The 115,343-nt window shown below is 68.7% G+C and carries 102 protein-coding genes, 1 pseudogene and 1 riboswitch (2 of these 104 running past the window's edge); of the genes and pseudogenes, 57 read left to right on the forward strand and 46 right to left on the reverse strand.

Annotated elements, in window-relative coordinates; genetic code table 11:
- The 4 genes from HEB94_RS29370 to HEB94_RS29385 all read right to left on the reverse strand — a co-directional run.
- Positions 1 to 282, reverse strand: partial view of an alpha/beta hydrolase gene (locus tag HEB94_RS29370; RefSeq protein WP_192752881.1) — the 5' portion only. 2,586 nt of this gene lie to the left of the window's left edge; 282 of the gene's 2,868 nt are visible here — the first part of the coding sequence; it begins with the start codon at positions 280 to 282; the stop codon falls past the left edge of the window.
- A gap of 149 nt (positions 283 to 431) precedes the next feature.
- Positions 432 to 1,037, reverse strand: a complete 606-nt coding sequence (locus HEB94_RS29375; RefSeq protein ID WP_202896623.1) for a TetR/AcrR family transcriptional regulator — start codon at positions 1,035 to 1,037, stop codon at positions 432 to 434.
- A complete protein-coding gene (locus HEB94_RS29380) occupies positions 1,027 to 1,872 on the reverse strand; it encodes an SDR family NAD(P)-dependent oxidoreductase (RefSeq protein ID WP_192752882.1) in 846 nt (281 codons plus the stop codon). Before HEB94_RS29380 ends, HEB94_RS29375 begins: the two co-directional genes overlap by 11 nt.
- A gap of 276 nt (positions 1,873 to 2,148) precedes the next feature.
- Positions 2,149 to 2,790, reverse strand: a complete 642-nt coding sequence (locus HEB94_RS29385) for an endonuclease (RefSeq protein ID WP_192752883.1) — start codon at positions 2,788 to 2,790, stop codon at positions 2,149 to 2,151.
- A 162-nt stretch (positions 2,791 to 2,952) separates the two neighbouring features.
- On the opposite strand from HEB94_RS29385, the gene HEB94_RS29390 reads away from it, so the two are divergent.
- Positions 2,953 to 3,699: an alpha/beta fold hydrolase gene (locus HEB94_RS29390; protein ID WP_192752884.1), complete on the forward strand. Its 747-nt coding sequence runs from the start codon at positions 2,953 to 2,955 to the stop codon at positions 3,697 to 3,699.
- Between the two features lie 190 nt (positions 3,700 to 3,889).
- Positions 3,890 to 5,008 carry an enolase C-terminal domain-like protein gene (locus HEB94_RS29395; RefSeq protein WP_202896624.1) on the forward strand — a complete coding sequence of 373 codons (1,119 nt, stop codon included), beginning with the start codon at positions 3,890 to 3,892 and terminating at the stop codon, positions 5,006 to 5,008.
- A 108-nt stretch (positions 5,009 to 5,116) separates the two neighbouring features.
- Here HEB94_RS29395 and HEB94_RS29400 read toward each other — a convergent pair whose 3' ends face one another.
- A complete protein-coding gene (locus tag HEB94_RS29400; RefSeq protein ID WP_192752886.1) occupies positions 5,117 to 5,950 on the reverse strand; it encodes a nitroreductase/quinone reductase family protein in 834 nt (277 codons plus the stop codon).
- Between the two features lie 509 nt (positions 5,951 to 6,459).
- A complete protein-coding gene (locus HEB94_RS29405) occupies positions 6,460 to 7,704 on the reverse strand; it encodes an FAD-dependent oxidoreductase (RefSeq protein ID WP_202896625.1) in 1,245 nt (414 codons plus the stop codon).
- Between the two features lie 274 nt (positions 7,705 to 7,978).
- Between HEB94_RS29405 and HEB94_RS29410 the strand changes: the two genes are divergently transcribed.
- From HEB94_RS29410 to HEB94_RS29430, 5 genes are all read left to right on the forward strand, one after another.
- The gene (locus HEB94_RS29410; RefSeq protein WP_192752888.1) at positions 7,979 to 9,559 is read left to right on the forward strand and encodes an alkaline phosphatase D family protein; all 1,581 of its coding nucleotides are present in this window, start codon (positions 7,979 to 7,981) and stop codon (positions 9,557 to 9,559) included.
- 108 nt (positions 9,560 to 9,667) lie between these two features.
- Positions 9,668 to 11,950, forward strand: a complete 2,283-nt coding sequence (locus HEB94_RS29415) for a xanthine dehydrogenase family protein molybdopterin-binding subunit (protein WP_202896626.1) — start codon at positions 9,668 to 9,670, stop codon at positions 11,948 to 11,950.
- On the forward strand, positions 11,947 to 12,882 hold the full coding sequence (locus HEB94_RS29420) for an FAD binding domain-containing protein (protein WP_192752889.1): 936 nt from the start codon (positions 11,947 to 11,949) through the stop codon (positions 12,880 to 12,882). The genes HEB94_RS29415 and HEB94_RS29420 overlap by 4 nt, the downstream gene beginning before the upstream one ends.
- Positions 12,879 to 13,388, forward strand: coding sequence for a (2Fe-2S)-binding protein (locus tag HEB94_RS29425; RefSeq protein ID WP_192752890.1), 510 nt, complete (start codon positions 12,879 to 12,881; stop codon positions 13,386 to 13,388). The genes HEB94_RS29420 and HEB94_RS29425 overlap by 4 nt, the downstream gene beginning before the upstream one ends.
- Before the next feature lie 147 nt (positions 13,389 to 13,535).
- Positions 13,536 to 15,563 carry an elongation factor G gene (locus tag HEB94_RS29430; RefSeq protein WP_202897470.1) on the forward strand — a complete coding sequence of 676 codons (2,028 nt, stop codon included), beginning with the start codon at positions 13,536 to 13,538 and terminating at the stop codon, positions 15,561 to 15,563.
- Here HEB94_RS29430 and HEB94_RS29435 read toward each other — a convergent pair.
- Positions 15,520 to 16,332 carry a FadR/GntR family transcriptional regulator gene (locus HEB94_RS29435; protein ID WP_192752892.1) on the reverse strand — a complete coding sequence of 271 codons (813 nt, stop codon included), beginning with the start codon at positions 16,330 to 16,332 and terminating at the stop codon, positions 15,520 to 15,522. The two genes, HEB94_RS29430 and HEB94_RS29435, sit on opposite strands and share 44 nt — an antisense overlap.
- 344 nt (positions 16,333 to 16,676) lie before the next feature.
- Between HEB94_RS29435 and HEB94_RS29440 the strand changes: the two genes are divergently transcribed.
- From HEB94_RS29440 to HEB94_RS29470, 7 genes are all read left to right on the forward strand, one after another.
- Positions 16,677 to 17,864, forward strand: a complete 1,188-nt coding sequence (locus HEB94_RS29440) for an extracellular solute-binding protein (RefSeq protein WP_192752893.1) — start codon at positions 16,677 to 16,679, stop codon at positions 17,862 to 17,864.
- A 3-nt stretch (positions 17,865 to 17,867) separates the two neighbouring features.
- Positions 17,868 to 18,776: a carbohydrate ABC transporter permease gene (locus HEB94_RS29445; protein ID WP_192752894.1), complete on the forward strand. Its 909-nt coding sequence runs from the start codon at positions 17,868 to 17,870 to the stop codon at positions 18,774 to 18,776.
- A gap of 11 nt (positions 18,777 to 18,787) precedes the next feature.
- The gene (locus HEB94_RS29450; protein ID WP_192752895.1) at positions 18,788 to 19,687 is read left to right on the forward strand and encodes a carbohydrate ABC transporter permease; all 900 of its coding nucleotides are present in this window, start codon (positions 18,788 to 18,790) and stop codon (positions 19,685 to 19,687) included.
- 71 nt (positions 19,688 to 19,758) lie between these two features.
- Complete coding sequence (locus HEB94_RS29455) at positions 19,759 to 20,811, forward strand: zinc-binding dehydrogenase (protein WP_192752896.1); 1,053 nt, start codon at positions 19,759 to 19,761, stop codon at positions 20,809 to 20,811.
- Positions 20,808 to 21,620, forward strand: coding sequence for a sugar phosphate isomerase/epimerase family protein (locus HEB94_RS29460; RefSeq protein WP_337918040.1), 813 nt, complete (start codon positions 20,808 to 20,810; stop codon positions 21,618 to 21,620). Before HEB94_RS29455 ends, HEB94_RS29460 begins: the two co-directional genes overlap by 4 nt.
- A complete protein-coding gene (locus tag HEB94_RS29465) occupies positions 21,613 to 23,214 on the forward strand; it encodes an N-acyl-D-amino-acid deacylase family protein (protein WP_192752897.1) in 1,602 nt (533 codons plus the stop codon). Before HEB94_RS29460 ends, HEB94_RS29465 begins: the two co-directional genes overlap by 8 nt.
- A 31-nt stretch (positions 23,215 to 23,245) precedes the next feature.
- A complete protein-coding gene (locus HEB94_RS29470; RefSeq protein WP_192752898.1) occupies positions 23,246 to 24,391 on the forward strand; it encodes a mandelate racemase/muconate lactonizing enzyme family protein in 1,146 nt (381 codons plus the stop codon).
- Between the two features lie 125 nt (positions 24,392 to 24,516).
- Here the strand turns inward: HEB94_RS29470 and HEB94_RS29475 are convergent, their stop codons facing one another.
- The gene (locus tag HEB94_RS29475) at positions 24,517 to 25,098 is read right to left on the reverse strand and encodes a molybdopterin-dependent oxidoreductase (RefSeq protein WP_192752899.1); all 582 of its coding nucleotides are present in this window, start codon (positions 25,096 to 25,098) and stop codon (positions 24,517 to 24,519) included.
- 361 nt (positions 25,099 to 25,459) lie between these two features.
- Between HEB94_RS29475 and HEB94_RS29480 the strand changes: the two genes are divergently transcribed.
- Complete coding sequence (locus tag HEB94_RS29480) at positions 25,460 to 26,002, forward strand: cupin domain-containing protein (protein WP_337918041.1); 543 nt, start codon at positions 25,460 to 25,462, stop codon at positions 26,000 to 26,002.
- Positions 26,003 to 26,043: 41 nt separating this feature from the next.
- Here HEB94_RS29480 and HEB94_RS29485 read toward each other — a convergent pair whose 3' ends face one another.
- Positions 26,044 to 26,877: an HIT family protein gene (locus HEB94_RS29485; RefSeq protein WP_192752900.1), complete on the reverse strand. Its 834-nt coding sequence runs from the start codon at positions 26,875 to 26,877 to the stop codon at positions 26,044 to 26,046.
- A gap of 256 nt (positions 26,878 to 27,133) precedes the next feature.
- Between HEB94_RS29485 and HEB94_RS29490 the strand changes: the two genes are divergently transcribed.
- Both HEB94_RS29490 and HEB94_RS29495 read left to right on the forward strand, forming a co-directional pair.
- Entirely contained in the window at positions 27,134 to 28,060 is a 927-nt protein-coding gene (locus HEB94_RS29490) for an NADP-dependent oxidoreductase (protein ID WP_192752901.1), read from the forward strand.
- A gap of 386 nt (positions 28,061 to 28,446) precedes the next feature.
- Positions 28,447 to 29,142, forward strand: coding sequence for a sulfotransferase family protein (locus HEB94_RS29495; protein WP_337918042.1), 696 nt, complete (start codon positions 28,447 to 28,449; stop codon positions 29,140 to 29,142).
- 85 nt (positions 29,143 to 29,227) lie between these two features.
- Here HEB94_RS29495 and HEB94_RS54845 read toward each other — a convergent pair whose 3' ends face one another.
- Both HEB94_RS54845 and HEB94_RS29505 read right to left on the reverse strand, forming a co-directional pair.
- Positions 29,228 to 29,707, reverse strand: coding sequence for a histidine phosphatase family protein (locus tag HEB94_RS54845; RefSeq protein ID WP_192756743.1), 480 nt, complete (start codon positions 29,705 to 29,707; stop codon positions 29,228 to 29,230).
- Positions 29,708 to 29,710: 3 nt separating this feature from the next.
- Positions 29,711 to 30,649 (reverse strand): phosphotransferase, encoded by a 939-nt coding sequence (locus tag HEB94_RS29505; RefSeq protein WP_192752903.1) that lies wholly within the window; start codon positions 30,647 to 30,649, stop codon positions 29,711 to 29,713.
- Between the two features lie 326 nt (positions 30,650 to 30,975).
- On the opposite strand from HEB94_RS29505, the gene HEB94_RS29510 reads away from it, so the two are divergent.
- The 7 genes from HEB94_RS29510 to HEB94_RS29540 all read left to right on the forward strand — a co-directional run bounded on the left by HEB94_RS29510 (position 30,976) and on the right by HEB94_RS29540 (position 39,862).
- A complete protein-coding gene (locus HEB94_RS29510; RefSeq protein WP_192752904.1) occupies positions 30,976 to 32,883 on the forward strand; it encodes an ABC transporter substrate-binding protein in 1,908 nt (635 codons plus the stop codon).
- Entirely contained in the window at positions 32,880 to 34,337 is a 1,458-nt protein-coding gene (locus HEB94_RS29515; protein ID WP_192752905.1) for an argininosuccinate lyase, read from the forward strand. Before HEB94_RS29510 ends, HEB94_RS29515 begins: the two co-directional genes overlap by 4 nt.
- Positions 34,334 to 35,431, forward strand: a complete 1,098-nt coding sequence (locus HEB94_RS51270; protein ID WP_192752906.1) for an enolase C-terminal domain-like protein — start codon at positions 34,334 to 34,336, stop codon at positions 35,429 to 35,431. Before HEB94_RS29515 ends, HEB94_RS51270 begins: the two co-directional genes overlap by 4 nt.
- 69 nt (positions 35,432 to 35,500) lie before the next feature.
- Positions 35,501 to 36,481: an ABC transporter permease gene (locus HEB94_RS29525; protein WP_337918043.1), complete on the forward strand. Its 981-nt coding sequence runs from the start codon at positions 35,501 to 35,503 to the stop codon at positions 36,479 to 36,481.
- Positions 36,482 to 36,494: 13 nt separating this feature from the next.
- Positions 36,495 to 37,664, forward strand: a complete 1,170-nt coding sequence (locus HEB94_RS29530) for an ABC transporter permease (RefSeq protein ID WP_192752908.1) — start codon at positions 36,495 to 36,497, stop codon at positions 37,662 to 37,664.
- An 11-nt stretch (positions 37,665 to 37,675) separates the two neighbouring features.
- Complete coding sequence (locus HEB94_RS29535; protein ID WP_192752909.1) at positions 37,676 to 38,800, forward strand: ABC transporter ATP-binding protein; 1,125 nt, start codon at positions 37,676 to 37,678, stop codon at positions 38,798 to 38,800.
- An 18-nt stretch (positions 38,801 to 38,818) separates the two neighbouring features.
- Positions 38,819 to 39,862 carry an ABC transporter ATP-binding protein gene (locus tag HEB94_RS29540; RefSeq protein ID WP_337918044.1) on the forward strand — a complete coding sequence of 348 codons (1,044 nt, stop codon included), beginning with the start codon at positions 38,819 to 38,821 and terminating at the stop codon, positions 39,860 to 39,862.
- Positions 39,863 to 39,876: 14 nt separating this feature from the next.
- Here the strand turns inward: HEB94_RS29540 and HEB94_RS29545 are convergent, their stop codons facing one another.
- Complete coding sequence (locus tag HEB94_RS29545; RefSeq protein WP_192752910.1) at positions 39,877 to 40,638, reverse strand: phosphotransferase family protein; 762 nt, start codon at positions 40,636 to 40,638, stop codon at positions 39,877 to 39,879.
- 24 nt (positions 40,639 to 40,662) lie between these two features.
- On the reverse strand, positions 40,663 to 41,529 hold the full coding sequence (locus HEB94_RS29550) for a nitrilase-related carbon-nitrogen hydrolase (protein ID WP_192752911.1): 867 nt from the start codon (positions 41,527 to 41,529) through the stop codon (positions 40,663 to 40,665).
- A gap of 135 nt (positions 41,530 to 41,664) precedes the next feature.
- Here HEB94_RS29550 and HEB94_RS29555 point away from each other — a divergent pair, with 135 nt between their 5' ends.
- Entirely contained in the window at positions 41,665 to 41,991 is a 327-nt protein-coding gene (locus tag HEB94_RS29555; RefSeq protein ID WP_202896627.1) for a nuclear transport factor 2 family protein, read from the forward strand.
- Positions 41,992 to 42,044: 53 nt separating this feature from the next.
- Here HEB94_RS29555 and HEB94_RS29560 read toward each other — a convergent pair whose 3' ends face one another.
- Positions 42,045 to 42,869: a M55 family metallopeptidase gene (locus HEB94_RS29560; protein ID WP_192752912.1), complete on the reverse strand. Its 825-nt coding sequence runs from the start codon at positions 42,867 to 42,869 to the stop codon at positions 42,045 to 42,047.
- 47 nt (positions 42,870 to 42,916) lie between these two features.
- Entirely contained in the window at positions 42,917 to 43,405 is a 489-nt protein-coding gene (locus HEB94_RS29565; protein WP_192752913.1) for a DUF402 domain-containing protein, read from the reverse strand.
- A gap of 158 nt (positions 43,406 to 43,563) precedes the next feature.
- Between HEB94_RS29565 and HEB94_RS29570 the strand changes: the two genes are divergently transcribed.
- A complete protein-coding gene (locus HEB94_RS29570; protein ID WP_192752914.1) occupies positions 43,564 to 44,985 on the forward strand; it encodes an HNH endonuclease signature motif containing protein in 1,422 nt (473 codons plus the stop codon).
- Positions 44,986 to 45,392: 407 nt separating this feature from the next.
- Here the strand turns inward: HEB94_RS29570 and qcrB are convergent, their stop codons facing one another.
- From qcrB to HEB94_RS29590, 4 genes are all read right to left on the reverse strand, one after another.
- Positions 45,393 to 47,042 (reverse strand): cytochrome bc1 complex cytochrome b subunit, encoded by a 1,650-nt coding sequence (qcrB, locus tag HEB94_RS29575; protein WP_192752915.1) that lies wholly within the window; start codon positions 47,040 to 47,042, stop codon positions 45,393 to 45,395.
- On the reverse strand, positions 47,039 to 48,067 hold the full coding sequence (gene qcrA / locus HEB94_RS29580; protein WP_192752916.1) for a cytochrome bc1 complex Rieske iron-sulfur subunit: 1,029 nt from the start codon (positions 48,065 to 48,067) through the stop codon (positions 47,039 to 47,041). Before qcrA ends, qcrB begins: the two co-directional genes overlap by 4 nt.
- Before the next feature lie 309 nt (positions 48,068 to 48,376).
- Entirely contained in the window at positions 48,377 to 49,684 is a 1,308-nt protein-coding gene (locus tag HEB94_RS29585; protein ID WP_337918045.1) for an NAD(P)/FAD-dependent oxidoreductase, read from the reverse strand.
- Between the two features lie 28 nt (positions 49,685 to 49,712).
- Entirely contained in the window at positions 49,713 to 51,059 is a 1,347-nt protein-coding gene (locus tag HEB94_RS29590) for a dihydrolipoyl dehydrogenase family protein (RefSeq protein WP_192752917.1), read from the reverse strand.
- A gap of 233 nt (positions 51,060 to 51,292) precedes the next feature.
- Here HEB94_RS29590 and HEB94_RS29595 point away from each other — a divergent pair, with 233 nt between their 5' ends.
- Positions 51,293 to 52,258 (forward strand): anti-sigma factor RsbA family regulatory protein, encoded by a 966-nt coding sequence (locus HEB94_RS29595; RefSeq protein WP_192752918.1) that lies wholly within the window; start codon positions 51,293 to 51,295, stop codon positions 52,256 to 52,258.
- A gap of 20 nt (positions 52,259 to 52,278) precedes the next feature.
- Here the strand turns inward: HEB94_RS29595 and HEB94_RS29600 are convergent, their stop codons facing one another.
- Genes HEB94_RS29600 through HEB94_RS29615 form a run of 4 tightly spaced genes read right to left on the reverse strand, consistent with a single transcriptional unit; the run spans position 52,279 to position 55,449 of the window.
- Entirely contained in the window at positions 52,279 to 53,355 is a 1,077-nt protein-coding gene (locus HEB94_RS29600; RefSeq protein WP_192752919.1) for an ABC transporter ATP-binding protein, read from the reverse strand.
- Positions 53,258 to 54,202: an ABC transporter permease gene (locus tag HEB94_RS29605; protein WP_337918046.1), complete on the reverse strand. Its 945-nt coding sequence runs from the start codon at positions 54,200 to 54,202 to the stop codon at positions 53,258 to 53,260. The genes HEB94_RS29600 and HEB94_RS29605 overlap by 98 nt, the downstream gene beginning before the upstream one ends.
- 3 nt (positions 54,203 to 54,205) lie before the next feature.
- On the reverse strand, positions 54,206 to 55,030 hold the full coding sequence (gene modA / locus HEB94_RS29610) for a molybdate ABC transporter substrate-binding protein (protein WP_192752920.1): 825 nt from the start codon (positions 55,028 to 55,030) through the stop codon (positions 54,206 to 54,208).
- The gene (locus HEB94_RS29615) at positions 55,027 to 55,449 is read right to left on the reverse strand and encodes a helix-turn-helix domain-containing protein (protein ID WP_192752921.1); all 423 of its coding nucleotides are present in this window, start codon (positions 55,447 to 55,449) and stop codon (positions 55,027 to 55,029) included. The genes modA and HEB94_RS29615 overlap by 4 nt, the downstream gene beginning before the upstream one ends.
- Before the next feature lie 109 nt (positions 55,450 to 55,558).
- On the opposite strand from HEB94_RS29615, the gene HEB94_RS29620 reads away from it, so the two are divergent.
- Positions 55,559 to 56,617 (forward strand): class I SAM-dependent methyltransferase, encoded by a 1,059-nt coding sequence (locus HEB94_RS29620; protein WP_192752922.1) that lies wholly within the window; start codon positions 55,559 to 55,561, stop codon positions 56,615 to 56,617.
- Between the two features lie 93 nt (positions 56,618 to 56,710).
- Here HEB94_RS29620 and HEB94_RS52795 read toward each other — a convergent pair whose 3' ends face one another.
- Positions 56,711 to 57,856 (reverse strand): transglycosylase family protein, encoded by a 1,146-nt coding sequence (locus tag HEB94_RS52795; RefSeq protein WP_192752923.1) that lies wholly within the window; start codon positions 57,854 to 57,856, stop codon positions 56,711 to 56,713.
- A gap of 6 nt (positions 57,857 to 57,862) precedes the next feature.
- Positions 57,863 to 58,007: riboswitch (cyclic di-AMP (ydaO/yuaA leader) on the reverse strand.
- Positions 58,008 to 58,669: 662 nt separating this feature from the next.
- Here HEB94_RS52795 and HEB94_RS53760 point away from each other — a divergent pair.
- The 3 genes from HEB94_RS53760 to HEB94_RS29640 are packed head-to-tail and all read left to right on the forward strand — an operon-like array spanning position 58,670 to position 62,054.
- Entirely contained in the window at positions 58,670 to 59,620 is a 951-nt protein-coding gene (locus HEB94_RS53760) for an ABC transporter permease subunit (RefSeq protein WP_202896628.1), read from the forward strand.
- The gene (locus HEB94_RS29635) at positions 59,617 to 60,546 is read left to right on the forward strand and encodes an ABC transporter permease subunit (RefSeq protein ID WP_202896629.1); all 930 of its coding nucleotides are present in this window, start codon (positions 59,617 to 59,619) and stop codon (positions 60,544 to 60,546) included. The genes HEB94_RS53760 and HEB94_RS29635 overlap by 4 nt, the downstream gene beginning before the upstream one ends.
- A gap of 47 nt (positions 60,547 to 60,593) precedes the next feature.
- On the forward strand, positions 60,594 to 62,054 hold the full coding sequence (locus HEB94_RS29640; protein WP_192752924.1) for an ABC transporter substrate-binding protein: 1,461 nt from the start codon (positions 60,594 to 60,596) through the stop codon (positions 62,052 to 62,054).
- A 200-nt stretch (positions 62,055 to 62,254) separates the two neighbouring features.
- On the opposite strand, the gene HEB94_RS29645 is transcribed toward HEB94_RS29640, so the two are convergent.
- Together HEB94_RS29645 and HEB94_RS29650 are read right to left on the reverse strand one after the other, a co-directional pair.
- Entirely contained in the window at positions 62,255 to 63,823 is a 1,569-nt protein-coding gene (locus tag HEB94_RS29645; RefSeq protein ID WP_192752925.1) for a sensor histidine kinase, read from the reverse strand.
- Between the two features lie 194 nt (positions 63,824 to 64,017).
- Entirely contained in the window at positions 64,018 to 65,250 is a 1,233-nt protein-coding gene (locus HEB94_RS29650; protein ID WP_192752926.1) for a GAF domain-containing sensor histidine kinase, read from the reverse strand.
- A gap of 470 nt (positions 65,251 to 65,720) precedes the next feature.
- Between HEB94_RS29650 and HEB94_RS29655 the strand changes: the two genes are divergently transcribed.
- The 10 genes from HEB94_RS29655 (at position 65,721) to HEB94_RS29705 (ending at position 77,885) form a co-directional block, all read left to right on the forward strand.
- Positions 65,721 to 66,182: a hypothetical protein gene (locus HEB94_RS29655; protein WP_192752927.1), complete on the forward strand. Its 462-nt coding sequence runs from the start codon at positions 65,721 to 65,723 to the stop codon at positions 66,180 to 66,182.
- A gap of 163 nt (positions 66,183 to 66,345) precedes the next feature.
- Positions 66,346 to 66,762: a hypothetical protein gene (locus HEB94_RS29660; protein WP_192752928.1), complete on the forward strand. Its 417-nt coding sequence runs from the start codon at positions 66,346 to 66,348 to the stop codon at positions 66,760 to 66,762.
- A 56-nt stretch (positions 66,763 to 66,818) separates the two neighbouring features.
- Positions 66,819 to 67,340, forward strand: coding sequence for a GNAT family N-acetyltransferase (locus tag HEB94_RS29665; RefSeq protein ID WP_192752929.1), 522 nt, complete (start codon positions 66,819 to 66,821; stop codon positions 67,338 to 67,340).
- Positions 67,341 to 67,631: 291 nt separating this feature from the next.
- Positions 67,632 to 70,214, forward strand: a complete 2,583-nt coding sequence (locus HEB94_RS29675) for a hypothetical protein (RefSeq protein ID WP_202896630.1) — start codon at positions 67,632 to 67,634, stop codon at positions 70,212 to 70,214.
- Positions 70,215 to 70,301: 87 nt separating this feature from the next.
- Complete coding sequence (locus HEB94_RS29680; protein ID WP_192752931.1) at positions 70,302 to 71,366, forward strand: TolB-like translocation protein; 1,065 nt, start codon at positions 70,302 to 70,304, stop codon at positions 71,364 to 71,366.
- A 45-nt stretch (positions 71,367 to 71,411) separates the two neighbouring features.
- Entirely contained in the window at positions 71,412 to 73,340 is a 1,929-nt protein-coding gene (locus tag HEB94_RS29685; RefSeq protein WP_192752932.1) for an ABC transporter substrate-binding protein, read from the forward strand.
- Between the two features lie 93 nt (positions 73,341 to 73,433).
- Positions 73,434 to 74,426 carry an ABC transporter permease gene (locus HEB94_RS29690; RefSeq protein ID WP_192752933.1) on the forward strand — a complete coding sequence of 331 codons (993 nt, stop codon included), beginning with the start codon at positions 73,434 to 73,436 and terminating at the stop codon, positions 74,424 to 74,426.
- 18 nt (positions 74,427 to 74,444) lie between these two features.
- Positions 74,445 to 75,617 (forward strand): ABC transporter permease, encoded by a 1,173-nt coding sequence (locus HEB94_RS29695; RefSeq protein ID WP_192752934.1) that lies wholly within the window; start codon positions 74,445 to 74,447, stop codon positions 75,615 to 75,617.
- A 10-nt stretch (positions 75,618 to 75,627) separates the two neighbouring features.
- Positions 75,628 to 76,815 carry an ABC transporter ATP-binding protein gene (locus HEB94_RS29700; RefSeq protein ID WP_192752935.1) on the forward strand — a complete coding sequence of 396 codons (1,188 nt, stop codon included), beginning with the start codon at positions 75,628 to 75,630 and terminating at the stop codon, positions 76,813 to 76,815.
- An 11-nt stretch (positions 76,816 to 76,826) separates the two neighbouring features.
- A complete protein-coding gene (locus HEB94_RS29705) occupies positions 76,827 to 77,885 on the forward strand; it encodes an ABC transporter ATP-binding protein (protein ID WP_192752936.1) in 1,059 nt (352 codons plus the stop codon).
- 15 nt (positions 77,886 to 77,900) lie between these two features.
- Here HEB94_RS29705 and HEB94_RS29710 read toward each other — a convergent pair whose 3' ends face one another.
- Positions 77,901 to 78,875, reverse strand: a complete 975-nt coding sequence (locus tag HEB94_RS29710; protein WP_192752937.1) for a P-loop nucleotide/nucleoside kinase family protein — start codon at positions 78,873 to 78,875, stop codon at positions 77,901 to 77,903.
- 120 nt (positions 78,876 to 78,995) lie between these two features.
- Positions 78,996 to 79,373: a nuclear transport factor 2 family protein gene (locus HEB94_RS29715; protein WP_337918562.1), complete on the reverse strand. Its 378-nt coding sequence runs from the start codon at positions 79,371 to 79,373 to the stop codon at positions 78,996 to 78,998.
- Positions 79,374 to 79,628: 255 nt separating this feature from the next.
- On the opposite strand from HEB94_RS29715, the gene HEB94_RS49590 reads away from it, so the two are divergent.
- The gene (locus tag HEB94_RS49590) at positions 79,629 to 79,778 is read left to right on the forward strand and encodes a hypothetical protein (RefSeq protein WP_202896632.1); all 150 of its coding nucleotides are present in this window, start codon (positions 79,629 to 79,631) and stop codon (positions 79,776 to 79,778) included.
- Between the two features lie 35 nt (positions 79,779 to 79,813).
- Here the strand turns inward: HEB94_RS49590 and dgoD are convergent, their stop codons facing one another.
- On the reverse strand, positions 79,814 to 80,962 hold the full coding sequence (gene dgoD / locus HEB94_RS29725; protein ID WP_192752938.1) for a galactonate dehydratase: 1,149 nt from the start codon (positions 80,960 to 80,962) through the stop codon (positions 79,814 to 79,816).
- A 204-nt stretch (positions 80,963 to 81,166) separates the two neighbouring features.
- Between dgoD and HEB94_RS29730 the strand changes: the two genes are divergently transcribed.
- The gene (locus HEB94_RS29730) at positions 81,167 to 83,125 is read left to right on the forward strand and encodes a glycoside hydrolase family 9 protein (RefSeq protein ID WP_337918047.1); all 1,959 of its coding nucleotides are present in this window, start codon (positions 81,167 to 81,169) and stop codon (positions 83,123 to 83,125) included.
- 18 nt (positions 83,126 to 83,143) lie between these two features.
- Here the strand turns inward: HEB94_RS29730 and HEB94_RS29735 are convergent, their stop codons facing one another.
- Together HEB94_RS29735 and HEB94_RS29740 are read right to left on the reverse strand one after the other, a co-directional pair.
- A complete protein-coding gene (locus HEB94_RS29735; RefSeq protein ID WP_192752939.1) occupies positions 83,144 to 83,494 on the reverse strand; it encodes a DoxX family protein in 351 nt (116 codons plus the stop codon).
- 110 nt (positions 83,495 to 83,604) lie between these two features.
- On the reverse strand, positions 83,605 to 84,123 hold the full coding sequence (locus HEB94_RS29740; protein WP_192752940.1) for a hemerythrin domain-containing protein: 519 nt from the start codon (positions 84,121 to 84,123) through the stop codon (positions 83,605 to 83,607).
- Between the two features lie 79 nt (positions 84,124 to 84,202).
- Between HEB94_RS29740 and HEB94_RS29745 the strand changes: the two genes are divergently transcribed.
- Positions 84,203 to 84,667, forward strand: a complete 465-nt coding sequence (locus HEB94_RS29745; RefSeq protein WP_192752941.1) for a MarR family winged helix-turn-helix transcriptional regulator — start codon at positions 84,203 to 84,205, stop codon at positions 84,665 to 84,667.
- A 21-nt stretch (positions 84,668 to 84,688) separates the two neighbouring features.
- Here HEB94_RS29745 and HEB94_RS49595 read toward each other — a convergent pair whose 3' ends face one another.
- Positions 84,689 to 85,312, reverse strand: a complete 624-nt coding sequence (locus HEB94_RS49595) for a DUF2087 domain-containing protein (protein WP_202896633.1) — start codon at positions 85,310 to 85,312, stop codon at positions 84,689 to 84,691.
- 148 nt (positions 85,313 to 85,460) lie between these two features.
- Here HEB94_RS49595 and HEB94_RS29755 point away from each other — a divergent pair, with 148 nt between their 5' ends.
- Positions 85,461 to 86,417, forward strand: coding sequence for a hypothetical protein (locus HEB94_RS29755; protein ID WP_192752942.1), 957 nt, complete (start codon positions 85,461 to 85,463; stop codon positions 86,415 to 86,417).
- A gap of 132 nt (positions 86,418 to 86,549) precedes the next feature.
- Here HEB94_RS29755 and HEB94_RS29760 read toward each other — a convergent pair whose 3' ends face one another.
- The 7 genes from HEB94_RS29760 to HEB94_RS29790 form a co-directional block, all read right to left on the reverse strand.
- Positions 86,550 to 87,101 carry a DJ-1/PfpI family protein gene (locus HEB94_RS29760; RefSeq protein ID WP_238361673.1) on the reverse strand — a complete coding sequence of 184 codons (552 nt, stop codon included), beginning with the start codon at positions 87,099 to 87,101 and terminating at the stop codon, positions 86,550 to 86,552.
- Between the two features lie 68 nt (positions 87,102 to 87,169).
- Positions 87,170 to 88,051, reverse strand: a complete 882-nt coding sequence (locus HEB94_RS29765; RefSeq protein WP_192752944.1) for a Gfo/Idh/MocA family oxidoreductase — start codon at positions 88,049 to 88,051, stop codon at positions 87,170 to 87,172.
- Between the two features lie 54 nt (positions 88,052 to 88,105).
- Positions 88,106 to 88,741, reverse strand: a complete 636-nt coding sequence (locus HEB94_RS29770; protein WP_202896634.1) for a GAP family protein — start codon at positions 88,739 to 88,741, stop codon at positions 88,106 to 88,108.
- 30 nt (positions 88,742 to 88,771) lie between these two features.
- The gene (locus HEB94_RS29775; RefSeq protein WP_192752945.1) at positions 88,772 to 89,767 is read right to left on the reverse strand and encodes a TIGR03842 family LLM class F420-dependent oxidoreductase; all 996 of its coding nucleotides are present in this window, start codon (positions 89,765 to 89,767) and stop codon (positions 88,772 to 88,774) included.
- A 35-nt stretch (positions 89,768 to 89,802) separates the two neighbouring features.
- Positions 89,803 to 91,206, reverse strand: a complete 1,404-nt coding sequence (hydA, locus tag HEB94_RS29780; RefSeq protein WP_192752946.1) for a dihydropyrimidinase — start codon at positions 91,204 to 91,206, stop codon at positions 89,803 to 89,805.
- Positions 91,207 to 91,220: 14 nt separating this feature from the next.
- Positions 91,221 to 92,060, reverse strand: a complete 840-nt coding sequence (locus HEB94_RS29785; protein WP_192752947.1) for a nitrilase-related carbon-nitrogen hydrolase — start codon at positions 92,058 to 92,060, stop codon at positions 91,221 to 91,223.
- A gap of 1 nt (position 92,061) precedes the next feature.
- Positions 92,062 to 93,606 carry an NCS1 family nucleobase:cation symporter-1 gene (locus tag HEB94_RS29790; protein WP_192752948.1) on the reverse strand — a complete coding sequence of 515 codons (1,545 nt, stop codon included), beginning with the start codon at positions 93,604 to 93,606 and terminating at the stop codon, positions 92,062 to 92,064.
- 67 nt (positions 93,607 to 93,673) lie between these two features.
- Between HEB94_RS29790 and HEB94_RS29795 the strand changes: the two genes are divergently transcribed.
- The gene (locus HEB94_RS29795; protein ID WP_192752949.1) at positions 93,674 to 94,435 is read left to right on the forward strand and encodes a DUF2267 domain-containing protein; all 762 of its coding nucleotides are present in this window, start codon (positions 93,674 to 93,676) and stop codon (positions 94,433 to 94,435) included.
- Between the two features lie 75 nt (positions 94,436 to 94,510).
- Here HEB94_RS29795 and HEB94_RS29800 read toward each other — a convergent pair whose 3' ends face one another.
- A complete protein-coding gene (locus HEB94_RS29800; RefSeq protein ID WP_273376737.1) occupies positions 94,511 to 95,212 on the reverse strand; it encodes a DUF981 family protein in 702 nt (233 codons plus the stop codon).
- A gap of 46 nt (positions 95,213 to 95,258) precedes the next feature.
- Entirely contained in the window at positions 95,259 to 95,471 is a 213-nt protein-coding gene (locus HEB94_RS29805; protein WP_192752951.1) for a hypothetical protein, read from the reverse strand.
- A 237-nt stretch (positions 95,472 to 95,708) separates the two neighbouring features.
- Between HEB94_RS29805 and hrpA the strand changes: the two genes are divergently transcribed.
- Positions 95,709 to 99,815 carry an ATP-dependent RNA helicase HrpA gene (gene hrpA, locus HEB94_RS29810; protein ID WP_192752952.1) on the forward strand — a complete coding sequence of 1,369 codons (4,107 nt, stop codon included), beginning with the start codon at positions 95,709 to 95,711 and terminating at the stop codon, positions 99,813 to 99,815.
- A 46-nt stretch (positions 99,816 to 99,861) separates the two neighbouring features.
- Here the strand turns inward: hrpA and HEB94_RS29815 are convergent, their stop codons facing one another.
- On the reverse strand, positions 99,862 to 100,659 hold the full coding sequence (locus tag HEB94_RS29815) for a 2-phosphosulfolactate phosphatase (RefSeq protein ID WP_192752953.1): 798 nt from the start codon (positions 100,657 to 100,659) through the stop codon (positions 99,862 to 99,864).
- A gap of 251 nt (positions 100,660 to 100,910) precedes the next feature.
- On the opposite strand from HEB94_RS29815, the pseudogene HEB94_RS53765 reads away from it, so the two are divergent.
- Together HEB94_RS53765 and HEB94_RS51295 are read left to right on the forward strand one after the other, a co-directional pair.
- Positions 100,911 to 101,030: pseudogene (locus tag HEB94_RS53765) on the forward strand (peptidoglycan-binding domain-containing protein); the annotation flags it as partial.
- A gap of 89 nt (positions 101,031 to 101,119) precedes the next feature.
- Positions 101,120 to 101,512, forward strand: coding sequence for a D-Ala-D-Ala carboxypeptidase family metallohydrolase (locus HEB94_RS51295; protein ID WP_337918563.1), 393 nt, complete (start codon positions 101,120 to 101,122; stop codon positions 101,510 to 101,512).
- A gap of 49 nt (positions 101,513 to 101,561) precedes the next feature.
- Here HEB94_RS51295 and HEB94_RS29825 read toward each other — a convergent pair whose 3' ends face one another.
- Positions 101,562 to 101,735, reverse strand: a complete 174-nt coding sequence (locus HEB94_RS29825) for a DUF3099 domain-containing protein (RefSeq protein WP_192752954.1) — start codon at positions 101,733 to 101,735, stop codon at positions 101,562 to 101,564.
- Positions 101,735 to 102,412 (reverse strand): dienelactone hydrolase family protein, encoded by a 678-nt coding sequence (locus tag HEB94_RS29830; protein WP_192752955.1) that lies wholly within the window; start codon positions 102,410 to 102,412, stop codon positions 101,735 to 101,737. The genes HEB94_RS29825 and HEB94_RS29830 overlap by 1 nt, the downstream gene beginning before the upstream one ends.
- A gap of 143 nt (positions 102,413 to 102,555) precedes the next feature.
- Between HEB94_RS29830 and HEB94_RS29835 the strand changes: the two genes are divergently transcribed.
- The 3 genes from HEB94_RS29835 to HEB94_RS29845 all read left to right on the forward strand — a co-directional run bounded on the left by HEB94_RS29835 (position 102,556) and on the right by HEB94_RS29845 (position 107,197).
- A complete protein-coding gene (locus HEB94_RS29835) occupies positions 102,556 to 104,460 on the forward strand; it encodes an ABC transporter ATP-binding protein (protein WP_192752956.1) in 1,905 nt (634 codons plus the stop codon).
- Positions 104,457 to 106,250: an ABC transporter ATP-binding protein gene (locus tag HEB94_RS29840; RefSeq protein WP_192752957.1), complete on the forward strand. Its 1,794-nt coding sequence runs from the start codon at positions 104,457 to 104,459 to the stop codon at positions 106,248 to 106,250. Before HEB94_RS29835 ends, HEB94_RS29840 begins: the two co-directional genes overlap by 4 nt.
- Before the next feature lie 512 nt (positions 106,251 to 106,762).
- Positions 106,763 to 107,197, forward strand: coding sequence for a MarR family transcriptional regulator (locus HEB94_RS29845; RefSeq protein WP_192752958.1), 435 nt, complete (start codon positions 106,763 to 106,765; stop codon positions 107,195 to 107,197).
- Between the two features lie 15 nt (positions 107,198 to 107,212).
- On the opposite strand, the gene HEB94_RS29850 is transcribed toward HEB94_RS29845, so the two are convergent.
- Entirely contained in the window at positions 107,213 to 108,112 is a 900-nt protein-coding gene (locus tag HEB94_RS29850) for an alpha/beta fold hydrolase (protein ID WP_192752959.1), read from the reverse strand.
- A gap of 254 nt (positions 108,113 to 108,366) precedes the next feature.
- On the opposite strand from HEB94_RS29850, the gene HEB94_RS29855 reads away from it, so the two are divergent.
- The 4 genes from HEB94_RS29855 to HEB94_RS29870 all read left to right on the forward strand — a co-directional run bounded on the left by HEB94_RS29855 (position 108,367) and on the right by HEB94_RS29870 (position 113,503).
- Complete coding sequence (locus HEB94_RS29855) at positions 108,367 to 108,858, forward strand: MarR family winged helix-turn-helix transcriptional regulator (protein WP_192752960.1); 492 nt, start codon at positions 108,367 to 108,369, stop codon at positions 108,856 to 108,858.
- A complete protein-coding gene (locus tag HEB94_RS29860; protein WP_238361674.1) occupies positions 108,855 to 111,449 on the forward strand; it encodes an MFS transporter in 2,595 nt (864 codons plus the stop codon). The genes HEB94_RS29855 and HEB94_RS29860 overlap by 4 nt, the downstream gene beginning before the upstream one ends.
- Positions 111,450 to 111,457: 8 nt before the next feature.
- Entirely contained in the window at positions 111,458 to 112,303 is an 846-nt protein-coding gene (locus tag HEB94_RS29865) for a YceI family protein (RefSeq protein WP_192752961.1), read from the forward strand.
- Between the two features lie 114 nt (positions 112,304 to 112,417).
- Positions 112,418 to 113,503 (forward strand): glycoside hydrolase family 172 protein, encoded by a 1,086-nt coding sequence (locus tag HEB94_RS29870; protein ID WP_337918048.1) that lies wholly within the window; start codon positions 112,418 to 112,420, stop codon positions 113,501 to 113,503.
- Between the two features lie 24 nt (positions 113,504 to 113,527).
- On the opposite strand, the gene HEB94_RS29875 is transcribed toward HEB94_RS29870, so the two are convergent.
- Positions 113,528 to 114,373, reverse strand: a complete 846-nt coding sequence (locus HEB94_RS29875; protein ID WP_192752963.1) for a FadR/GntR family transcriptional regulator — start codon at positions 114,371 to 114,373, stop codon at positions 113,528 to 113,530.
- A 127-nt stretch (positions 114,374 to 114,500) separates the two neighbouring features.
- Here HEB94_RS29875 and HEB94_RS29880 point away from each other — a divergent pair, with 127 nt between their 5' ends.
- Positions 114,501 to 115,343, forward strand: the 5' portion of a protein-coding gene (locus HEB94_RS29880) for a UxaA family hydrolase (RefSeq protein ID WP_192752964.1). 702 nt of this gene lie beyond the right edge of the window; the window shows 843 of its 1,545 coding nt (coding positions 1–843); it begins with the start codon at positions 114,501 to 114,503; its stop codon lies beyond the right edge, outside the window.

A 115,343-nucleotide genomic window follows, 5' to 3' on the forward strand; every position in this document is an offset into this window, starting at 1 on the left:
CAGCGACCTCCCGTCAGCGGACTCGACGGCGGGACCGAGGTCCACGCCGTCGACGGAGAGCGTCGGGGCGCTTGCCGTGACGGGGAGCGTCCGGTCAAGGTCGAGGGTGACCTGGAAGCCGCCCGCGACCCGAGTGACAGACCAGTCGTCTCCGGAGGCCACCGCGGTCGAGCGGTCCTCCGGTGCGGCCAGGGCGCTCCCCTGAAACAGGATGGCGGGCAGGCCGGCCAGTACCAGCGCTGCCGCGGCGACACGCGTCGTGCGCCGAGTCTGCTGTGACAAATGAGGGCCTCTCGTCGAAGGGGACTCGACGCGTCGCGGGCCGCCGTGGATCGCTGTGGCGTCGATTCCGGGAACGTAGTGAGGCCATGTGAAGCTACTCTGCCGATCTTGTTACCTGCGTGTTGCGACCTACTTCGGTCTGTGCCCGTTCACTCTTCCTTCGGTGGTGCGCCGCCTGGAGCGGTCAGCAGGGCCACGCTGACACCGAGGTCGTGGCGCTGCGCGTCGGACCAGGAGTACGCGCGCCCGGCCAGCACCAGATTGCCGTGCGCCAACGTCAGGATGTGGTCGAGCAGGCGGTCTGCCGGCAGCGCGTCGCTGACCAGCCCAGCCGCCTGCGCGCGAGCGATGACGGCGACCTTGTCCGACATCGTGCGGACCACCGGTGTGAGCGAGCGCATGAGGTCGGGCCGTTCCAGAGCCTGCCACAGCGCCAGCCGTACGAGGTGGGGACGGGTGCGGTAGACGTCGAAGACCTGCTGGGCGTAGCCGGGCAGATCAGTGGCCTCGAAGGTCACCGCGTCCTGGGCCACCAGGACGTGGTGTTCGAGTACGGCGTCGAACAGGCCGTCCTTGCTGCCGAAGTACGCGTAGAGCATTCGCTGGTTGGCCCGGGCACGCTCCGCGATCCGGCTCACGCGCGCGCCCGCCAGCCCGGAGGCGGCGAACTCGACGGTCGCGGCCTGGAGGATTCGGCGCCGGGTGGCGGTCGCGTCGCGGACGGCCGGAGTAGGGGGCGCCTGCTCAGCTGCCATCCGGAGCCTCCGTGTCGGCCGATCGGCTGAGCCGCTCCCATCGGTCCAACTCGGCGAGCTTGCGCTGGTCGGCGCGGCGGATGTGGTCGACCGCCTCTCCGGACAGGGGGAGCCAGAGGGGAGGATCGGCCAGGTCGAGAACGCTCAGGACGACCTCGGCCGCGCGGCGTGGACGCACGCCCCGCTCCCTGGCCGCCGGGCTGCTGTGACGTCCGAGCATCGGGGCGAGGGCGTCGGCGTAGGGAGGGCTGGGTGTCGACACCGTCATCGCCGAGTACAGGGACGTCGCCATCGAACCCGCCTCCACGATCGTGACCTTCACCCCGAACGGAGCGACCTCCAGCGCCAGCGCCTCGGAGAAGCCTTCCAACGCGAACTTCGCGGTCACGTAGGGCCCCAGACCGGCGAGGGGAGCGAGCCGGCCGCTGACCGAGGAGATCTGCACCACGTGCCCGCCACGCTGCGCCCGCAACAGGGGCAGCGCGGCCTTGGTGACGTGAATCGCGCCCCAGAGGTTCGTCTCCAGCTGTGCCCGGAAGTCGTCCAACGAGGTGTCCTCCAGGGCGGCGATGTCGGAGTAGCCGGCGTTGTTGATCACCACGTCCAGGCGACCGAAGGACTCCACGGCGAAGTCCACCGCGTCCCGCGCCGCCTGGGCGTCCGTGACGTCGAGGGGCACGGCACATGCGGTCTCGGGGTAACGCTCGAGCAGGTCCCGCAGGGCGTTTGTGTCGCGAGCCGTCGCCACGACCCGATCTCCGGCCGCCAGCGCGGTCTCGGCCAGTGCCCGCCCGAGCCCGCGCGAGGTCCCCGTGACCAGCAGCGTTCGCCCCATTCCGTCGCCGTCCGTTCCGCTAGTAAGTAATCACCTACTTACCAATCTACCGCCCGGACCCTCGTTCGTTCGGCAGCCCGCGCTCACGCCCCGCGCACCTCGAGACGCGAGCGCGGGCCGGGTTCACCGTCGGATGGATCGGAACGACGCGAGCTCCCGATCCTCGCCTTCGCGATGGGCAGGTCGAGCACAACGCACGAAAACTTCGCCACGGCCACCGCCGCGAGGGGATCAGGAACGACCCCCGCCTTCCCGGGCAGGTACCTCACCTGTCGTTCAGACCGCGCTGCGCACGTCCTCGACGACGTCCTTCGACAGGGAGGCTCGTACGCATGCGGCGACCAGTTTGGGCAGGTCGCCGTCGTGGCCGAGCTTCGCGAGCTTGCTCGGCGAGGTGGGCAGCCCTACCAGTTCGGCGCCTTTCGCCGTACGGCTGTCGACGTAGGGCGCGAGATCGGGCCACACCCCCTGCACCTCGCGGCAGAAGATCGAGGCGCCTGCGGGACCGAGGCCTGGGACCTCCTGCAGAAGGGTGGTCACACCCTCGACGTCCTGACCTTCGGCATGGAGCCGGCGTAGGTCGCCCTTCCAGCGTTCGGCGACCAGCTTCGCCCCGTTGCCCAGCATCGTCGCCGTGCGCTCGTCGTAACGGCGGTAGTGGCCACGCCCGAGAGCGTCAACCCGATCTTGCCAGGTCGCATCCCGCATTGCGGCCGGTGAGCGGTAGCCGGCACTGAAGAGTTCGCGGGCCGCGGCGACAGCGATGTCGGAACTGATCCGCGCGGAGAGCAGGACCGAGAGGACGAGTAGCTGGTACAGCGGACTCGGGGCGTCGCGAAGCCTGATACCGGCCTGGTCGGCATATGTCGTACCGTGGCGCTCGGTAAGTACGCGCGCTATTCGCTGCGGAGTGGTCATGTGAAGGAACGTTCCCCGTCGGATCGGCGGTCGACACCGGCAGGCGCGAACCGCGTCGCCATCTCGACTGGTCGAGGACCGCGCCGCGCGGCCGACAGCATCGAGGAGCACCAGAAACGCCAGGCAAGGCAGCAAAGTCAGAGACACCGTGAGAGGTGGACCATGACGGTAGTGCTCGTCCACGGCAACCCTGAGACTGACGCGGTCTGGGGGCCGATGGTCTCCGAGCTGGGACGCGACGACGTTGTCCGGCTGTCCCCGCCTGGCTTCGGTGCTCCGGTGCCGGAGGGCTTCGGAGCGACCTGGGAGAGTTACCGCGACTGGTTGGTGGCCGAGCTCGAGTCGATCGGCGAACCCGTCGACCTGGTGGGTCACGACTGGGGCGGGGGTCATGTCGTGAACGTCGCGCTGATCCGTCCGGACCTGTTGCGCACCTGGACAAGCGATGTCGTCGGTGTCTACGACCCGGAGTACGTCTGGCACGACCTGGCCAAGCTGTGGCAGGCACCAGGCACCGGCGAGCAGGTCGTCGACTCCATGATGGCGGGCTCTGTCGCCGAGCGCGCTGCGGGCCTGGAATCGATGGGTGTGAGCCACGACGTGGCGATGGACCTCGCGTCGGGCATGGGCCCGGAGATGGGGCGATGCGTACTCTCGCTGTATCGCTCGGCGCCCGAGTCGGTCATGCGGGAGCTGGGTGAGCAGTTGCCGGCCGCGGCTGCCCGACCCGGACTCGCCGTCCTCGCCGCCGAGGACCACTATGTCGGATCGCCGGAGATGCGCCGCCGCGCGGCCGCGCGCGCCGACGCCAGGGTCGAGGAACTGCCCGGGCTGGGCCACTGGTGGATGCTCCAGGATCCGCGTTGTTCCGCGCAGATGCTCACGGACTTCTGGGCGTCGGCGTCCTGACGCGGCACCGCCTGCGCCCTGGCCGGCACAGGCCAGCGGACATCCCGAGGCGGGATGGCGTACGCGTCCTGTTGCAGACTCATGAGATCGCGTCCGGTCATACCTGGCGACGCGCTTCCGTCTGATGAGGAGCAGGATGTCACGGGACCTTCGGATCCAGCGGCTGACAGTGCGACAGTACCAATGGACGATGCCCGACCTCGGTGTCGACTACAACGGGTTCAACCAGGTCTATGAGCGCGGCAGTTCGGCGAAGCAGGGCGGTTACGTCCTCACGGTCGAGACCGACGCCGGAGTCACCGGTGAGTACGCCGGCGGCAACTCGGTGTCCTACGCGCAGCTCGGCATGGTCGCGCGGTACCTGATCGGCAGGGACGCCATGGCCCGCGAGCTCATCTGGAACGACATCAAACGAGCGCTGCGCAAGCACGATCGGTTCGGGATGGGACCGATCGACATCGCGCTGTGGGACATCGCAGGCAAGGTGTACGACGCGCCCGTGTATGAGCTGCTGGGTGGCTTCCGCACCAGCCTGCCCGCCTACGCCTCGACCTACCACGGTGACGAGAACGGCGGTCTGTCCAGCCCGCAGGCCTTCGCCGACTTCGCCGTTCAGTGCCGTGAGATGGGCTATCCGGCGTTCAAGATCCACGGATGGGGGCACGGCCCGATCCAGCGGGAGGCCGCCGCCGTACTGGCCACCCGAGAGGCGGTCGGCGACGGCATGGACCTCATGCTCGACCCGGCCTGTGAGTACGACACGTTCGGCGACGCGCTGACGGTCGGCCGTGCGTGTGACGAGGCGGGCTTCTTCTGGTACGAGGACCCGTACAAGGACGGTGGTGTGTCGTCGTTCGCGCACCGCAAGCTCCGGCAGCTGATTCGCACCCCACTGCTGCTCGGTGAGCATGTGCGAGGTCTGGAGCCGCACGTCGACCAGATCGTCGCCGACGGCACCGACTACGTCCGTGCCGACGCCGACTACGACGGTGGAATCACCGGCGTGATGAAGTTGGCGCACGCGGCGGAGGGTTTCGGACTCGACTGTGAGATCCACGCGCCCGGTCCGGCGCACCGGCACTGCATGGCGTCCATCCGTAACACCAACTACTACGAGCTCGGCCTGGTGGCGCCGGGTCTGGACCCGAAGCGTCAGCACTGTCCGCTGTACGCGGACGGGTACTCCGACGACCTGGACTCGGTCGACGAGCACGGACACGTGTCGGTGCCGCAGGGCCCGGGTCTGGGTGTGACCCTGAACTGGGAATGGATCAACGCACACGAGACGAGCAAGGTCGTCTACGAGTAGAGCTGTCCAGGTGAAACCTTGCGGGGAGCGCAAGGTCACCTTGCGGAACCCGCGCGGGGCGTGCCGAGGCCCCTCCACTCGGGGCCTTCGGCACGCACCGGTCCTCGGTCAGGGCGTGGACGCCTCCAGAACCGGGATGAGCTGGTCCTCCTCGTAGGTCAGGTGGTTCTCCAGCTCGTCCGTGAGTCGTTCGACCTCCGCACGCACCTGAAGCGGATCCGCACCCTCCTCGGACAGGATCGCCTGCAGGTCCTCGAGCAGGGAGCCGATTCGTTGGTGCTCCTGACGCAAGCGGTCCAACGTGGGGCCGAGCTCTGGATACCGCTGCTCCAGAACCGCGAACAGTCCGGTGTCCTCGCCGGTGTGGTGGTGATGGAGCCCCCCACACAGCGTCAGACAGTTGACCCGCAGTTGGGCACCGAGGCGCGGACCGGAGGCGGCGACCTCCTTGCGGATCAGGGTGAGCTCTCGTCGAAACGCGTCGTGGAGTGCCTTCAGCGCCGTCGCCAAGGATGTCGCGTTCGGTCCGCCAGAGACCGACTGGAGGGCGACGACGGGGATGACGCGGGTGGTCTTCGCCTGGTAGTCCGCCCAGCCCGGATCCGCCTCTGCCGCGCGGGCGAAGACGCGGTCGCGTTCGTCGCCGGTCAGGACGACGGCATCCGCCTCGTAGGTGAAGACACCGTCCTCGACTCGGACGCGAGGATCGGCGACCAGGTTGTGGTACCAGGCCGGATGTCTCGGACCACCTCCGGCCGAGGCGATGACCAGCGTGCGTTCGCCACCATCGGGGAGGTAGCCGAGTGGAACCGTGTGCGGCGCGCCGGTCCGCGCGCCGATGGTGGTCAGGAGCAACAGTCGGGCGCCCTCGAAGGGGCCACCGACCTGCCCGGCGTTGGCGCGGAACTCCTCGATGATCTGTCGGTTGAAGTCGATGGGCATTCTCGTTGTCTTCTCCAGGGCTGGTGGTCCCGCGAAACCGACCGCGGGCATGACGATGTCGCCCTGCTGTGGGCAGGGCAGGGTTCACCACGGGAGGTAGGTCGACCGTGGTGCGCACAGGTGGTGGGAGGGCGCGACACGTACCCGACGGGCATCGGAGTATCCGGCCCGGTCGGTGGTTCGTCGCGGAGGCGGCGGCAGCCGGCGCGCGGACGGCGGAAGCCGCGGATACGGCAGCCAGCGCGCAGACGGCGGACGGCGCCACCTGAAGATGAGAGAACCGCACGCGAACTCGTGCGGAGAGAGGAAAGGCGGGCCTCTGGCCCGCCCGGCGATCACGTGGTCGCCGGGTGCCTCACTCGGTTGTGGCCCATGGCCGACCCGGCAGTCACAACGTGAACCCTACTTGGCGAAACCCACGAAGGCAATCGCACGTTGCGCTGCGTCGTGGGCAGCTGGCGCGACCGGGATGCGCCGGGGACCTGCCCGATGGAGGCAGGCACCACCCATCACGCCAACGAGCGAAGGACCGCCCTGGCGGTCCGGGTGCCGCTGGCCAGGGCGCCCTGGATCGAGGGGGTGTCCCGGTGGTCGCCGGTGACGAACATGCCGTCGCCGAGGTCCACCGTGCGGCGTAGGTCCCCGAGCGGCGGTGTCGCGGCCGGCAGGGCATGGGTGACCACGACCGTGCGCAGGTGCTCCCAGTCATCGGTGGGAACGCCGTACAGAAAGGCGAGCCGCCGGCGGACGACGTCCTCACGGATCGGCGGCCCGTCCCGGTCCGGCCCGAGCACCGAGGTCGCGACCAGGGCCCGCTCGTCGGGTGAGTACGACGGGGCGGCCGCGGTGAGGACGACGGAGTTGGCGACGACCCGTTCCTCCGCGTCGAGGACGAGCGTCGGCTCGGCCAACGGCGGTACCGGCGCGGCGTGGTAGCAGGTCGTGAGAGCCCGCATCGCAGGTACGGGCATCGACGGCAGCAGGCGCCCGGCGCCCGTCGGGTCGGTGGCGACGACGACGGCGCGGGCTCGTGTCGTCCCGCCCGCGTGGTGCACCTGGCCGCGGCCCACCTGTTCGACGGTCGTTCCGTACCGCACGGTCCCGTCCGGCAGCCGCGCGGCCAATTGCTCCGGGATGGCGGACATGCCTGTCGCGGGTACGACGGTTCGTCCGCGCAGGAAGCTGCGGAGCACCAGGTCGACGAAGCGGCTGGAGGTCTCGAGTCCGTCCTCGCCCAGAACGCCGGACAGGAACGGACGCAGGAACCGTTCCGTCGGTGGCCCGTCGAGGCCGCGCCTTCGCAGTGCCTCCGCCGCGGTCGTCTCCTCGCGTTCACGCAGCCGCGACGCTGGCATGACCGCGACCTCGGCCAGGTACGCAGCGAGGGCGACCTTCGACCGCCACGGCAGCAACTCCGAGAACAACGTCGAGGAGAGGTATCCGGGACTGCGGCGCGGGTCCGCGACCCGGTGGAGCCCGTGCCCGTACCGGACGAGCGCGCCCGGTGAGAAGGAGCGGGGCTCCAGGGCGTCGAGATCCAACCTGCGGACGACCTGCGGGTAGGAGGTGTTCAGGACCTGGAAACCGCGGTCGAGGGTGAACCCGTCGACGCGATCGGTGGCGACGCGGCCACCCGGCCGATCTCCGCGTTCGAAGACGACGACGGTGAGGTTCGCGGCCGTCAGGTCCACAGCGGTCGCGAGCCCGGCCAGCCCGGCGCCCACGACCGCGACGTCCACGTCGGTGCCGGCCACCGGACACCCTCCTTCCGGCCATGCCTCGGCCACGCCCCCAGCCGTGCGCCCCAGGCCGAGGTCTCGCCGAGCAGACGTCGAGAGCCTGCCCACGTTCGACGTTTCCACCCGCCGCGGACGGCCGCGAACGGCCACGGTGCGCACCCGGAGGGGGTCGGAAAGCGACAACTGGTGCATTCCTGGTCGCCCGGCGGTCACCGTCAGGCCATCCCGCTGATCATCTCGGCCCCTGAAGATCGGCGATGACCGAATCGTTGGATGAGGGGTGGGGCAGGTGCGAAAGCTCAACAGGCGTGGGTTTCTGGGACTGGCGGGCGCCGCGGGGCTCGGCGGCGTGTGGTCCGTGACCGGCTTCTCCGAGGCGAAGGCGTGGGCGGACCCGACGTTCGGGGGCGACCCCTTCTCCCTGGGTGTGGCCTCGGGCGATCCACACTCCGAGGGAGTGGTTCTGTGGACCCGGCTCGCGCCGCGGCCGCTGGCCGAGGACGGCCTGGGCGGCATGCCCGACCGGCGGGTCGAGGTCCGGTGGGAGATCTGCGAGGACGAGAACTTCCGTCGCGTGACGGCGCGGGGCGTCGAGAGCGCCACGCCGGAGTGGGGACACTCCGTGCACGCCGAGGTCGACCAGCTTCGCCCCGGCCGGGAGTACTTCTACCGGTTCCGGGTCGGCCGGGACATCAGCCCGGTCGGTCGTACGAAGACCGCACCGGCGCCGGGCAGCCAGCCGAACGACCTGCGGTTCGCGTTCGCGTCCTGCCAGAACTACCCCGACGGCTACTTCACGGCGTACCAGCACATGGCGCAGGAGGACCTCGACCTCGTCGTCCACCTGGGTGACTACATCTACGAGGGACCCGCGCAGGGCAGCATCGGGCGGGGACACCTGCCCGCGGCGGAGATCTTCTCCCTCGCCGACTACCGCGTACGTCATGCGCAGCACAAGACCGACCCCTTCCTGCGTGACGCGCACCAGGCCTTCCCGTGGATCGTGACGTGGGACGACCACGAGGTCGAGAACAACTACGCCGACGAGAACTCCGAGGACCCGGCGCAGTCGCCGGAGGAGTTCCTGGCCCGTCGCGCCGTGGCGTACAAGGCGTACTACGAGCACATGCCGCTCCGCCGCGATTCGCTGCCGTCCGGTCCCGACATGCGGATCTACCGGCGCCTCCGCTACGGCAGCCTGGCCGAGTTCAACGTCATCGACACCAGGCAGTACCGCGACGACCAGGCCTGTGGCGACGGCCAGCACGTGCCGTGCGAGGAGGCGAAGGACCCCTCGCGCACCATGCTCGGCGCCGAACAGGAGCAGTGGCTGATCGACGGTCTTGGCGGGTCCACCTCCACCTGGAAGATCGTCGCGAACCAGAGCGTGATGGCGAAGGCCGACCGCGACCCCGGTCCCGGCGACCTGCTGCCGATGGACAACTGGAACGGCTACGAGCCCGCCCGGCAACGGATCTTCGACGCGGTCGCCGAGCGCGGCGTGGAGAACATGGTCGTCATCACCGGCGACGCCCACTGCAGCATGGTCACCGACCTGAAGGTGAACTTCGACGATCCGTCCTCGGCCACCGTGGGTGCGGAGTTCCTGGGTACGTCGATCACGTCCGGAGGCGACGGCTCCGACCTGGACACCCGCGGCCGGGAGTGGCTCGCGGCGAACCCGAACATGAAGTTCTACAACAACCGCCGCGGCTACGTTCGCTGCTCGCTCAGCCCGACGGAGTGGCACAGCGACTACCGGGTCGTGCCGTACGTCCGGACCCAGGGCGCGCCGGTCCAGACCGCCGGCAGCTTCGTGGTCGAGGCCGGTCGGCCAGGCGTCCAGCCCACCACCTCCGCGGCCGTCTGAGCGGGGTCGCGGACGGTACCCGCCCGCGACCCGCTTCCGCGCTCGCCACCGCCGGGGTGTTCGGTTTGCCGGATTCCCGGCCGGGTAGTGGTCGGACGCGGATCCGGGTTGCGGGAGGCCGTCGTGGCGCAGGGCTGGACCAGGCGGGAGGACTCGCGGCTACTCACCGGCCGAGGACGCTACGTCGCGGACATCGACGTTCCCGGATGCCTGGACGCCGCCTTCGTGCGGAGCCCCGTCGCGCACGGCTGGATCCGTGCGGTGGACTGTGCGGCGGCACGCGAGGTGCCTGAGGTGGCGGGAGCGTGGACGGCCGCCGACCTGCCGGACCTCCCGACACTTCCCTTCGCCCCGGGCGCGCTGGGCGTACCCGAGGCGGCGGCCGGACGGGTGTGGTCGCCGCTCGCCACGGACCGGGTCCGGTACGCCGGCGAGTCGGTCGCCGTGGTGCTGGGCTCCGACCGCTACAGCGCGGAGGACGGTGCGGCGGCGGTCGACGTCCGGATCGATCCGCTGCCACCGGTGCTCACCACCGCCGAGTCGCTCGCGGGAACGGTCCGGCTCTTCGACGGTCTGGACAACGTCGTCCTCGAAACGTCGACCGGCGCCCCGATCGAGGAGGCGGTCTGGCAGGGTGCGGCCGTCGTGGTCGAGGCGCGGTATCGCCAGCAACTGTTGCTGCCCTCGCCGATGGAGTGCCGGGCCTTCCTCGCCGTACCCGAGGGCGACCGGCTCAGCGTCTGGTGCTCCCACCAGGCGCCCCACCGGTTACGGCGTGAACTGGCCGGTGCGCTGGGGTGGCCGCCCGAGCGGATCCGGGTGGTCGTGCCGGACACCGGCGGCGCGTTCGGGTCCAAGAGCGCGACGTACCCCGAGTACATCACCGTCGCCCACCTCGCCGCCCTGCTCGATCGGCCCGTCCGCTGGATCGAGGACCGCGCCGAGACGATCCTGGCGGGGAGCCGGGGCCGAGGGCAGGACCAGCAGGTCCGGTTGGCCGCTGACGCCGACGGCCGCATGCTGGCGTTCGAACTGCACATCGACGCCGACGTCGGGGCGTATCCGAACCTCGGCGCCGCGCTGCCGAGGCAGACCGCGTTGATGGCCACGGGCGTCTACGCCACGCCGATGGTGCACGCGACCGTCCGGTCGGTGCTGACCACCACGATGTCGACCTACCCCTACCGGGGCGCGGGGCGACCCGAGGCGACCTACGCGGTCGAGCGCACGGTGGACCTGCTCGCCAGGCGGTTGGGCATGGACCCGGCCGACCTCCGTCGACTGAACTTCATCCCACCCGAACGCTTTCCGTACGACACACCCACCGGCCGACGCTACGACAGCGGCAACTACCCCGCGGCCCTCGAGTTGGCGCTCAGGACGCTGGACTACGAGCGCTGGCGGACCGAGCAGGCCCGGCGACGAGCGGATCCGAGCGCGGCGCCGCTCGGCATCGGGCTGAGCTGCTACGTCGAGCGTTCGGGCGGAGAGGGAGTGCTGCTCAGCGAGTTCGGCGGGGTCGAGGCATGCACGGACGGGACCCTGGTCGCGCGCTGCGGCACCAGTTCCAGTGGGCAGAGCCACCAGACGGTCCTGCCGTCCGTGGTGGCGGACGTCCTCGGTATCGACGAGTCGCGGATCCGGCTGGTGGAAGGTGACACCGACGCGGTGCCGGAGGGTATGGGCTCCTTCGCCAGCCGGTCGGCACAGCTTGGTGGCGCGGCGTTGCACCAGGCCGCGACCGCGCTGATCGAGCAGGCCAGGGAACGCGCCGCCCGGGTGTGGGAAGTGCCGGTCGAGCAGGTCGGCTGGTCGCGGGGCACGCTCAGCAGCGGGTCGGAGCGGATCGAGCTCGGCCGCCTGGTGGAGCTGACCGGGCCGCTACGCGTCGACAACTGGTTCCGCATGGCCGAGCCGTCCTTCCCGTTCGGCGTCCACATCGCGCTCGTGGAGGTCGACGTCGAACTCGGCACGGTGCGCCTACTGCGGTTGGTCGCGGTCGACGACTACGGCGTGGTGCTCAATCCGATGGTGACGACGGGCCAGACCCGTGGATCGACCGCCCAGGGCATCGGTCAGGCGCTGTACGAGGGAGTGCCGTACGACGAGACGGGCGCGCCGCTGCTGCCCAACGGGCTGCTCGACTACCTGCTGCCGACGATCTCGGAGATGCCGCCCATCGACATCGTCGACTCCGTCACCCCGACGCCGTTGACCCCGCTGGGCGCCAAGGGCGCGGGGGAGGCCGGGTGCATCGGCATGCCGCCGGCGATCGTGAACGCCGTGGCCGACGCGCTGGAGCTCACCGATCCCGACCTGCTGCAGATGCCGCTCACCCCGGACGTCGTCTGGCGGGCCGCCCGGAGCCGGGGTCCGGGGGAGACACGGTGAAACCGGCCGCGTTCGACTACGTGACGCCGCGTACGGTGGCCGAGGCTGTGGCCGCGCTCGCCGACACCGACCGGAAGGCGCAGGTGCTCGCCGGAGGGCAGAGCCTCCTGATCGAGATGCACTACCGGCGGGCACGGCCCGACCTGGTGGTCGACATCAACCGGGTCGCCGACCTCGACGCGCTGCGGGTCGGCGACGGTGCCCTGCGGGTCGGGGCACTGGTCCGGCATCGCGTCTTCGAGTCGCCGCGGGCGGCACCCGGCCCACTCGGTCGGCTGCTCTCGCTCGCCGCGCACCACATCGCGCACCCGCCGATCCGTACCCTCGGCACCATGGTGGGCAGCCTGGCCTGGGCGCACCCCGCCTCCGAGTGGTGCACCGTCGCGGTCGCCCTGGGCGCCGACATCGAGGTGCGCGGCGGCGACGGCGACCGCTCACTCGGCGCCCACGACTACTTCCGGGGCCCGCACCTGACCACCCGCGAGCCGGGACAGCTCATCACCGGCGTACGGCTGCCGCTGCTGGAGCAGAACACCGGGGTCGGCTTCCTCGAACACCGGCGGACCCACGCGAGCTTCGCCCAGATCGCCGTCGTGGCGACGCTGACGGTCCACGACGGAGTCATCACCGGCGCCCGGATCGGGCTCGCCAACGCGGCCGACCGGCCGGTCCGGGCGGTCGCGGCCGAGACTTCGCTGATCGGTGCCGAGTTCGACCAGGTCGAGTCGGAAGGGCAGCGAGCCGACGCCGGCCCCTTCCATCGCGCGGCGGGCCTCGCCGCCGAGCGCGACGCCTCGCCCCGCGCCCAGCCCTACGCCGACGTGGACTACCAGCGGCACGTGGTCGCCGTTCTGGTTCGGCGCACACTTCACCAGGCGGCCGCGGACCTTCGCGCCGACGCCGGTCGAGGCGACTCCGGGGACGCCGGATGAACGTCGAGCTCACCGTGAACGGGCAGGCGCACCGACTCGAGGTGGAGTCCCGCCGGATCCTCGCCGACGTGCTCCGCGACGATCTGGGCCTGACCGCCACGCATCTGGGCTGCGAGCACGGCGTCTGTGGGGCGTGCACGGTCCTGGTCGACGGTGCCGCGGTGCGGTCCTGCCTGCTGCTCGCGGTGCAGTGCAACGGGCGCTCGGTTCGCACGGTGGAGGGACTGGAGGACGCCGCGGGCGAACCCCACCCCATTCAGCGGGCGTTCTCCGCCGAGCACGCCCTGCAGTGCGGATTCTGCACGCCCGGATTCCTGATGCTCGCCGTGGGGACGCTCGAGTCCGACAGCAACGTGGTCGAGGAACCGGACCGGCTGCGGGAGCTCCTCTCCTCCAACCTGTGCCGGTGCACGGGCTACGAAGGGATCCGGCGCGCGGTCCTCCGGGCGAACGCCGAGATGTCCGGGACGGCCGAGGACTCCCGTCCCGGGCACGAGGTGTCCTGACCGAGGCGAAAACCGGTTGCCGCGTGGTTGGTCGTCTGCTTCACTGCCGGCAACAGCCGCCTACCCGGGAGAGAGAAATGCGTCGAGCGCTTGTGTCCATCCAGAAGGTAATCGCCACCTATCTAGAGGACATGACGCTTCGTGAGCATGGTGAACCTGGGAATTCTGGCGCACGTCGACGCCGGTAAGACAAGCCTGACCGAGCGGCTGCTCCACACCGCCGGTGTCATCGACGAGGTCGGCAGCGTCGACGACGGAAACACCCAGACCGACTCTCTCGCGTTGGAACGCCAACGCGGCATCACGATCAAGTCCGCGGTCGTGTCGTTCGTCATCGACGACGTCACCGTCAACCTGATCGACACACCCGGCCACCCCGACTTCATCGCCGAGGTGGAACGCGTCTTGAGCGTGCTCGACGGCGCCGCTCTGGTGATCTCCGCCGTCGAGGGTGTGCAGGCCCAGACCCGCGTCCTGATGCGGACGTTGCAACGACTGCGCATTCCGACGCTCCTGTTCGTCAACAAGATCGACCGTGGCGGCGCCGACTGCACCCGGGTGCTGCGGGAGATCTCCGAGAAGCTCACCCCGGCGATCGTCCCGATGGGGTCGGCCACCGAACTCGGCACCCGGGGTGCGCGTTTCACGCCTTTCGCGACGACCGACGCGTCCCACACCGCTCGGCTCACCGAGGTCCTGGCCGACCAGGACGACGCTCTGCTCGCCGCGTACGTCGACGACCCGGCAACCGTGCCCTACCACCAGGTGTACGACGCCCTCGCGGCGCAGACCGGCCGGGCGTTGGTGCATCCGGTGTTCATCGGCTCGGCGATCACCGGTGCCGGTGTCGAACCCCTCATCGCGGGCATCACCAGGCTGCTGCCCGCGGCCGACGGGAGGGTCGACGGGCCGGCGTCGGGCACCGTCTTCAAGGTCGAACGCGGTTCGGCGGGGGAGAAGATCGCCTACGTGCGGATGTTCGGGGGCACCATCCACACGCGCGAACGCATTCGCCTGCCCGGAGACACCGAAGGAAAGATCACCGCCATCAGTGTGTTCGACCGTGGGTCGGCGCCGTCGCGGCCGTCGGTCTCGGCCGGGCAGATCGGCAAGCTCTGGGGCCTTGGCGGCATCCAGATCGGTGACGCGGTTGGTGTCTCACTCGCGCCTTCGGACGCGCACCACTTCGCCCCGCCGACCCTCGAGACCGTCGTCGTACCGACCAGTCCGAGTGACAAGGGCGCGTTGCACGTCGCCCTCGCCCAACTCGCCGAACAGGACCCGCTGATCAACCTGCGCCAGGACGACGAGCGGCAGGAGATCTTCGTGTCGCTCTACGGTGAGGTGCAGAAGGAGGTCATCCAGGCGACGCTGACGACCGACTTCGGCATCGACGTCACGTTCCGCGAGACGACGACGATCTGCGTCGAACGCCCGACCGGAACCGGAACGGCTGTCGAGCGGCTCGGGGCGGGTCGGGACGCGAGCACCCACCAGACCATCCTGCCGACCCTGGACGGTGATCCCAATCCGTTCCTCGCCGGGGTCGGGCTGCGCATCGATCCCGCTCCCATCGGCAGCGGCATCGAGTTCCGGCTCGAGATCGAACTCGGTTCGTTGCCGCCGGCGTTCCTGAAGGCGATCGAGAACACCGTGCGCGAGACGCTGCACCAGGGCCTGCACGGATGGGAGGTCCTGGACTGCGTGGTCACCCTGACCTACTCCGGTTACGTCCCACGGCAGGGCAAGCGGGGTACGACGTTCGATCCCAGCATCTCCAGCAGCGCGGGCGACTTCCGCAACCTCACGCCGCTGGTCGTGATCGGCGCGCTGAAGGAGGCCGGCACCCAGGTCTATGAGCCGGTCCATCGGTTCACCCTCGAGGCTCCCGACGACACCCTCGGCGCGGTCCTGCCCGTCCTGTTGCGGTTGCGGGCGGTGTCGAACCCGGCCGCGCTGCGCGGGTCGTCGGCCACCATCGAAGGCGAGATCCCGGCGGCCAGGGTCTACGAACTCCAGCAACAGCTCCCGTCGCTGACCCGCGGCGAAGGCGTGCTCGAGTGCGCGTTCTCCCACTACCAACCCGTGCGCGGTGAGGTACCGAGCCGGCAGCGATCCGACCACAACCCGCTCAACCGTAAGGAGTACCTGCTGCGCCTGAAGCGGCGGGCGTAGGTCGGGAGGCGTCCTCCGTTCCTGGCTGGTCGCCCTCGCCCTCGCCCTCGCCCTCGACACGATGGGTCAGCGCCACCTTGAACGCGAGCCGGTGGTGGCGTTCGACCAGCCGCCGAGCCAGCCGGAGGTCGCCGGCCGCCAGGGCGTTGGTGATCGCCGTGTGGTCGGCGAGGGAGTTGCGCGCGGCCTCGGGGATGGCATAGACCCGCTGGCCGAAGGGCATGGTGGCCTCGATCAGGCCGACGGCCATGGCCACCATCGGCGGATTGGAAGCCGCCTCGCAGATCGTCGCGTGGAAGTCCCGGTCCAGTCGCGACATCCGGATCGCGTCACCGCGCGCGCAGGCGAGTGCGGCTTCCTCGACGCCGGCGCGGAGCTCCTCGACGAGTGAGGGGAGCGCCGCCCGCGGAATCAGGCGGACGGCCGCCGGCTCGATGGCGCACCGGATCTGGTTGAGGTGTTCGAGGTCGCGGCGATGTGCCTGGAGCCAGGTGCGGACGAGAGACAGGCTCGCCTGTGCGCTGAGCTGCCCCTGGACGAACCGGCCGCGGCCCACGTGGGCATGGATGAGACCCGCCGACTCGAGCATCTTCAGTGCCTCCCGCAGGGGAGACCTGGAGACCTCCAGCTGCTCGATGAGCTGGCGCTCGGTCGGCAGTTTGAAGCCGGGCGGCCAACGACCGCTGTGGATGAGCTCGCGGAGTCGCCCGGCCACCGCGTCGGCGAGCGACCCGGACTCCTCACCGAGGTCGATCGCCTTCAGCGCCATGTCGACGAAGTAAATCGCTCAGACCAATCAGACGCAACCCTTGACGGGGCTTCGTTTCGGCTCCATCATCCAAACGCATCACAGATCACATTCACGCGGATTGGCAGCGATCCCTACCCCTCCTTTCACGAGGGATGGGAAGTGTTCCAGTGCGATGCTCGGGGACGTCGCATCGAATCTTCTCGGTGGTGCCGACAACGAGGAGTCGACCGATGACCGTGCCACGGAAAGCCGCAGGGATACGTAAGGTCGCCGTTGCTGTGGCGGTCGGAGCACTCTCCCTCGCTTCGTGTACGGGTGGAGGAACCCCGACAGCGGCCGACGACGGCCCCGACAGTGGATCGGTGACCATCACCTATCTCGTCGGGCAGCCCGAGAATCCCTCCGACGCCAAACTGATCGAGCAGGACATCGACAGTTTCGAGGCCAAGAACTCCGGCATCACCGTCGAGCTCAAGACGATCAATCCCGACAGCGTCCGAACAGTCCTGCAGACCCAGTTGCGCAGTGGCAGTGGACCGGACGTCTTCGGCTACGACACCGGCCCAGGGTTCGCCGGAGTCCTGGCCGATGCCGGCCTCCTCTACGACCTGACCGGTGCGTACGAGAAGAACGGCTGGAAGATCTACGACTGGGCCAAGCAGCGGGTGACCTTCGACGGAAAGATCCTCGGCGTTCCGGACCAGGTCGAGGAGGTCGGTGTCTACTACAACAAGGACATCTTCGACAAGTACTCCTTGGCGCCACCGAAGGATCTCGCCGACTTCGCCCGGATCGCGGACACCCTGAAGAGCAACGGCGTCACACCGTTGAGCTTCGGCAACAAGGAGGGATGGCAGGGCGGCCACATCCTGTCGATGGCGCTCAGCAGTGCCGTGGGCCAGGCCGGTATGGAGGATCTGCTGGCCGGGAGGAAGTCGTGGGCGGATCCGGAGGTCGTGGACGCGATCAGCCTCTTCTTCGACCAGTACCAGAAGGCCGGCTACCTACCGAAGTCGCCCAACGCGATCACCGGTGACAACGCCAACGCGTTGTTCTACTCCGGCAAGGCGGCGATGACCCCGACCGGCACCTGGCTGGTACGCGACATCCAGAGCACCGTGAAGTTCGAGGTCGGCTTCTTTCCCTTCCCGGCGCCCGACGGAAAGGGCATCTTCGCCGGTGGCCTCGGTGGTGGAACCTTCGTGTCGGCGAAGACCCGCCATCCCGATGCGGCGGTGAAACTCCTCGACTACCTGGTCAGCGCGGAACACGGCAGGTGGCAGGTGGAGAAGTACCACACGATCCCGGCGTTTCCCGTCGACGTGCAGGGTGCCGACACCGAGCCCCTGTTCGGCCAGATTCTCGCGGACACGGCCAAGATCTCCTCCGGGGAAGGCGAGTTCGGCTTCAACATCGACGTCCTGACCAACGACGAGTTCAACAAGGCGATGTGGGAGGGACTCCAGTCGGTCCTGGTCGGGACGAAGACACCGCGGCAGGTCGCGGACGAACTGCAGGAAGCGTTCGAGCCACCCACGGCTGGTGAGTGATCGATGGCTTCGGCATCCGCGGTGGGAGTTCGCGCGACCAGGAACGCGAAGGCCTGGCTCGGCATCCTCCTCGTCGCGCCGACCCTCGTCCTGACGGTCGTCTTCTTCCTCTTCCCCCTCGCCAGCTCCATCTACTTCTCGCTCACGTCCTGGAACGGCACCACGGTGCAGGCGCCGTTCGTCGGCCTGAGCAACTTCACCGCGATGGCCACCGACCCCGAGGTCCTCCACGCCCTTGGCAACAACGCGATCTGGGTGGTGATCGGCACCGCGGCGCCGCTGATCGTCGGGCTCGTGCTCGCCGTCATTCTCTGGACGGGTGTGAGCGCGGTGCTGCTCTACCGGCTGGTGTTCTTCCTGCCGTTCGTCCTGCCCGGGGTGGCCATCGGCATCGTCTGGGGCTGGATCTACGACCCCGTGAACGGCTGGCTCAACCGGTTGCTCGGCTACGTCGGTCTGGAGGAGTTCGCGCGCGGCTGGCTGGGGGAGCCGGGAAGCGCGCTGTACGCCGTTCTCGCCGCCGCCATCTGGGCGACGTTCGGCTTCGTCGTGGTGATCTTCCTGGCCGCCCTGCAGAACGTCGACCTGGACCAGGTGGACGCGGCCCGGTTGGACGGCGCCGGATCGCTGCAGCGGCTGTGGTACGTGATCATGCCGCAGATCATGCCGGTCTTCCTGATGGTCACCACGATCACGCTGGTGGGTGGCATCAGCGTCTTCGACATCGTCTTCATCATGACCGGTGGCGGTCCCGGCAACGCCACGTCCGTCCTCGGAACCTACGCCTACGAAAACGCCTTCCAGCTCAACAAGATCGGGTACGGAACGGCGCTCGCGCTGCTCATCACCGTCCTGTCGGTGCCGATCGTCGTGCTGTTGAACCACGTCCAGCGTCGGCTCTCGGATCGGTGAGGGGTGAGGCGATGAGCGCTTCGGTGACCACCGGGCTCTCCCGGTCCGCCACGAGGACCGGAGATGCCGGCGTGTCCCGGCGGCCCGGTGACCGGCTGTCGGTGGGGATCGGCAAGCACGCGGTCCTCCTGGTCTTCGCCGCGATCTCCCTCTTTCCGGTCGTCCTGGTCGTGTCGACCGCGTTGAAGAGCGCGATCGACGTGCGCACCGACCCGTTCGGGCTGTTCGGATCGTTCAGCTTCCAGAACTTCGTCGTCGCCTGGACCGACGGAAGGTTCGGAGCCTTCCTGTGGAACAGCGTGTTGTTGTCGGTGCCGACCACCGTCGTGGTCGTCGCGCTGTCGACCGCCGCCGGATACGCGTTCGCCCGGTGCCCGTTTCCCGGCCGGGGCATCGCCTTCTACGCGGTCGTGCTCGGCCTGCTGGTCCCGTTCTTCACGTTCATGATCCCGCTGTACTTCCAGTTGCGCGACATCGGCCTGCTCGACACGCTGATCGGCGTCCAACTCGTGCTCGTCTCGACGGGACTGTCGTTCGGCACCTTCTTCATGCGCTCGTTCTTCGTCGACCTGCCCGACGAACTCGAGCAGGCGGCGCGGGTGGACGGCGCCAGCGAATGGCGGATCTTCTGGTACGTCATGACTCCGCTGGTGCGGTCCGGTGCGGGCGCCCTGGCGGTGTTCACGTTCCTGCAGAACTGGAACAACTTCCTGGTACCCCTGCTCTATCTCCCCGGTGGCGACTACACGCCGCTGACCGCGGGCCTGTACCTGTTCGCGAGTGGCCGCACGATCGAGGTGGGCCCGCTCGCCGCCGGCACCCTGATCACCATCCTGCCGGTCATGGCGTTGTTCGTCGCCGCCCAACGCCAGGTCATCCGTGGATTCATCGCCGGCTCGGTCAAGGGGTGAGTCACCGCGAGCCGACGCCGGACGACAGTCCGGCCGACCCCGCCGTCCGCCAAGGAAGGGAGTGACCATCCATGGGCAAGGTCGTGCGCTTCGAGGCACCACGCACCGCCTCGATCGTCACCGAGGACGATCCTCCGCTCGGCCCGGACGAGGTCCGGCTGCGCACCCTCTACTCCGGCATCTCGGCGGGTACCGAACTCACCGCCTACCGTGGCTCCAACCCCTACCTCACCAAGCGTTGGGACGACGACCAGCGCCTGTTCGTACCCGGGTCGACGAGCCGGGAGTACCCGCTCGACGGATGGGGGTACGAAGAGGTCGGCGAGGTCGTCGAGACCGGTGCGGAGGTGACGTCGGTTCGCGCGGGGCAGGTGGTCTGGGGCACCTGGGGACACCGGACGAGCTGCGTGCGGAGCGCGGAGTACGCCGCCGACCGGATCCTCGACCCTGATGCCGACCCGATGCTCGGGATCTTCTCCCAGATCGGCGCGATCGCTCTCAACGTCGTCCTCGACGCCGACATCCACATCGGCGAGACCGTCGCGGTGTTCGGCCTGGGCGTTCCCGGCCAGATCGCCGCGCAACTGGCCCGACTCAACGGTGCGCGTGTCATCGGGGTCGACGCGATCCCCGGTCGGCTCGAGCTCGCCCGATCGCTCGGCGCCGAGGAGGTGCTCGACGCCCGCGAAGGGTCGGTCGCCGAACGCGTCCACGAGCTGACGCAGGGCCGCGGCGCGGACGTCTCGCTCGAGGTGAGCGGCAGGTATCCCGCGCTGCACGAGGCGATCCGTTCGACCGCGTACTCCGCGCGCGTCGTCGCCGCGGGCTTCTTCCAGGGCGAAGGGCAGGGGCTCCTGCTGGGCGAGGAGTTCCATCACAACCGCGTGCAGGTGGTCTGCTCCCAGATCTCCGGCGTCGCGCCCGCGTTGTCCTACCGCTGGAATCCCCACCGTGTCGCGCGTACGGCGATCGACCTCGCGGTCGCGGGCCGGCTTCAGGTACGTCCGCTCGTCAGTCACGTGCTGCCCTTCAGCGACGCGGCCAAGGCGTTCGAGCTGCTCGACACGACACCGGAGCAGGCCGTCCAGGTCGTTCTGGAGATGGAGAGAGGATCGAACCCGTGACGATCAGACTCGCCGCGCAGGAGCACATGCTCGAGGGCGCGACCCTGGTGGAGAAGTTCCGCTTCGCGCAGGCATGCGGGTTCGACGGTGTCGAGCTGCGGGGCGCCGGTAAGGGATGGTTCGGCGCCCGGGTCGAGGAGGTCCGCGCCGCCCGTGCGGCCGGCGTCGTCATGCCGACGGTCTGCGTGATGATGGACCACTTCATCGGCGACTTCGACGCGGCCCGGCGTAAGGACGCGCGGGAGCAGATGAAGATCCTGCTCTCCGTCATCGTCGAGGCGGGTGGGTTCGGAGCCGTCACGCCGGCGTCGTACGGCATGTTCTCCCTCCGGCTCCCGCCGTTCGAACCTCCGCGCACGGCGGAGCAGGACCGCGAGATCCTGCTGGAGGAGCTGACCGCACTCGGAGAACACGCCCGGGACGTCGGCGCGGTGGTCCTGCTGGAACCGCTGAACCGGTACGAGGACCACATGGTCAACACCCTCGCCGCGGGCGCCGGCCTGGTGCGCGAGGTGGGCCTCGCGAGCGTGGCGTTGATCGGCGACTTCTTCCACATGAGCATCGAGGAGTCCGACCCGGCGCAGGCCCTGCGCGACGTCGCGCCGCACCTGCGTCATCTCCAACTCGGCGACACCAACCGCCTGGAGCCCGGAGCGGGCCACTACGACTGGGCCCGCAGCCTGGACGCTCTGGAGGAGATCGGGTACGACGGCTGGATGGCGATGGAGTGCCGGCTGTCCGGACCACCCGCGCAGGTGCTGCCGCGGGTGTCGGCGCTGCTACGGCGACCGGCGGGCGCGGATGCTTGACCTGCTCGTCGCCGGCGGACTGGTCGTGGACGGCGACGGGCGTCCGGCGTACCCGGCCGACGTCGGTGTCCGCGGAGATCGGGTCGTCGCGGTCGGCCCGCTCCCGCACGCCGGCGCGCACCGACGCATCGACGCCACCGGTCTCACGGTCTGCCCGGGGCTGATCGACCCGCACAGCCACAGCGACTGGTCGATCCTCGGCAACCCCACCGCGCAGAGCACGATCCGCCAGGGCGTCACGACCGAGGTCGTCGGGAACTGCGGTGTCACCTACGCACCGCTGGGGCCGGCGTCGCGGATCGCCGCGGCGGCTGCGCTGCGGGGGTTCGGCTACGACGGACCGGTGGACTGGAGGAGCTTCGGCGACCTGCTGGACCGGGTCGCGAGCATCCGCACGTCCCAGAACCTCGCCTGGTACGTCGGCCACAGCGCGCTCCGCGACGCCGCCGGCGTCGGGACGGGGACTCCCACCGCCGAGCAACTCGCGGCGATGGCCGAGTTGCTCGCCGAGGCGATGGACGCGGGCGCGCTGGGGATGTCGAGCGGTCTGGAGTACGGCTCGGGACGTTCGGCCGGCACCGACGAACTGGTCGCGCTCGCCGCTGTCCTGCGGACCCGAGGGGGCCGGTACGCGAGTCACATCCGCAACCGGGACGCCGCCCTCGGCGACGCGGTGGAGGAGTTCTTCACCGTCGCGAGGGCAGCGGGTGGGCGCGCGCAACTGTCGCACCTCAACGTCCGGCACGACACCGGTGCGGGGCCGGACGCGTGGGGACGCGCCGTCGAGCGTCTCGTCGCCGAGCGGAGCGGGGGAACCGACGTCCTCGCCGACATGACGCCCTACGCCGACGGCATCGGCATGGCCACCGGTCTGCTGCCTCCCTGGCTGCTCGCCGACGGCCCGGCCGAGGCGGCCGCGCTCCTCGGTGATCCCGACGTACGGCGGCGGCTGCGGCACGACTGCGACCGCTACTGGCGATTCGTCCACCGTGGCCAGTGGGACCGGGTCACCCTGCAGGCCAGCCCGGCGACACCTGAACTCGAAGGGCTGAGCTTCCCGGAGATCGCGCGCCGGCTCGGAGGCGACGAGTGGGACGCCTACTTCGACGTCCTCGCCGCGGCCGGACCCGACCTGGCGCACGTCCAGTTGCTCGCGCGACTCTTCACCGACGAGCATGTCGGGGAGGCGATCAGGCATCCGCTGTTCTGCCTCGGCGTCGACGCCTACACCAGCCGGATCGACGGGCCACTCGCGGCGCGGTCGCGGCACCCGCTCTTCTTCGCCGGTCACGTGCACTACCTGACCCACCATGTCCGTGACAAGGGAACGTTGACGCTGGAGACGGCGGTCCACAAGATGACGGCCATGGTGGCGGACCACTTCGGGCTGCCCGGGCGTGGCCGACTCCGGACCGGTTCGTTCGCGGACATCGTCGTCTTCGACCTGCCCCGACTTCGCGAGACAGCGACCACACGCGCCCCGCACGCCTATCCGGTCGGGGTGCCGTACGTCGTCGTCAACGGCACACTGGTCGTCGACGAAGGCTCACACACCGAAGCCACGCCGGGCCGCTACCTGGCGCGCCAGCACTGACGAGTAAGCCCGGAAACAGGAGAGGGGACCGATGAGGATTCGCGGCATCCGCGTCGCGGGACTGCGCGGTGGCACACCGGCCGGCGGATGGAGTGAGGAGCTCCGCCCGGACGACGTGGTGCACACCCTGGTGGCGGTGCACACCGACGAGGGGCTGATCGGGATCGGCAGCGTCTTCACCCACGAGTCGCTGGTTCGCGGTGCCCTGGCCGTCCTGGAACCCCTGTGCCTGAACGAGAACGCCCTCGAGCCCGAACGCGTGTCCGAGAAGCTCCATCAGAACACCTTCTGGATGGGCCGTGGCGGCTCCATCACCCACACGATCAGCGGGATCGACATCGCGCTGTGGGACCTGTTCGGGCAGGCGACCGGACAGCCGGTGGGCCGGCTCCTCGGTGGGCGCTACCGCGACCGGGTGATGCCATACGCCTCTGTGCTGATGGACGAGCCCGCAAGGTTGGCGGAGGAGCTCGCCGAGCTGCGTGGCGAGGGCTTTCGGGCGTACAAGATCGGCTGGGGCCCGTTCGGTCGGGTGAGCGCTGCCGAGGACGAGCGGATCGTCGCGGCGGCCCGTGAGGCGGTGGGACCGGACGCCCTGCTCGCCGTCGACGCCGGAGGGAGCGACGCCGACTGGCGGGGCGACTACAAGTGGGCGCTGCGTACCTCCCACATGCTCGCCGGCTACGCCGTGGCGTGGTTCGAGGAGGCGCTCGACCCCGACGCCGTCGAGGACTTCGCCCTGCTGCGCCGCGAGGCGCCGCTCCCGATCTCCGGTGGTGAGGTGCTGACCAGGCGGCAGGCGTTCCTGCCGTTCTTCCAGGCCGGCTCGTTCGACATCGTGCAGCCGGACACGACGAAGGTCGGCGGTCTGTCGGAGTCCCGCCGGATCGCCTACGCCGCACAGGATCACGGCGTACGGTTCATCCCGCACGGGTGGAACACCGCGGTCGGCCTGGCGGCCGACCTCCAGCTCGCCTCGGGGTTGGCCGAGGTCGACCTGGTGGAGTACAAGACCGGCTCGCCCTACATCGACGAGATCGTCGCCGAGCCGTGGAAGCTCGACGCCGACGGCATGCTGTCGATCCCGAACGGCCCGGGCCTTGGCCTACGACTGGACTTCGACGCGGTGGCCCGCTTCACCGACGGCGCTGACCTGCGCCGGCTCGAGAGCAGCTGACCGACCGTCGTTCCGTGCGCCACCACGAGGCGGGGTGAGCCGACGCAGCGCGGCTGACTCCGCAGCGTGCCTTACCTGCGGTCCCAGGTGCCGCACGGCGGGTTCGACGCGGCTCCGGAAACCACTCAGTCGCCGGCCGCGTCGAGGTGAAGTTGGACGAGACCGGAGACGTACCGTCCGCCGTGCAGATCGCCGGGTACGACGAGGCGCGGCCTGCCGTCAGCGGCGGGCCGGCCGTCCTCGGTGAGGGCGACCAGGACGCTCTTCGCCTCGAAGTCGGCGTCGATCTCGCCCCACGCCACGGCGGCCCGATAGCCGTCGCTGCCGGTCGCGGTGACGACGTGGCGAAGCTTGTCGTTCTTGACGGCGGGATCGAAGCGCGGCTGGACCTTGTCGAGGACGTCCACGAGGAGCGGACCTGTGTAGGTGTGGGTCTGCGAACCGGAGCCGGACTGGAAGGTCACGGTGACCCGCTGCCGCGGTAGCCGGGCGAGGTCGGCGACGCTGAGCTGGCCAGGCTGGTTCACGGCACCGTCGACGAGGAGGGTGACGCGTTCACCGACGTCTCGGCCGGACGCGACCGTGGCGCCCGCGACGGCGTTGTTGGCCGCCGCCGGAGCCTGGGCGGCTCCGCTCAGGGTGACGCAGGCGGCGAACGCGATGCCGAGGGCGGAGAGACGGTGGGTCACGCTGGTGTTGAGCTTCATGCCGGGCTCTCCCGTGAGGTCGTGACGAGGGGTCGCGTGCATTCAACCGTGCGCACCCCGCTGTCGGGCGAGGTTCGGTCCAGGTCCTGGAAGGCGCTTCACGTTCTCGCGAGGAAGAACTGACGCGGGTCCGGGACGGCGCCGGGCCGTAGACTGCGCGGGCAGTGCGGCGTCGTCCGCCGCGGCGAGAGCGAGGAACCATGAGTCATCGGCACCCGCCAGGCCTGTGCGCCTGCGACACACCGCCCCAGGCACCCCATCGGCACCCGCCGGGCCTGTGCGCGTGTGACGACGTGAACCCCGAGGCCGCACCCGCGCTCGCCGCGGGGCCCGGGACGGTGCCCGCGCCGGGAGCACGCACGTGACCCAGCCAGACCTGCCGGCGGACGCCGGCCGTTATCGCCGCACCGAGTCGGGCCTACGCGTCCCCGAGGACGCGTTCCACCGCAAGCTGCACCACATCGCGCCGGCCGCCCTGTCGGAAAGCACTGCCCAGAGCGCGGGCATGCGCCGGATGGAGGCCATCAGCGGTACGACCGTCGGCTCGCGTCAGCTCTGGATGGGGCAGGCCCACGTCGGGGCGGCGACGAGTTCCGCGAACCATCACCACGGTCACTCCGAAACCGCGATCTTCGTGGTCAGCGGCCATCCGGAGTTCGTCTTCCTCGATATCGAGGAGGACGAACCTCGCGAGGTCCGGATCGTCACCAACCCCGGCGACTACATCTACGTCCCGCCGTTCGTGCCGCATCGGGAGGAGAATCCCGACCCGGAGCAGGAGGCGGTCGCGGTGATCGCGCGGACGACGCAGGAAGCGATCGTCGTCAACCTGCCGGACCTGCGCTGGGCCGGGCCGGTCCTCACCAACAGCGAGGACGTCCGTCACGGCGAAGCCGAGTCCTGAACGCTCGGCACGGCGCGGACACGCTTCACCGGCCGGTCGACCTACCCTTGGGCCCGGATGCCGATTCGCCGCCCAAGAATCTCGAACGGGTTCGCCGGCTCCTCGCGCGAGCGCCCGACAACATGCACGTGCGCGTGCGGTGTCGTCTGGCCGGCTCGCGCACCGTCGTTGACGAAGCAGCTCAGGCCGGTCGATCGAAAGCGCCTCCCTAAGTCGACCCGAACCTCGTGGAGCCTGGCCGCGTACGACACGATCTCGTCCGGGCGAAGTGATCCCACACTCGCCACATGGCGCAGCGGCAGCACCAGAACGTTCGCCTCGACCAGCGGATCGCGGGGACGCAGCACCCGTACCCCCTGCGCCCGCCACACTTCCTGGTCTCGTTCGACTTCCGGGAGGCAACCGTCGCACTCGGCCGAAGCAGCCGCGCGCATCGTTGGAGTGAAGGGCGTCGACGTCTCGATGGTCGCGAGGACCGTCTCGAGACGCTTGGCCAGGCTGGACTCCTCGTCCGCGGGCAGCGGGGTGGGACGCTCGCGCGCGGGCAGTGCCATCGCCCGCACCGGCTTGGTCCGCTCGCCGGGACCGCGACCGAAGACGTGCAGGACTGCGCCTTCCCACTCAGGTGCCGGCTCACCGATGCCATCGCCGAACGGTGTCCAGGACCACGAGAAACTCAGGGCGAAGCCGTCGCAGCCGAGGACGGTGTGCAGGGCGTTTCGAGTGGCTCGGTAGGCCCGGACCAGTTCGGCCGCCTGCGGGAGGGACATTCGGGCCGGGTCGAGTGGAGCCAGGGCCCGGATGGCCACGTGGGCTTCGGTGAGGGCGTGTGCGGGACGGGCGATCTCCCACGTCGGAAACGTGAGCAACGGCATAGCGTCCGGCAATCCTCTGTCCTCTCAGCCGAGGCTTCCACCCACAGGTCCAACCAACCACACCGGTGCCCCCGGAACAAGGCGTGAAGGACGCTCGTCCGCGTCGGCGCAAGCCAGCCTTGCCATGGTCGCCGTTCGAACCGGCGTTCGAGCTTCTTCACCCCTGGTCGGGGCGTCACCGAACGCTCCGGAATGACGCCGCCCTTCCCCACGTTGCCCTGTCGAAGGTTTGGCAACTCGAGCAGGAGAGGTACCCATGGCAGACACCTACCGAGCCGTCGTGTTCTCGGAGTACGGAGATCCTGACGTTCTGCGCATCGTCGAACGTGACGCTCCGCGGCCAGGCCCGGGGGAGGTGCGGATCGCCGTCCGCGCGGCCGGCGTGAACCCCATCGACTGGAAGGTCCGCAGCGGTGTGATGCCGTTGGTACCGGCGGGCGGCTTCCCGTCCGTTCCGGGCGTCGACGTGGCCGGTGTCGTCGAGGAGGTCGGCGAGGGCGTCACGGAGTACGCGGTGGGTGACGAGGTGCTCGGCGCCGCCAGTTCCGGCAGCTACGCCGAAGTCGCGGTGGCCCCGGTCGAGAAGATCACCGCCAAGCCCTCCGAAGTGTCCTGGGAGGTCGCCGGCGGCCTGTCGGTGGCCGCGACCACGACGTACCGGGTCTTCGCGCTCCTCGACCTCACTCCCGGCGAGACCGTGCTGATCGACGGTGCGGCGGGAGGTGTGGGTACCGTCGCGGTCCAGGTGGCCAGGCATCGGGGGCTCACCGTCATCGGGACGGCCAGCGAACGCAACCACGACTATCTCCGGTCACTCGGTGCGATCCCCGTGACGTACGGCGACGGGCTCGCCGACCGTGTCCGCGCGGTCGCCCCGCAGGGTGTCGACGCCGCCGTGGACGCTTCGGGGCGAGGGTCGCTCGCGACGCTGGTCGACCTGACGGGCGGACCCGAGCGGGTGGTGACCATCGCCGACGGCGCGGCCGCCGACCTGGGGGTGCGCTTCACGTTCGGGGGACCGGACGAGGTGCCGGGAAGCCTCGCCGACGCGGTGGCCCTGGTCGCCACGGGCAAGCTCATCCTGCCGATCGCCCGCACGTACTCCCTGGCGGAGGCGGCGAGCGCGCACTGGGACAGTGAGGCCGGTCACGTTCAGGGCAAGCTGGTGCTGCTCACGAGCTGAGTCCGGGTGGCTCCGCGGCCGCGTCGTCGACCGCGGAGCCGGCGCCTGCGGCGAAGGCTGGAGGGACGCGTCCGGGCTGTTTGCGATCTCGTTGTACACGTCTGGCGGCGGACGGTGGTCGGCAGGATCCGGACGCGACCGTTCAGGAAACTCTTAGCTCTCCTCGTTTACGATCCATTTACCATGACGTGCGGTTATCCATACGGAGCCCGGTGGTCTTCATGACTCCGCGACTTCGAGCCACAGTGAAGCAACAGCTGTCTGGGCATCCCAGGCTGCTTCGTGAGGTGCGGCGGGTTCGGCGGGCCGCGCGGCGTCCGGCTCGATGGCGAGCCGCGCGACGAAGGATCGCGGCCGACGCGCGGTCGGTCCGTTCGCCGGTCTTCGTGATCTGTCCGGTCCGGTCCGGGTCGACGTTGTTACGGGTGTTGCTGAACAGCCACCCCGACATCTGCGCTCCGCACGAGCTGCACCTGCGCTTCGTGCGTGTGGCGTTCGAGCGTCACTACGCCGAGCTGTCCATGAAGGAGCTCGGGCTGGACCAGGACGAGCTCGAGTACGTCCTGTGGGACCGGATCATGCACCGCGAGCTGGTGGCGAGCGGGAAGCGGGTCCTCATCGACAAGACGCCGGGGAACGCGACGTTCCACGAGCGGTTGGTGGCCGGGTGGCCTGACGCGCGGTTCATCTTCCTGCTGCGCCATCCCGCGTCGATCGTGGCGTCCCTCATGGAGACCAGGCCCGACCGCGAGCTCACGTCGACGATCCGGGAGGCACTGACCTACCTGGAGGGCGTCGAGGAGGCGCGGAAGTCCGTGCCCGGTCTGGTGGTGCGGTACGAGGATCTGGTCGCCGATCCGGCGACGGTGACCCGTCAGGTGTGCCAGTACGTCTCGGTCCGTTGGGATCCGCGGATGTTGGAGTACGGCAGAAGCCAGCACGGCACGTTCCGCGCCGGCATCGGTGACTGGACGCTCAAGATCCGCTCCGGGCGGGTGCAGCCGGGCCGGGAGCTCCCCGATCCGGCCGACGTCCCCGAGCAACTACGCCCGATCGCCAGGGCGTGGGGCTACCTGGACTGACCATGCCGCGGAGCCTGACGCCTGTCCGGTAAGGCTCCTCGTCTGTTCGCCGGCCAGCTGGAAGCTTGTCAAGGCTGGGTTGCGCTCAGCTGAGCGGGTGCCCGATCGAGCGGAGGTTCCATCGGCCCGCTTCACCGGTCAGTACCGTGCGGGTCAGCGGTGCGACGTTGACCCGCCAGTACGACTCAGGCGTGGCGCGGATCGCGTGCACGATCGCGGCCCGGATGACTGCGGCGTGGGAGACGGCGAGTACGCGGCGCGGCCCGCCACGGAGGTTCTCGAGCCAGTCGCCGGCTCGGGCGATCAGGTCGAGGACGGACTCACCGCCGTGCGGCGCCGCCGCGGGAGAGCCAAGCCATGCCGCGACGGCATCCGGCTCGCCGGCCGCGACGGTTCGGACTGGTGTTCGGCGTCCTCGCCCAGCGCGTCCTTCAGCCGCGGGCGTCGCTGTTCGCCTCCGCCGTTCCGGGACGGGTAAGTCGTTCGGGTACGACGACCCTGTCGTAGAGGTCCTCGCCGCGCCGATGTGCGTACCCGTAGGGAACGCCGTTCCCTTGGGCAGCAGTCCCTACCAGTGCAACCGGCGCGCGAGCCAGCGGAGTACGGCATCGCCCTGGTCGCGCTGGAACTGCCGCACCGTCGGCAGCCCCGGTGCCGGCGGCCGCCGAGTGATGTCGTAGAAGTAGCCGCAGAGCCCTGCGAGGACCGCGTTGATGTGCCCGGCTGGTACCCGGGCGAGCAGGTCGCTCGCCGCGAGGAGTGCCTCGACGTCGTGGCCGCCGTACAGTTCGACGTTCACGAGGAGCAGGAGCGAGTCGGCCCAGTCGCATCCGCGGGACGCCCTCGGCCAGTCGACGAGGACGACGCTTCCGTCCGGTCGGACGAGGAGATTGTCCGCGCGGACATCCGTGTGGACGAGCGTGTCTCCCGCCAGCAGATCCGCGCTCGGGGCGCTGAGGTCGACAAGTTCGCTGAGGTGGGAGGCCGCGGGCTCGGGAAGCTCTGCCCATGGATCCTCGTGAAGGCGGATCCAGCCGGCGAAGTCTTTCCGAACCTCATCGGGCAGGAGAGGGACGGACTCGATAGGGCACGGAGTGAGGTGGCCGGCCAGCGACTCCAGTGTCGCGAGAACGCCGGCGATCTCCCCGGCGTCCCAAGGGGCCCTCGGGTGCCGGCCGTCGACGTCGGCGAGCACCAGTGCCACCCAGTCGCCGTCGTCGTAGACGCCGAGTAGCTGAGTCGCCGGCGTGCCGACCGGCAACCGGGCGGTAACTTGCGCTTCGCGACGGTGGAGCCCGGGGGAGTGCTCGTTCAACGCGGCGTTGACCGCCTTGACGAAGACCCGGCTGGCGTCGTCGGTACGGACGCGATCCGCTGTGCCGGGTGAGAAGCCGCCGCTCTGCGACACGGCCTCGACGACCCGACCGCCGATGACCTTCTCGATGCCTTCCTGGACGTCGGGAGGGATGTCCCTCCACCTGATACGTACCCCGCTGGCGTTGATCATGCCTGACGGTCTCACACGCCGCGTCAAGGCCGCGTGGCCGTCCTCCGTCCTCATTCCGGAGAACACCGCGGGCCAGACAGGCATGGCCGGAACGAGAAGCAACGCCACGTTGCGTGAGATCTCCTGTACGCGGCGGTTGACACCGTTCGGGGCCGGTCGTACCCTCGCATCACTGGAACTCAGATTTCACCATCCGGAATCTAAATCAGCCCTTTCGAGCGCGCCTCCCTGCGGAGCGCGCCGCTGAGAGCATCCGGATTTGGGGGAGGACTGCAGTGCACCGGAACGTCTCACGAAAAGAATTCCTGAAACTCTCAGGCGCTGCGATGGGTGCGACCCTGCTCGCCGGTTGCAGTTTCCTGTCCACCGACCCGGGCGGGCAGAAGGCGGTGAAGCCGACGGGAGCAAAGGGCGACGAGGCTCCCATGCTCGCCGAGCGGGTCCGCAGCGGAGGCTTGCCGGCGGTCAAGGACCGCCTGCCCAAGACTCCGCTGGTCGTTCAGCCGATCGATCGAATCGGAAAGTACGGAGGGACCTGGGAAACCGCCCTGCTCGGCGCCGCCGACACCGCGTGGCTCGGTCGCACGGTCGCCTACGACCGTATTGTTCACTGGGATCTCGGCTGGAAGGAGATCGTTCCCAACGTTGCCGAATCCTATGAAGTGTCAGCTGACGCAAAGGTGTACACGTTCAAGCTGCGCGAGGGCATGAAGTGGTCGGACGGTAAACCGTTCACCTCCGACGACGTCATGTTCTGGTACGAGGCCATCTTCTCCAACGCCACCCTCACGCCCGCCAAGCCGCTGTATCTGCAGACCAGAGAGCAGCCGGTCGTCGTCGACGCGCCGGACGCGACGACGGTGCGGTTTACGTTCAAGCATCCCAACGGCCTGTTCCTCCAGTGGCTCGCGACCTACGACACGGGCTTCGACTTCGTTCCCAAGCACTACATGTCGCAGTTCCACAAGGATCACAACCCGAACATCGCCGACCTGGTCGCCAAGGAGAAGGCGCCGGACTGGTCGGAGCTGTTCCTGCGCAAGCTCGATCCGTGGAACAACGTGGAGCGCCCCAGACTCCATGCCTGGCTGCCGAAGAACACCATCAGCGATGGCAACCGGATGGCGTTCGAGCGCAACCCCTACTACTTCAAGGTCGATCCTGACGGCAGTCAGCTCCCGTATCTGGACAACCTGGTCTACAACATCTTCAGCGAAGAGGAAGCGATCCTGCTCCAGGCTTCCAACGGACGGTTCGACTACCACAGCAGGCAAATCAACATCTCCCGGAACAAGCCGGTCCTGGCCGACAACCGGGAGAAGGGAAACTTCTCCCTCATCAACATGCCGACGGCCAGCATGAACACGATGGTGATCTGCCCGAACCTCACGCACGCCGACCCGGTGCGCCGGCGGATGCTGCAGAACAAGAACTTCCGGATCGCGCTCTCGCACGGCATCGACCGCCAACAGATCATCGACATCGTCTTCAAGGGGCAGGGCGAGCCCTGGCAGACGGCACCGCGGCCCGAGGCCCCCTTCTACCCGGCCAAGGACATGGCGAAGCAGTACACCGAACACGACCCGGCGAAGGCGAACCAGATCCTCGACGACGAAGGCTTCGCGGAGCGGGACGGTAGCGGTATCCGGCTCGACAGCGCCGGCAAGCCCATCGCGCTCACGGTGATGGCGCAGAACCGATACTTCGAAATGGTCGATGCGCTCGAGTTGATCGTCGACCAGTGGGCGAAGATCGGTATTCGGCTCCGGGTGGCCAACATGGACGGCACGCTCTTCGACAGTCGGGTGGAGGCGAACGACTTCGACCTCGCCGTCGACACCGGCGAGTACGGATACGTCGACGCCATCGTCGACCCGCGATACTTCTTCCCCTCCTATCTTTCCGGCGCCTCCTACGCGCCGCTGTGGTACCGGTGGTACGCCGACGACAAACCGAGCGAGCCACCGCCCCCGGCCATGCAACGGCAGATGTCGCTCTACCGCAACGAACTGCAGGCGGAGAAGGACCCGGAGGGGCAGGGCCGCGTGATGGCCCAGATCGTGGAGATCGCGCGCGACGAGTTCTGGACGATGGGAATCAGCCTGCCGCCGGACTCCTACGGCATTGTCCGCAACGACTTTCACAACGTCCCGAAGACCATGTGGGAGGCGTCGAGGTATCCCACGCCCGGCCCCTCGATGCCGTGCCAGTACTTCTCGGAGCGAACCTCATGACAGGAGCAGGTGCAGTGGAGTCCGCCGCCATCAGTGATGGCCAGATACTCGTGACACTCAACAAGGCTCAGCTCGTCATGTTGGACGAGGAGGGCCTGCTCGAGCCGGACCTGGTGGGCCGCGTCGCCGACGCGCTCGCCACTCTGGGGCCAGACTGGCCGGGGTCGGCGGGGGACTACCTCGCCTTCGAGAGCGAGCTCGTACGGATCGTCGGGCCGGAGGGGTCCAACCTCCACCTCGGCCGCAGCCGGAACGACCTCGGCGCGACCCGTGAGCGGCTGTGGCTGAAGCACGCGTTCTTCCAGACCCTCGCCGGGCTGGTGAAGGCGCGGCGCCTCCTGCTGGACCGGGTGAGCGAACACGGCGACGTCGTGATCGCGTCGTACACCCATGCCGTCCAGGCCCAGCCCATCTCACTCGGCCACTACCTGTTGGCACTGGACGCGTCACTCGCACGGGACGCGTCCCGTCTGGTGCAGGCCTACGCCCGCATCGACCAGAGCCCGCTCGGCGCCGGGGCGCTCGCGACGTCAGGCTTCCCACTCAATCGCCATCGGCTCGCGGAGCTGCTCGGCTTCTCCGATCTCTGCGAGAACTCCTACGACTGTATCGGCGTGGCTTCGGCGGACACGAAGGTCGAGCTTGCCCAGGTGTTCGCCACCTCGGCGATCGGTGTCGGCCGGTTCTGTTCGGACCTGGTTGCCCAACACGCCGCGCCGGCACCGGGGCTGACGGTCTCCAACGAGCTCACCGGCGGCAGCAGCATCATGCCGCAGAAGCGCAACCCAAAGGTGCTCGAGCACCTTCGCAACGTCTCGAGCAGGGTGGTCGGCGCGGCGGGCAAGGTGGTCGTGGTCTCCCACAACACGCCCTTCGGCGACATCGCCGACGTCCGCGGCATCGCGCTCACCGAGACCCTCGAGGTCGCCGACCTGGCTGGTGAGATGTACTCCACCCTCGCCGACCTGATGGCCGGGTTGGTGGTCGACGCCGCCGCGTTCGCACGGCTGGTGAAGTCGGACTACTCCACGATGACCGAGCTCGCGGACACCCTCTTTCGGGAGGCCGGCGTTCCGTTCCGGGTCGGACACGCGTTCGCCAAGAAGGTCACCGAGCTCGGGCGGGAACGCCTGATCGGACCGGCCGAGGTCGAGCAGGACGACCTTGCGCGGCTGTACGGCGAGCTCACCGGCGAAGCGTTCCCGCTCGACCACGCCAGCTATCTGCACGCGGTCGACCCGGGCGAGTTCGTGCGCGGTCGAACCGGCGTCGGTGGTCCCCAGCCGAAGGAGATCGCCCGGATGCTCACCGAGCACCAGCAGGCGGTCGACGAACTCGCGTCGTGGTCCCAGGCGGAGACGGACCGGCTGCGGCAGGCGGCAACCGACCTTGACGCCGCCTTCCTCGCACGTACGTCGACCACCGCAGGTGGGGAAGGACCGGCCACCTCGTGAAGGTCGACAGTATCGTCACGTACACGACACCACAGGTGTGTGTCGTCAAGGTCCGCACGGACGACGGTGTGGAGGGGATCGGGCAGACCGCCGCGCAGGGAGCCGAGATCTCCGCGCACGTGCTGCACGCCATGGTCGCGCCGTTCTTCCTCGGCACGGATCCCTTCGACGCAGAGTCGGTGACCGAGGAGTTCGTCCGGACGCACTACAAGTTCTTCGGCAGCTTCATGTGTCGCGCGCTCTGTGGCATGGAGACCGCCCTGTGGGACGTCATGGGCAAGGCGACGGGCCGACCCGTCTACCAGCTGCTCGGTGGCAAGGCACGGGACTCCGTGCCCATGTACGCCTCCAGCATGAGCAGGGCGATCAGCCCCCAGGACGAGGGCGATCGGCTGGGCCGGCTCATCGAGGAGAAGGGCTTCCGTGCGGTCAAGGTCCGCCTCGGCGACCGGATGGGCCGCGACGCCGACGCGAGTCCCGGACGCACCGAGCGGCTCATTCCCCACATCCGCGAACAACTCGGCGACCACGTCGCGATCAACGCCGACGCCAACAGCGGCTTCACGGTCTCCCGTGCCATCCGGGTGGGGCGGATGCTCGAGGAGTACGGCTACCACCACTTCGAGGAGCCGTGCCCCTATCCGGAGCTGGAGAACACCGCCGAGGTGGCCGCCGCGCTCGACATCCCGATAGCCGGTGGTGAACAGGACAACGTTCTTCCCCACTTCCGGCGGATGATCGCGATGCGTGCGGTGGACATCGTGCAGCCGGACGTGGGCTACGTCGGCGGTATCAGCCGAGCCCGCCGGGTCGCCCGGATGGCGGAGGAGGCCGGGATTCCCTGCACTCCGCACTGCGCGAACCAGTCGCTGCTCCAGGTGTTCACCGTGCATCTGGCCGCCGCGATGCCGGCATGCTCGCAGTACCAGGAGTACGGAATTGAGGACAATCCCTGGTCCCGTGACATCTATGGCCCGGTACCCCAGGTCGTCGGCGGGGAGATCGCGCTGTCAAGCCTTCCCGGCTGGGGCGTCGAGTTGACCCCGGACTTCGTCAAACGAGCCCAGGTCCAGGAGTTCGTGCCGACCCGGTAGTGCCGCAAGCCCGGCTGGACAGTCGGGAGGACACGTACCAGAAGGAAGCGACCATCGATGTTGGGGTTCGTGGCAAGACGCGTGGTGTACATGGTGGCCACGCTCTTCTTGATCTCGATCGTGTCGTTCGCGATCATTCAGCTACCGCCGGGCGACTTCCTCACCACCCTCGCCTCGAAGATGGGGCAGCAGGGGGAGACGCTCGACCAGGCCCAGCTCGCGGCCCTCCGGGAGCGTTACGGGCTGGGGGACTCGGTCGCCACGCAGTACGTCAAGTGGATCTCCGCGATCCTCCTGCACGGGGACTTCGGCCAGTCCTTCGAATGGAACCGACCTGTGTCGGAGTTGCTGGCCCAACGACTCCCACTGACCATCGCGTTGGCGGTCAGCACGCTGTTGCTCACCTGGATCATCGCGTTCCCGATCGGCATCTACTCCGCGGTGAGGCAGTACTCGGCGGGCGACTACATCTTCACCACGATCGGGTTCCTCGGCCTCGCGATCCCGCACTTCCTGATCGCGCTGGTGCTGATGTACATCGGCTTTCACTACTTCGGACAGACCGTGGGCGGCCTGTTCTCCTCCAGATTCGCCGAGGCGACCTGGAACCTCGGCAAGATCTTCGATCTGCTGAGCCATCTGTGGGTGCCGGTGATCGTGCTGGGCACCGCCGGAACGGCCGGACTGATCCGGATCCTGCGGGCGAACCTGCTGGATGAGTTACGCAAGCCGTACGTCGTGGCCGCACGCGGACGCGGCATGCGGGAGTGGGCGCTGCTGCTCAAGTATCCGCTCCGCGTCGCCATGAATCCGTTCATCTCGACGGTGGGCTGGATCCTGCCGGCGCTCGTGTCGGGCGAGGTGATCGTCGGCCAGGTGCTCTCCCTGCCGACGACGGGTCCGCTCCTGCTCGGCGCTCTCACGAGCCAGGACATGTATCTCGCCGGCTCGGTGATCCTGATCGTCTCGGCGCTGACCGTGATCGGGACGCTGATCTCCGACATCCTGCTGGCGTGGCTGGACCCGCGGGTCCGGCTGCAGGGTCGATGAGGGGGTTGTGACCATGGCGCAGTCGACACTTCCACCCGCGGACGCGACCGAACCTCCCGTTCCCACCGACGTCACGCTCGCCGCCCACAAGGACGTGCGATCGGCTCGTCAGTGGAAGCTCGTCTGGTGGGCGTTCTCCCGGCATCGGCTGGCCGTGATCGGGCTGGTGGTGCTCCTGCTCACCTACCTGGTGGCGCTGTTCGCGGAGTTCCTCGCACCGTTTCCGACGTCCCGCACCGAGGCGCAGTACACCTACGCACCACCGCAGCGCCTGCACGTCATGGCGGAGGAGAACGGCGAGACGAGGTTCGTCGGACTCTACGTTCACCCGTTCACCCGTACGACGGATCCCGACACGCTCCGGTTGACCTACCACGTCGACGAGAGCCGGCGGATACCCGTCGGGCTCTTCGTGAAGGGCGAGCCCTACCGCCTCTGGGGCCTGATCCCCGGCGACCGGCACCTGATCGGGCCGATCGACAAGTCCCAACCGGTGTACCTGATCGGCGGTGACCGTAACGGCAGGGACCTGCTGTCCCGACTCGTGCACGGCACCCGGGTCTCGATGACGATCGGCCTGATCGGTGTGGCGTTCGCGTTCGGCCTCGGCGTCCTGCTCGGCGGCATCTCGGGATACTTCGGTGGCCGCGTCGACACGATCATCCAACGGGTGGTCGAGTTCTTCATGTCGATACCGACGCTGCCGTTGTGGCTCGGGCTCGCGGCAGCGCTGCCGTCGGGTTGGGGTCCACTCCGGCGCTACTTCGCGATCACGGTCATCCTGGCGATGATCGCGTGGACGGACCTGGCGCGGGTCACCCGTGGGCGCTTCCTGTCCCTGCGGGAGGAGATGTTCGTCACCGCCGCGAAGCTGGACGGCAACACCAGGCCGCGGGTGATCTTCGGTCACATCCTGCCCTCGTTCACCAGTCATCTGGTGGCGTCGTTGACGCTCTCCATTCCGGGCATGATCCTTGCCGAGACCTCACTCAGCTTCCTCGGACTCGGGTTGCAGGCGCCCGTCGTGAGCTGGGGCGTGTTGCTCCAGGAGGCACAGAACATCCGCGTGGTCTCGACCGCACCGTGGCTTCTGATCCCCGGCCTGGCGGTGGTGGTCGCTGTCCTCGCCCTGAACTTCGTCGGCGACGGTCTGCGTGACGCGGCCGATCCCTACAAACGCTAGGAGACCCTTCGATGACGGCGGAGGTTCTGCTCGAACTGGAGGACCTGCGCACCCACTTCTTCCTGAAGGAGGGAGTGGTGCGCTCGGTGGACGGCGTGAGCCTGACCGTCCCGGCTGGAAAGACGGTGTGTGTGGTCGGTGAGTCGGGCTGCGGCAAGTCCGTCACGGCTCGGTCCATCCTCGGCCTGGTCGACCCGCCTGGTCGTGTCGTCGACGGGAAGATCTGGTGGCGGCGTACGGCGGATCCGGAACGACGCGATCGGCGAGGGAGAGGCGTCCCGGCCGACCAGAACGGCGACGGTCGGATCGACCTCAGCACGCTCGGACCGCGCAGTGACACCCTTCGTGACATCCGAGGCAACGACATCGCGATGGTCTTCCAGGAGCCGATGGCCTCGATGTCGCCGATGTACACGGTGGCGCAGCACATCGTGGAGGCGATCCGGCTGCACCGTCGGGTGAGCAGGTCGCAGGCCCGCGAGGAGGCGGTCGAGCTGTTGCGGCGGGTCGGCATTCCGCGGCCCGAGGTGCGGCTGGACGCGTATCCGTTCCAGATGTCGGGTGGCATGTGCCAACGAGTCATGATCGCGATCGCGCTGGCGTGCAACCCTCGGTTGCTGATCGCCGACGAGCCCACGACCGCGCTCGACGTCACGACGCAGGCACGCATCCTGGAGTTGTTGCGGAGGCTGCAGGCCGACAACGGAATGGCGATGCTCTTCATCACCCACGACCTCGGCGTGGTGGCGGAGATCGCCGATGAGGTCGTGGTCATGTATCTCGGCACGGTCGTCGAGCAGGGTCCCGTCGACGACATCTTCCACCGGCCGCGACATCCTTACACGAAGGCGCTGCTGGCCTCGATTCCCGCGATGGGCCGAGGAAGTCGCCAGCGCATGGCATCCATCCGCGGTCAGGTGCCACACCCACTGAACCGGCCGTCCGGTTGCCCGTTCCACCCGCGGTGCGACTCGGCGATCCCTGGCCTGTGCGACGTGAAGGACCCGGCGTTCGTGACCGTGGACTCCACGCGGGTCCGCTGCGTCCTGCACGACCCCGAGTCGATGGCGAGCGCGAACGCCGGCGCGTCCGGCGGGCCCGGGCATCTGGGTGTCGAGGTCTCCGGTCCCCCGTAGCCAGCCCCAGGAGCAGGAGTGAGCAGCCCCATGCCACGTCTCGACGACGACGTTCTCATGCGCCTCGAGGACCTGTCGGTGCGGTTCCCCATTCGTAAGCGGGGGCTCTTCGCCCGTTCGGTCGGTGAGGTGCACGCGGTGAGCCAGGTCGATCTCACCATCAGAACCGGCGAGGTCCTTGGGCTCGTCGGGGAGTCGGGATGTGGGAAGACCACCCTCGGCCGCTGCATCGTGGGCGACCAGCGACCGACCGCGGGCAGCATCTACTTCCGCGACGGTGACACGACGGTCGACCTGGCCACGCTGGGCGAACGGCAGCTGCGTCCCTACCAGCGGCAGATCCGGGTCATCTTCCAGGACCCCTTCTCCTCCCTCAACCCACGGATGACGATCATGCAGATCGTGGGTGATCCGCTGCGCAGGCACGGAGTTCGGGGGAGCGAGCTCGAGGACCGCGTGGCGCACATGCTGTCCAGGGTGGGGTTGTCGCCTGCGCACATGCATCGCTACCCGCACGCCTTCTCCGGCGGCGAACGCCAGCGGATCAACATCGCGCGCGCCCTGATCTGTGAGCCTCGGATGGTCATCGCCGACGAGGCGGTCTCGGCGCTGGACGTGTCGGTGCGGGCGCAGATCCTCAACCTGCTCCGGGATCTTCAGGACGAGTTCAACCTCACGTACCTGTTCATCTCCCACGACCTGTCGGTGGTGGAGAGCCTGTGCAACCGGGTGGCCGTGATGTACCTCGGCCGCATCGTGGAACTTGCGGACACCGACCGGCTCTACCCCGGCCCGACGCATCCCTACACCGAGGCCCTCCTGTCGGCCGTGCCCCGGCCGGACCCGCGACTACGCGAGACCGGCGAGCGGATCCTGTTGTCGGACGAGTTTCCCGATCCGGCGAACCCGCCCGCCGGCTGTGTGTTCCACACCCGCTGCCGCTACGTCCAGCCCACCTGTGTCGAACGCCGGCCGGAGTTGCGTCCGATCGGCGACACCCACACCACGGCGTGCCACTTCGCCGAGGACCTCCAGCTACGTGGAGTCGCGAACGTCGGCTGACAGGGGCTCCGAGGTCAGGCCAGCAAGGTGCCCGCCGCCGTGATCCGGCTGATCCAGGCCGCCTCCTCGGCCGACCCGGTGGCCGTGTCCGCCAGGCTGAGCAGGGCCTGGCACGTCGTCGCGGGGATCACGGTCGAGAGTCCAGGTGCGGGACCGTAGGCGGCGACCACCTCGTCCCAGCGCGCGGGCTCCACCGAGGACAGCAGGAGCCAGGCGAGATCCGCGACACCGGCGCCGGCGCGCACGTCCTCCCAGTCCAGGAGAGCGATCTCGGCGTCGGTCGACGTACGACAGTTGGACAGCGACGCGTCACCATGCAGAAGAGTCGCCGGGCCGGCAGTTCCTTCGGCACGTGCGGCGGCAGCCACCCTCCCGACCAGGCGCTCGCCAAGCCTTCGCACCGGTGGAGGGACGTCGCGGCATCCGACGAGCACCGACCAGGTCCGGTCGAACAACCGGCCGACGACATCGGCTCCGGCACCTACCGGGCGCAGCCACGGCCAGCGCATGGCGGCCTGACCCTGCCATCGTCGGTGCAGATCGGCCAACAGTCGGGCGGCCTCGAGCGGGTCGGCCCCGGGGTGCCAGGTGGAGAGATCCTCGAGAACAAGGCAGGTCCCGCTTGGCCCGTCCTCGGACAGGTGACAGGCCGGCACCCGCACACCTACGACCGGAGCGACCTCCCGGTAGAACAGCACCTCGCTGTGGAACGAGCCCAGCACGTCCGGTATCGAACCGGGGATCGCAGGGTCGCGGCGCTTCACGAAGTAGCCCATCGGACGAATGCTAGGAGGAACCGCTCAGTCGACCGGAGCGAGACCTTGCGAACGGTCGTCGTTCCCGTCTCGGCCGTACTGGCTGAGCCGAAGAAACGCCTGGCTGACGGCCGGGTTGGTGTATCCGTCCCAGCCTCTGGGGTCGGCCTCGATCCGCCGGTTCGGCTCGACGTCGGCGACGAGGAGCGTCTCGGTCGAGGAGGCGGCCTTGGCGAGCACGATCCCGTCGGGATCGACGATGGCAGAGGAGCCGTAGGAGAACCGCTCACCCTGTCGTCCCGCCACGTCGGCGACGACAACCGTCGTGGAGTTCTCCACGGCACGGGCTATCGGGAGGTTGTCGCCTCGTGCCCGGAACCCAGCCGAAGGTGCTCGGAGGTGCCCGCCGTTGGTCGGCACGAAGAGCAGCGCGGCACCTCCGGCGGCCAGGAGCCGGGCTGGTTCGACGTACCAGATGTCGTTGCAGATGATGATCCCGAACGGCGTCGAGCCGTGCCGGAAGACAGGCAGGTGTTCCCCGGCGCGGATCACGGTCCGGTACCCGGGATAGACCTTCCGGTGGATTGCCGCGACCTGACCGTCGGCGAGGACCGCCGCCGAACTGTAGAGGGCGCCCCCGGTGTCACGCTCGGTGAAACCGACGATCACCAGGACAGACGTACGCAGCAGAGATGCGACGACATCGCGGAGTTCGCCGTTGTCCACACCGAGAGCCACGTCGGACGGTGACTGGCCATCCGATTCGTGGGCCAGCCCTCCGATGACGGACTCGGGGCAGCAGAGGATCTCCACGCCTTCGGCCTCGCATGCGGTGATCTGCCCCGCGATGAGCCCCACGGCGTCCATGGACCCGAACGGAAGATAAGGGGCCTGGTAGGAAGCGACCTTCACCCAACGAGCTTAGGGGGTGTCAGTGAGTCGCTCCCAGCGGCGGGTGTCGAGGTGGCTCCGCCCCGGTCGTCGTGGCCTCCATACGCTGGAAGCAGGTCTTCGTTCGGTCTGCCTCCAAGAGGGGAGAAAGTAGGCATGATGTCCGAAGCAGTGCACCCCGCCGTCAACCGCGCCCTGCGCGCCGCCAACGCGCATGACACCGAGGCGTTCCTCGACAGTTTCACCGCCGACGGCTACGTCGACGACTGGGGACGGGTGTTCACCGGACGCGAGGCGATCAAGGGCTGGTCCGACCGCGAGTTCATCGGTGTCGAGGTCACGCTGGACGTCACCGACGTCACCTCGGCGGGGGACACGACCACGGTCGCCGCGCAGGTGGGCGGCAAGGGATTCAACGGACCGAGCCACTTCGCCTTCACCGTCGACGGCGACCGTGTACGCGGGATGAAGATCACCGGGTGACCTGTCCCGGCCGGAGGCGACGGCGGTGTGCTGGTCGGCGACCGTGGGCGTAGCTACTCGGCGATGTCCCGCGTCAGCACCACGGTGGTGATGAACGTCCGGAACAGTCGCAGCGGGTCGTCGTCGGTCATGGTGACCGTCTTCTCGTCCGTTCGCTCCACCCCGCGCACCCAGCAGGCCATCTCCGCCAAGTCGCCGTTGCGGAAGAGGACGGTCAGCGTCGCGGGAAGCGTGATGGCCGGTGGGCGGAAGGTGTGCAGGCGCTCCAGGGCGCGTTGCGCGCCGTCCCTGATCAGGGCGCGGGCCCGTCGCGGATGAAGTGAGGAAGCCGCGAAGCGGGTGACCGACTCCTTCACCACGACAGTTTCGATGCCGGGGCAGATCGGCGTCGCCTCCTCGGCAGTGGTGCGGTCACCGGTGATGAGCACCACCGGAACCCCGTGGGCCAGGGCCACGAGGGCGTTGATGCCGGACTCGCCCACGACGGTGCCGTTCAGGCGGACGTCGGCGATCGCACGAGGGTTGTAGGTGTGGGAGAGCGTGGAGGCCGCCGAACTCATCGAGCCGTGGTAGGAGACGAAGAAGATCGCGTCGAAGGTCGGGTCGAGCCCCTGCATCATGTACAGCGGTTTGTGCCGCCCGGACAGGTAGCTCGCATCGCCATGGAGTTGGTCCGGTCGCAGGTTCTGCATCGTCGAGTGCGAGTCGTTGACCAGAAACTCGTCGGCCCCTGCGGCCGTCGCGCCGTCGATGGCCGCGTTGACCTCGGCCTGCAACAGTCCTCGGTAGTAGTCGTACTCAGGGCTCGGGGCTCGACACTGACCCCAGTCGACGACACCGGTGGTGCCCTCCATATCGCTGGACAGGAAGATCTTCACAGCTGAGCTCCTTCCGCGGGCTCGCCTGGTCGGTGAGGCCGGCCAGGTTACCGACGTACGCCCAGCAGGATGCCGAGCCACCGGGCGCCAACGGAGCGGAACGGTTCGCGGTCCGCGCGTAACGAGTCGTACAGCTCGCAGGCGGTCCTTCGTGCGGGTCCGGCGAACTCGCCCGGAGTCCCTCCCTCACGCAGGCTGGCCTCGAACTCCTCCTCGTCCTCGATCCAGACCTCGCCATGCAGCCGACGAACGTCCAGGTCGAGGTCGGCCATGGTCGCGCGGTCACCCGTCCACTCGGGGCGGGTCGTGACGTCCAGCTTCCAGCCGCCGTCAGTGAAGTGGCGTCCCATCCACCACTGGTTGCGGGGGATGACACAGACGTACGGGATCGGCTTCGCCGAATCCTTGGTCGCGGACCGCGAGTCGGACGGAACACCGATCCAGACCCCGTAGGCGTCCTCGCCCAGGCGGAGGCCGTCGACGCGTCGATGCGGTCGGTCGGGCCACTTCACGAGATCGACGCCCGCCAGTCGCACGAACGAAGCGTAGATCATGCCTGGCGGAGATCGCGCCACCTCGCACCTGTGGTGCCGTCGAACCTGATGGAAAGTTGTCAGGAGACCCTTCGCTGGTGAGCTCGGAATCTCCTTGTTTTACTGGGGTTGTTGTCGGTGGTCGGGTCTAGCGTTTGGTCATGGACATCGACACCGGCAGTGCCAGCGGGGATGCGGGCTTCGCGCATCCGTTGCTGGCTTGGCTTGCTGGTGTGGGTGAGCAGCTCGACGGTGCGATCCAGTGTCCAACGTTGTCGTTGCCGCTGGATCAGTACGAAGGGGCGTTGCGGCAACTCGCTGTGTGCGAGGCGAAGCTGGCGTCGTTACGGTTGTCGTTGACGCGGCAGGGCGAGCTGAACGAGGTCAGGAAGTTGACCGGTGCCGCCAACACGGCGGGCTGGGTGCGGCAGGTGACGCGGATGGGTCGCCGTGAGGCGTCGGTGTCAGTTCGGCTCGCGAAGGCGCTGGACCAGACGCTCCGCGCGACCGGTCGTGCTCTTGGCGAGGGTGAGATCTCGTTGGGTCAGGCGCAGGTCATCGAACGCGCGACACGTGGCCTCCCCAACGACGTCGACGCCGCCGTACGGGCGGAGGCGGAAGCTTTTCTGCTCGACAGCGCGCAGGCTCTCGATGTCGATGACTTGGACAAGGCCGGCAAACACCTCTACGAAGTGATCGCACCCGAGGACGCCGAACGTCGGATCGGGAAGCAACTGGAAGAGCAGGAACGCCGCGCCCGGGAGAGCAGGACGTTGAGCTTCGGTCCGGTGCGGGATGGGATGGGCACCATGTTCCTGCGCCTCGACCTGCCTACCCTCGCGATCCTGCAGGCGCTCCTTGATCCGCTGGCTCGTCCGCGTCCCAGCGGTCCTGATGGGCCGGACCTGCGCAGCGGCGAGCGGCGTCCGGCGGACGCCTTCGCCGAACTCGTCGCCCTGGCCCAGGCAGCCGTCGACGCACCCATCCGCGGCGGCACACGGCCACGCCTCACCGTGACGATGAACCACGACGACCTCGCCAACAAACTCGGGTACGGCACCCTCAACTCCGTGCTCACTGACTCCGGACCCGCGCATCTGAAGGTGAGGACCCAGGGCGACGAGGGCGGCGGGAGCGTTGGACAGGCGATGATCGGCTATCGGATCACGGGGCCGCCGTTGTCAGCCACGCTGGTGCGGCAGCTGGCGTGCGACGCCGAGATCATCCCCGTGGTCCTCGGGGGCGACGGCGCCGTCCTCGACCTCGGCAGGGGGACCAGGCTGTTCACGTACTCCCAACGACACGCACTCGCCGAACGGGACGGCTACTTCTGCCACTTCCCCGACTGCAGACGACCCGAGAAGTGGACCGAAGCGCATCACATAAAACACTGGGTAGACGGAGGAGCAACCGACCTCAACAACGGCGTCCTCCTCTGCCAACACCACCACACCGTCATCCACACCCAAGGCTGGACCGTCCGCATGAGCGACAACGGCCACCCCGAATACCTCCCGCCGCCCTGGATCGACCCGTACCAGAACGCCATCCGCCCCGACGACGCAACCCTGATCCGGCGATGAACAGACGTGTCGCCTAGGCGGACGCGCTGCCGACCCCTTCACCCTGGGCATCGCTTCGGGTGATCCGCTTCCGGACGCGAGCTCCGCGTCTCGCGCTGCCAGGGTGGCCCAGCCACGACGCCCCCGGCAGATCGTCTTGCACGGTACGGCGTTCCGTCTGACCCTTCCTGGTCCCCGGGCTCCAGCGCGCGGTCGTACGCGACGTTGCCCAGCCGCTCGTACCGCGCCCAGTCCCGGCCGCTGAAGGGTCAGGACCGGCGGACGTATGCCCACCCGAACCCCATGCGCAAGATCGCGGACGGCTCGAAGTACCTCTTCGGCACCATCCACCGGGTGCCCGCCGGTCCAGTTCGCGTGGGTGTCGGCGGCTTCCTTCCAACCAGGCGGCGCGGCACCGAACGTCGTGCTCAGAGTTCCTTGGTGCGGTCGGGTTCGTCGGCTTCGATCTCGCCGTGACCGCGACCGTGCTCATGGGCGGACTCGTACTCCTGCAGGGTCGGCTTCTGCGCGTCGTCACCGACCCAGAAACGCGAGATGCGCGCGCGCAGCCGAAGCTTCCGCCATCCCGGGCGTTCCCGACCTTCCTTGTCGGTCCGTGGGGGCACTTCGAGAGGTGTTGTCCGCTCGTGGGAGGAGAGGACGTAAGCGTCGTCGGGGGACAGCTTCTTGTGCACCTCGATGAACTCGCCGTTCGGAAGCCGTACGACGGCGCCGCTCTCGACGCCATGGATCAGTGTTTCTCGATCGCGGCGCTGCATACCGATACATATTCGCTTGGTGACCATGAACAGGATGACGGGTACGACGAAGATCGCGACCCGGATGAACACCGTGATGTCCTCGAGCGCGAGGTGGAACGTCGTGGCGATGATGTCGTTGCCGCCGCCGATCCACAGCAGACCGAAGACCGAGATGGCCGCCACACCCAGCGCCGTACGCGTGGGTTGGTTACGCGCCCGGTCGAGGATGTGGTGCTCCCGGTCGTCGCCGGTGATCCAGCGTTCGATGAACGGATAGATACCGAGGATGAGCGCGAGCAGACCGAGCCACCCGAATCCGGGAATGAAGACGTTCCAGCTCACAGTGATTCCCGCGACACGGGTCTCCCAGTTGGGCATGATGCGTAGCCCACCCTCGACCCAGCCGAGATACCAGTCCGGCTGGGTACCGGCTCCGATCTGGTTCGGATGGTACGGGCCGTAGATCCAGACCGGGTTGACCTGCAGGATCGCCGCCATCGCGACCATCACGCCGAAGGTCAGGAAGAAGTAGCCACCCGCCTTCGCCATGTAGATCGGCATGAGCGGCGCCCCGACGACGTTCGTGTTCGTTCGGCCGGGGCCGGGCAACTGCGTGTGCTTGTGGTAGACGAGCAGGGCGAGGTGGATGGTGATCAACGCCAGGAGCAGGCCGGGAAGCAGCAGGATGTGGACCGGATACAGCCGTGAGATGAGGTCGTCGCCTGGATACTCCCCGCCGAAGATGAAGAAGGTGAGGTAGGTCCCGACGATCGGGATCGAGAGGAGCAACCCCTCGACGAAGCGCAGGCCGGTTCCGGAGAGCAGGTCGTCGGGCAGTGAGTAGCCGGTGAAGCCCTCGATCAGGGCGAGCTGCAGGAGAAGGCTCCCGATGATCCAGTTGATCTCACGCGGTTTCCGGAACGCTCCGGTGAAGAAGTTCCGCAGCATGTGCAGAAGGATCGCGGCCGCGAAGACGTTCGCCGACCAGTGGTGGATCTGCCGCATCAACAGCCCGCCGCGTACGTCGAAGGAGATGTCGATCGTCGACGCGTAGGCCTCCGAGACCGACCGGCCTCGCAGCAGCGGATAGCTGCCGTTGTAGATGACCTCCTCCATGCTCGGCTTGTACCACAGGGTGAGGAAGATGCCGGTGAGGATCAGGATGATGAACGTGTAGAGCGCGATCTCGCCGAGCAGGAACGACCAGTGGTCGGGAAAGATCTTGCGGAGGTGCTTGCCCAGCTTGGCGAGGCCGAGCCGCTGGTCCAGGTAGTCCAGAGGCCTGGTGATCGCCTTGGGGGCGCCGTCGCCGCTCATCCGCGTTCCCAGAAACTCGGTCCGACAGGCTGCGGGAAGTCGCTCTGTGCCACCAGGAAGCCCTCGGAGTCGACCATGATCGGCAGCTGGGGCAGGGAACGAGCTGCCGGGCCGAAGACCACCCGCCCGTTGTTGGACAGGTCGAACGTCGACTGGTGGCACGGGCACAGCAACTGGTGGGTGAGTTGCTCCCACAGGTTGACGACACAGCCGACGTGGGTGCAGATCTTGGAGAAGCAGAGGATGCCACTCACACCCCAGGAACGCCGACTGGGGAGCGAGTGGATGTCGCCTTCCTCCATGCGGACCAGGAACACCGCGGCCTTCGCCAGGGCGTTGTTGCGCGCGCGACCTTCGGGGAGGTCGACGATGGACGCAGGTACGGCGTTGACGATCGCACCGAGGTGGATGTCCTCAGGACGGAGCGGCCGGAAGGTGACGTCGTTGACCACCCGGGTACCTCGCCGCCAGATCGTGTGCTCCAACGCGGTTCCGGGAAGTGGTCCGAGGTCGCCGAGCAGGATGATCACGGGTACGCCCAACAGGGTGAGTGCACCGGCGAGCGCGCGCACCAGCACCTTGCGCCGACCGATCTGGGACTCCGCGGCGCCCTGCCGTAGCGCCCCGATCGCCGCGGTTCGGTCGGCGGGGGAGGACGCGGCGCTGTGGCGTTCCTCCACCACCTCGTGGTTGTCCATCAACCGGCGCGCCCACTGGACCAGGCCGGCGCCGATCAGCAGCAGCGCGACGCCGAGGCTGGCACCCAGCGCGAGGTTCGAACCACCGACACCGGCGAACGTCGCATCTTTCGGTACGGCGATGTACACGACGACGAAGGCGATCAGGAACAGCGTAGCCAGTCCGAACATCGTGGCGACCTGGCGCTCGGCACGTTTTGCCGCCCGCTCGTCGACGTCGGTGATCCGCGGGTCGTGTACCGGCAGGCCAGGATCAGGGACCGGGTCGCCCGCGCCGGTGGTGTCGGGGAGCTCCTGCCCGCCGCGAGGTTCGAGCTCGCTGCTCATCTCGGCTGGTCCCTTCGCCTCGGGCCACCGTGGGCGCCGGCCTGGCGGCGGTGGTGCTCGAGGAACACATACCTGGAAGCGCCACAGCGAGGGCCGTCGGTCACCAGACCATGCCCACCAGCCGATACCTACCCTGGCGAGGCTCGTTCGCAACCAGCCGACGGGACGTGCCCGGGAAGCTCCGCGGCCGAACTGTCCAGATCGATGGGGAAGAGTCCGATGTGAAACGGCGCCAACCCAGTGGTGCGTGCGTGGGGTGTGAGCTCCGACGCCTTCCGTCGGACAGATGTCCGCCGCGCTGTACCCCGCCTACCGTGTCGTCCGATTCGGGCGGCTGGAGTCCAACGGGACGGAGCCGCTGCGGACGAGGCCGAGCTCGACGACCTGGCGCCGCAGAACCGAGTCGAGCAGCCAGTCCGTCGCCAGCCGGAGTCGGTTCGACGGAATGGACGCGAGGTGGTAGCCGCGGGTAATGGTCTTCGCCGGGACGCCGGACAGTGGAACGCCGATCGGGTTGGCCGCCGCGGCGAAGCCACCGAGGTCGACGGTGAATCCCAGGTCATGGTGTTCGTAGGCGTGGAGGGTGCCGTTGCCGAAGGATGCCGCGACGTTCTCGGCGGCGCACCTGCCCTGCCGCTGGGCATGCTGGGCGGTCATGGGAGTCAGCTCGCCGGGTCGGGTGAGGTCGGGGACGGCGGCGGCGTCGCCGCAGGCGAAGACTTCCGGCCGGCTCTCCACCCGCAGGAACTCGTTGACGACGAGGCGGCCCTTCTCGGTGGGGAGGCCGAGCCCATCGATGAGCGGATCCGGTCTCACTCCCACGCACCAGACCAGCGTCCTGGTGGGCACGAACTCACCGTCGGAGAGCCGGACGCCCTCCGCGGTCGCCTCCGCGACGGAGGTGCCCGTACGCACGTCGACTCCGCGCGCCCGCAGAACGCGATCGGCGGTATGGGAGAGTCGCGGGTCGAGCTCGGGAAGTACCCGCTCGGCGACCTCCGCCAGCATCCAGCGGATCGGCTGGTGCCGCAGACCACTTCGGTGCGTGGCGATCTGGTGGGTGAACAGCTGTCCCTGCGCGGCGACCTCGGTTCCGGTGTAGCCGGCGCCGACGACCACGAACGTGCAGCGCGCCCGGCGTTCGTCGAGGTCGTTGCTGACGTCGGCGAACTCGAGCTGACGGGTCAGGTGATCCCGTAGGTAGAGCGCCTCGGCGATGCTGCGAAACCCGTGTGCGTGTTCGCTCACTCCCGGGACTGGCAACAGCTTGTTGACACTGCCCGGCGCGAGGACGAGGCGGTCGTAGTCGAGCCGGGTCTCACGGCCCTCGACGTCGGTGACGAGCAGTCTTCTGGCATCGAGTTCGACATGGTCGACTGAGCCGAGGACCAACCGAACACCGCGGAGGGTGGCGAGGGGGACGGCGACACGGCGTGGGTCGGTGATGCCGGCCGCCACCTCTGGGAGGAGAGGCAGATAGAGGAAGTAGTCGTTCGGGTTGACCACCACGATCTCGGCCCGGCCGCGGGCGAGGCGGACGAGCCGACGGACGGCGTGGTAGCCGGCGAAGCCCGCCCCCACCACGACGATCCTCGGCCGACGACGTCCGTCGATCACCGATCAACCCCCATCCAGGTCGGCGGCTTCACAGGTCGAGAGTTGCGGCCGCTTCGTAGTACGCCTCGCTGTAGGTGGGGAACTGCGCGATTCCGTCGAGCAGCGCGTCGATCGGCAGCTGGGCTCGGATGGCCAGCGCCGCGGCGTGGATCCACTCGCCCGACAGTGGCGACATCGCCCACGCCCCGACGAGAGTCCGTCGTTGACGATCGGCGATGAGCCGCAACGTTCCATGCGGGTCGGTCTCGTAGGTCCAGGGCCGGGAGATAGCGTCCCGCAGGTCGATCTGCGACGTCGCGACGTCAATGCCCTGGTGGCGGGCAGCCTCCGTGGTCAGCCCGACCGCGGCGATCTCGGGCTCTCCGAACACGACCCTGGGTATGCCCGTGTAGTCGGCGGCGTGCGGCTTGCCGAGGATGTTGTCGGCGACGACGCGCCCCTGGTAGAGCGCCGTGTGGGTGAAGAGGGCCACACCGGTGATGTCGCCGACGGCCCACAGGCCCGGGCCGACCCGGCAGTGCTGGTCCACCGGGACCTCACGGCGATGTCCGAGCTTCACACCGGCCGCCTCGAAGCCGAGGTCGGTGGTCAGGGTGCGCCCGGACGCGAGCAGAACCACGTCGACGCTCACGCTGCTGCCGTCGTCCAGTTCGACCACGGAGTCGGAGCCGTTGCGGCGGGCCCCGCGGGCCTGACAGTTGAGCCGAAGGTCGACACCGTCCGCGCGGATGTTGTCGCCGACGAGTTCACCGAGTTCGGGGTCCTCCCGGCCCAGGAGTCGCGGTCCGCGTTGGACGATGGTGACCTGACTACCCATCCTGCGGAGGAAGGTGCCCATCTCGACGCCGACTGCGCTGCCACCGATGATGAGCACCCGCTCAGGGATCTCCTTCAGGCTGGTGGCCTCCCGGTTGGTCCACACCGTGACGTCGTCGAGCCCTTCGACCTCGGGTCGGCCCTGACGGGATCCGGTGCCGAAGATGACGTCGTCACCGCTGATCTCGTCACCGTCGACGCTCACGCGGCCTGGGCCCACCATCCGGCCCTCGCCCTTGATGACGGTCGCGCCGCTCGCGCGGTAGCTCTCGACCTGGGCGGAGTCGTCGTGGTGACGGACGATGAAGTCCCGCCATTCACTCACCTTCGCCCAGTCCAGCCGGGGCTTGTCGACGCCGGCCGCCTGCGATGCTTCGGCCCGGGCCTCGACGGGCCGCAGCAGTGCCTTGGACGGCATGCACGCCCAGTAGGGGCACTCTCCGCCGATCAGTTCCTTCTCCACCACGGCGACGCGTTTGCCCGCCGCGATGAGCCTCTTGGCGACGGTCTCCCCGCCCGGACCCAGCCCGACCACGATCGCATCGAAGTGCTCGCTCATGACCACCTGATACCCGTCCGTACCCGAGCCATGTGCGAGCCGCGTCCGGGCCAGGTCCCGCTCGAGAAGCCTTCGGGGTCGCGCCCGCTCCCGGCATACCGCGCAGAACCCTCCGGAGCGCGGCCGGACTGGCCGTCGGTTCGGCCGGCTCACCTGCCGGAAGCCCGTTTGGTCTCCCCGAGATCGCGTGCTCTTATTGAGCACTCAAAGTACTTTGCGGTTGGCTGGGAACTTTGGACGAGACGATGGGCAAGGGCGGGGGGTCTCTTGTACACGAGGCTCTTCTCTACTCCGACCTGCCCGCATTCGTGCAGGGAGCGCTTCCCTTCGTGCTCGACGGCGTACGCCATGGCGAGCCGGTGCTGGTCGCGGAGACTCCTGACAAGATCGAGGTGCTGCACGGTTACCTCTCCGACGTGGACGCGCCACGGGTCACGTTCGTCGACTCCACCGCGGAGGCGAAGAACCCGAACCGCGTCATACCGGACCTGATCTGCCCGTTTCTCGCCAAGCACCCCCATCGGCACGTCCGGATCATCTGTGAGTGGGTCTGGCCGGAGCGGTCCAGGGCGGCCAAGCTCACGGCGATCCAGAACGAAGCGCTCACCAACGTCGTCGACTTCCTCCCCGCGACGACGATGATGTGTCCGTACGACATCTCCTCCCTGGACCCCGCCGACATCGTCTCTGCCCTGCGCTGTCATCCGACCGCTGTCACCGGGGGTGGGGCGCCGTGGACCAGCCACGCCTTCGCCGATCCGCTCACCGTCGCCAGTACGTGTCTCGAGCCGTTCCCCGAGCCGGTCGCCGACTACCTCACCGAGATCGTGATCTACCACGGGACGAACGTTCCTTTGCTGCTCGCGTTCGTGGCCGGGCACGCCGCCCACAACCGGATGACGCGGCGACGTCAGGAGGAGTTGGAGGAGGCGATCACCGAGATCGCGGACAACGCCCTCAGACATGCCGAGGGGCCCAGTACGGTCCGGCTGTGGGCGCAGGACGGCGCCATCATCTGCGAGGTGCGCGACCGGGGACACGTCGACGACCCGCTGATCGGACGGCGGCCCGCCGACCCGGACGCCGAGCACGGCCACGGTCTGCTCCGCGTCAACGCACTCTGCGACCTCGTCCAGATCAGCCCGCAGTCGAGCGGGACGACGATCCGCCTGCACATGCAGGTCAACCCGCCGGCCTGAGAGTTCGGGTCGCCCGGGTGTCAGCCCGCGGGGTAGGCGCGCGTCTCGTTCGCCTTCACGGCCGCCCAGACCGTCTGCCCCGAGGCCAGTTCCAGCTGGGCCGCGGCGGCGGGTGTGATGTCGGCGGCGGCGACGACGGGACCGTCGAGTTGGACGCGCAGGTTGTCGCCGTGGCGCTGGATGCCGGTGATGGTGGCCGCCCAGGTGTTACGGGGACTGCCGTCGGGGCGCTTCGGGTGCAGCGCCACCGCCGAGGGCCGGAAGGCGACGAAGGTGTCACCGTGTACTCGGTCGGCGACTGTCAGGCTGAGTTCCTCCGAGATCCGGACGAGCTGGCCGTCGGCCTGGCCGCGGTAGAGGTTGAGCCCGACGAGGCGCGCGACGTAGTCGGTGCGCGGCTGCGCGGTGATGGTGGCGGCGTCGCCGTCCTGCACCATCCTGCCGTCCTCGATGATGACGAGTCGGTCCGCGAGGACGAGGGCGTCCAGCGGGTCGTGGGTGACGAGCAGGGTCGCTCCCGGGTGGTCGGCGAGATGCCGGTGGAGCTCGGCACGGGTGTCCAACCGGGTTCGGGCGTCAAGAGCCGCGAGCGGCTCGTCGAGGAGCAGCAACGCGGGGTTGACGGCGAGGGCACGGGCGAGGGCGACGCGTTGGGCCTGGCCCCCGGACAGGTGCCGGGGCTTGGCCTTGGCGTGCTCGGCGAGTCCGACGCGGGCGAGCAGTGCGCTCGCCTCCTTGCGGGCGTGGCGCCGGTCGAGACCATGCCGGCGTAGTCCGAATGCCACGTTGTCGAGGGCGCTCAGATGGGGGAACAGCAGATAGTCCTGGAAGACGACGCCGATCGGGCGTCGTTCGGTGGGCGTTCTGAGCCGCTTCTCGGGCCGGTCGAGTTCCTGACCGTCCAGCTGGACGTGCCCTGCGGTGAGCGGCTGCAGGCCGGCGAGGGCGCGCAACGCGGTCGTCTTCCCGGCGCCGTTCGGTCCGAGAAGTGCGACGACCTCACCCGCCGCGATGCGGAGCGTGAGGTCGAGCCGGAAGGTGCCGCGTTCGATACCCAGGTGGGCGTCGAGCATCGTGGTGGCCTCGGCGGCGTTCATGGGCTGGTGATCCAGCGGTCGCGCAGGCTGGCGAGGATCGCCACGGACACGACGAGCAGGATGAGGCTGAGCACGATCGCGGCCTGCAGGTCGGTCTCCAGTGCGAGGTAGACCGCGAGGGGCATGGTCTGCGTACGGCCAGGATAGTTACCAGCGAAGGTGATGGTGGCTCCGAACTCGCCCAGTGCGCGGGCCCAGCACAACCGCCACCGGCCGCGATCCCGGGGGCCACCAGCGGGAGTGTCACGCGGGTGAAGGTGGTCCAGCGCCCGGCGCCGAGGGTGGCGGCGGCTTCCTCGTAACGGGTGTCGGCGCCGCGCAGGGCACCCTCCACCGCGATCACGAGGAACGGCATCGCGACGAACGCCTCGGCGAGCACCACGCCGGCGGTGGTGAAGGGGAGGGTGATGCCGAACGTGGAGTCGAGCCAGGAGCCCACCAGCCCCCTACGGCCGAAGACGAGCAGGAGCGCCACTCCGCCGACGACGGGCGGGAGGACGAGGGGAACGGTGACGAGGGCACGGACGATGCGTCGCCCGGGAAAGTCGACGCGGGCCAGTAGCCACGCGAGGGGTACGCCCAGCGCGAGGCAGAGCAGGGTCGCGAGGGTCGCGCACAGCAGGGACAGGCGCAGTGCGGTGAGCACCGCGGGTTCGGCGAGTCGGCTCGGCAGGGTGGTCCATGGTGCTCCGACCACCAGGCCGATCAGTGGGAGTACGAGGAAGGCCATCCCGAGGGCGGCCAGGAGGAGGAGTGCGATCGGAACCTGTCCGGCGCGCGCCCGGCGGCGGAGCGGCGCGGGGTTGCGCGACCGCTCCGCCGTGTCCGGCTCGTCGACGAGAGACACCGACTACGGCGCCTGGAAGCCGGCCTGGGTGAGGGCGCTCTCGCCCTTCTGGGACAACACGTAGTCGATGAACGCCTGGCCACCGGCCTTGTTGGGGGCGTCCTTCAGGACGACGATGGGGTAGTCGTTGATGGCGTCCGCTGACTCCGGAAACTCCACCCCGTCGACGTCGGAGGCGGCCGACTTGACGTCGGTGCGGTAGACCAGCGCCGCGTCGACCTCGCCCAGCTTCACCTTCGACAAGGCGCTCTTGACGTCCTGCTCGAGAGTCACCGGCGTGACCTTGACGTCGGCCGCGGACAGGGCCTTCTGGGCGGCTGCGCCACAGGGCACCTGCTCCGCGCACAACGCGACCTTCACGCCCGGCTTGGTCAGGTCGGAGAGCCCCGTGACCCCCGCGGGGTTGTTCTTGGGTACCGCGATGACGAGCTGGTTCTTCACGAAGGTGGTCGGCGTGCCGTCGGCGTTGCCCTCGTCGGTGACCGTCTTCATGTTCGCCGGCGCGGCGGAGGCGAACACGTCCGCGGGTGCGCCCTGGTTGATCTGGGTGGCGAGGGCGGAGCTTCCGGCGAAGTTGAACGTCACCTTCGATCCGGGGTTGGCCGCCTCGAACTCCTTGCCGATCTTCTCAAAGGATTCGGTGAGGGAGGCGGCGGCGAACACGGTGACCGTCCCGGTCACCTTGGCGCTGCTCGGGGACGGGCTTGCCGTGGTTTCGGCGGTAGGGGTGGCGGAGGTGTCCGGGCTGTCACCGCCGCAACCAGACAGGCCCACCAGGGCGAGGGTGGTCAGCCCGACCGGGGCTGCGCGGATCCAACGGGCTCTCACGAGCTGGTCCTTCCTTTGTTGGCAGCGGTCGGTGTGGAGCGCTCCACGACGACCGTGGTCGACTTGATCACGGCGACGGCCACTGAACCGACCTGCAGGTCGAGTTCGTCGACCGCCTCCCGGCTCATCAGTGAGACCACACGGAACGGGCCGGCCTGGATGTCGACCTGCGCCATCACGGTGTCTTTGGCGACGGCTGTGACGATGCCGCGCAGTCGGTTGCGTGCCGAGGAGATGTCGGATCGCTCGTGCTCGCTCGCCTGCGTCCGCGCGAACGCCGCGAGGTCGACGCCCTCGATCACCCGATGCCCGTGCTCGTCCCGAGCGGCGGTGAGACGCCCCGCGTCGACCCAACGACGGACGGTGTCGGGGCTCACTCCCAGCAGTTCGGCGGCCTCACTGATCCGGAACAGCGTCACGCCGACACCCTAGCGAGCGGTGTCGCAGCTGCGAGGGCGAACTACCGTGCAGCCTTGTATTTCCCAGGAGGTGATACCTATGGAAGCCTCGCATCTGCATGATGTGTGCATGGCTGGTGACGTAGCGCCAGTGTCGGTCTGGCCCGCGACGACCGACGAACAGGAAGACCGGTGGGCTGAGGTTCTGGACTGCCTGGCCGGCACCGTGCCGCCGGGTCGGGTGAGCGTGGTGGTGGACGGCGCCGAGGGGCGCACGAGGCTGCTCGCCGACCGGCTCGCGGCCACCGTGCGCGGCACCGGGCGCCCGTGTGTCCGCCTGGCCGAGGACGCGCCGGCGACCGCGGACGGGTGGTCGGCGGAGCACACCGCGCAGACCGTCGCGATCGCCGACGGAGCGCACTGGCGGGCGGCACCACCGGGCGGCCGATGCGATCTGCTGGTCTGGTTGCGTCCTTCGCCCGGTGACGACCTGTCCCGCGGCGACCACGGACACGACGCGGACGTCGTAGTGGACCTGCAGGACCCGAACTGGCCGGTGATTCGCCATCTGGCGCCTCACCTGGCCGGCCATGATCGCTGGTACGTCGCGGAGAACCGCGCCTTCTTCGCGGCGCGCGCGGCTACGTGGGACACGAAGTTCGGCGACAACATGCCCGCCTACGCGGCGGCGGTCGTCGAAGCGGACCTGCCGTACGGCGGTGTCGTCGTCGACGTCGGTTGTGGCACCGGCCGCGCGCTACCCGCGCTCCGCGAGGCGGTCGGGTCAGAGGGCAGTGTGATCGGCCTGGATCTCACGCCGCAGATGCTCGCCGTCGCAAAGAGCTACGGCCGTGCTCGACAGGCCGCGCTGGTGCTCGCGGACGCACGACGGCTGCCGCTCCCGGACGGGGCCGCCGACGCGGTCTTCGCGGCCGGGCTCCTCATGCACCTGCCCTCCACCGAGACGGGGCTGGCCGAACTCGCGCGGGTGACGCGTTCCGGTGGCAGGTTGGTGCTCTTCCATCCCTCCGGACGGGCCGCGCTCGCCGCCCGGCACGGCCGTACCCTCCGGCCCGACGACGCGCTCGCCGAAGGTCCCCTGCGCCGCTCGATGGCCGTCGTGGGGTGGGAGCTCGAAACCTATGACGACCCGCCCGAACGCTTCTTCGCCGTCGCCAGCAGGAGGTAGCGGTCCGGCTTCGGGGGCCACGACAGCGAAAGGGCGGTTCAGGTAGGAGAAACGCCTACCCGAACCGCCCCGGTGTGGGGGAGTCTCACCCGCTCAGGGCTTGAGCCCCTTGGCGGTCAGCCAGGTGAACGGGTCGACCGAGTCGTCGAGGCCGCCACCGTGCGGGCGCACCTCGAGGTGCACGTGCGGTCCGGTGGCGTTGCCGGTCGCACCGACGTACCCGATCACGGTGCCCGCGTCGACCGAACCGGAGGTGCGGGCGAAGCGCGACATGTGGCCGTACAGCGTGACCGTGCCGTCAGCGTGGCGGACCTCGATCCGGTTGCCGTAGGCACCGTCCCAACCAGCGGCGATGATCTCGCCCGCTCCGACCGCGTGGATCGGCGTGCCGGTGGGCGCCGCGAAGTCCAGGCCGTGGTGGGACGAGCCCCAGTGGCTGCCGCTCTGCGCGAACCGAGCGGTGAGGTGGTACGACTCGAGCGGGAGGACCCAGCCCTTCGCGGTGGTCGCCTTGGCCGGCGCCGCCTTGGTGCTCGCCGGCGCGCTCTTCGCCTTGGGCGCCGCCTTGGTGGCAGTGGCCGCACCCTCCAGCCGCAGCTTCTGGTCCGGCAGGATCAGGTTCGGGTCGCTGCCGATGACCGCGTGGTTGACCTTCCACAGTCCCTGCCAGCCGCCGTCGACCTGGTGCGCGGTCGCGATCTTGGCCAGGGTGTCGCCTGCGGCGACGGTGTAGGCCGTACCGGGCGCCAGCTTGCGTGCCGGTGCGCCCTTGGGCGCCGTCGCCTTGCCGGTGTCAGCGACCTTGGTGGTCTTCGCGATGGCCGGTGCGGCGCCCGCGTCTCCGGCCTTGTCGGCCTCGCCGAGGCCGAGCTTCGCCGAGCACGTCGGCCACGCGCCCCAGCCCTGCTCCGAGAGGACCTTCTCCGCCGTCGCGATCTGCTGGGCCTTGGTGGCGAGGTCGGCGCGAGCGGCGTACTGCGTGCCGCCGAACTCCCGCCAGGTCGAGGCGGTGAACTGCAGACCGCCATAGAAACTGTTGCCGGTGTTGATGCTCCAGTCGCCGCTGCTCTCACACTGGGCGAGCTTGGTCCAGGTGTCGACGGTGGCGGCGTGGGCCGGGCTGGTGAGCCCGATGGCAGGAACGATCACTGCCGCACCCGTCAGTGCCGCTGTCGTGCCGACCTTCTTCGCGGTACGGCGGGATCGACCCACCCCGCGGTGCTTTCCCTTGTAGGGCATGCTGATCCGTTCCCTCTCGTCGCCCGCGGAGTTAGCTGTCGGGTTCGGGCGAGAGGAAGTGCCCGGCCGCGGATGCGGCTTCACCCCAGGAGCCCCACTCGCGGTGGGGCTGTTGATTGGGTCCTCCGTCTCCGCCCAGCGATAACTGTGGAAAACGACACCATCGGGCGGAGCTCGGCGAAATGGTGTCGTAACCGCACCAAGGAGGGGCGCGGCGTTGAACAGTCCTAACAGAGGACCTTCCGTGCGTGCCACTGTCAATTGGGACGGCAACTACGATCCATCGTCGTAGTGGCAGGTATTAACCAGAGATGCGCAGGTCAGGTAGGAGATCACCACGCACTGACCCACTGTTGCTACCCATTGGCGAAGACCGACCCCTGACCTCCCCTTTTACGCGATATGGAGCGAATTCCGGGAAGGTGCGCGGAGTGGCCACGCGGAAAAAGCCACCGAGGGCTACGGGGCGCCTCACTACGATGATCCATAGCAGCATCTGACCGTCAGGTGACGCAGATCACAGCTCGGCGAACATCTGATGGATTCTGGTCGGAATCGACCCCGTACGGGCGACCCGTGACTATAGGTTCGGTTTGCCGGCCGGCTCGAGACGGGTGCGGTCCACGGAAGACCCTGTGACACAAGGAGTAGCGCCGACGCGGCGATGCGTACAACCTCAGGCGTCGGGCCCGTCAACGACGCGTATAGATGGCATTGACAGATTGCGATGTCATTATCCGGACATCCGCAGTCAAGGCGCCGGACGCGGACGCGACCGATCGCGTTCTTCGACCCGGTTCAAGCTGCCACACCGTGACTACCTCTGTCGCCGCGCTTCCGGGCTCGCCCTCGACGGCGAGTAGGCAGAATCCGAGATGGCGACGTCGGATCTCCCTCCGGGAATCCCTGCTCGGTCTCGCGTTCTGCCTACCGGCCATCGCCGGCCTCGGCATCTTCGTGATCTTCCCCCTGTTCCAGGCGATCTTCCTGTCCACCAGGGGTACCGACATCAACGGCGATCCCACCCGCTCGGTAGGTGCCGCGAACTTCGCGAAGCTGCTGACCCCCGAGTTCGGTCAGGTGCTGCTCCACACGCTGGAGTTCACGGCGTTCGTCGTGATCGTCGGCGTGCTGTTGCCGATGGCACTTGCCGTGCCGCTCGCGCAGCGGCTGCCTGGCATGAAGGCCCTTCGGACCCTGTTCACGTTGCCGTTCGCCTACTCGGCGTCAGCGGCGAGTGTGGTGTGGCTCCTGATGCTCGACCCGTCCATGTCGCCCGTCAACTGGGTGTTGCGCCTGTTCGGCGTGACACCGCCGGGCTGGATCACCGAGTCGCCCTGGGCCCTCCTCACCGTCGCCTGGGCAACCGTCTGGGTGGTCACCGGCTTCAACCTCCTCGTCCTCGGGGCGGGTCTGGCCGGCGTGGACGAAGAAGTGCTCGAAGCCGCGAGGATCGACGGTGCGACGGGACTGCGACAGTTCATCCACGTCGTTTTACCGATGATCTCGCCCAGTGTCTTCTTCGCCATCGTCACGACCACCTTGACGGCTCTGCAGGCGCTCGGCCAGGTGCAGGTGATAACGGACGGCGGACCGAACGGCAGCACCTCCACGCTCGTCTACTCGATCTTCCACAACGCGTTCGAGAACGGAAACAACGACTACGGCCTCGCGAGCGCCCAGGGCCTGGTGCTGCTGATCTTCGGCATCGCGCTCGCGGCGATCCAGTTCGGCGTGGTCGAAAGGCGGGTGCACTACCGGTGACTGATCTGGTCGAAACCACGGGACCAGCGCTGCGGACCACGCCGGCGAACTCGGCGGCGGGCACGACGGCCGGGCGTCGGAAGGCCCGGCTGGACCAGCCAGGGGTGGTGGCGACGATCGCGACCTACCTGGGCCTTGCCATCGCGGCGGTCGTGCTCCTGTTTCCCGTCCTGCTGACCGTCGTCGGTGGGTTCCTGCCCGAAGGTCAGCTGGTGCGTCAGCCGCCCGGGTTGTTCAACGGGTCGTACTCCTTCGACAACTACGTCGCGGCCTGGCACGAGGCCGTGGTGCCGCTGGTGCCGGCGTTCGCGAACTCGCTGTTCGTGGGCGTGCTCATCATGGTCGCCCACCTGGTGACGTCCTGCCTTGCCGCCTACGCGTTGGTGTTCATCTCGACGCCGCTGCGCCGGCCGATCTTCTGGCTGTTCATGGCCACGATCATGGTGCCGTACGAGGCGATCGTCGTCCCGAACGCGTTGTTCATCCGCAGCCTTGGCCTGGAGAACAGCCACTGGAGTCTGGTGCTGCCCTTCCTCGCCAACGGATTCGGTGTCTTCCTCATGCGCCAGGCGTTCCTGCAGTTCCCGAAGGAGCTGCACCAGGCAGCGCAGATCGACGGCTGCGGACCCGTGCGCTTCCTGTTCACCATCGTGCTTCCGGCCACCCGTCCGTCGCTCACCGCGCTGGCCGTGTGGTCCTTCCTCCAGGGCTGGAACATGTACTTCTGGCCCCTGATCATCTCCTCCTCGAACAACTCGATGAACACGTTGCAGACCGCGGTCTTCGCGTTGAAGGCCAACGGAAACGGTACTCAGCACGCACTCGTCCTCGCCGGAGTGACGATCACTCTCATCCCCACCTTGCTGCTGGTTATCTTCGGCCAACGCTGGCTCGTCCGCGGCTTCATGGCAGGAGCCGTGAAGTGACACCCACCGCCACGCGGTGATGGCCCTTCTCTGACAAGGGCGAAACGATGAAAGGAAACACAGTGCTGAAAAATTGGTGGGGAAAGTCCCGCAATCCCCAGGCCAGCACGCTCCGCCGCGGAGCGGGCGCCCTCGCCCTCGTGCTCGCCGCGGCCAGTGTCGCCGCTGGCTGCTCCTCGGCCGCGAGCTCGAGCGACACCAAGAGCGATGACAAGGGTGCCGTGGCCGGAGCCGACGCGCTCAACGGCAAGGGCGAAGTCGACATCAATTTCTGGCACGCGATGGGTGGAACCAACGGCCAGGCGCTGCAGAAGCTGGTCACGGAGTTCAACCAGGACCACCAGGGCAAGATCAAGGTGACCCTCAACTACAAGGGCGCCTACGACACCGCTCTCGCGGCGTACAAGAACGCCTCCGCCCAGCAGCGTCCTGACCTGATGCAGATGTACGACATCGGCACCCGGTACATGATCGACTCGAACTCGATCGTCCCGATGCAGTCGTTCATCGACGCGGATCACTACGACGTCGCCGACATCCAGCCGAACATCGCCGGTTACTACACCGTCGACAACAAGCTGTACTCGATGCCGTTCAACACCTCGATGCCCTTGATGTACATCAACCGGGAGGCGTTCGAGAAGGCCGGGCTCGACCCCGACAAGCCGCCGACGACGCTCGACGAGATCATGGCCGACGCCAAGAAGATCAAGGCAACGTCTGGCGAGACCGTTCAGTACGGATTCGGCGCGTCGCTCTACGGCTGGTTCTTCGAGCAGTGGAACGCGGTCGCGAACCAGACGATCTGTGACGTCGACAACGGCCGGACCGGGCGCGCCAGCAAGGTGCAGCTGGCCTCCGAGGGCAACATCGAGCTGCTGAAGTGGTGGCAGGAGATGGTCAAGCAGGGCTTGGCCGAGAAGCTCGACAGCAACACCGAGAACGGTGACAACGCCTTCAGCTCCGGCACGGTCGCGATGAGCCTGGAGTCGACGGGCTCGCTCGGCCAGTTCACCGAGGGTGCCGCGGCGGCGAAGAACCCGTTCACGGTCGCGACCGGCTTCTTCCCGAAGATCGACCAGGGCGACGCCGGTGGCCCGATCATCGGTGGTGCTTCGCTGTGGGTGACCGACCGGGGCGACTCCACCAAGGAGCGCGCGGCCTGGGAGCTGGTGAAGTTCCTCGCCAGCAAGGAGTCGCAGGTCACGTGGCACACCTCGACGGGCTACTTCCCGATCAGCAAGGGTGCCCTCGACGACCCGACCGACAAGCAGTGGGTGTCGGAGAAGCCGCAGTTCGAGACGGCCATCAAGCAGCTGCAGGCCACGAAGCTGAGCTACGCCACGCAGGGCTGCTCGGTCGGCGAGATGCCCGACATCCGCAAGGACGTCGAGGACGCCATGCAGGCCGCGGTGCTCCAGGGGCAGGACGCCAAGACGGCGTTGACGGATGCCGAGAAGAAGGCCAACGAGCAGATCGCCGACTACAACTCCAAGCTCGGCGGCTGACCCGAGTCAGGGCATTCGCGGCGGGCTCTGGCTCACCGCGACGTGATTGCTGACTGACTGACGCCGGCGCTGGTCGGCGCGAACCCAGGGGTTCGCGCGGCTGGCGCCGGCGTCTTGTCGTCCGCGCACGGACGACTTTGCCGTTCGCGGTGCCCGTCGCGGCCCGTGCGGCATTGCTGTGCGCACTGACGGGGCACGAACTACGCGCTGAGCGGGACCTGCCACTCGATGACAGTGCCGGTGGGGTCCGCGGGTCGGATCGTCGCCCAGCCGCCGAGGCGGGTGGCTCGGGCGCGCAGGTCCGCCGCGATCGAGGTGGCGGGCACGTTCACCCCGGTCCGCTCTGCGCCGTCGTCGCTGACCACGAGCCGGAGCCGTGTCTCGTCCATGTAGACGAGCACCTCGACCATGTCGGGGCGCCCATGGGTGGCCGCGTCACCGAGGGCCTGGCGTACGGCGTGCAGCAGTTCGTGCTGCAGCGGTAGTGGGAGTCGGCGGTCGAGCGGGCCTCGAATCACGAGACGGGGAGTGAAGCCAAGGCCCGATCGGGCGTTGTCCAACTCTTCCAACAGGTGCTCGCTCGCGGGACGGTCGTCGGGCACTCCGTCGTTGCGGAGTTGGAAGATCGCGGTACGGACGCCTCGGGTCGTCTGGTCGATGTCGCCGATGGCCTCGTCGATGCGTTGGCGCACCTCCGGCCGGTTGGACAGTCCGGCGGCGCTCTCCAGGCGAGTGCTGATGGCGAAGAGTCGTTCGATCACGACGTCCCGCAGGTCGCGCCCGATGCGGTCCCGGTCTTCCAGGACGAGGAGCTTGGCCTGGAACTGCTGAATCGCCAGGGCGGCCTGGCCGGCGAACATCCTCACCAGCGCGACCTCGTTGGGGCCGACCCGTTCGGCCGGGTTGCCGCGCAACCACCCAACCGCGAGGACGCCGAGGACATCGCCACCGACCAGAAGGGGTAGGTACATTCCAGGCCCGAGAACGGACAGGTCCTTGGCCACCACGGGCGGGGGATCCCAGTCAGGTTCGCTCGGGAGGTCCTCGCTGACGACACCTTCGCCCGTCTTGATGACGGTAGCCGTGATCCCCTGGGACGGGATCGGTTGACCGTCGACCCGTTCGAGGCCGAGGCCGTTGATCGCCTCCACGCTGACATGTCCCTCGGAGGAGGCGCTGTCCGCGAGCACGATCGCCGCGTAGTCGGCACCAGAGACCTCGCGGATCTGCCGGGTCACCAGTCGGAGGGCGTCGTTGCGGTTGACCTCGCCGAGCAGCACCCGCGTCGTTTCGAGGGCGGCCCGCAGCCACTCGTGTCGGCGGCGTTCGTGGCGGAAGACGTACATCTGCCGAAGCGCGGCGGCCGCGGCGTCCCCGAGTGCCGCGGCGACACTCTCGTCGTCCTCGGTGAAAGCCAGACCCTGGTGCTTGTTGGCCAGCACGAGCGCGCCGTAACACGTGTCGTCGAGGCGCAGTGGCACCCGAAGCAGGCTGGTCACCGGCAGGTGGTAGCGGTGCGGTGGCTGCCCGAGACCTCCGTCGTAGCTGGCGAGATCCGGGATGCGGAGGGGATCGTCGGAGACAGGCAGCTGCCCGTGGAGATCCCTCAGTAATGAGCCGATCTGGGACTCGTCGTCACGTACCTCGTCGGAGGTGACAAGACCAGCGTTGCCACCACAGTCGAGCACGAATGTCGCGTACGTCGCCCCGGTGAGGCTTGCGGCATTCGACGCGATGCGAGCGAGATTGCGTGCGACCGACGGATTCATGTGGTCGGTCGGGCCCGATGATGGCGGCTGAGACAGCGAAGGGCTGGGCCTTGGCCCCGAGTCCGCAGCATTGACCATCTATTGATCGTAACCACGACTCCTCAGGTGTCGAGGTGCACGAGACGAGGCGAATCCACGCGGAACCGGGCGCCAGGGACATGAAGAGTGGGTTAACAACGATCTCCGAAAGGGAGTCAAAGCCTCGTGGGTACGGACCATTCGACGACCGTGTCGGTGGGAGTGGCCGCTGAGATGGTGCAGGTGCCCCCGAGTCGTTCGGCCCGGCCGAGCAGTTGCCGCAGGATGCGTTGGGGACTCGCCTCGGCTCCGCGACGACCGTCGTCCCGCACGGTGAGGGTGACCTGGTCCGCGTTCACGGAGAGGCTCACCTCCACCGAACTGGGCGAGGAGTGGGTGGCCGCGTGGCTGAGTGTCTCGCGGACAGCTCGCACGAGTTCGCGCTGGATGATGGCGGGGAGGGGACTGTCCACCGCGCCGCTGACGACGAGGCGCGGTGTGAAGCCGAGCGTCGCGCTCGCGGCGTCGAGTTCTTCCAGCACCTGGTCGCTGACCGACCGCTCGATGGTGTCACGATTCGGTTGGAGAGCGAAGATCGCGTTTCGGATCTGTTGGGTCATCTCGTCCAGTTCGTCGATAGCGTGGCTCATTGTGCGTTGTACGTCGTATTGCGCCACGATGCTCGCGACACCGTGAAGATGGGTGCCGATGGCGAACAGGCGGTCGATGACGGCATCGCTCAGGTCGCGTGCGACCTGTTCCCGCTCATGGACGAGCTGGCGCCGTGCGTCGAGTTGCTGCAACGCGAGAGCTGCCTGACCGGCGAACATCTCGAACATCGGGACTTCGTTGGCGGCGATGCGTTCATGGGGAGAGCCGCTCTTCCAGCCGATGGTCAGGACGCCGGTCACCTTCTCGGGCGTGACGAGTGGGACGTACATGCCAAGGCCCAGCACCCGCATCGCCTCAGCGAACTCGTCGGCCGGGTTGTATCCCACCTCGAGAGTGATGGACGGACTGACGATGGTGATCGAGTTGTCGATGGCTCGCGCCGACAGGCCGCGCTTGGCGACCGGGCTGCCGAGTACGTGCTCGACGCCAAGGCCCTCGATCGCCTCGATCACCCCGACTCCCTCGGGATAGGTCGGATCGACCGAGCTGATGGCTACGAAGTCGGCGCCGGCGACCTCACGGATCTTCCGAGTCACCACCTGGAGCGCCTCGCGCTGGTTGAGGTCGCCCTGCAGGAGCCGGGTGACCTCGAGGGCCGCCTGTAGCCACTGTTCCCGGCGATAGTGCGGTTCGAAGGGGTCGCCCTCGGTGGATTCGGCCGGGATCTCGGCGCTTTGCCTGTCATTGTCGGAACGGACAGGTCGCCGCCTTTGAGGTTCGTCCTCGTGGGTCGGCATTGTCCGTTGCTTCCTTCCGCGACCGATGGCTGCTCGCCAGCCAACTCGTCATTCCTCGTCATTCGCCGTGAGCGGCGCGCCGGGCAAGGCACGAGTCTGCCCGCGGTCTCCTCCGCCCCTCAAGGGCTGTCTGCCGGTGTGAGCCTTTTGACCCGGATCGCGCCTCGCTGGGCGGCAGAAGAGGGACCCGTGACGTCGCCGTACCAAAGAGGGGCGGCATCCACCCCCTTCCGGGGAGCAGTTTTCGCGAGCGTCGACAGAGAATCGACTCTTCGACAGCAGGAACGCCAACCCTACGGGCAGCGCTGTGTCCGGGGCTGGTGCAGCGTTGGCGGAATGCTGGAGGTTTCATGGGGTCTAAATTCAGATGGCTCGCCGCACTTGTGGCGATTGCGTTCGCGTTGATGTTCAGCACGGGAATGACCTACGGGTCGGTGGCCGGAGCATCAGCGGGGAGCGCCGGCAGCCTGGTGGCCGATCCTGACCAGCCGGACCCGCCGGATCCGCCGGATCAGCCGCAGGACCAGCCCGATCCGCCGGATCAGCCGCAGGACCAACCGGACCCGCCGGATCAGCCGCAGGACCAGCCCGATCCGCCGGATCAGCCGCAGGACCAACCGGACCCGCCGGATCAGCCGCAGGACCAGCCCGATCCGCCGGATCAGCCGCAGGACCAGCCCGATCCGCCGGATCAGCCGCAGGACCAGCCCGATCCGCCGGATCAGCCGCAGGACCAGCCCGATCCGCCGGATCAGCCGCAGGACCAGCCCGATCCGCCGGATCAGCCGCAGGACCAGCCCGATCCGCCGGATCAGCCGCAGGACCAGCCCGATCCGCCGGATCAGCCGCAGGACCAGCCCGATCCGCCGGATCAGCCGCAGGACCAGCAGATGGAGCAGCCTGATCCAGCGCTACCACCGGACACCCCGTAGCCGGGGACACCGCGGCAGCCAGCCACCCGGCTGCCGGCGGCGGCAGAGCGGCCACGCTCGGCGAAGTGCGTGAGCGTGGCTGCTCTGCTTGCCCGCTTCCCGGTGAAGGATTACTCCGTGCGGTTGCCGACTCTCCCGTCGTACGCCCGGATAACCTCGCGTCATGCCGGCCGGCCGTCGCCCCTTTCCACTGGCCCATCTGGTCCCGCCCCTGCTGCGGGACGTCATCCTCGACTTCCACTGGGACCACGAGCAGCTGTGGAAGCTCGACCTGACACCCACCGAGATTCCGGTCGCGGAGCTTGCCTGGCACCTGGAGTTGCCGTTGTGGACTCATGGCGGTCACCCCTTCGTCGTCAGCCCGGCTGAGGTCGCCGCGGATCCGGATCGCTTCCGGGCGCAGTACGCGCGCACCCTCGCCGCCGATCTGAGCCACCCGCTGCACCTGCTGGACCGTCGGGACCGACTCACGATCCTCGACGGCACACACCGGCTCCTCAAGGCTCGGCTGCTCGGCTACGAGACACTGCGCGCGGTGAAGGTGCCGATGGAGCGACTCGACGACATCGCTGTGCGCTGACAGGACGGGGGTGCCGTGGATGTCTGCCGCGTTGGCAGGAGGCAGGATCGCCCCACATGAACCCTCTCCACATCCGTGCACGAGACAACGGTGACCTTCCCGGATGCGTGGCCGCTCTCGCGGAGGTTCATGCCGCCGACGGGTATCCCACCAGGTGGCCGGCCGAGCCGGCCGGGTGGTTGACGCCCACCGACCTGCTCCACGCGTGGACAGCTCACCTGGACGACACCGTTGTCGGGCACGTCGTGATTCGCGGCGTCGCTGACGACTCGATGGCATCGCTACTCGCGGCGTCGGGTGGTGTGCCGCCAGAACGCCTCGCCTCGTTGTCCCGGCTCTTCGTCGTACCGGGCGCACGTCGTCGGGGAGTGGCGTCCGGCCTGATCGGCCGCGCGACTTGCGAGGCGGCAACAGACGGCCTTCGACTCGTACTCGACGTCGTCGACGACGGACGCGGCGCCGCGGTCGCGTTGTACGAGGAGGCGGGGTGGCGGCGCGTGGCGAGCGTCCAGGCTGCCTGGACGATGCCGGACGGCAGGCGCCCGATGGTCTCCTACTACCTGAGCCCGCAGCGCTGAGCCCACCGTTCGCGTGGTCACCGAACGTCGTCCACGTGGTGACCGCTTGTGGACCGTCGAGGTGGGTTCTGCGGTGGAAGAACTGTTCTACGATTCGAAATCTCAGCCTCGGAGCACCGTTCGAAGGTCTCCTGGGATCCAGGAAGCTCCGAAGCGTCGAGGTGTTGTCCTCGGGAAGGCTCGGCGACCCCGAGCTCTGCGACCGGCGGCGACGTGGCGGCCTGCGTTGCCGCCGGTGCGGGCCCACCTGACCGACAGCTTCCACTGACGACCCAGGAACGAGGACCAGACATGAGCACCTCGACCGGCCGTGGCGACTCTCCGACGATCGTCCTCGCGCTCGACCCTTCGGACCCGGTGGTCCGCGAAGCGCCCGTGCGGTGGGCCGCGAGCCAGTTCACCGAGGTCCTGGCGGGCGTGGGGATCACGGTCGAGACCGATGCCCAGAGCCAGGCGGCCCTCACGGTGGTGGTGGGCGGGGGAGCGGGAGAGGCGGGACCAGCCGAGTCCTTCAGTCTCAGCCGTCGAGAGGGTCCGGACGGTCCGGTGCACGTCGAGGGTGTCGACGCCCGCGGCCTGATGTACGGCGTCCTGGAGCTCGCCGACCGGGCACGCTTCGCCGACGATCCCCTAGCCGAGTTACGCGGCACCCAGCCGACGAGTCAGCAACCGGCCACTCCTGTACGCAGCATCCTGCGGACGTTCGTGAGTGACGTCGAGGACAAGCCGTGGTTCTACGACCGGGACTTCTGGGTGGAGTACCTCACCGAGCTGGCCACCAACCGGGTCAACCGCTTCCACCTGGCGCTCGGCATGCAGTACAACTACGGACACCATCCGGCGACGGACAACTACCTCTGCTTCCCGTACCCGTTCCTGCTCGACGTGCCCGGGTACGACGTACGTGCGGGCAACGTGCCCGACGAGGAACGCGAGCGCAACCTCGAGACCCTCCGGTTCATCACCGACGAGGCGAAGCGCCGCGGCGTCGACTTCCAGCTCGGCCTGTGGAACCACGCGTACGACCAGGGCGACGGCTCGATTCCGCACTATCCGATCACCGGCCTCACCCCGGAGACCCACGCGGCGTACTCCGCGGCCGCGCTGGGCATGCTGCTGCGGGAGTGCCCCTCGATCGACGGTCTCACGATGCGTGTGCACTACGAGGGCGGCATTCCGGAGCCGGACCACGAGGTGTACTGGCAGCAGGTGATGAGCGCGGTCGCCGAGGTCGGCCGGCCGATCGAGATCGACATGCACGCCAAGGGCGTGGACGAGGCCCTGCTGGAGATCGCGCGCGGGACCGGGATGCCGGTGAAGGTGGGCGCGAAGTACTGGGCCGAGCACCAGGGCCTGCCCTACCACCAGACCACCATCCGCGACCGGGAGCGCGCCACCAAGGAGGCGGGCACCGGACTGATGGCGATCACCGCGCACCTTCGGCGGTTCACCCGCTACGGCTACGGGGACTTCCTGCGTGAGGGAAGCGACGTGAAGGTGCTTTTCCGGATCTGGCCGGGTACCCAGCGGGTCCTGCTCTGGGGCGACCCGGTTCTCGCGGCGGGCTATGGCCGGCTCGGCACGATCGGCGGCGCCGCCGGCATCGACCTGTGCGAACCGTTGACGTTCAAGGGCCGCAAGGACACCGGTGAGCCGGGTGGACGTGACCCCTATGCGGACCAGGCTCTGCGCCTCGACGGCCAGGAGTGGAAGAAGTACCGCTACACCTACCGGCTGTGGGGACGGCTGCTCTACGACCCGGACGCGGATCCCGCCTCGTGGCGCAGGTTCCTCCGCGCGGAGTACGGCGCGGCGGCAGAGGCGGTCGAGAACGCGCTCGGACCGGCCAGCAGGGTTCTCCCGCTCGTGACGGTGGCGCACGGAATCGGCGCGTCCAACAACGGGTACTGGCCCGAGATCTACCTCAACATGCCGATCGCCGGCGGACCGAACGCCGACCACTACCAGCGTGACACCGCGACCCCGCCCACCTTCGGAGGGGTCAGCGCCTTCGACCCGAGCATGTTCTACCGGGTGGACGAGTACGCCGACGACCTGCTCGCCGGGCACCGTGACGGGCGATACTCACCGCTCGACGTCGCCGACTGGTTGGACGGGCTCGCCGCTGACGCCGAAGGCAACCTGGCCGCCGCCACGGCACAGGTCGCGGACGCCGAGGAGCCGCAGTTCCGACGGCTCGCGGTCGACGTGGCCGCGCAGGCGGGGATCGGGCGGTTCTTCGCCGGCAAGTACCGCGCCGGGCTCGCGTACTCGCTGTATGAACGTACGAAGGACCCGCGTCATCTCGGCGACGCGGTGGAGGCCTACCGCACCGCTCGCGACGCGTGGGTCGGCGTGGTCGAGGTCACGTCGGTCTACCGACCGGACCTGACCTTCGGGGACGCTCGCTCCGAACACGGGCACTGGGCCGACCGGCTGCCGGCGATCGAGGCGGACCTCGCCGACCTCGAGCGGATCCACGAAGCGGCGAAGGCGGAGAACGCGCCGGCCGGGCAGGCTGTCGTGGAGATCTCCCGCGGCGCCCGTCCGAGCTTCGAGCACACCGTCCCCGAGCCCTTCTCCCGCGGGGACGACCAGACGATCACGCTGGAGACCTCGGATCCAGCCTTCGACGGAACGGTGGTCCTTCACTACCGTCACCTCAACCAGGGCGAGGACTTCGAGACGGTCGAGACGAGCCGGAACGGCGCCACCTTCGAGGCGACGGTTCCGGGCTCCTACACAGACTCCGACTTCGCGCTCGTCTACTACTTCACGGTCCACGCCTCCGGTGGAGACGCGTGGATCCTGCCGGGGCTGGAGAAGTCCCTCGCCAGCCAGCCCTATCACGTGCTCCGTCAGCGAGTCCGCTGAGACCGACGCCGGCGCCGGCGCCGGCACGCGACGATCAGGCGCGTGCCGGAGCCGAATCCGAGTCCAGACGGTGAAAGGAAACGGCGTATGCCCAACGAGAAGGCCGATGTCCCGCACGTCCTCGACGACCCGCCGCCCTTTCACCGCAAGCTGCTCGACTACGGCGAGCGGCCCTACTGGTCCGCGGACGGGACCAGGATCGCGTTCATCGAGACGAACTACGGCGACGCCTGCGAGCTCGACGTCGAGACCGGCAAGGTGCGCAACCTGACGCGCGACCTGGGCCAGCACCACTCGTTCCTGCGGGTGCTCTTCCTCTCCAACGGTGACTACCTTCTGATCGGCCCGCGGACGTTCAAGGATCGCGACACGAGCCGGCACGTCGAGTCCGAGCTGTGGGTCATGGACAAGAACGCCAGCCGGCCACCCAAGCCACTCGGCCGGCGCATGTTCGAAGGCGCCGGTGTCTCGACCATCGCGCCCCGGATCACCTACGCCGTGTGCGGTCGCAACGACCCGAGTCTTGGTGACCCGGACGTCTTCGAGTGCCACGTCACCGACATCGCGTACGGCGAGGACGGCCCCGAACTCGGCGCGGACCGGGCGTTCTACCGGACGCGTGGCTCGTTGCGCCCGGAGCCGCAGGACTTCCGGCACGACGACAGCGAGGTCATCTTCGCGGAGTACGTCCGTGGTGGTCCGCCCCATCCTCGTTGTGTGGTGAAGGGTTGTCGCCTCGACACGGGGGAGTTCACCACCTATGTCGACGAGGCGAACGTGCACAACGAGTGCGAGGGGATCTTTCCCGACCACGACTACATCTGCCTGGAATCCTCCTGCGACACGGACTGGCCGATGTACCCGCCGCGTGACCTGTGGAAGCTCAAGCTGGACGGCTCCCAACAACGCGTTCGGATGACGTCGATGCCGGCCGACCACACCTGGAAGGCGACCAACTCCAACGTCAGCCCGGACGGACGCTGGCTCGCCTTCATGGTGGGGCTGCGTGCGGACGAGGCGGGCTTCGGTCGCGGGCTGGGGCTGCTCGACCTCGCGGCCTGGCAGGAGACGCCCGAAGCGCAGAAGTGGGAGACACCCTCCGACCGCGCTCGGGAGAACGCGGCGAAGTTCGTCGGCGCGCCGCTGTCCTGAGAGGAACGCCGGAGCGCCAGCCGGAAGCGAAGAGAGGTGGCCTGCATGAGACGGACGTTCTCACGCAAGGAGTTCATGGCTCTTGGCGCGACACTCGCGGGCGCTGTCGTTCTTCCCGGTTGCAGCGCCCTGAGCATGAAGCCCGCCACGAAGGGGCGGAGCGTCACGGGAGCGAAGGGCAAGGAGGCGCCGATCCTGGAGGAGCGGGTCCGGGCCGGCGACCTCCCGCCCGTCGCCGAGCGACTGCCGAAGAACCCGCTGGTGATCGAGCCCCTGGACAGCACGGGAGTCTACGGCGGCTCGTGGCGTACGGTCCTGGAGAGCACCGACGCCAGTTGGCTGTGGATGACGGTGTGCCACGACCACCTCATCTCCTGGGATCCCACCTGGTCGAAGATCGTCCCCAACGTGGCCGAGTCCTACGAGATCATCGGGGACGGGAAGGAGTACCGCTTCCGGCTGCGGGAGGGCATGCGATGGTCGGACGGTCAACCCTTCAACGCTGACGACCTGGTGTTCTGGTCGGAGAAGATCCTCCGCAACAAGAAGCTGACACCGGTGCTGCCGAAACCGCTGCAGATGGACGACAAGGCGGTCGCGGTCGAGAAGCTGGGCGAGTACGAGGTGAAGTTCGTCTTCGCCGAGCCCAACGCGCTCTTCCTGCAGCAGATCGCCATTCACGGACCGCCGTTTCGGCTGCTGCCTCGGCACTACCTCGAGCAGTTCCACCAGGACTTCAACCCCGACGTCGGTGACGACTGGGACCAGGTGTTCTTGCAGAAGATCGACGAACTGAACAACATCGATCTCCCGGTCCTCACCGGGTGGGTGCCGGCGAACCCGCACGGGGACGGCGACCGCATGGTGTGGGAGCGCAACCCCTACTACTTCAAGGTCGATCCGGACGGCAGCCAGCTGCCCTACATCGACACTGTCGTGTTCACGTTCCGGGTCGAACAGGGCTCGCTGATCCTGCAGGCGGCCAACGGTGACGTCGACATGTACATGCGTTCGGAGGTCACGGTCCCGAAGAACAAGCCCGTGCTCGCCCGGGGACGGGAGTCCGGCAACTACCGCCTGGTCGATGTACGCGACCCGAACCACAACACGATGGGGATCTGCCTGAACCTCACCCACGAGGATCCGGCGAAGCGGCGGATGTACCAGAACAAGGACTTCCGCATCGGCCTGTCGCACGCCATCAACCGGCAGCAGATCATCGACCTCGTCTATCTCACCCAGGGAAAGCCGTGGCAGACCGCGCCGCGGCCAGAGGCACCGTTCTACAAGTCCTCCGACATGGGAGAGCAGTACACGAAGTTCGACATCGAGCTCGCGAAGCAGCATCTGGACAAGGCGGGTTACTCCGATCACGACGGCGACGGCAACCGGCTCGGTTCGGACGGAAAGCCCATCGTCATCTCCGTCCTGACCCAGAGCCGCTACCCCGACATGGTCGACGTCCTGGAGTTCATGAAGGGCACCTGGGCGCAGGTCGGCATCGAGTTGCGCATCGACAACGCCAGTCCCGAGCTCGTGAGCACCCGACTGGACGCGAACAAGTTCGACTGCACCCTCGACCACGGCGAACTCGGCTACATCGACATGGTGAGCGATCCGCGGTGGTTGTTCGCCACGGGCGGCTCCTCCTACGCGCCCCTGTGGTCGCGATGGTACGAGGGTGGCGACCCGCAGGAGGAGCCACCGGAGGCGATGCAGCGCCAGGCCGCGATCTACCGCGAGAAGGTGATCGCCAGCAGTGACGTCGACACGCAGTACGAAGGTATCCGCGAGATCATCGAGATCGCCCGGGACGAGTTCTGGACGATGGGGATCGCACTCCCTGGCGGAGCCTATGCCGTCGTGAGCGACCGGATCAGGAACGTTCCGGGCGACAACGCGATGTGGTTGTCGTTCAAGTGCCCCTACCCGGCTGTGACGAATGTCAGCACCTACTACATCGCCGACGACTGATCCACCGCCCCACCTCCACGTCAAGGAATGGTCACACCTGCTCTGGTGACGTGATGCGGATCGTTTCGGACCGGCCGGAAGGGAGACGAACGGATGCTCGGCTTCATTGTGCGCCGTGTGCTCTACATGGTGCCGACGTTGTTTCTGATCTCCGTCGTCGCGTTCGTCATCATCGCGCTGCCACCTGGTGACTACCTCACCACCATGGTGGCGCAGATGCGAGCGCAGGGAGTGGAGGTGGACGCGGGCCGGCTCGCCGCGTTGGAGGCGAGGTACGGCCTCGGACAACCGGTCTACATGCAGTACCTCAAATGGATCACGGCCATCTTCACCCACTTCGACTTCGGCCAGTCATTCCAGCTGAACCGGCCGGTCGGCGACGTCCTCGCGCAGCGTCTTCCGTTGACGATCGGCATCGCCGCCGCGACCCTCATCTTCACCTGGGCGGTGGCCATCCCGGTCGGGCTGTACTCCGCGGTCCGGCAGTACACCGTCGGCGACTACCTCGCCACCACGATCGGTTTCCTCGGGCTCGCGATCCCCAACTTCCTGATCGCGCTGGTCCTGATGTACGTCGGCTACCGCTACCTCGGCCTCAGCGTCGGCGGGTTGTTCTCACCAGACTTCGCCGACGCCGGATGGAACCTCGGCAAGGTGGTCGACCTGGTCGGTCATATCTGGGTGCCGATCGTCGTCCTGGGCACGGCCGGCACCGCCGGACTGATCCGTATCCTGCGCGCCAACCTGCTCGACGAACTGCGCAAGCCCTACGTCGTCGCGGCGCGGGCCCGTGGCATTCCCGAACGCAAGCTGATCCTCAAGTATCCGTTGCGCATCGCGATGAACCCGTTCATCTCGACGATCGGATGGATTCTGCCCGTCCTCGTGTCGGGCGAGGTGATCGTGGCGCAGGTGCTCTCGCTGCCCACGACCGGGCCGATGCTGCTGAGTTCGCTGCTGAGCCAGGACATGTACCTCGCCGGCTCGGTCATTCTCATCACGAGTGTGCTGACCGTCATCGGCACGCTGCTGTCCGACATCGCGCTGGCGTGGTTGGATCCGCGCGTCCGGCTGCGCAACCACTGAGGGGTCGGGTGCACGAAGATGGCAACGTCAGAGCCGCTGGGACTCGCCCAGACCCCGACGCAGGGCCCTGGGACGGGCGTCTCGGGCAGGGGGACGCGTGGCGAGATCCACTCCGCGAGCCAGTCCCGTCTGGTGTGGCGGGCGTTCCGCAGGCACCGGTTGGCGATGATCGCCGCGGGGGTGACCCTCGTGCTGTACTTCATCGCTCTCTTCGTGGAGTTCCTCGCGCCCTTCTCCGTCGCGAAGTTCGACGAGCGCTATCCCTACGCCCCGCCGCAGCGGCTGCACATCATCGACACCAGCGGCGGAAACTGGGACCTCGGGCTGTACGTCAAGGGCTACAAGAAGTCGCTCGACCCGGAGACACTCGAACTCACCTACACCGTCGATGAGGCGAAGAAGATCCCGGTCCGGCTGTTCGACCGCGGCGAGGAGTACAAGCTGTGGGGACTGATCCCGAGCGACATCCACCTGCTCGGACCGGTCGACAACCGTGAACCCATCTATCTGCTCGGTTCGGACCGCAACGGCCGGGATCTGCTCTCGCGGCTGATCTACGGCACCCGGGTCTCGATGACGATCGGCCTGATCGGTGTGACGATGGCGTTCGTCCTCGGGATCGTGCTCGGCGGGATCTCGGGCTACTTCGGCGGCAAGATCGACACGGTCATCCAGCGGTTGGTGGAGTTCTTCATGTCGATCCCGACCCTGCCGCTGTGGCTCGGGCTCGCGGCCGCCGTACCCGCGGGCTGGGGGCCGTTGCAACGCTACTTCGCTATCACCGTCATCCTGGCCACCTTCGCCTGGACCGACCTCGCGCGGGTCACCCGTGGGCGGTTCATGTCACTGCGCGAGGAGGAGTTCATCTCCTCCGCCCATCTGGACGGAAACCGCCCGCGCCGGCTGATCTTCCGGCACATGCTGCCGTCGTTCACGAGCCACCTGATCGCCTCGCTCACGCTGTCGATTCCCGGGATGATCCTGGCCGAGACCGCGTTGTCGTTCCTCGGCCTCGGTCTCCAGGCGCCCGTGGTGAGCTGGGGTGTGCTCCTGCAGGAGGCACAGAACATCCGGGTGGTGGCCACCGCGCCCTGGCTGATGCTGCCGGGAGTCGCGGTCGTGGTCGCCGTCCTCGCGTTGAACTTCGTCGGCGATGGTCTGCGCGACGCCGCAGACCCGTACAAGCGGTAGGAGACGCGTGATGTCGCAGTCTGATGCGCTGCTCACCATCGAAGGGCTGAAGACCCACTTCTTCCTCGACGAGGGTGTCGTCCGAGCCGTGGACGGGGTCGACCTCCGGCTGCCGCTGGGCAAGACGGTCTGTGTGGTGGGGGAGTCCGGATGCGGCAAGAGCATCACGGCCAGGTCCATCCTCGGCCTGGTGGAGTCGCCCGGTCGGGTCGTGGAGGGCCACATCTGGTGGGGTGCCGGCAACGGAGCGGTCAAGGACGCCGTGGCCAACGACGCCGTGGCCAAGGAGGCGCCGGAGCCGGCACGCCGGGGCGGGACCAGGAAGTCGCCCAGGGGCGGACACCGACGTGTGCAGGAGGCGGCGTCGGAGCCCTCCGGACGGATCGACCTCGCCGGACTCGACGTGCGGGGTGAGAGGTTGCGCGGGATCCGCGGCAACGAGATCTCGATGGTGTTCCAGGAACCCATGGCCTCGCTCTCGCCGATGTACACGGTCGCGAACCAGATGACCGAGGCGATCCGCGTCCACCAACCGATGAGCAAGGAGGAGGCCTACCAACGGGGCATCGAACTCCTCAGCCGGGTGGGGATCCCCAGGCCGGAGCAGACCATGGAGGCCTACCCCTTCCAGCTGTCCGGCGGTATGTGCCAGCGGGTGATGATCGCGATCGCGCTGTCCTGCGAGCCGAGCCTGCTCATAGCGGACGAGCCCACCACCGCCCTCGACGTGACCACCCAGGCACGCATCATCGACCTGCTCGTCGACCTGCAGGCAGACACCGGGATGGCGATGATGTTCATCACCCACGACCTGGGTGTGGTGGCGGAGATCGCCGATGAGGTCGTGGTGATGTATCTCGGCACCGTGGTCGAGCAGGGTGCCGTCGACGACATCTTCCACGACCCGAAGCACCCGTACACCAAGGCGTTGCTGGACTCCATCCCGATGCCCGGGCGAGGTGTCCGGCAGCCGCTTCGCTCGATTCGGGGTCAGGTGCCGCATCCGCTGGACCGCCCGGCCGGCTGTCCGTTCCATCCTCGCTGCGACGAGGCGATCTCGGGCCTGTGCGACAGCGTTCCGCCACCCAGAGTGGTGTTGGGCGAGGACCGCAACGCCCGTTGCGTGCTGTACGAGCCGAACCTGCTGGACGAGCACGCACGGCGACAGGCCGGGAGTGCGGGGGAGGGGCAAGCATGACGGTTGCGGGGATGACCAGCGAACTGGTGCGCGACGAGGAACAGGACACCCTGCTGCGGGTGGAGGACCTCGCGATGCGGTTCCCGATCAGGGGGCGCGGGCTGTTCGCGCGTACCTCGGGGTACGTGCACGCCGTCAACAACGTCAGCCTGAGTGTGCGGCCGGGTGAGGTGCTCGGCCTGGTCGGCGAGTCCGGTTGCGGTAAGACGACGCTCGGTCGGTGCATCGTACGGAGCATCCAGCCCACCGAGGGCCATCTGTACTACCGCGAGGAGGACGGTGGCGTCGTCGATCTCGCACCCATGACCAACCGGGAGTTGCGGCCGTACCAGCAGAAGATCCGGGTGATCTTCCAGGACCCGTTCTCCTCCCTCAACCCCCGGATGACCATCCTGCAGATCGTGGGTGACCCACTCCGGGCGAGTGGCATCGCCCGTGGTTCCGAACTCGAGGACCGCGTGGCCACGATCCTGCGCAAGGTCGGCTTGTCGCCAGGGCACATGCACCGCTACCCGCACGCGTTCTCCGGCGGCGAGCGTCAGCGCGTCAACATCGCCCGTGCACTCATCGCCGAACCCCGCCTGGTGATCGCGGACGAGGCCGTCTCGGCGCTGGACGTGTCGGTGCGCGCCCAGATCCTCAACCTGCTCCGGGAGTTGCAGGAAGAGTTCGACCTCACCTACCTGTTCATCTCACACGACATGTCGGTGGTCGAGAGCCTGTGCAACCGAGTCGCGGTGATGTACCTGGGAAAGATCGTGGAGCTGGCCGAGACCGAGCAGTTGTACCGCGACCCACAACACCCCTACACCGAGGCGCTGCTGTCCGCCGTGCCCCGGCCTGATCCGCGCCTCCGCGGGAGCGGCCGTCGGATCCGGCTGTCGGACAACTTCCCGGACCCGGCCGATCCGCCGAGTGGGTGCTTCTTCCACACCCGCTGCCGGTACGCGGACGAGGATCGATGTGTGCGGGAGCGGCCGGAGCTTCGTGCGGTCGACGGGGAGCACCTCTCGGCCTGCCACCACGCCGAGCGGCTGACGCTCACCAGCAGCTTCGGGCACACCACCTGACGGAGGCGGGGTCGGTCAGGCGTGGAGGTACCTGAGGACCTCGGCCAGGTTGTCCTCGAACGGCAGCAGCGTGTCGACGGTCAGTACGTCGCCTTCCCAGGGCACGAACTCCGCCCGGCGTCGCGACACGTTGCCCCAGTTTCCTCCCTCGTGCCAGCCGGGAATGCCGCGCACCCGCCCCTCGACCCGGGAGCGATGCACCACCGGATCCGAGCAGACGCAGCTGACCACCTTGAAGTCCGCGCCGGCGCGGCGCGCCAGGCTTGCCCAGCGTGCGCGCGACGGTAGGTCCTCCACCGGTGCGTCGAGGATCGCCGACTGACCCAGGCTGAGCTGGCGGAGCGCGAGCGTGGTCAGTTGCTCCGCCCCGATGCCGAGCAGGTCGTCCAGGTGGCGACCGCCGAACGGCGTCAGTGCACCCAGTAGCCAGTCGACGGAGAAGACGGGAACCTGTCGTACGCGGCCCACGGCATCGGCGAGGGTGCTCTTGCCGACTCCGGGCAGGCCGGAGAAGACCACCAGAGCGGCCTTGCCGGCCGCCGGTGCGCGGTCGTGGTCAGCGCCGTCCACGCCGTGGTCAACGCTGTCCAGATCGTGATCGGCGAAGTCCATCGGCAGCCGCGGGGTCAGGCTCGCCGGCACCAGGTCGGACACCCAGACCGAGCTGATCCGGTGGGGCGGGTCGGGTTCGACGCCGCAGCTCAGCACGTGGATCTTCCCGTCGCGGTCGCGCAGGCGCGCCTTGGCTGTGTGGTCGGTGACGTCGACACCCACGACGACGATCGGCGCGTAGGTCCGCGCGGACGCACGGATCGTCCGGACCAGGTTCTGGGCCGGAATCCTGGCCGTGAGCTCGGGTGCGAGGACCACGTCGGCGTCCTCGCCCCACGGTTGGTCCCCGCCGTTCCCGTCACCGCCCGGACCGTCGTCGAACCCGTCGAGCACCCATTCGAGCCGCTCGAGGGCCGGACTCCTGAGTAGGCGTTCCATCGGCATCTCCTGTCGTCGCGGCCGCCCCGTTCAGCCTCGCGGGACGACCGGTGGACCCGCTCCAGACCGCCCCTGTTATACGCCGCGATGCTGGGACACGACGCGCTGCTCGGCAAGGTGTCAGCGCGATCGCCAGACCGGACGCACCTCCACCCGCGAGAAACGCCAGCCCGCCGCGGTCCGGACCGCCTCGAAGCGGTAGCGCTCGCCGATGGTGAGACGGGAGTCGGGCACGTCGGCACGCGGGACCAGTGTGGCGACGAGGTTCGCCCCGACCGTCGCGTTGTCGCCGTCCACCTCGATGAGCACGTTCGTGGTGACGTGCTGGGTGCGCTCGTAGTCGCGGTGGTTGCGAAGGGCCTGGTCGGCCAGTGCGTCCGCCCCTCGCACCGGCCCGGAGGGGAACTCGCCGGTCGCGTCCTCGGTGAAGATCGAGCGCGTGTCGTCGAACCGCTTCTCGTCCAGCCAGCGTCCCTGCAGGCTCACCAGGTCGGCGATCTCCTACCGGTCGCTCAGCTCGCGCAGTTGGCGGTCGAGGTGGGTGATCTCGTCCGCCGAGGGCGCGGTTGCGAAACACGCCGAGCCGGCTCATCACCCAGACGGCCGTGCACGCGCACCGCCTGGTGGCACAGGGCCTGTCCGCCTCCGGTGCGCACCGCTACCACTACGCGCTGCTCGCGGCACTGGAGGAGTTCGGGCCGTCCAGTCAGGCGGCGCAACGTCGTCACGATCACCGCGGCGGGGCGCCGGCAGTTGCGCCGCCTCGACGGGGTGGTGGCCGGGATCCAGGACGACCTGCTGGAGCCACTCTCGGCAGCGGAGCGCACGCAACTCACCCGGCTCCTCTCCCGGGTGCTCGACCACCACGTCGCGAAGCAGGGATTGGAGTCAGGACCGACGTAGGAGTCGGTGCCAGGTCGGTGCCGGTTGGTGCCCGCTCAGAGCTCCGCGAACGAACCGTCAGCGTGCCTCCACGGCGTGATCCGGTAGCGGTGACCCACCTCGCCGGCACGTCGTACGGCGTCCTCGTCGACGTCGATCCCGAGTCCTGGTCGCAGTGGGCGCGCGAGATGCCCGTCGACCATCTCGAAGACCGCGGTGTCCATCAGGTCGCCCAGCAGTTCGCGTCCGCCGGCACGTTCGATGCCCAGGGCCTGTTCCTGGATCAGGAAGTTCGGCGTGGCGAGATCGACCTGCAGGCATGAAGCCAGTGCGAGGGGCCCGAGCGGGCAGTGCGGTGCCAGCAGCGCGCCGAAGGTCTCCGCCAGCACCGCGATCCGGCGTACCTCGGAGATCCCGCCCGCATGGGAGAGGTCGGGCTGGACGACGGCGACGTCGGCCTGCAGGACCGGAAGGAACTCACCCCGGGAGAAGAGGCGCTCCCCGGTCGCGATCGGGACACTGGTGCCGGCCACGATGCCGGGCAGCAGGTGACCGTACTCGGGCAACACCGGTTCTTCGACGAACAACGGGTGATACGGCTCCAGCAGGGGAAGGAGTCGGCGCGCCATCGCGGGGGTGAACCTGCCATGGAAGTCGATCGCGAGGTCGCGTCCGGGGCCGAGCACCTCGCGGACCGCGGCGACCCGCCGCACGAGTAGGTCGGTCGTCTCGGGTGTGTCGATGAGCCCGAGCTGGCTCGGAGCCCCGAGCATCTTCACCGCGGTGAAACCGGCATCCGCGGCGGCGCCCGCCGCCTCGGCGATGTCCGCGGGCTCGGTCCCGGCGATCCATCCGTACATCCGCACCCGCTCGCGGACCGGACCGGCCAGGAGTTCGTGGACGGGGACACCACGCGCCTTGCCGGCGATGTCCCACAGCGCCTGGTCGATCCCCGCCACCGCGCTGGCGAGGACCGGGCCCCCGCGGTAGAAGGCGCCCTTGGTGAGCCGCTGCCAGTTGTCCTCGATCCGGAGCGGATCGGCGCCGTCGAGGAGTTCCGCGAGCTCGTGCACGGCCGCGCGGACCGTCTCCGCCCGACCTTCCAGGACCGGCTCGCCCCAACCCACAAGGCCCTCGTCGGTCTCGACCCGGACGAACAGCCAGCGGGGCGCTACGAGGAAGGTCTCCAACCGGGTGATTCTCATCGACGTCGCGATCCTTTCGAACGGCTGTGGGGCTTTTCCGCCTTTCTCGATCACATGAAATGCCGTCTTTGCTGGCAACGGGGAGTTCCGGTCCAGGTTGAGCGGAAGTGGCCAAGCCGCGATTGACACTCGCGGAACGCGACTGCCACCATCGCGGGCTGACCCTCCGGGTGGGTCGGGACCGCAATCCAGGACCACCCCCTGGTGCCCTACCGAGCTAGGAGGCCCGAGATCCGCGCCACCCTGCATCGCGTCGTCGCCCTGTGCGTACTGACCGCGCTTCCGCTCACCGTCCTGACGGCATGCTTCGGATCCGCCGCGGAGGCGAAGCCTTCGGCAGCGAGCGGGCGTGCGCAGCTGAGCTCGGAGGGCGGCGATCCGACCGCGCGCGGCACCGGACCCCGCGTCCGGGTGAACCAGGTGGGTTACCTCCCGCGAGGGCCGAAGAACGCCACGGTGGTGAGTGCCGCGACCGAACCGCTCACGTGGCAGCTGCGCGGTGCGGGTGGCCAGGTGGTGGCGCGGGGAAAGTCGACCCCGCGGGGACTCGACCCGGCCTCGGGGCAACGCGTGCAGACCATCGACTTCGGATCCTTCGAACGACCAGGCAGCCGCTACACGCTCACGGCTGACGGAGCGACCAGCTATCCGTTCGACATCTCCGATCACGTCTATGACGGGTTGCGCTCGGATGCCCTGAAGTTCTTCTACATCCAGCGCAGCGGCATCCCGATCGAGAGTTCGTTGGTGGGTGCGCGCTACGCCCGCCCGGCCGGGCACGTCGGCGTCCCCCCGAACACCGACGACGCCGACGCCTCGTGCCAGAAGGGCGTGTGCGACTACCGTCTCGACGTCCGCGGTGGCTGGTACGACGCCGCCGACCAGGGCAAGTACGTCGTGAACGGCGGGATCGCGGTCTCCCAGCTGCTCAGCACCTGGGAACGCGCCTCGCACGCACCGGGCGATCAGACCAAGGCGTTGGCCGACGGCAGCCTTCGGGTGCCCGAGCACGGCAACGCGACCCCCGACATCCTCGACGAGGCGCGGTGGGAACTCGCGTTCCTGCTCCGCATGCAGGTGCCGCCCGGGCTGCCACTCGCCGGCATGGCGCACCACAAGATCCACGACCGCGCCTGGACGCCGCTCCCGACGTCGCCTCAGGACGACCCGCAACCCCGTGAGCTGCACCGCCCGTCGACCGCCGCCACCTTGAACCTCGCGGCCGCCGGGGCCCAGTGCGCCCGGGTCTTCAAGCCCTTCGACCACGCCTTCGCCGATCGCTGCCTGAGCGCCGCGAAGACGGCCTGGACGGCCGCGAAGGCCCACCCGAAGATCTACGCGAGCGACTCCGACGCGGGCGGCGGCGGAGCGTACGGCGACCGCGACGTCGACGACGAGTTCTACTGGGCGGCCGCCGAGCTGTACCTCACGACGGGGCAGCAGACCTACCTTGACGCCGTTCGTTCCTCGCCACTGCACCGGTCGGACGTCTTCGCCCCCGGCGGGTTCGGCTGGCAGTCGGTGGGTGCTCTTGGCCGGCTCGACCTCGCCTCGGTGCCAAGCCGGCTGCCGGCGGCGGAGCGTCAGTTCGCGCGTGGCTCGGTCATCGCCGCGGCCGACACCTATCTCGCCAGGCAGCGGCGGCAGGCGTACGGCGTCCCCATTCGCAACGACGCGGCGTCGTACGCCTGGGGCTCCAACGCCAACATCCTGAACAACCTGGTCGTCATCGCGACGGCGTACGACCTGACCGGTCGGGCCGGCTACCGCGACGGAGCCCTGCGTGGCATGGACTACATTCTTGGCCGCAACGGCCTGAACAACTCCTACGTCACGGGATACGGCGAGCACAGCTCGCAGAACCAGCACAGCCGGATCTTCGCGCACCAACTCGACCCGAAGCGGCCGCACCCGCCGACGGGCACCCTGGCCGGCGGCGCCAACGCCGCCTTGCAGGACCCGGTGGCGCAGAAGCGGTTGGCCGGATGCCGTCCGCAACTGTGCTACCTGGACGACATCCGTTCGTTCGCGACCAACGAGTACGCCATCAACTGGAACTCCGCGCTGACCTGGATGGTGTCCTTCGCCGCCGACCAGGGCAGCGCCGACCAGGGCAGCGCCGACCATGCCACGGCCGGCGACCGCGCGACGGCGAGGTCCTGAGCAGGCCGGGTCTGGAGCTCAGGCCATCAGGCGAAGGACGAGCGCGACGATCCCGAGAACCAGCAGAGGACCGGGGACGGACAGTCCGCCCTTCGTGTCGCTCGCACGCACGTGCGTGGTGACGGCGCCGACGAAGTAGAGAATGATGCCGATCGCGGCGGCAATGCCGAGCGGTGCGACGAAGATGCCGACGATGAGGCCGAGAGCGCCGGCCAACTCAGCGGTCGCGAGGTAGGGGAACCAACTCGTCGGTACGCCAACCTTGGTGAGACTCTCGGTGATCCGCTGGTCCTTGACCAACTTGCCGCGCCCGGACATCACGAGGACGGCGGCGAGGACGATGGCGACGATGATGTAGCAGATGTACATGTCGCTCCTAGGCGCACGGTGTGGCGGCGATTTCGCCTACCGGAAAAGGATTGTCGTGCAGCGGTGACGTGTTGTCCATAGCGATCGGCAACCGCGCGGCGCCGCCGACCTCAGGTCGGCCAGTGGGTCCAGCGCCGCATGGTCGGGATGATGGATCCCTCCTCGAAGTCGAGGTGGGCGAGGAGAACCTCGCTGAGTTTCTCCAGCGCGTTGACCAACTGTGCGCGCACACCTTCGTCGTCGCTCGGACCGAGCTGGACCGCGAGGGCCTCGACGTCGTCGAGCAGGTCGGAGACGGCTCGGTGGTCCGCCTCCAGCCGATCGACCGTCGGGCCGAGGCTCGGATCGCTGCGGCGAAGGGCAGGGAAGAGCTGGACGTCCTCGAGGCCGTGGTGGGCGTGGACGAACCGGCAGTAGCGCAGGCAGTTGACCCGGAGCTGCCACAGCGGACTCAGCGTCTGCAGGGAGCGGATCGTGTCCTGAACCGTTTCCGTCGCCACGCCCGCGTTGATCGCGGCGACGAGGTCGCGCACGGCCTGGAGGTCGTGGCGGACCATCGAGTGGATCCACAGGAACTCTCGTACCAGCGGGTCGCCAGGAAGCTCCTCCACGTCGGAGTCTTGCGTCATGGGCGAGACGGTAGCAGATCGTTGAACCACGTCAACGATCTATGATCGCAAACGCTGGAGGGTCTGCTAGCGTACGGTCATGGTCGGGGAGGTCGTGCGCACACCAAAGGTCACCGAACGGATCGGGTTCCTGCTCGCCCGTCACGCGGCGATCACGGATCGTCGGATCCGGGAGGCCTTCGGTGCGACGGGGCTCACGCCGCGCAGTGGACTCACCCTCATGCACCTCGCCGAGACGGGGCCGATCAGCCAGCAGGCGTTGATCGAGGTTCTCGGCGTCGACCCCAGCGTGATGGTCGGCATCCTCAACGACCTGGAAGACCGCGGACTCGCCGAACGCCGCCGCGACTCCGCCGACCGGCGCCGGCACATCGTGAGGATCACCCGGTCCGGCACGACTCTGCTGACCAAGGTCCAGCGCGCCCTGACCGCGGTGGAGCGGGACCTGTTCGCCGACCTCGACGACGAGGAGGTCGCCCGCCTGCACGACCTGTTGGGTCGGATCAGGACGGCGCCCGACGATCCCGCCTGTACAGAGCACTGACGCTCCGTCGGGAGTCCGGCGTCACCGAGGTTCGCCGGCCGGCTCGGTTCGGACGTAGACGGATCGTTCCCGCGTGAGGTGACCGTGGTCGACCAGGAGTCGGCGAAGCGACGCGTGATCGTCGTGGACGACCCGCACCACCTCGTCGACGTCGGTCTCGGCATAGGCCCGTCCGAACTCGAACAGCGTCGCCAGGGCGGCACTGAGTTCGGCCTGGACCGGCCGGGTCTCCGGCAGTCGGACGAGACGGCCGTGTGAGAAGAGCCCGGCGGTGCGGGGAAACTCCCGGGCCAGTCGCTCGCCGGTGGTGTTCTCGTCGAGGTGCGCGACGACCTTCCGGATCACCTCGACGTCGACGGTCATGGTGCGCCCTTCCCGGCGTAGTAGCTGCACCGCCACGAGGCGGCTCACGGCGTCCCGTACGACATCGATGTCGAGGCGAAGGGCAGCCGCGCAGTCGGTGAGGAGAGTGCTGCCTGCGCGCTCCGCGTTGAGCACGAGCCAGGAAAGCACGGCGAGGCGTTCGGAGTCCGCCAGGGCGGCGAGGCACTGGGCGGCACGGCTACGCGCGGCGTCGGCGTTGGGTCGTCGCCGCGAGGAGGCGAGGTCACGCGCACGTGCCTCGCGCGATGGTGTCGAGGGCATCTGGTCAGGCTACGAAGCTGCCGACCTCACCTCCACCGAATTAGTCGCTCCCTCAGGGCTTGCTCGGTGACGCCCCTGATTGACCGGCCTCCTCGCCGATATGTAGAAAGGTTACCTATAGACGTCTCTCAGGAGGAAGGAAACCCCAGTGCGTAAGGGATATCTGGCCGCCGGCATCGCGGCGCTGCTTCTGTCCACGGTGCCGGCCGCCGCCAACGCGGCGAACGGCGACGCTCCGGTCGTCACGTCGGCGATCGAGCCCACTCGGGAGCGCCCATGCCAGGCGCCTCCGGTACCACCGAGCGACCCGCCCCTGGAGGTCGATCCGGACCAGCTCGCCGCTCCGGCCGGAACGGGCCGTCCAGCCGATCCGGCCGAGACCGCGATGGTCCAGGCGGGCATCGACAACTTCCTGGCCTGTCTCAACTCAGGTGACCATCGCAAGGCCTCCGCGCTGTTCACACCACGGTTCGTCCGTGACTACATGGGCCAGCAGGACTACGAGGAGGTGTCGAACATCCTCGGCGGGATGCGCATCGACGACATGCGCATCAGCGGCGTGACGGTCTATGCGGACGGCAGCTTCACCACGGAAGGAAAGTACGTCGCCTACGGTCACTCCCTGGTGAACGAGCGGCAGTACTGGTGGCGCGACGACGACGGGTACCTCAAGCTGAACTGGACCGAGGCCCTCCCGTCGGAGATTCCTCGCCACGCCGTGCGGGTGGCCGTGGACATGGGAGAGTACTTCTTCCGGCTCTCCCAGACCCGCATCTGCGCGCCGGCCGGCACTGTTGTCCTCGACATCCGTAACGTCGGCGCGGAACCGCACGAGGCGATCCTGGTCCAGCTTCCAGACGGTGCCACCCCCGCCGACATCTTCAACGGAAGGTTGACACCCGACCAGGTGCGGACGATCGGCCAGGGCGGTGCGAACGCGGTGCTCTCCCTCGTCCGCGTCCGACCGGGCACCTACTGGCTGATCGACTTCATTCCGGCACCGGACGGGGTGCCCCACGCCGTGCACGGTCAGGTCGCGCGACTCACCGTCGAACGTCAGGCGTCGGCGTGTAGTCAGGGCAACCCGGAAGGGGAGGTCGAGTAGCGAACGTGGGGGAGCGAGGCCCGGACGAGGAGAGCGAGGCGCCCGGAAACCCGGTCGGCGGCGAGGAGGTGGTCCAGCGACCGGGTTGCCGGATCTCGATCGGGTTCGACGACCGGGTGGCCGACGCGTGTGTCACCGCACCGGCTGGGGTGCCTTCTGCTGCAGGAGATGCATGAACTCGTGCATCCATGCCGGATGGTCGTTCCACGAACGTCCCGAGATCACGTGTCCGTCCACGACCGCCGCCTCGTCGGCGAACTCCGCACCCGCGAGCGTCATGTCCGGTTCGAGTGCGGGATAGGCGGCCGTACGACGCCCCTCCAGAACTCCGGCCGCGGCGGGGATCAGCGGGCCATGGCAGAGTTGGGCCACCGGCAACCGGTCGAGGTAGAAGTGCCGGACGATCCGCAGGCAGTCGGGGTCGTTTCGGATGTACTCCGGTGCGCGTCCACCAGGAATGACCAGCGCCACGTAGTCGGAGGGGTCCACGTCGGCGAAGGCCACGTCGGCCGGCCAGGTGTAGCCCGGCTTCTCGGTGTAGGTGTCGAAGTCCTCCTCGAAGTCGTGCACGACGAACCGGAGCCGCTTCACCGTCGGCGCGGCGATGTCGACCTCGTAGCCCTCCTCGATCAGTCGCTGGTAGGGATACATCACCTCGAGGGACTCGGCTCCGTCGCCAGTCATGATCAAAATCTTCGGCATGTTTCTGCCACCTCCGGGCAGGGTTGGTGTCCGCGGACCAGGCTCGTCTGTCACATACCCCGATAGAGGTCCGTCTCCGCGTTGTCGAGAATCTGCTGTAGGTGAAGCCCTCGACGCACATCGAGGTCAGGTTCGTTACCCGCCTCGACCGCCACCGCGAACTCGTCGTACATCGTTTCGAACGTGTCCGGTCCGACAGCCGTCGTACAGTCCACGTCTGCCGTACCACCCGGGCCGACCACTTCCGCCTCCGCGCGGTCGGCTTGGCCCTCGACGCTGGCATACAGAGAGACTTCGCTGAAATGCCCGCCCTCGTGCTCGAGCATCAGACCGACCCACCCGCCCGGGTCGCCGTGGGCGCGGACCCCGAGCACCCGGCCCAGGACGGCGTCGAGAAGGTCCACCAGGTCTGGCCCGTGCGCCATCAGCACGCCCCGCTCGATCTGCCATGGACTGCTCCGGTCCGGGTGCGCGAGCACTCCGGAGATGACCCGACCGCTGCCGCCCTGCGGCCAGGCGCGCGGGGCGACGACCTCGACGAACTCGCGTACGGCGACGGAGTAACGCCAGGTCAGGGCGAGTTGCGACACGACCTTGGCACTGATCACGGCGTCCGTCACCCGCTCCGCACCGGCGAGATCACCCGCCAGCGGCCTTTCCAGCAACATGGGCTTGCGAGCCTGCGCCGCGCTCTCCGCAAGGTCGGCTTGCACAACGGGAGGTACGGCGAACGTCACGGCGTCGCATTGCGCCAGGAAGTCGACGTACCGGGTGAAGCCCGGCACGTCATAGCGCTCCGCGAGGTTGCGCACGAGTGCCGGTGTACGTCCCCAGACCGCGGCGAGCCGGATGCCGGAACACGCCGCGATCGCCGGGGCGTGTACCCCGGTGCCTCGGCGCCCCGCGCCCGCGAGGCCGACGGCCAGCGTCACCATTTCACTGTAGGGCGGAGACTCCGGCGCAGGGCGCGCCGCGCCCCTCGGGAGTCACACGAGCTTCTGGACGGTGAGAACCACGAAGATCAGCAGTACGATCTCGCTGACGACCCAGGAGTTCCGGTTCATCCAGTCGCGAACGCTCGGGAGCATCGCCCGACCGCGGTCGCCGAGTGCGAGGACGGTGAGCGCGGGCAGGGATAGGAGCACCAGGGTGAGTGCGACAAACGGCAGCAGATACCACCATGGCCTGCCTTCGGTGGCGAGTCGGAGTCCCACCGTGAGTGAGGTCACGAGGTCGCTCGGGAAGAGGCCGAGCAACAGGAATCCGAGCCCGAAGGAGAACCGCGCTCCCGCTGTCTGCAGCTTGCCCATCCAGGCCGGGGGATCCGGGCGCCCGCGCCGGGCGAAGACGTGGATCATGGCGAAGAGCAGGAGCACGAGGATCGCCAGGTTGATGCCTCGTCGCGCCGCGCTCTGCTCGGTCGTGCCGTAGGCGCTCCTGGCAAGGTCGGCCGCGAAGTAGCCGATCGTGCACACCGCTGTGATCGACACCGCGGCCCCCGCGACGTAGGCCAGGGAGTCCGAACGCCAGCGTGGGTTGGTCGTGAGGAGGACCGCGCTGATCAGCTGCGGCCCGGCGACCATGACGAGGGCGAACGGGAGCAGGATGAGGAGATCTCCCACGGCTGGGTCCTGTCCGGTCGATCGGAGGCGTCAACGCAGCTTGTCGACGACGTGGTGGCCGTACGCCCGAAGTGTCTCCTCCGGACGGTCGTGCATGAGGTAGAGCGCGAACTGCTGGACGCCTATCTCCGCGAGTTCCTCGAGTCGTTCGACGTGCGCGGTCTCCGGACCGAGCACGCAGAACCTGTCGATCACCTCGTCCGGGACGAACGCCGTCGTCGGGTTGCCGGACCGGCCGTGGCGACCGTAGTCGTAGCCTCGCCGACCTTCGACATAGCTGGTCAGCTCGTCCGGGATCGCACCGTGCGCGCCGTACCGCGCGATCAGTTCGGCGACGTGGTTGCCGACCATGCCGCCGAACCACCGGAGTTGGTCCCGCTGGTGGGCGAGGTCGGTCCCGACGTAGGCGGGAGCCGCGACACACATGGTGACGGCACCGGGATCCCGACCGGCCTCGACGGCGGCCTTGCGCACCGCGCCGATGGTCCAGCGGGCGATGGTCGGGTCGGCTGTCTGGAGGATGAAGCCGTCGCCCACCTCTCCCGCGAGTTGGAGGGCCTTGGGGCCGTACCCTGCGATCCACACCGGCAGCCGCCCGTCCCGAACCCACGGGAGGCGTACCGGCACGCCGTTGTGCACCACCTCACGTCCTTCGGCGAGCTCGCGGATCACGTGTGTCGCGGCGCGCAACTCGGCCATGGACGCCGGTGGCTGCCCGATCACCCGCCGGGCGGAGTCGCCGCGTCCGATGCCACAGACCGTGCGGTTGCCGAACATGTCGTTGAGGGTGGCGAACTGCGAGGCGATCACGGACCAGTCCCGTGTGCCGGGGTTCGTCACCATCGGGCCGACCGTCAAGCCGGCCGTGGCGGCGAGTATCTGCGTGTAGATGACGAACGGCTCCTGCCACAGGACATGGGAGTCGAACGTCCAGCCGTAGGTGAACCCGTTTCCCTCGGCCGTGCGCATCCGTTCGACGACGGTCCGCGCGGGCGGATCCGCCTGCAGGACGACTCCAAGATCCATGACACACCTCCACCGTGACGGCGACGACCAGGACGTCAGTGCAGGTACTGGCAGGGTTCGCGGGCGAGGAAGCGACCGTGTCCTGTACGGCCCAGGAACGATCCACGGTCGAGAACGACCTCTCCACGCGAGACGACGGTCTCGACCCGGCCCAGGACCTGGAGGCCCTCGTAGGCCGAGTAGTCGACGTTCATGTGGTGGGTCTGCACGGACAGGGTCTGCACCGCCTGCGGATCGTAGATCACGATGTCCGCGTCCGACCCCGGGCCGATCGTTCCCTTGCGTGGATACAACCCGAACATCCGCGCCGGCGTCGTCGAGGTGATCTCCACCCAGCGGGGGAGTGAGATCTCGCCGCGCACGACCCCCTGGTGCAGCAGGTCCATCCGGTGCTCGACGCCCGGCATGCCGTTCGGAATCTTGGAGAAGTCGCCCCGCCCCAGCTCCTTCTGCTCCTTGAAACAGAATGGGCAATGATCGGTTGACACGACCGAGAGATCGTTCGTACGTAGGCCGCGCCACAACTCGGCCTGGTGGCTCCTTGGCCGCAGTGGTGGCGAGGCGACGTACTTCGCTCCCTCGAAGTCGGGTCGGTCGAGGTCGTCCAGGGACAGGAAGAGGTACTGCGGGCAAGTCTCGGCGAAGACGTTCTGGCCGGCGTCCCGAGCCGCGGTCACCGCGCTCAGGGCCTCGCTCGCGGACAGGTGGACGATGTAGAGAGGCGAACCGGTGACCTTCGCCAGGGCGATCGCGCGGTGGGTCGCCTCGGCCTCGAGTTCGGTCGGTCGGGTCACGCCGTGGTGGACGGGATCGGTCCGCCCCTCCGCCAGCGCCTCCGTGACGAGTTGGTCGATCGCGATGCCGTTCTCGGCGTGCATCATGACCATCGCTCCGATGTCCCTGGCCCGGCTCATGGCGCGCAGGATGTCGCCGTCGGTGGCGTAGAAGACGCCCGGGTAGGCCATGAACATCTTGAAGCTGTTGACGCCCGCGTCCACGCAGGCGTCCATCTCCTTCAGCGTCGCGTCGTTGACGTCGGAGAGGATCAGGTGGAAGCCGTAGTCGACCGCGGCCTGCCCGTCCGCCTTCTCATGCCACTTGTCCAGCGCGGACAGGAGGGAGGATCCCTTCGGCTGGACGGCGAAGTCGATGATGGTCGTCGTCCCGCCCCAGGCGGCGGCGATCGTCCCGGTCTCGAAGGTGTCGGAGGAGAAGGTCCCCCCGAAGGGCATCTCCAGATGGGTGTGCACGTCGACGCCACCCGGGATGACGTACCTGCCGGTCGCGTCGATCACCTGGTCCGCGCCCGTCGCCCAGCGGTCGGCGAGGCCGGAGTCGGGGGAGGCGAGGGCCGCGACGCGTTCGCCGGAGACGAGGACGTCGGTCGGTGTCGCGCCGGTGGCGGTGACGACGAGACCGTCGCGAATCACGATGCTCATGACGGGCTGTACTCCTACGGTGTGGTGAGCGGGGCGTAGGTGTCCGGACGGCGGTCGCGGTAGAACGCCCAGACGTCGCGAACCTCGGCGAGCACGTTCATGTCGAGGTCACGGACGACCACGTCGTCGTCGGTGTCCGAGGCGGCGTCGCCGAGGAGTTGGCCGCGCGGATCGACGAAGTAGGACTGGCCGTAGAAGTCGTTGTCCCCGAGCGACTCGGTGCCGACCCGGTTGATCGCGCCGACGAAGAACTCGTTGGCAACCGCGGCGGCGGGTTGTTCGAGTCGCCAGAGGTACTCCGAGAGTCCGCGGCTGGTCGCGGACGGGTTGAACACGATGCGGGCCCCGGCGAGCCCGAGCGCCCGCCAGCCCTCGGGGAAGTGGCGTTCGTAACAGATGTAGACACCGATCCGGCCGACGGCGGTGTCGAACACGGGATAGCCGAGATTGCCCGGACGGAAGTAGAACTTCTCCCAGAAACCCTTGAGCTGCGGGATGTGGTTCTTGCGGTGCTTGCCGAGGTAGCGCCCGTCGGCGTCGATCACCGCGGCGGTGTTGTAGTAAACCCCGGGTTGCTCTTCCTCATACATCGGCACCACGAGCACGACGCCGTGTCGGCGTGCGACCTCACTCATCAGGCGGGTGGTCGGTCCGTCCGGGATCTGCTCGGTGAAGGAGTAGTAGTCGGCGTCCTGGACCTGACAGAAGTACGGTCCGTAGAAGAGTTCCTGCAGGCACACCACTCGCGCACCCATGGAGGCCGCGGTCTGGACGTGCTCCACGGCGTTGCGGATCATCGACTCCTTGTCGCCGGTCCAGCGTTGCTGTACCAGTGCCGCACGGATCGTCTCCACGTCAGCTCCCCTGTTCCATGGGCGGTGTCCGCCTTCTCGTGAGTGTCGTCAGCGACAGGACGAGGTAGAGCACCAGCCCGGCGGCGATTCCGACCGCCCAGCTGTAGTCGTATAACGGCCTCAACACCGGGATGAGGCCATCGGCGGGAAAGGGACCCCTGCCGGGCAGGGAGTACGCGCCACCGACAGCGAGCAGGGACCCGACCAACGTGGCGAGCACGGCCCGCCAGTTCCAGCCCGCGGCGTACCAGTAGCGCCCACCGGGCCGGTAGAGCGCGGCGAGGTCGAGCCGGGTGCGCGACACCAGCCAGTAGCCGGCGACCAGCACGCCCGCGACCGAGGCGAGCACACCGCCGTAGAAGCCGAGCCAGGCGAAGATGTAGACGTTCGGGTCCGAGATCAACCGCCACGGCTGGATCAGGACACCGATCACGCCGGTGAGCAGGCCGGCCGTGCGGAAGTTGAGCCAGCGGGGGAGGGCGTTGGAGAAGTCGTAGGACGGGCTCACCACGTTGGCCGCGACGTTGGCCGACATGGTGGCGAGGATCGCCATCACCAGCCCGACGGTCACGACCAGCGGATGCTCGAACTGCCTGGCCACCTCCACCGGATCCCAGATCGCCTTGCCGTACAACACGATCGTCCCCGAGGTGATGATGATCGAGACGATGGAGATGAACGCCATCGTGGTCGGCAGGCCGAGTACCTGTCCGAGCACTTGCTGGCGCTGGCCCGCTCCGAACCGCGTGAAGTCCGGCATGTTCAGCGACAGCGTTGCCCAGAAGGCGATCATGCCCATCAGGGCCGGCCAGAAGACCGCCCAGAACGATGGGCCCCAGCCCAGCCGGGAAGGCTCGGCGAAGATCGGACCGAACCCGCCCGCGCGGGTCACGACGTAGACCAGCAACGCCAGGAACGCGACGGTCACCAGCGGGGCGGCCCAGTTCTCGAACCTGCGCAGGGCCTCGATCCCGCGGGCGATCAGGATCATCTGGACCAGCCAGAAGAACGCGAAGCTCAGCCACATCGTCCACGGTTGACCGAGGAGGGTCGCGGCGGCGCTCCAACTCGGTCCGAGGAGCTTCCCGGCGATCACGAAGATGGCCTGCCCGCCGATCCAGGTCTGGATCCCGAACCAGCCGCAGGCGATGAAGGCCCGCAGCAGGGCCGGCAGGTTGGCACCTCGCACGCCGTAGAACGCGCGAGCGAAGACGGGGAAGGGAATGCCGTACTTCGTTCCGGCGTGGCTGTTCAACAGCATCGGGGCGAGCACGATGACGTTGGCGACCGTGATGGTGAGGAACGCCTGGAGCCAGTTCATCCCGATCGCGACCAACCCGGACGCGAGGAGATAGCTCGGGATGTTGTGCGCCATACCCATCCACAGTGCCGCGTAGTTGTACGTCGTCCACTGCCGGCGTTCGACCGTCGTCGGTGCCAACTCGGCGTTGGCGTACCTGCTGCCCGCGATCACCGCGGCGTCGCGGAGCTCAACCCTCCCGTCGGGGTGGACCACCTGGTCCTGCGGAGCCGTCGTCTGAGTCATCCCTCACCCTTGGGCCGCGGCGCGTAGAGTCGTGAGCGACACCGCACCACAGACGGAAGCGATTCCCATGGACTATGAGCGGTTTCTCACCGTCGTGGGCGCTGCGGGCGGACTTGATCGGGACGGGGCCGAGCGCGCCACGACCGCGACGCTGGCGACACTGGCCGAGCGGATCTCGCCGGAGAAGTCCGGTGAGCTGCTCGCGGCACTCCCGCCGGAGCTGGGTTCGGCACTGCGTACCGAGAGCCCCGCGGAGCGGTTCGACGTCGACGAGTTCCTGCGCAGGGTCGCCACCAGGGAGCAGGGTGGCCCGGTGTTGGCCGAACGCGACGCGGGCGCGGTCTTCGAGGCGCTGTCACAGGCCCTTCCCGAGCCTCAGTACGCCGGTCTGGTGCGTCACCTGACCCGCGACTTCGCCTACCTCCAGCCAGGCAGGCCGGAGATCGTGCCGGAGGTGGAGTTCGTCGCCAAGGTGGCCGGGCTGGCCGGGCTGGACACCGACGCTGGACGTCGCGCGGTCGACGCGGTTCTCGAGACGCTCGCCGAGCGCGTCGCCGCGGGCGAGGTCAACGACCTGGTCGGACGGCTCCCGGCTGCCCTGCACGAACCCTTGCGTCGTGGGCGGTCGCACAATCCGGGACCTGGGCGGCGGATGTCGCCCGAGGAGTTCGTCGTCCGCGTCGCCGAACGCGACGGCGTCCCGCTCGAACAGGCTCTCACCCACACGCGCGCCGTCTGTGTCGTCCTTCGGGAGTCGGTGCGGGAGGACTTCTTCGACGCCAGCATGAGGCTCCCCGCCGATCACGCCGTGCTCTGGCAGTCTCCCTGAGAGACCGGCAGCCGTCGAGACGGTCCCATGGCCGGACTTCTTCCGGTCATGGGGCCGTCTCGCGTCGGTGTCAGCTCACCAACGGAAGTCCGGTCCGTCGTTCTGGAGGTTCACGAGCATGCCGGTGTGCGTGTAGTAGTTGAGCGCGCTGAACCCCGCGAACGCCAGACCGGCGATCGTCCAGCACCAGTAGAGCGTCAGCCACGCCGTCCGGTTTCCCTCGATGGCGCGTGGGAAGAGCAGGCACCCAAGGGCGGCCGGCGCGTACATCACCACGGCGAAGAAGAGGTTCTCGACGATCGGGTGGGCGTTCAGCAGTCCGCTGAGGGGTTCCTCGGTCGGTGCCGAGCTCACGATGTCGAAGCGGATGACCGCGATCGTGCACACGACGAGGACGATGCCCAACCAGAAGACGATGCGGGACACGGGAACGAGGACGTCCCGGAGCCTCTCCACGTCCAGTGACCCGCCGGCGGCGGCGCGGCCGAGGAACAACGCGGCGGCCAGAAGGAGCACGCCGAGCAGGAAGGACGGCTCACCGAAGGGGATGTTGATGTAAGGCTTCGCCTTGGCCAGTGGCCAGGTCAGCGTCATCATCCCGCCGAGAACGGTGAGGACGATGCCGAGAACGCCGAACGTCGCCGCCCATCCGGCAGGGCTGACCGGTCGTCGACCCAACCAGAGTGCTGGAGGATTCTCGCCGGCGATTCGAGCCCACAGGCGTGGTACCACGAGAAGAGCGACTCCCGCTGCGACGCCCATCAAAGTGTTGTACATGATCACGGCTCGGCAACCTCCTGGTCACGGCCTCAACGCATGTGAGTCATTCGGAATTCATGCCCTCGAAGATCATCTGCGAGGGCGTCAAGATCGTATAGACGGCCGATACCGGAAAAAGGACCGCGATGATGAACATCGGAGAGCGCCGAGATGTCGGAAATTCGGCCGTCGGAATCGTGCGGTCAGGGCGGGGAAACAGCGCGGCCCGACCCGGCGGTCCGGGCCAGCGCCCTTCGATCTCCTCCGGCGGCGGCATCGATCGAACCCCGGGTCCGCGCGGTGGGTGTCGGCGGCGCACCGACGTTCCGGGTGGCGTCCGAGGTCCCCGGGGACACTCCGCGCAGCCTCGCCGGAGGGGCGGCGACGAAGCCGAGGGAAGGGGCCGGTCGGACGGGCGGAGACGCCCGGAGCGGCCCCGGTCAGACCCCGCGTGCCGGTGCCCGACGGATATCCAGGTGTCGGAGTTGGCGGCGTTGCCTATCCTTGCGACCGTATGGATACGCCGTCCCGATCGCCGCTCGCGCACCTGCAGGCTCGCCTACCGGAGCTGATGCACCTCGACCGGCGCCGTCTGCAACGCCGGATCGACGGCCTTCGCAAGCGGCGCAAACCGGCTGACCAGCAGGTCATCGACCAGATCGCCGCCGACATCGACGCCGCCGAGCAACGCCTGGCCGCGCGGCGTGCGAACGTACCCACGATCAGCTACCCCGAGGCGCTGCCGGTCAGCCAGAAGAAGGACGACATCCTCGCGGCGATCCGCGACCACCAGGTGGTGATCGTCGCTGGTGAGACCGGCTCGGGCAAGACCACCCAGCTGCCCAAGATCTGCCTCGAGCTCGGGCGCGGGATCCACGGGATGATCGGTCACACGCAGCCACGTCGGCTCGCGGCGAGGACCGTCGCGGAGCGGATCGCCGAGGAGCTCGACACCCCGCTCGGCGGGGCGGTCGGGTGGAAGGTGCGTTTCACCGACAAGGTCGGCGACGACAGCCTGGTCAAGCTGATGACCGACGGCATCCTGCTCGCGGAGATCCAGAGCGACCGGATGCTGCGGCAGTACGACACCCTCATCATCGACGAGGCGCACGAGCGCAGCCTCAACATCGACTTCATCCTCGGCTACGTCAAACAGCTGCTTCCGCGCCGACCCGACCTGAAGGTCGTCATCACCTCGGCCACCATCGACCCGGAGCGGTTCTCCCGGCACTTCGGCGACGCACCCATCGTGGAGGTCTCCGGTCGCACCTATCCCGTCGAGGTCCGCTACCGGCCGATCGTCGAGGACGCGGAGGACCGCGACCGGGACCAGATCCAGGCCATCTGCGACGCGGTGGACGAGCTCGGCCTCGAGGGGCCGGACGACATCCTCGTCTTCCTGAGTGGCGAGCGTGAGATCCGCGACACCGCAGACGCTCTGACCAGGCAGAACCTCCCTCGCACCGAGGTCGTACCCCTCTACGCACGGCTGTCGGCGGCGGAGCAGCACAAGGTGTTCCAGCGGCACACGGGACGCCGGATCGTGCTCGCGACGAACGTCGCGGAGACCTCACTCACCGTGCCCGGCATCAAGTACGTCATCGACCCCGGGACCGCCCGCATCTCCCGCTACAGCCAGCGGCTCAAGGTGCAGCGGCTGCCGATCGAGGCGATCTCGCAGGCCTCGGCCAACCAGCGCAAGGGCCGCTGCGGCCGCACGTCCGACGGCATCTGCATCCGGCTGTACTCCGAGGACGACTTCCTCACCCGACCGGAGTACACCGACCCGGAGATCCTGCGGACCAACCTCGCCTCGGTCATCCTCGCGATGACCGCGGCCGGGCTGGGTGACCTGGCGGCCTTCCCGTTCATCGACCCGCCGGACGGACGCAACATCAAGGCCGGCGTCCAGCTCCTCGAAGAGCTCGGCGCGCTCACCTCTGGTACCGCCGACGGCACGAGCACCGACGGCACGAGCACCGACGGCACGAGCACCGACGGCGCCGAGGGCACCGACGGCGCCGCTGGGCCGGGTGACGAGCCGGCCGAGCCGCGAGTGGCCCGGGGGGCACGCGACTCGGGCCGACGAGGCGCCGAGCGTCAGCGGCTCACCCCGGTGGGGCGCACCCTCTCCCAGCTCCCGCTCGACCCGCGTCTTGCCCGGATGGTGGTCGAGGCCGACCGGAACGGCTGCGCGCGCGAGGTCATGGTCATCGCCGCCGCGCTGTCGATCCAGGACCCTCGTGAGCGTCCGACCGGAAAGGAACAGGCGGCGACCGAGAAACACGCCCGGTTCGTCGACAAGACCTCCGACTTTCTCACCTATCTGAATCTGTGGAACTACCTGCGAGAAAAGCAGCAGGAGCTCTCCTCGAACCAGTTCCGCAAGCTCTGTAAGACCGAATTCCTGAACTATCTTCGGGTCCGTGAGTGGCAGGACATCGAAGGGCAACTCCGCCAGGTCGCACGCTCGGTCGGTATCACCGTCAGCCCGCGCGGTGGAGATCTCGATTCGCAGGCCATTCACATCTCCGTTCTCGCCGGTCTGCTCTCCCATATCGGCCTCAAGGACAGCGAGAAGAAGAAGGACGAGGGCGCTACGCGTCCGGTCCGTAGGTCGGCGCACGAATACCAGGGAGCCCGGGGCGCTCGGTTCGCGGTGTTCCCGGGCTCGGCGTTGTTCAAGAACCCGCCGCAGTGGGTGATGGCAGCCGAGCTCGTCGAGACCTCGCGCCTGTGGGCCCGCATCGTCGCCCGGATCGACCCGGCCTGGGCGGAGTCGCTCGCCGAGCACCTGGTCAAGCGCAGCTACAGCGAGCCGCACTGGTCGAAGAAGCAGGGTGCGGTGCTCGCCTACGAGAAGGTCACGCTGTACGGCGTACCCCTCGTCGCGCAGCGGCTGGTCAACTACAGCCGCATCGACCCCGAGCTGTCCCGTGAGCTGTTCATCCGGCACGGCCTGGTGGAAGGCGACTGGGAGACCCGGCACGAGTTCTTCCACGACAACCGCGCCCTGCTCGACGAGGTGGAGGACCTCGAGCATCGGGCCCGCCGCCGGGACATCCTCGTCGACGACCAGACCCTCTTCGACTTCTACGACCAGCGGGTCGGCCAGGAGGTCGTGTCGGGCGCCCACTTCGACAGCTGGTGGAAGAAGGAACGACGGCTTCATCCCGACCTGCTCAACTTCTCCGCGTCGATGCTGGTCAACGATTCGGCCGGGGACGTGAGTGAGGCCGACTACCCCGACTACTGGGACCAGGCCGGCGCCAGGTTGAGGCTGACCTACCAGTTCGAGCCGGGCACCGACGCCGACGGCGTGACCGTGCACATCCCGCTGCCCATCCTGAACCAGCTGCGTGCCGACACCTTCGACTGGCAGATTCCCGGCCTGCGGCAGGAACTCGTCACGGCGTTGATCCGGTCCCTGCCCAAGCCGGTGCGTCGTACCCTCGTGCCCGCCCCCGACTTCGCCGCTGCGGCCCTCGCGCGGATGGAGCCGCGGCAGCCCTTTCTCGACGCACTGGAGGCGGCGCTGCGCGAGCTCAGCGGCCTCGTGATACCCCGCGAGGCCTGGGCGCTGGACCGGATACCCGAACACCTGAAGGTCACCTTCCGCATCCTGGACGAGCGCGGCCGCACCCTCGCGGAGGGCAAGGACCTCGCCGCTTTGAAGGAGCGGCTGAAGACCAAGCTGAAGGTGACCCTCTCCGACGCCGCGAGTGGCATCGAACGCAAGGGGCTGACGACCTGGGACTTCGGTCAGGTGCCGCGGACGTTCGCGCGGGAACGTTCCGGGCTGTCCGTCCGCGCCTATCCGGCCCTGTCCGACGCGGGCGACAGTGTGGCGATCCGGCTCTTTCCGTCCGAGGCCGACCAGCAGCGAGGTATGTGGGAGGGCACGCGCCGGCTGCTGCTGTTGAACCTCCCCTCACCGGTCAAGTACGTCCTCGACCGGCAGACCTACCAGGCGAAGCTGGCCCTCAGCAACAGCCCGCACGGAAGCGCGGCCGCGCTGTTCGACGACTGCCTGGCCTGCGCGGTCGACAAGCTGATGGCCGACAACGGCGGCCCGGTCTGGGACCAGGACGGCTACGCCCGGCTCTACGACGCCGTCCGGGCGGATCTGCACGACACGGTCGGGGACACCGTCGCCAGGGTCGCCGACGTTCTCGCCGTCGCCCACGAGCTCGACGGTCGGGTCCAACGGACGAGCAACCCGGCGGTTCTCCCGGCGCTGACCGACGTCAAGGCGCAGTTGGCGGCGCTCGTGTTCCCCGGCTTCGTCACGGCGACCGGTTGGGCTCGGTTGCCCGACCTGCTGCGCTACCTGCGTGCGATCGAACGCCGCCTCGACAAGGTCGCTGCCGAGACCACGCGCGACGCCGAACGCATGCGCAAGGTCGAACAGGTCCAGGCCGCCTACGAGCAGGCGAGGGAACGCGTCGCCCGCGACGCCCGCGCCGAAGGTTCGCTCAGCGTCAGCGCCGAGGAGACTCTGCGGCAGATCCGATGGATGATCGAGGAGCTGCGGGTGAGCTACTTCGCGCAGGTCCTCGGTACGCCCGCACCGATCTCCGACAAGCGGATCCTGAAGGCGATCGAGCAACTCACCGGCTGACCGGCGCCCGAGCCACCCAGGCCCCGGCTCCTCAGGCCCGGGCTCCTCAGGCCAGGGCGTCGGCCACGTCGGTGAACACCCCGTCGACCAGTGCCGGGACGACCCCGCTGGCGTCGATCTCGACCGCGATGGCCACGTCGTCCGCGAAGCCGGTCGAGGTCAGCTCCCGTCCGGACGAACAGGCCCGTACGGCCGCCGCAGGGTCACCGGCCGCGAAGACCGCCCTTGCGGACGCTGCCTCCGCCGACAGCGGCCCCGCGCCCGCGCGGAGAAGTGCGGCGATGACGGCTCCGGCGCCGAGCAGGTCCTCCAGCGCCGGCCGCAAGCTCCCGTCGGGCCAGTGCTCGCCGGCCGGGATCACGCAGACCGGGCGTCGCGGTCTTCCGAAGCCCTGCGCGACGAGCCAACGGGCCACCGCCGTCGCGTTCCGCAGGCAGCCCGCGACCACCCCGGCACCGCGTTCGACGGCCGCCGCGGCGATCGCGGAACCGTTGGGCGAGGGGAGGACCAGGCGAGGGGTGAAGGGCGCGCGGCGCAACGCGGCGGGTGAGAGCGACCACGGCGACGCGGGGGTCACGGCGCGGCGCCCCACCGCGAGTGCGGCGTCGTGCTCCGCGGCGTGGCCAGCCGCGCGCTCGTCCCGCCAGCGAAACGGGATCACCCGCGTCCCGGCCTCGGCGACGACGGACACCGAGGTCGTGAAGGAGAGGACGTCGACGACGACCATGAAGCCACCCACGCCGGCCAGTCGCAGCGCACCCGTGGGTCCCCATTCCATCCGCACACCGGTGCTTTCCTGACTCCACCAGTGCTGTTCACCCACGCTGGCCTGCGCTCCGTCCATGAGCGCGACTCTCGCACAGCCGAGTGGGCAGCAAGCTGCCAGCTCCGTTGACCGGGCGTCTCCCACGCCTCGACAGTGAGGCGGCTGCGACCCCACAACCCGATCGGGAGGCACCCATGGTGCGGAGACGAGTTCTGGTGATGTTCGCGAGTCTGGTCATGCTGGCGGCGACGGCCGTGGTCGTCGGCGCGCCACCCACTCCGGCGTACGCCGACGGCTGCTACACGTGGAGCCGCACGCTCCGCCAGGGCATGTCCGGAGCCGACGTGACACAGCTGCAGATCCGCGTCGCGGGCTGGCCCGGAAACCGCAACCAACTGACGCTCGACGGCGACTACGGCCCGCAGACTGCGGCGGCCGTGCGGCGGTTCCAGGCGGCCTACGGCCTGGCGCAGGACGGCGTCGCGGGTCCTGCGACGCTCGCCAAGATCTACGCCCTCAGGACGACGACTGCACGCCGATCCACTTCTCCTACGCCGAACTCAACAGGTGCAACAGCACCTGGGCCGGCGGCGCCGTCTCGGCGAGCACAGCACGGACCAACGCACTCCGGACGATGTGGAAGCTCGAGGCGCTGCGTCGTGCCCTCGGCGACCACCCGCTGACCGTGACGTCCGGGTTCCGCAGCCGCGCCTGCAACAGCGCGGTGGGCGGTGCCTCGAACAGCCGGCACCTCTACGGTGACGCGGCCGATGTGGTCTCCGGTTCTGCCTCCCTGTGTCGCATCGTGCAGGAAGCACGCAACCACGGTTTCGGCGGACTCTTCGGACCCGGCTATCCCGACCACGACGACCACATCCACACCGACGGCCGCTCGGGTTTCGGGTGGGACGCGCCCAACTGCGGCGTCTGAGGCCCAGGCCCAGCCGAACACTCGCGGGTGGGCCCGTCGACACATCCGGCTAACGATCCTCGCGGGAGTTGGCGATCATCGCCGCGACCGGCGGAATCACGGCCGCCACCGCCGACATCACCACGGCGGCCACGAGGGAGTAGTGGCGAACGACGACCCAGGCCAACACGAAGAGACCGACACAGATGCCCATCAGGACGAGGTAGCTGGACTTCGTTCCCATCACTCCTGTCCCTGGCCGGGTGGCGGACGGAGGTAGCGGTCAAACCATCCTCCGGCGAGCTCCGACACCCGGTCAAGGGCACCTGGTTCCTCGAAGAGGTGGGTGGCACCCGCCACCACCTCGATCCGGTGCGGCGCCAGGATCTTCTCGGCCGCGTTCTCGTTCAGGGTGAGAACGTGCTGGTCCTGACCGCCCACGATGAGCAGCGTCGGCGCGTGGACCCGTCGCAACGCCGCGTTGGCGAGATCGGCCCGGCCGCCGCGGGACACCACGGCCCGCACCGCCGCCGGCCGTTCCGCGGCCGCCACCAGGGCGCTCGCGGCCCCGGTGCTGGCTCCGAAGATCCCCACCGGCAGGTCGCGCGTGCTCTCCCAGCCACCAAGCCGGTCAACAGCGTCGATCAGTCGCGTGCTCAGCAGTCCGATGTCGAACCGCATCTCCGCCGTACGCCGGTCGACGCTCTCCTCCTCCTCGGTGAGCAGATCGAGGAGCAACGTCGCGAGTCCGTTCTCCTGCAGGGATTTCGCGACGTTGCGGTTACGGGGACTGTGCCGGGAACTCCCGGACCCATGGGCGAACAGCACCACGCCGTAGGCGGAGTCGGGAACATCCAGGTCGCCGTTCAGCCGTACTCGTTCGGGCTCGGCTCCGGCGTCGATGGTGACCGGAATGCTCATGCGGATCAACTCCCGTCACGCAGCGGGTCCCATCCGCATACTCGTACCGCGCTCGGCAGTTGGCAAACACCGGTCGGCCGCGGCACTCCCGTTGACTCCACTCCCAATCCGGGCATACTGGTGCGGTTTGGGAACGGGGGCCCATGGGAGTCGAAACCGATACTGAACAGCCGAAATCGCTCGTCGACCGCATCGTGGAGAACGCGTCTCTGGGCCGCATGGCGTTGCGCCTGGCCTGGCAGGCGGATCCGAGATTCCTGGTCGCGCTCGTGTGCCTGCTGGCGGTTCAGGCGGCGCTCACCCCGCTGCAGCTGGCCCTGTCCCGCGACGTGGTCGACGCCGCCGCCCGGGAGGTGGGTGCGACGCACCTGGCCGGCAGCGGACCTCCGCTGGTCTGGTCGGTTCTTCTGTTGGCCACGACCTTCGCCGCCGCGGCGCTGATCGAACCGTTCTCCCGGACGTTCCAGAGCCTGGTCGGTGACCGCCTGGTCGGGCACGTCACCGGCGCGCTGGTCCGGGCGACCAACCGCTGGCCGGGCCTCGCCCGTTTCGAGGACCCCTCGACCGCCGACGACCTCGAGCGCTCGAGCGGCTATGCCGCCCGGTCCGGGCTGGAACTCGTCGTCTACGGCGCGCGGACGCTGCTGTTGGGCTGCACCGCGATCGGGCTGTGCTGGGCACTGGCCGGGCTGCACCCGCTCGTACCCCTCCTGCTGCTCGCGGCGAACCTGCCGTCCCTCACCCGGCAATTCGACTTCCAGAACCGCACCGGCAGCCGGATCTACGTCCAGACGCCGCAGGCCCGCACGCTGCAGTACAGCCGGAACGCCCTGATCCGCCCCGAGGCGGCCAAGGACGTGCGGCTCTTCGAACTGGGTGGCTTCTTCCGTCGACGTTACGACGACGCGTTCGAAAGCTCCGTCGGGGAGCTGGACCGGATGCGGTGGCGGCTGACCCGCCCCATGTGCGGGTACGCCGCCCTCGCGGCGGCCGGCGCGGGCGCCGTGTTCGTCCTCACGGCCTGGGAGGTCGCGCGGGGCCGGCGCGGTGTCGGTGACCTCGTACTGTACGGCGGAGCGGCCGCGGCGTTGTCGAGCACGCTGTCGGCGATCGGGTTCCAGGTCGGGTTCCTGCCGATGGTGTTCGCGTTCCTGCCGAGCCTGTCCCGGGTGTTGACCGCACCGCCGGACCTGCCGGTCGCCACCAACCCGCGGCCGGCGCCGCGCCCGATCCGCGACGGCATCGTCTTCGAGAACGTGAGTTTCGCCTACCCCGGCCGGGACGAGCCGGTGCTGGACGGGCTGTCGCTGCGGCTGCGGCCGGGGGAGAGTTGCGCGCTGGTCGGGCCGAACGGCTCCGGCAAGACGACCCTTGTCAAGCTCATCCTGCGCATGTACGACCCGACCGGAGGACGCATCCTGCTCGACGGCCACGACCTGCGTGACTACGACCTCGACGACCTGCGCCGTGAGCTGGGCGTGCTCTTCCAGGACTTCCTGCGCTACGAGTTCAGCGCGGCCGACAACATCGGCTTCGGCCGGGTGGAGCAGGTGCACGACCGCGCGCTGCTGCTCGCAGCGGCCGAACGCGCGGGGGCGAAGGACCTGCTGGACCGGCTGCCCGACGGACTGGACACCCAGCTGGGCGCGCGGTTCGGCGGCCGGGAACTGTCCGGCGGGGAGTGGCAGAAGCTCGCGCTGGCCCGTTCCTTCGCCCGCGACAGCCAGCTGTTGGTGCTCGACGAGCCCACCGCGGCACTGGATCCGCGCACGGAGTACGACATCTTCGAACGCTTCGCCGAACTCACCCGCGGCCGGATGACGGTGCTGGTGAGCCACCGGTTCTCGACGGTCCGGATGGCCGACCGCATCGTCGTGCTCCGCGGCGGTCGGGTGCTCGAGGACGGCGGGCACGACGAGCTGATGGCCGCGGGCGGTGAGTACGCCCGGCTCTACACCACCCAGGCGGCCCAGTACCTCGACGCCGACACAGACGCCGGCCCCGACGACGACCCCGACCCCGACGGCCGGCGGGAGAGCACTCGATGAGGGGCCTGCGTGGCTGTTGGGACACCGCGCGCGTCTACGGCCGCGGCGTGCGTCTGGTGTTCGCGAACCGCCGCGTGTTCGCCGTCACGACGCTCCTGGTGCTCCTCGCGAGCGTCCTGTCGGTGCTGCAGCCCTGGCTGCTCAAACAGGTCGTCGACCAGCTGGCCACACCGGCACCCGGGGTCGCCACGGCGGTGCTCGTGCCGGCGGTCGGGTACGCGCTGACCCTCGTCGTTCCGGCGGTGCTCGCGCCCGTGCAGCAGACCATGACCGTCTCCCTCGACGACCAGGCCGTCGGCGCCGTCGACCGGGAGTTGATCGAGGCCGGGCGCAGGCTGACCGACCTCACCAGGATCGAGACCCCGGCGTTCCACGACGACGAGCAGCACGCCCGCGCCGCCGCGATGCACGCGTCGCACTTCGCGGTCTTCGCCCAGAACGCCGCCGGGCAGTGCCTCACGCTGGTCGGCCTGTTGGTGCTCGTCGCCGGGCTGCATCCGCTCCTGGCGCTGGGCCTGGCGGCGACGGTCGTCCCGCACCTCGTCACGCAGCGCCGTATGCACCGCTCGCAGTTCGAGACGATGGCGGCGCAGTCGCGGCCCGCGCGGGAGATGGACTACTGCGTACGGCTCACGACGCAGGCCGACGGGGCCAAGGAGGTGCGGACGTTCGGCCTCGGTGGGTGGTTTCTCGCGAGGTACGAGCGGCTGTTCGAGGCTGCCTACGCCGAGGTCCGTGCCGCGCGGCTGCGGCATCTGCGGGCGTCGACGGCGTTCGCGTTCCTGCACGGCGCGGCACTGGTGGCGGGCTTCTGGTTCGTGCTGCGGGAGGTGGGTACCGGCCGACTCGGCCCGGGGGACGTCGCGTTGTACGTCAACGCGATGATCCAGCTCGAAGCCGGGCTCTTCGGTCTGTCCATGTCGCTCGGCCAGGTCTATGAGACGGGCCTGTACTTCCGCCAACTCTTCGGCTTCGTCGATCGCGCCGTTCCCGGAATCGCCGTCGCGCCGGCCGACACGGCGGAGCCCGCGCGGGGGAGACCGGAACACGCGGTCGAGTTGCGCGAGGTCCACTTCGGCTACTCCACCGAGCCGGTCCTTCGCGGCGTCAACGCCGTCCTGCCCGCCGGGAGCGTCACCGCCGTCGTCGGCGACAACGGCGCGGGCAAGAGCACGGTGGTGAAGCTGCTGACCCGGATGTACGACCCGACCAGTGGCGAGATCCGGCTGGACGGCCGCCCGCTCGCGGCCTACGACCTGGCCGAGTTCCGTACCCGACTCGGCGCGGTCTTCCAGGACTTCGCGCGGTTCGCGTTGACCGCGCGGGAGAACATCGCCGTCGGGGACGTCGACGGTCCGGAGCTGTCCGCGCGGGTGGAGGAGGCGGCGCGCAGGTCAGGAGCCGACGAGGTCGTCGCGTCCCTGCCCGCCGGCTACGACACACCGCTCACCCGCCTCTTCGAGGGCGGCGTCGAACTCTCCGGCGGTCAGTGGCAGAAGCTCGCGACCGCGCGGGGGTTCCTGCGGGATGCCGGTCTGGTCGTCCTCGACGAGCCGACGGCGGCCCTGGACGCCGACGCCGAACGCCGGCTGTTCGACAACTTCCGCAGCCTGCTGGCCGGGCGGACCGGGGTGCTGATCAGTCACCGCTTCTCCACCGTACGGATGGCCGACCAGATCCTGGTGGTCCACGACGGCCGGGTGGTCGAGGCCGGCGCTCACCAGGAGTTGGTGGCACTGGGTGGTCGGTACGCGACGATGTTCGAGATGCAGGCGGGCCGCTATCGCTAGGCACATGTCCAGCGTTCGTTGCGCACTGTCGCTGTCGGTAGTCGCTGGCGTCGGCGGGGGTGAGGCCTGACGTTCCGCTTCGCGAGGTTATGAGTAGTATCGTCCGGCGATGATACGTATACGTGGCGACGAAGAAGTCGGCTACCTCGCCATGGTCACTTGCGACGAATGCCAAGCCTGCATGGTGTTCCAGCCGCACGACCACGGGCTTTGGGTCGGATCCCCGCGCCAGGTGCGCATGTATCTCACCGACCACGAGGGCTGGGTCTGGGACCCTGGCTCCGGGTCGTTCTACTGTCCCCAGCACTTCCGCTAGGCGTGCTCCAGGGCGGCGTGACGCCCGCAGCGGCACGCCGACCCGGTGGTTCCTGGTGAAGCGCCCCGGAGGTCGTACGGCGACGTGTGGGTGAGTGGGTGCGTGCGGTCGGAACACGACGATTACCGTTGTCATCACGCGGTGACTGTCGTGACGCGGCGGCCGCGCCGCACCAGCACGTCCAGGAGGCAACCGGGTGAGCACCGACGATCCGGTGGAGAGCGTCGAGCACGAGCTCGCGGTCCTGTTGCGTCGCGCCCGGGCGACCTCGGGAGCCATCGCCCGTGAGGTCCACCCCGACGTGGGAGCGGCGGCGTACGGCCTGCTGCTCAACCTCCAGCAGACCGGTGGCGCACGGATGACCGACATCGCCGCCTACTTCGGCGTCGGCAAGCCGACCATCAGCCGGCAGGTGGGCTTCCTGGAGCGGCTCGGCCTCGTCGAGCGGGTCAGTGACTCCGAGGACCGGCGAGCGGTCACCCTGCGGCTCACCGAGGAAGGCGTCGAACGACTGGCCACCGCACAACAGGCGCGTCGCGCCCGGCTGCGGGAGCTCCTCGATGCCTGGCCCCGCCGCGACCTCGAGACGATGGGCCGGCTCCTGCACCGCTTCAACGACCTGCCGTTCTAGGTCGTGTCCGGCGATCTAGGACACGCCCTGGGCCCACACTCCTGATCCGTCGGTCCGTCGCCTCGCGAGGCGGTCGAGGATGTCGACGATCTCCTCGAACCTCGCGACGGTGGGTACGTGGCTGGCCCGCACCGACTCCACCGCGAAGGGGTTGTCCGGGGTGAGCGCGTCGGCCTCGGCGATCATCCGGTCCTGCAGGGCGAGCGGGATGATCCTGTCCTCGGTGTGGCGAATGTAGGTGCGCGGGATCCGACCCCAGGTGTCCGCCTCGCCGCGCGCGTCCGCGACGCTGATGGTCAGCCCCTCGTCGGGTTGCAGCGTGTTGAGCACGGCGAGGAACTCCGGCTCGGTCGCGTCGGCCATCAGGGCGTCCCTGGCCCGCGCGAGGAAACCTCGGTCAGCAGTACGCCAGTTCGACCGGATCACCCCGAGCACGGCCGGATCGCCGACGACGGCGCCCAGGAGGTCCATCGCCCGGGACGCGCGGCCCTCCGGCGTCTGGAGGTACTCGGCGGGGCTCGCGAGGTCCACGCAGCAGTACGCCGAGTCGTAGACCAGATGGTCGATCAGGTCCGGGACCGCGTTGGCCGCCTGGCTCACGGCGGCGCCGCCCATGCTGCCGCCGACCAGGACCACAGGGCCGTGTTCCGCGACGCGGCGGACGACGGCGACCGTGGCGGCGACGTAGTCGTCGAGCGTCACCCCGGCCATGGGTGAGGGCTCGGTGGCGAAGGCCAGCAGGTCCTGCGGGGCCTGGTAGGAGAGGCGGAACTGGCCGGACGTGGACCCGTGGCCGGCGAGGTCGACGGCGAGCCATCGGTGTCCCCGCGCCACGAGTTCGTTGGCTGCCGTGCTGGTGCCGTTCGCGCCGGTGACGAACACGAACGTCGTCACCGTGCTCGGGGGTCGAACCATCCGTGCTCCTCCGAAGATGTCAGGTCTGGGCGCGCGACACGGCTCGGCGTCCTCCGTTGGCGTCGTCCGTAGGCGGCGGCGTCGAGTCGCTGGGTGTCCCTCGGCGCTGCCGCCATCCGACCAGTTCCGGTCGCCGCCAGACACCCACGAAGGTCGACGACCGACCTGGACGAAAGTGAATGGTGACAGTTAGTTGCTCAGGGCACCTAAATGTGTATACGGTTGCTCAGGGCAACGATGGGTGGTGGTCTCGAATGACCCGCGCACAGCTCGAAGAGCTCATCCGGGCGCTAAATGACGTCGTTCTCATCCGCAAGGACCTGATGGCCACGGCGAGCTCGACCTGTCATCTGGGCGCGCTGGGCGTCCTGTCTGCCCTGTCGCGCCTGGGCGCGATCAGGGTCAGTCACCTCGCCGAGTACATGCAGGTCGACGTCTCCGTGGCGAGCCGGCAGCTCGCCCAGCTGGAGTCGGCGGGCTACGTCGGCCGGCACCGCGACCCGAACGACGGCCGCGCACATCTCGTCTTCGTCACCGAGGCCGGCCAGCGCGAACTCGACGGCGTCCGCGCCAGTGTCGCCAGCCGCTTCGAGGCCGCGCTGGACGGCTGGACGGGCGAGGAGCTCACCCTCCTGACCGCCCAGCTCGACCGGCTGCGCGGCGACCTCGAACGCGCACGGCCCACCAGGAACTCCGGTCACCTCGACCAGACCACCCACGGAACAGGAGTGAAAGCGCTCTCATGACGACCCAGACCGAGGCGGCGATACCGGCGGAGCCGATGACCCACCGGCAGGTCCTGGAAGCACTGTCGGGGCTCCTGCTCGGGTTGTTCGTCACGATCCTCTCGTCCACGGTGGTCTCGGCCGCACTGCCGAGAATCGTCAGTGAACTCGGCGGCAGCCAGTCCGCGTTCACCTGGGTCGTCACCGCGTCCCTGCTGGCGATGACGGTGACCACACCGCTCTGGGGCAAGCTCGCCGACCTGTTCAGCCGCAAGCTCCTGGTCCAGATCGCGCTGGTCGTGTTCGTGGTCGGCTCGGCACTCGCCGGGCTGTCCCAGAGCGCCGGCATGCTGATCGGGTTCCGGGTGCTCCAGGGCATCGGCGCGGGCGGCCTCACCGCCCTGTCGCAGGTGATCCTGGCCGACATCATCAGCCCTCGGCAGCGCGGCCGCTACATGGGCTTCCTCGGCGCCGTCATGGCCGTGGGTACCGTCGCGGGGCCGCTGCTCGGTGGCGTCCTGACCGACTCCTCGCTCGGCTGGCGGTCGACCTTCTACGTCGGTGTGCCGTTCGCGGTGATCGCGCTCGCCGTGCTGCAGAAGACGCTGCACCTGCCGCGCGTCCGCCGGAAGGTGAGCATCGACTATCTCGGCGCGATCCTGCTCAGCGGTGGTATCGCCGACCTGATGATCTGGGTCACCCTCGCGGGCAACCAGTTCGAGTGGGCGTCCCGGACCTCCGCGATCATGGCGGTGCTCGGCGTGGTCCTGGTCGTGCTCGCGATCATCGCCGAGACCCGCGCGAAGGAACCCATCCTGCCGCTGTGGCTGTTCCGCAACCACACGTTCGTCTTCGCCATCCTGGCGAGTGTCGCGGTCGGTGTGGTGATGTTCGGGACGTCGGTCTTCCTGAGCCAGTACATGCAGATCGCCCGCGGCAAGTCCCCGACGGAGACCGGCCTGATCAGCATCCCGATGGCCATCGGCAGCCTGCTGTCGGCGACGGTGATCGGCCAGGTCATCACCCGCACCGGCAGGTGGAAGCGCTGGATGGTCCTCGGCGGCATCCTGATTGTCGCCGGGGCGGGCCTGATGGGCACGATCGACTACCAGACCAGCTTCATCGAGATCGGCGCCTTCATGCTGATCCTCGGACTCGGCGTCGGCATGTGCATGCAGAACCTCGTCCTCGCCGTTCAGAACACCATCTCCGTCAAGGAGATGGGCGCGGCGAGTTCGGGTGTGGCGTTCTTCCGCAGCATGGGCGGCGCGGTCGGCGTCGCCGCCCTCGGCGCCGTCCTCGACAGCCAGGTGCTGTCCTCGATCAGTGCCGGGTTCGCCCGCCTCGGTCTGCCGCTTCCAGCAGGCGGAGACGCGGTGCCCGACGTGCGGAAGCTACCGCCACCGGTGCGGACGGTGGTCGAGGCGGCCTACGGCGACGGCATCGCCGACATCTTCCTCGTCGCCACCCCGATCGCGGTCCTGGCGCTGATCGCGATCCTGTTCATCAAGGAGATCCCGCTCGGCACCAAGAGCGGCATCGAGCAGCAGTTGGAGAGCGAGCGCGCGAACGGCACCCCGCCGACCGCCACCCCGCCGACCGCCGCCGAGGAACTCGCCACGGAGGCGGCCGACCTGGCCGGCCTCGACATCAAGGTCGAGGAACCGGTGCGGCGCGACACGTTGGTCGGCGTCGGTGGTCCCGGACCGCAGGGGCAGGTCAACGGTGTGCACCGGCTCGACCGGGTCGGTGGCGCGACGTTGGCCGCGCAGGCTCCGGCCGGCGCCGCCATGATGTCCGCGGCCGAGCAGCCGTCGTTCGGACGCCAGACCGCGGCTGGTGGGCCGGAGCGGATCGTCCGTGGCTTCGTGCACCGTCCGGACGGTCTTCCCGTCGCCCGCGCCGCGCTGACGCTCATCAACCTCGGTGGTCACCAGGTCGGCCGGGCCTCGAGCGACGACCAGGGCCGCTACCAGCTCCTGGCCGACGCTCCCGGCACCTACGTCCTCATCACCTCCGCCCCGGCCTGCCAGCCGCAGGCCGCGACCGTGGTGGTCGACGACGCACCGGTCACCGTCGACGTCGTACTCACCGGCGTCAGCGGCCTGGTGGGCGAGGTGCGTTCGGCGGACACCGGGCTGCCTGTGGCGGGTGCCGTGGCGGTGCTCGCCGACTCCCGCGGCGAGGTCGTGGCGTCCCGGACCGGCGGTGCCGACGGCACCTACCGCTTCGAGGACGTGGGCGCGGCGACCTACACCCTGGCGGTGCGGGCGCAGGGCTACCAGCCGGTGGCGCTGCCGGTCACCGTGGCCGGCCTCGGCGAGACGCGGCAGGACGTCGAGCTCATCGCCAAGGCGTCCGTCCGCGGAACCGCACGGACCCGCGACGGCCGGCAGCCGATCCCCGACGCCAGGGTCACCCTGCTCGACCCAGAGGGCAACATCGTCCGGACGACCTACACCGGTACGGACGGCGGCTACGCCTTCGACGACCTGGTGGCGGGGGAGTACACCGTCGTCACCTCGGGCTATCCGGCCGTGGCGAGTTCGCTGAACCTCGCCGGCGGAGAGGTGAACGCGTACGACGTCGAACTCGGCCACGCGGACGCGTGAGGAATCGCATGCCGAACACGCCAAACCCTGGTCATTCGTACGCCGTCCTCACCGCCGAGCTGCGGACTCCCGACCGGTGGCCGGTCCCGCACGGGATCGTGACGGTCACCGACCTGCACGGCCAGCAGGTCGCCCGCGCGGAGGCGGACGCGGGGGGACACGTCGTGACCGACCCGCTGCCTGTCGGCACCTACACCGTCATCGTGACCGCGCCGGGGCACAGTCCCACGGCCCGCACCGCGGTCGTCGCCGGGAGCGGCGCGACGCTCGGCGTGGTGAACCTGCCACGGGTGAGTGAGCTTCCACTCCCGGCGGAGGGACCGTGGGTGATCGATCCCACGCACTCCGGGGTGGAGGCCACCGCGCGCCACCTCGGGCTGGCCAGCGTCAAGGGGCGCTTTACGGACTTCGGCGGCCGGATCCACATCGCCCGTCCGATCGAGGACTCCTGGGTCTACGCGGTCATCCGAGCGGACACCATCGACACCGGCAACAAGCTACGGGACGACCACCTGCGCACCGCCGACTTCCTCGACGTCGCACGCCACCCGAGGATCGAGTACCGCAGCCACCGGTTGACAGCGACGGGCGCGGACCTGTGGGCACTGGACGGGGAGCTCACGATCAACGCGATCACCCGTCCGGTTCGGCTCGACCTGCGTTACCACGGCAGCGGCCCGGACGCCTTCGGCGGGATCCGGGCCGGATTCCTGGCGAGCACCGAGTTGTCCCGCGAGGACTTCGCGATCAGCTACCACCAACTCGTCCGCGCGGGTGTCGCGGCGGTCGGCCCCTCGATCAGGGTCGAGCTCAACATCGAGGCGGTGTACGGCGAGGAGCTTCCGCAGCTGTAGGCGTCCGCTACTGGACAGGCGTTACGGCACATCGTCGTCTGCACGATCGGCACAAGAAAGGCCCTTGCCGATAGCGTCGGTGCGTCGATGCAGGCGGTAGGAAAGGGCAGTCGCGTGAGTGATGGTTATTCCGGCCTCGTGAGTGGCCTGGGCGATCTGGTGCACCTGTCCGGCGCGGTGACGCGCTCGGTCAGCGCGGAGAACCCCACGGGTGAGAAGGGCCGCGGCGGCGCGGCGACCGAGGGTACGGGCGCCCGGGCGGCCCGCGACCTCGGGCTCGGCTGGAAGGTGTCCCCGTCCATTCGGATCACGGCCGGCGAGACCGCGACGCTGGCCGACGTCGAGGGGCCGGGGGCGATCCAGCACATCTGGCTCACCACCCACGTGTCGAACTGGCGGCGGCTGCTGCTGCGTTTCTACTGGGACGGCGACACCCGGCCCGCGGTCGAGGTGCCGGTCGGTGACTTCTTCGGCCAGGGTTGGGGGAAGTTCGCGCAGCTGAGCTCGCTGCCGATCGCCGTCAACCCGAACGGCGGCTTCAACTCCTACTGGGCGATGCCGTTCCTGCGCAACGCCCGGGTCACGCTGGAGAACCTCGCCGAGGAGGATGTGATCGTCTACTACCAGGTCGACTACACCCTCACCGAGCTTGGCGACGAGGTGGCCTACTTCCACTCGCAGTGGCGCCGGAGCAACCCGCTGGTCTCCAAGGACGTCCACACGATCCTCGACGACGTGGAGGGCGCCGGGCACTACGTCGGCACCTACCTCGCCTGGGGCGTCAACAGCACCGGCTGGTGGGGCGAGGGCGAGCTGAAGTTCTTCCTCGACGGTGACGAGGAGTTCCCGACGATCTGCGGCACCGGCACCGAGGACTACTTCGGTGGGGCCTGGAACTTCGACGTGCCGGGGCAGGGCTACACGGCGTTCTCCACGCCGTTCCTCGGTCTGCACCAGATCATCGCGCCGGACGGGCTCTACCAGAGCCAGCAGCGCTTCGGCATGTACCGCTGGCACATCCTCGACCCGATCCGCTTCGCCACCGACCTGAAGGTCACGGTGCAGGCGCTCGGCTGGCGGTCGGGCGGGCGTTACCTCCCGCTGCAGGACGACATCGCCTCGACGGCGTTCTGGTACGGCCGGGAGACGTCGTACGCCAGGCCCGCCACCCCCGACCTGGACACCCTCGAGATCTGCTGAACCGGTAGCACGTCGCGACGGTGGCTAACGTCCGCCGGCCCCGCGGGCCTCGGTGCCCGTGCGGGCCGCGGACGCGGCCGCGAGCTGGGCGGTGAAGTCCTCGGTCTCCTGCAGGTGCTCGTCCATCAGGGCGCCGGCGGCCCGACGGGCGCGTCGGCGGACGGCGCTCATGATCTTGGTGTGCAGCTCGATGGCGCGCTCGGCGAGTTCGGCGTTCTCCTCCACGGTCCGGCGGCGTACGGTCCGCAGCGCGCCGTCCACGGAGTGGAAGAGCGTCAGGGCGAAGGTGTTGCCCGCGGCGCGCAGCAGCGCGTCGTGGAAGTCGACGTCGGCGGAGCTGAAGGTGTCGAGGTCCTGTGCCGCCCACGCCTCCTTCATCGTCGCGACCGCGGCCTCCATCCGGGCGAGGTCCGCGTCACTGCGCCGGACCGCGGCGAGCTCGGCGATGCCGCGTTCGACGATGCGGCGCAACTCGGTGAGCTCGTGGGCGAGTTCGTAACCGGACTCGAGCAGGGCCCGGGCGTTGAGGACCGTACTGTCGAACGGTGCCCAGGTGTCGGGTTGGTTGACGAAGGTGCCGCGGCCCTGCTGGACCCGGAGGACACCGCGCTGACGGAGGTCCTTGATGGCCTCACGCAGGGTCAGCCGGCTGACACCGGCGCGTTCGGCGAGGACAGGCTCGGGAGGCAGCCGGCTGTCCGGCGGGTAGACCCCGGCCACGATCTCGTCGAGCAGCCGCTCGGCGAGCTGGTCGGCGAGCCCGGAGCGACTGACGGAGGTGAGGTCTCCGCCGGGCCTGACCGAGACCGGCTCCGGCCGGCGCGTGTTCTGGTCCGTCATCTCCGCGAGTGCCTCCCAGGTGACCACCATCGGACGCTGGGTGGTCTGACAGGTGCCCAACACTAGGTCACGAGCGCACGTCCGGCCCGGGGCAGGCTTGAAACGAGTACGATCTGCGACACTGAAACATCAGATGTCTTGGAGGGTGGCGTCATCCATGGACCATCCCGCGCTCGCTGAGCTGACGCTCCGGCTGCACGAGGACGACAACGTCGTGATCGCCATGCGTGATCTCGAACCCGGAACCTACGCGCTGCGCGCCGGTGGGACGCTGTCCGTCACCGACGCCGTGCCCCGTGGCCACAAGGTCGCCGTGGCGCCCGTCGCCGAGGGCGAGCCGGTCCGCAAGTACGGCCAGGTGATCGGGTTCGCGAGCGCGGCCATCACACCCGGCCGGCACGTGCACACCCACAACACCGCCTTCCAGATGTTCGAGCGGGCATACGACTTCGGCGTCGACGCCCGGCCCACGACCTACGTGCCGGAGAACGCGCGCGCAACCTTCCAGGGCATCGTCCGTCAGGACAGCCGGCCGGCGACGCGCAACTACATCGGCATCCTCACCACGGTCAACTGCTCGGCCACCGCCGCGAAGCTGATCGCCGAGCGGTTCAAGTACGACGGCCTCGCGGAGTTCCCGAACGTCGACGGCGTCGTCTCCCTCACCCACGACACCGGCTGTGGCATGGCCGGCCCGGGCAGCGAGGGCTTCGAGGTGCTGCGGCGGACCCTCACCGGCTACGCCAACCACCCGAACTTCGCCGGCTTCCTGGTCCTCGGACTCGGCTGCGAGGTCAACCAGGTGTCCTCGCTGGTCGAGCACTGGCAGATCCCCGCCCACAAGATCACCGTGCCGATGACGATCCAGGAGCTCGGCGGCACCCGCAAGACGGTCGCGGAGGGCATCGCCCGGATCAAGGACATGCTGCCGGACGTCAACAACGTCACGCGCGAGACGGTCTCCGCGAGCGAACTCGTCCTCGCCATGGAGTGCGGCGGC

This window comes from Actinopolymorpha pittospori (assembly GCF_014873875.1).
Classification (GTDB): Bacteria; Actinomycetota; Actinomycetes; order Propionibacteriales; family Actinopolymorphaceae; genus Actinopolymorpha; species Actinopolymorpha pittospori.

Coding starts and splice junctions, on each gene's coding strand:
- HEB94_RS29425 (WP_192752890.1), top strand. CDS start 12,879: ATGAACGTCGAGCTCACCGTGAACGGGCAGGCGCACCGACTCGAGGTG.
- HEB94_RS29545 (WP_192752910.1), bottom strand. CDS start 40,638: ATGGGCTACTTCGTGAAGCGCCGCGACCCTGCGATCCCCGGTTCGATA.
- HEB94_RS29815 (WP_192752953.1), bottom strand. CDS start 100,659: ATGGACGGAGCGCAGGCCAGCGTGGGTGAACAGCACTGGTGGAGTCAG.
- HEB94_RS29660 (WP_192752928.1), top strand. CDS start 66,346: ATGCCGGCCGGCCGTCGCCCCTTTCCACTGGCCCATCTGGTCCCGCCC.
- HEB94_RS29875 (WP_192752963.1), bottom strand. CDS start 114,373: ATGGTGGTCACCTGGGAGGCACTCGCGGAGATGACGGACCAGAACACG.
- HEB94_RS29555 (WP_202896627.1), top strand. CDS start 41,665: ATGATGTCCGAAGCAGTGCACCCCGCCGTCAACCGCGCCCTGCGCGCC.
- HEB94_RS52795 (WP_192752923.1), bottom strand. CDS start 57,856: ATGCCCTACAAGGGAAAGCACCGCGGGGTGGGTCGATCCCGCCGTACC.
- HEB94_RS29675 (WP_202896630.1), top strand. CDS start 67,632: ATGAGCACCTCGACCGGCCGTGGCGACTCTCCGACGATCGTCCTCGCG.
- HEB94_RS29695 (WP_192752934.1), top strand. CDS start 74,445: ATGGCAACGTCAGAGCCGCTGGGACTCGCCCAGACCCCGACGCAGGGC.
- HEB94_RS29825 (WP_192752954.1), bottom strand. CDS start 101,735: ATGGGAACGAAGTCCAGCTACCTCGTCCTGATGGGCATCTGTGTCGGT.
- HEB94_RS29465 (WP_192752897.1), top strand. CDS start 21,613: ATGCTTGACCTGCTCGTCGCCGGCGGACTGGTCGTGGACGGCGACGGG.
- HEB94_RS29665 (WP_192752929.1), top strand. CDS start 66,819: ATGAACCCTCTCCACATCCGTGCACGAGACAACGGTGACCTTCCCGGA.
- HEB94_RS29640 (WP_192752924.1), top strand. CDS start 60,594: ATGAAAGGAAACACAGTGCTGAAAAATTGGTGGGGAAAGTCCCGCAAT.
- HEB94_RS29830 (WP_192752955.1), bottom strand. CDS start 102,412: ATGAGCATTCCGGTCACCATCGACGCCGGAGCCGAGCCCGAACGAGTA.
- HEB94_RS29650 (WP_192752926.1), bottom strand. CDS start 65,250: ATGCCGACCCACGAGGACGAACCTCAAAGGCGGCGACCTGTCCGTTCC.
- HEB94_RS29535 (WP_192752909.1), top strand. CDS start 37,676: ATGACGGCGGAGGTTCTGCTCGAACTGGAGGACCTGCGCACCCACTTC.
- HEB94_RS29680 (WP_192752931.1), top strand. CDS start 70,302: ATGCCCAACGAGAAGGCCGATGTCCCGCACGTCCTCGACGACCCGCCG.
- HEB94_RS29475 (WP_192752899.1), bottom strand. CDS start 25,098: ATGAAGCTCAACACCAGCGTGACCCACCGTCTCTCCGCCCTCGGCATC.
- HEB94_RS29390 (WP_192752884.1), top strand. CDS start 2,953: ATGACGGTAGTGCTCGTCCACGGCAACCCTGAGACTGACGCGGTCTGG.
- HEB94_RS29855 (WP_192752960.1), top strand. CDS start 108,367: ATGACCCGCGCACAGCTCGAAGAGCTCATCCGGGCGCTAAATGACGTC.
- hydA (WP_192752946.1), bottom strand. CDS start 91,206: ATGAGCATCGTGATTCGCGACGGTCTCGTCGTCACCGCCACCGGCGCG.
- HEB94_RS29600 (WP_192752919.1), bottom strand. CDS start 53,355: ATGAACGCCGCCGAGGCCACCACGATGCTCGACGCCCACCTGGGTATC.
- HEB94_RS29735 (WP_192752939.1), bottom strand. CDS start 83,494: ATGTACATCTGCTACATCATCGTCGCCATCGTCCTCGCCGCCGTCCTC.
- HEB94_RS29700 (WP_192752935.1), top strand. CDS start 75,628: ATGTCGCAGTCTGATGCGCTGCTCACCATCGAAGGGCTGAAGACCCAC.
- HEB94_RS29745 (WP_192752941.1), top strand. CDS start 84,203: ATGGTCGGGGAGGTCGTGCGCACACCAAAGGTCACCGAACGGATCGGG.
- HEB94_RS29490 (WP_192752901.1), top strand. CDS start 27,134: ATGGCAGACACCTACCGAGCCGTCGTGTTCTCGGAGTACGGAGATCCT.
- HEB94_RS29505 (WP_192752903.1), bottom strand. CDS start 30,649: ATGATCAACGCCAGCGGGGTACGTATCAGGTGGAGGGACATCCCTCCC.
- HEB94_RS29590 (WP_192752917.1), bottom strand. CDS start 51,059: ATGAGCGAGCACTTCGATGCGATCGTGGTCGGGCTGGGTCCGGGCGGG.
- HEB94_RS29685 (WP_192752932.1), top strand. CDS start 71,412: ATGAGACGGACGTTCTCACGCAAGGAGTTCATGGCTCTTGGCGCGACA.
- HEB94_RS29690 (WP_192752933.1), top strand. CDS start 73,434: ATGCTCGGCTTCATTGTGCGCCGTGTGCTCTACATGGTGCCGACGTTG.
- HEB94_RS29395 (WP_202896624.1), top strand. CDS start 3,890: ATGCCCGACCTCGGTGTCGACTACAACGGGTTCAACCAGGTCTATGAG.
- dgoD (WP_192752938.1), bottom strand. CDS start 80,962: ATGAGAATCACCCGGTTGGAGACCTTCCTCGTAGCGCCCCGCTGGCTG.
- HEB94_RS29385 (WP_192752883.1), bottom strand. CDS start 2,790: ATGACCACTCCGCAGCGAATAGCGCGCGTACTTACCGAGCGCCACGGT.
- HEB94_RS29375 (WP_202896623.1), bottom strand. CDS start 1,037: ATGGCAGCTGAGCAGGCGCCCCCTACTCCGGCCGTCCGCGACGCGACC.
- HEB94_RS29790 (WP_192752948.1), bottom strand. CDS start 93,606: ATGACTCAGACGACGGCTCCGCAGGACCAGGTGGTCCACCCCGACGGG.
- HEB94_RS29380 (WP_192752882.1), bottom strand. CDS start 1,872: ATGGGGCGAACGCTGCTGGTCACGGGGACCTCGCGCGGGCTCGGGCGG.
- HEB94_RS29840 (WP_192752957.1), top strand. CDS start 104,457: ATGAGGGGCCTGCGTGGCTGTTGGGACACCGCGCGCGTCTACGGCCGC.
- HEB94_RS29435 (WP_192752892.1), bottom strand. CDS start 16,332: ATGGCGCTGAAGGCGATCGACCTCGGTGAGGAGTCCGGGTCGCTCGCC.
- qcrA (WP_192752916.1), bottom strand. CDS start 48,067: ATGAGCAGCGAGCTCGAACCTCGCGGCGGGCAGGAGCTCCCCGACACC.
- HEB94_RS29645 (WP_192752925.1), bottom strand. CDS start 63,823: ATGAATCCGTCGGTCGCACGCAATCTCGCTCGCATCGCGTCGAATGCC.
- HEB94_RS29710 (WP_192752937.1), bottom strand. CDS start 78,875: ATGGAACGCCTACTCAGGAGTCCGGCCCTCGAGCGGCTCGAATGGGTG.
- HEB94_RS29450 (WP_192752895.1), top strand. CDS start 18,788: ATGAGCGCTTCGGTGACCACCGGGCTCTCCCGGTCCGCCACGAGGACC.
- HEB94_RS29795 (WP_192752949.1), top strand. CDS start 93,674: ATGGACTATGAGCGGTTTCTCACCGTCGTGGGCGCTGCGGGCGGACTT.
- HEB94_RS29800 (WP_273376737.1), bottom strand. CDS start 95,212: ATGTACAACACTTTGATGGGCGTCGCAGCGGGAGTCGCTCTTCTCGTG.
- HEB94_RS29835 (WP_192752956.1), top strand. CDS start 102,556: ATGGGAGTCGAAACCGATACTGAACAGCCGAAATCGCTCGTCGACCGC.
- HEB94_RS29775 (WP_192752945.1), bottom strand. CDS start 89,767: ATGGATCTTGGAGTCGTCCTGCAGGCGGATCCGCCCGCGCGGACCGTC.
- HEB94_RS29515 (WP_192752905.1), top strand. CDS start 32,880: ATGACAGGAGCAGGTGCAGTGGAGTCCGCCGCCATCAGTGATGGCCAG.
- HEB94_RS29705 (WP_192752936.1), top strand. CDS start 76,827: ATGACCAGCGAACTGGTGCGCGACGAGGAACAGGACACCCTGCTGCGG.
- HEB94_RS29760 (WP_238361673.1), bottom strand. CDS start 87,101: ATGACTGGCGACGGAGCCGAGTCCCTCGAGGTGATGTATCCCTACCAG.
- HEB94_RS29865 (WP_192752961.1), top strand. CDS start 111,458: ATGCCGAACACGCCAAACCCTGGTCATTCGTACGCCGTCCTCACCGCC.
- HEB94_RS29850 (WP_192752959.1), bottom strand. CDS start 108,112: ATGGTTCGACCCCCGAGCACGGTGACGACGTTCGTGTTCGTCACCGGC.
- HEB94_RS29570 (WP_192752914.1), top strand. CDS start 43,564: ATGGACATCGACACCGGCAGTGCCAGCGGGGATGCGGGCTTCGCGCAT.
- HEB94_RS29805 (WP_192752951.1), bottom strand. CDS start 95,471: ATGCCGCCGCCGGAGGAGATCGAAGGGCGCTGGCCCGGACCGCCGGGT.
- HEB94_RS29485 (WP_192752900.1), bottom strand. CDS start 26,877: ATGCCGTTGCTCACGTTTCCGACGTGGGAGATCGCCCGTCCCGCACAC.
- HEB94_RS29740 (WP_192752940.1), bottom strand. CDS start 84,123: ATGACGCAAGACTCCGACGTGGAGGAGCTTCCTGGCGACCCGCTGGTA.
- HEB94_RS29510 (WP_192752904.1), top strand. CDS start 30,976: ATGGGTGCGACCCTGCTCGCCGGTTGCAGTTTCCTGTCCACCGACCCG.
- HEB94_RS29530 (WP_192752908.1), top strand. CDS start 36,495: ATGGCGCAGTCGACACTTCCACCCGCGGACGCGACCGAACCTCCCGTT.
- HEB94_RS29455 (WP_192752896.1), top strand. CDS start 19,759: ATGGGCAAGGTCGTGCGCTTCGAGGCACCACGCACCGCCTCGATCGTC.
- HEB94_RS29470 (WP_192752898.1), top strand. CDS start 23,246: ATGAGGATTCGCGGCATCCGCGTCGCGGGACTGCGCGGTGGCACACCG.
- HEB94_RS29445 (WP_192752894.1), top strand. CDS start 17,868: ATGGCTTCGGCATCCGCGGTGGGAGTTCGCGCGACCAGGAACGCGAAG.
- HEB94_RS29620 (WP_192752922.1), top strand. CDS start 55,559: ATGGCTGGTGACGTAGCGCCAGTGTCGGTCTGGCCCGCGACGACCGAC.
- HEB94_RS29430 (WP_202897470.1), top strand. CDS start 13,536: ATGGTGAACCTGGGAATTCTGGCGCACGTCGACGCCGGTAAGACAAGC.
- HEB94_RS49595 (WP_202896633.1), bottom strand. CDS start 85,312: ATGCCCTCGACACCATCGCGCGAGGCACGTGCGCGTGACCTCGCCTCC.
- qcrB (WP_192752915.1), bottom strand. CDS start 47,042: ATGAGCGGCGACGGCGCCCCCAAGGCGATCACCAGGCCTCTGGACTAC.
- hrpA (WP_192752952.1), top strand. CDS start 95,709: ATGGATACGCCGTCCCGATCGCCGCTCGCGCACCTGCAGGCTCGCCTA.
- HEB94_RS29400 (WP_192752886.1), bottom strand. CDS start 5,950: ATGCCCATCGACTTCAACCGACAGATCATCGAGGAGTTCCGCGCCAAC.
- HEB94_RS29860 (WP_238361674.1), top strand. CDS start 108,855: ATGACGACCCAGACCGAGGCGGCGATACCGGCGGAGCCGATGACCCAC.